The sequence below is a fragment of the Roseibium marinum genome (genome assembly GCF_002906165.1).
GTDB lineage: Bacteria > Pseudomonadota > Alphaproteobacteria > Rhizobiales > Stappiaceae > Roseibium > Roseibium marinum.
The window spans coordinates 1-113,573 of sequence record NZ_PPCN01000007.1 but is presented as its reverse complement, the minus strand read 5'-3'; the positions used below and the strand labels follow the sequence as shown (position 1 = coordinate 113,573).

Annotated in this window: 108 protein-coding genes, 1 tRNA gene and 1 riboswitch (1 of these 110 running past the window's edge); of the genes, 61 read left to right on the top strand and 48 right to left on the bottom strand. The window is 59.5% G+C overall.

The genetic code is table 11. From position 1 onward, the window contains the following. The 9 genes from pdhA to CLV41_RS16170 form a co-directional block, all read left to right on the top strand. Nucleotides 1–724: the 3' portion of a pyruvate dehydrogenase (acetyl-transferring) E1 component subunit alpha gene (pdhA, locus tag CLV41_RS16210; protein WP_103223472.1), read on the top strand. It extends 326 nt beyond the left edge of the window; only the last 724 of its 1,050 coding nucleotides appear in the window; its start codon lies off the left edge, out of view; it ends in the stop codon at nt 722–724. A 14-nt stretch (nt 725–738) separates the two neighbouring features. After that, the gene (locus CLV41_RS16205; protein WP_103223471.1) at nt 739–2,127 is read left to right on the top strand and encodes a pyruvate dehydrogenase complex E1 component subunit beta; all 1,389 of its coding nucleotides are present in this window, start codon (nt 739–741) and stop codon (nt 2,125–2,127) included. Nucleotides 2,128–2,143: 16 nt separating this feature from the next. Next, nucleotides 2,144–3,484, top strand: a complete 1,341-nt coding sequence (locus CLV41_RS16200) for a pyruvate dehydrogenase complex dihydrolipoamide acetyltransferase (protein WP_103223470.1) — start codon at nt 2,144–2,146, stop codon at nt 3,482–3,484. Between the two features lie 69 nt (nt 3,485–3,553). Next, nucleotides 3,554–4,996 carry a dihydrolipoyl dehydrogenase gene (lpdA, locus tag CLV41_RS16195; RefSeq protein ID WP_103223469.1) on the top strand — a complete coding sequence of 481 codons (1,443 nt, stop codon included), beginning with the start codon at nt 3,554–3,556 and terminating at the stop codon, nt 4,994–4,996. Between the two features lie 99 nt (nt 4,997–5,095). Further along, nucleotides 5,096–5,347, top strand: a complete 252-nt coding sequence (locus CLV41_RS16190) for a GlsB/YeaQ/YmgE family stress response membrane protein (RefSeq protein ID WP_103223468.1) — start codon at nt 5,096–5,098, stop codon at nt 5,345–5,347. Nucleotides 5,348–5,368: 21 nt separating this feature from the next. After that, nucleotides 5,369–5,608 carry a GlsB/YeaQ/YmgE family stress response membrane protein gene (locus CLV41_RS16185; protein ID WP_103223467.1) on the top strand — a complete coding sequence of 80 codons (240 nt, stop codon included), beginning with the start codon at nt 5,369–5,371 and terminating at the stop codon, nt 5,606–5,608. Then, the gene (locus CLV41_RS16180) at nt 5,605–6,045 is read left to right on the top strand and encodes an acyl-CoA thioesterase (protein WP_235867154.1); all 441 of its coding nucleotides are present in this window, start codon (nt 5,605–5,607) and stop codon (nt 6,043–6,045) included. The genes CLV41_RS16185 and CLV41_RS16180 overlap by 4 nt, the downstream gene beginning before the upstream one ends. A gap of 55 nt (nt 6,046–6,100) precedes the next feature. Continuing rightward, nucleotides 6,101–7,075 carry a lipoyl synthase gene (lipA, locus tag CLV41_RS16175; RefSeq protein WP_103223466.1) on the top strand — a complete coding sequence of 325 codons (975 nt, stop codon included), beginning with the start codon at nt 6,101–6,103 and terminating at the stop codon, nt 7,073–7,075. A gap of 87 nt (nt 7,076–7,162) precedes the next feature. After that, nucleotides 7,163–7,615 (top strand): type II toxin-antitoxin system RatA family toxin, encoded by a 453-nt coding sequence (locus tag CLV41_RS16170; protein ID WP_103223465.1) that lies wholly within the window; start codon nt 7,163–7,165, stop codon nt 7,613–7,615. Between the two features lie 50 nt (nt 7,616–7,665). Here CLV41_RS16170 and CLV41_RS16165 read toward each other — a convergent pair whose 3' ends face one another. The 5 genes from CLV41_RS16165 to CLV41_RS16145 form a co-directional block, all read right to left on the bottom strand. Next, a complete protein-coding gene (locus CLV41_RS16165) occupies nt 7,666–8,112 on the bottom strand; it encodes a hypothetical protein (protein WP_103223464.1) in 447 nt (148 codons plus the stop codon). Between the two features lie 74 nt (nt 8,113–8,186). Beyond that, entirely contained in the window at nt 8,187–8,672 is a 486-nt protein-coding gene (locus CLV41_RS16160; RefSeq protein ID WP_103223463.1) for a hypothetical protein, read from the bottom strand. Between the two features lie 177 nt (nt 8,673–8,849). Then, nucleotides 8,850–9,317, bottom strand: coding sequence for a hypothetical protein (locus tag CLV41_RS16155; protein WP_103223462.1), 468 nt, complete (start codon nt 9,315–9,317; stop codon nt 8,850–8,852). A 103-nt stretch (nt 9,318–9,420) separates the two neighbouring features. Then, nucleotides 9,421–9,930 (bottom strand): CinA family protein, encoded by a 510-nt coding sequence (locus tag CLV41_RS16150; RefSeq protein WP_103223461.1) that lies wholly within the window; start codon nt 9,928–9,930, stop codon nt 9,421–9,423. Then, complete coding sequence (locus CLV41_RS16145; RefSeq protein ID WP_103223460.1) at nt 9,927–11,192, bottom strand: bifunctional 2-C-methyl-D-erythritol 4-phosphate cytidylyltransferase/2-C-methyl-D-erythritol 2,4-cyclodiphosphate synthase; 1,266 nt, start codon at nt 11,190–11,192, stop codon at nt 9,927–9,929. Before CLV41_RS16145 ends, CLV41_RS16150 begins: the two co-directional genes overlap by 4 nt. Before the next feature lie 170 nt (nt 11,193–11,362). Here CLV41_RS16145 and dusB point away from each other — a divergent pair, with 170 nt between their 5' ends. The 9 genes from dusB (at nt 11,363) to hflX (ending at nt 23,105) form a co-directional block, all read left to right on the top strand. Further along, complete coding sequence (gene dusB, locus CLV41_RS16140) at nt 11,363–12,361, top strand: tRNA dihydrouridine synthase DusB (RefSeq protein ID WP_103223459.1); 999 nt, start codon at nt 11,363–11,365, stop codon at nt 12,359–12,361. After that, a complete protein-coding gene (locus tag CLV41_RS16135; RefSeq protein WP_103223458.1) occupies nt 12,358–13,509 on the top strand; it encodes a two-component system sensor histidine kinase NtrB in 1,152 nt (383 codons plus the stop codon). Before dusB ends, CLV41_RS16135 begins: the two co-directional genes overlap by 4 nt. A gap of 2 nt (nt 13,510–13,511) precedes the next feature. Further along, nucleotides 13,512–14,951 carry a nitrogen regulation protein NR(I) gene (ntrC, locus tag CLV41_RS16130; protein WP_103223631.1) on the top strand — a complete coding sequence of 480 codons (1,440 nt, stop codon included), beginning with the start codon at nt 13,512–13,514 and terminating at the stop codon, nt 14,949–14,951. Nucleotides 14,952–15,228: 277 nt separating this feature from the next. After that, nucleotides 15,229–17,493, top strand: coding sequence for a sensor histidine kinase NtrY-like (locus CLV41_RS16125; RefSeq protein WP_103223457.1), 2,265 nt, complete (start codon nt 15,229–15,231; stop codon nt 17,491–17,493). Then, nucleotides 17,483–18,850: a nitrogen assimilation response regulator NtrX gene (gene ntrX, locus CLV41_RS16120; protein WP_103223456.1), complete on the top strand. Its 1,368-nt coding sequence runs from the start codon at nt 17,483–17,485 to the stop codon at nt 18,848–18,850. The genes CLV41_RS16125 and ntrX overlap by 11 nt, the downstream gene beginning before the upstream one ends. A 50-nt stretch (nt 18,851–18,900) precedes the next feature. Beyond that, the gene (trkA, locus tag CLV41_RS16115) at nt 18,901–20,277 is read left to right on the top strand and encodes a Trk system potassium transporter TrkA (RefSeq protein ID WP_103223455.1); all 1,377 of its coding nucleotides are present in this window, start codon (nt 18,901–18,903) and stop codon (nt 20,275–20,277) included. Nucleotides 20,278–20,391: 114 nt separating this feature from the next. Next, a complete protein-coding gene (locus CLV41_RS16110) occupies nt 20,392–21,255 on the top strand; it encodes a D-amino-acid transaminase (RefSeq protein WP_103223630.1) in 864 nt (287 codons plus the stop codon). Nucleotides 21,256–21,440: 185 nt separating this feature from the next. Next, nucleotides 21,441–21,698, top strand: a complete 258-nt coding sequence (gene hfq, locus CLV41_RS16105) for an RNA chaperone Hfq (protein ID WP_208987563.1) — start codon at nt 21,441–21,443, stop codon at nt 21,696–21,698. A 120-nt stretch (nt 21,699–21,818) separates the two neighbouring features. Then, nucleotides 21,819–23,105: a GTPase HflX gene (gene hflX, locus CLV41_RS16100; RefSeq protein ID WP_103223629.1), complete on the top strand. Its 1,287-nt coding sequence runs from the start codon at nt 21,819–21,821 to the stop codon at nt 23,103–23,105. A gap of 32 nt (nt 23,106–23,137) precedes the next feature. On the opposite strand, the gene mazG is transcribed toward hflX, so the two are convergent. From mazG to CLV41_RS16060, 8 genes are all read right to left on the bottom strand, one after another. Continuing rightward, nucleotides 23,138–23,959, bottom strand: coding sequence for a nucleoside triphosphate pyrophosphohydrolase (mazG, locus tag CLV41_RS16095; protein WP_103223453.1), 822 nt, complete (start codon nt 23,957–23,959; stop codon nt 23,138–23,140). A gap of 208 nt (nt 23,960–24,167) precedes the next feature. Then, a complete protein-coding gene (locus CLV41_RS16090) occupies nt 24,168–25,316 on the bottom strand; it encodes an ABC transporter permease (RefSeq protein WP_103223452.1) in 1,149 nt (382 codons plus the stop codon). Continuing rightward, the gene (locus CLV41_RS16085; protein ID WP_170107229.1) at nt 25,313–26,182 is read right to left on the bottom strand and encodes an ABC transporter permease; all 870 of its coding nucleotides are present in this window, start codon (nt 26,180–26,182) and stop codon (nt 25,313–25,315) included. Before CLV41_RS16085 ends, CLV41_RS16090 begins: the two co-directional genes overlap by 4 nt. Before the next feature lie 195 nt (nt 26,183–26,377). After that, a complete protein-coding gene (locus tag CLV41_RS16080) occupies nt 26,378–27,184 on the bottom strand; it encodes an ABC transporter ATP-binding protein (protein ID WP_103223628.1) in 807 nt (268 codons plus the stop codon). Nucleotides 27,185–27,348: 164 nt separating this feature from the next. Beyond that, nucleotides 27,349–28,806, bottom strand: a complete 1,458-nt coding sequence (gene hydA, locus CLV41_RS16075; RefSeq protein ID WP_103223450.1) for a dihydropyrimidinase — start codon at nt 28,804–28,806, stop codon at nt 27,349–27,351. A 122-nt stretch (nt 28,807–28,928) separates the two neighbouring features. Further along, nucleotides 28,929–30,185 carry a Zn-dependent hydrolase gene (locus CLV41_RS16070; RefSeq protein WP_103223449.1) on the bottom strand — a complete coding sequence of 419 codons (1,257 nt, stop codon included), beginning with the start codon at nt 30,183–30,185 and terminating at the stop codon, nt 28,929–28,931. A 15-nt stretch (nt 30,186–30,200) separates the two neighbouring features. Next, nucleotides 30,201–30,488, bottom strand: coding sequence for a cupin domain-containing protein (locus CLV41_RS16065; RefSeq protein ID WP_103223448.1), 288 nt, complete (start codon nt 30,486–30,488; stop codon nt 30,201–30,203). A gap of 65 nt (nt 30,489–30,553) precedes the next feature. Then, nucleotides 30,554–31,900, bottom strand: coding sequence for an aspartate aminotransferase family protein (locus tag CLV41_RS16060; protein ID WP_103223447.1), 1,347 nt, complete (start codon nt 31,898–31,900; stop codon nt 30,554–30,556). 480 nt (nt 31,901–32,380) lie between these two features. Here CLV41_RS16060 and CLV41_RS16055 point away from each other — a divergent pair, with 480 nt between their 5' ends. Together CLV41_RS16055 and arfB are read left to right on the top strand one after the other, a co-directional pair. Further along, nucleotides 32,381–33,061, top strand: a complete 681-nt coding sequence (locus CLV41_RS16055) for a TetR family transcriptional regulator C-terminal domain-containing protein (protein WP_103223446.1) — start codon at nt 32,381–32,383, stop codon at nt 33,059–33,061. Further along, the gene (gene arfB / locus CLV41_RS16050; protein WP_103223445.1) at nt 33,058–33,519 is read left to right on the top strand and encodes an alternative ribosome rescue aminoacyl-tRNA hydrolase ArfB; all 462 of its coding nucleotides are present in this window, start codon (nt 33,058–33,060) and stop codon (nt 33,517–33,519) included. The genes CLV41_RS16055 and arfB overlap by 4 nt, the downstream gene beginning before the upstream one ends. 55 nt (nt 33,520–33,574) lie before the next feature. On the opposite strand, the gene CLV41_RS16045 is transcribed toward arfB, so the two are convergent. Further along, nucleotides 33,575–34,336, bottom strand: coding sequence for a Stf0 family sulfotransferase (locus tag CLV41_RS16045; RefSeq protein ID WP_103223444.1), 762 nt, complete (start codon nt 34,334–34,336; stop codon nt 33,575–33,577). A gap of 325 nt (nt 34,337–34,661) precedes the next feature. On the opposite strand from CLV41_RS16045, the gene CLV41_RS16040 reads away from it, so the two are divergent. Beyond that, nucleotides 34,662–35,543 carry a DMT family transporter gene (locus CLV41_RS16040; RefSeq protein WP_103223443.1) on the top strand — a complete coding sequence of 294 codons (882 nt, stop codon included), beginning with the start codon at nt 34,662–34,664 and terminating at the stop codon, nt 35,541–35,543. 39 nt (nt 35,544–35,582) lie between these two features. Here the strand turns inward: CLV41_RS16040 and CLV41_RS16035 are convergent, their stop codons facing one another. The 3 genes from CLV41_RS16035 to CLV41_RS16025 form a co-directional block, all read right to left on the bottom strand. After that, nucleotides 35,583–37,397 (bottom strand): PHA/PHB synthase family protein, encoded by a 1,815-nt coding sequence (locus tag CLV41_RS16035; RefSeq protein WP_235867152.1) that lies wholly within the window; start codon nt 37,395–37,397, stop codon nt 35,583–35,585. A 325-nt stretch (nt 37,398–37,722) separates the two neighbouring features. After that, the gene (locus CLV41_RS16030) at nt 37,723–38,769 is read right to left on the bottom strand and encodes an ROK family transcriptional regulator (RefSeq protein WP_170107222.1); all 1,047 of its coding nucleotides are present in this window, start codon (nt 38,767–38,769) and stop codon (nt 37,723–37,725) included. Between the two features lie 114 nt (nt 38,770–38,883). Next, nucleotides 38,884–39,528, bottom strand: coding sequence for an SGNH/GDSL hydrolase family protein (locus CLV41_RS16025; protein WP_103223441.1), 645 nt, complete (start codon nt 39,526–39,528; stop codon nt 38,884–38,886). A 238-nt stretch (nt 39,529–39,766) separates the two neighbouring features. On the opposite strand from CLV41_RS16025, the gene CLV41_RS16020 reads away from it, so the two are divergent. Genes CLV41_RS16020 through CLV41_RS16010 form a run of 3 tightly spaced genes read left to right on the top strand, consistent with a single transcriptional unit; the run spans nt 39,767 to nt 42,561 of the window. Beyond that, nucleotides 39,767–40,747 carry a sugar ABC transporter substrate-binding protein gene (locus CLV41_RS16020; RefSeq protein ID WP_103223440.1) on the top strand — a complete coding sequence of 327 codons (981 nt, stop codon included), beginning with the start codon at nt 39,767–39,769 and terminating at the stop codon, nt 40,745–40,747. A gap of 48 nt (nt 40,748–40,795) precedes the next feature. Further along, nucleotides 40,796–41,767 (top strand): ABC transporter permease, encoded by a 972-nt coding sequence (locus CLV41_RS16015; protein ID WP_103223439.1) that lies wholly within the window; start codon nt 40,796–40,798, stop codon nt 41,765–41,767. 11 nt (nt 41,768–41,778) lie between these two features. Beyond that, nucleotides 41,779–42,561 carry an ATP-binding cassette domain-containing protein gene (locus tag CLV41_RS16010; RefSeq protein WP_103223438.1) on the top strand — a complete coding sequence of 261 codons (783 nt, stop codon included), beginning with the start codon at nt 41,779–41,781 and terminating at the stop codon, nt 42,559–42,561. A 30-nt stretch (nt 42,562–42,591) separates the two neighbouring features. On the opposite strand, the gene CLV41_RS16005 is transcribed toward CLV41_RS16010, so the two are convergent. Continuing rightward, nucleotides 42,592–43,602 (bottom strand): LacI family DNA-binding transcriptional regulator, encoded by a 1,011-nt coding sequence (locus tag CLV41_RS16005; RefSeq protein WP_170107221.1) that lies wholly within the window; start codon nt 43,600–43,602, stop codon nt 42,592–42,594. Between the two features lie 261 nt (nt 43,603–43,863). Between CLV41_RS16005 and CLV41_RS16000 the strand changes: the two genes are divergently transcribed. From CLV41_RS16000 to CLV41_RS15975, 6 genes are all read left to right on the top strand, one after another. Then, entirely contained in the window at nt 43,864–45,402 is a 1,539-nt protein-coding gene (locus CLV41_RS16000) for an ABC transporter substrate-binding protein (protein WP_146048579.1), read from the top strand. Between the two features lie 194 nt (nt 45,403–45,596). Further along, entirely contained in the window at nt 45,597–46,538 is a 942-nt protein-coding gene (locus CLV41_RS15995; RefSeq protein WP_103223435.1) for an ABC transporter permease, read from the top strand. Nucleotides 46,539–46,545: 7 nt separating this feature from the next. Then, nucleotides 46,546–47,439, top strand: a complete 894-nt coding sequence (locus tag CLV41_RS15990; protein WP_170107220.1) for an ABC transporter permease — start codon at nt 46,546–46,548, stop codon at nt 47,437–47,439. A 1-nt stretch (nt 47,440) separates the two neighbouring features. Beyond that, entirely contained in the window at nt 47,441–48,466 is a 1,026-nt protein-coding gene (locus CLV41_RS15985; RefSeq protein ID WP_235867151.1) for an ABC transporter ATP-binding protein, read from the top strand. Next, entirely contained in the window at nt 48,463–49,461 is a 999-nt protein-coding gene (locus CLV41_RS15980; protein ID WP_103223432.1) for an ABC transporter ATP-binding protein, read from the top strand. The genes CLV41_RS15985 and CLV41_RS15980 overlap by 4 nt, the downstream gene beginning before the upstream one ends. Next, nucleotides 49,454–50,173 (top strand): alpha/beta fold hydrolase, encoded by a 720-nt coding sequence (locus CLV41_RS15975; protein ID WP_170107219.1) that lies wholly within the window; start codon nt 49,454–49,456, stop codon nt 50,171–50,173. Before CLV41_RS15980 ends, CLV41_RS15975 begins: the two co-directional genes overlap by 8 nt. A 63-nt stretch (nt 50,174–50,236) precedes the next feature. On the opposite strand, the gene CLV41_RS15970 is transcribed toward CLV41_RS15975, so the two are convergent. Beyond that, nucleotides 50,237–51,274 (bottom strand): LacI family DNA-binding transcriptional regulator, encoded by a 1,038-nt coding sequence (locus CLV41_RS15970; RefSeq protein ID WP_103223430.1) that lies wholly within the window; start codon nt 51,272–51,274, stop codon nt 50,237–50,239. A 97-nt stretch (nt 51,275–51,371) separates the two neighbouring features. Beyond that, on the bottom strand, nt 51,372–52,187 hold the full coding sequence (locus CLV41_RS15965; RefSeq protein ID WP_103223429.1) for an aldo/keto reductase: 816 nt from the start codon (nt 52,185–52,187) through the stop codon (nt 51,372–51,374). A gap of 171 nt (nt 52,188–52,358) precedes the next feature. Between CLV41_RS15965 and CLV41_RS15960 the strand changes: the two genes are divergently transcribed. The 10 genes from CLV41_RS15960 to CLV41_RS15915 all read left to right on the top strand — a co-directional run bounded on the left by CLV41_RS15960 (nt 52,359) and on the right by CLV41_RS15915 (nt 61,956). After that, entirely contained in the window at nt 52,359–53,255 is an 897-nt protein-coding gene (locus CLV41_RS15960) for a carbohydrate ABC transporter permease (protein WP_103223428.1), read from the top strand. Beyond that, on the top strand, nt 53,255–54,190 hold the full coding sequence (locus CLV41_RS15955) for a carbohydrate ABC transporter permease (RefSeq protein WP_103223427.1): 936 nt from the start codon (nt 53,255–53,257) through the stop codon (nt 54,188–54,190). Before CLV41_RS15960 ends, CLV41_RS15955 begins: the two co-directional genes overlap by 1 nt. Before the next feature lie 7 nt (nt 54,191–54,197). Beyond that, a complete protein-coding gene (locus CLV41_RS15950) occupies nt 54,198–55,298 on the top strand; it encodes an ABC transporter ATP-binding protein (protein ID WP_103223426.1) in 1,101 nt (366 codons plus the stop codon). 23 nt (nt 55,299–55,321) lie between these two features. Beyond that, the gene (locus tag CLV41_RS15945) at nt 55,322–56,569 is read left to right on the top strand and encodes an ABC transporter substrate-binding protein (RefSeq protein WP_103223425.1); all 1,248 of its coding nucleotides are present in this window, start codon (nt 55,322–55,324) and stop codon (nt 56,567–56,569) included. Nucleotides 56,570–56,640: 71 nt separating this feature from the next. Continuing rightward, nucleotides 56,641–57,120, top strand: a complete 480-nt coding sequence (locus CLV41_RS15940) for a VOC family protein (RefSeq protein ID WP_103223424.1) — start codon at nt 56,641–56,643, stop codon at nt 57,118–57,120. A 36-nt stretch (nt 57,121–57,156) separates the two neighbouring features. Continuing rightward, the gene (locus CLV41_RS15935; protein WP_103223423.1) at nt 57,157–57,912 is read left to right on the top strand and encodes a sugar phosphate isomerase/epimerase family protein; all 756 of its coding nucleotides are present in this window, start codon (nt 57,157–57,159) and stop codon (nt 57,910–57,912) included. Nucleotides 57,913–57,927: 15 nt separating this feature from the next. Further along, nucleotides 57,928–59,124, top strand: coding sequence for a mandelate racemase/muconate lactonizing enzyme family protein (locus CLV41_RS15930; protein WP_103223422.1), 1,197 nt, complete (start codon nt 57,928–57,930; stop codon nt 59,122–59,124). A 39-nt stretch (nt 59,125–59,163) separates the two neighbouring features. Beyond that, nucleotides 59,164–59,985: a TolB family protein gene (locus tag CLV41_RS15925; protein WP_103223421.1), complete on the top strand. Its 822-nt coding sequence runs from the start codon at nt 59,164–59,166 to the stop codon at nt 59,983–59,985. A gap of 388 nt (nt 59,986–60,373) precedes the next feature. Continuing rightward, complete coding sequence (locus CLV41_RS15920; protein WP_103223626.1) at nt 60,374–60,796, top strand: VOC family protein; 423 nt, start codon at nt 60,374–60,376, stop codon at nt 60,794–60,796. A 293-nt stretch (nt 60,797–61,089) separates the two neighbouring features. Next, the gene (locus CLV41_RS15915; RefSeq protein WP_208987541.1) at nt 61,090–61,956 is read left to right on the top strand and encodes an aminoglycoside phosphotransferase family protein; all 867 of its coding nucleotides are present in this window, start codon (nt 61,090–61,092) and stop codon (nt 61,954–61,956) included. Between the two features lie 159 nt (nt 61,957–62,115). On the opposite strand, the gene CLV41_RS15910 is transcribed toward CLV41_RS15915, so the two are convergent. The 8 genes from CLV41_RS15910 to CLV41_RS15870 form a co-directional block, all read right to left on the bottom strand. Then, entirely contained in the window at nt 62,116–62,580 is a 465-nt protein-coding gene (locus CLV41_RS15910) for a GNAT family N-acetyltransferase (protein WP_328590043.1), read from the bottom strand. A gap of 525 nt (nt 62,581–63,105) precedes the next feature. Then, nucleotides 63,106–63,645, bottom strand: a complete 540-nt coding sequence (locus tag CLV41_RS15900; protein ID WP_103223417.1) for a regulatory protein RecX — start codon at nt 63,643–63,645, stop codon at nt 63,106–63,108. Between the two features lie 20 nt (nt 63,646–63,665). Beyond that, on the bottom strand, nt 63,666–64,469 hold the full coding sequence (locus CLV41_RS15895; RefSeq protein ID WP_103223416.1) for an MBL fold metallo-hydrolase: 804 nt from the start codon (nt 64,467–64,469) through the stop codon (nt 63,666–63,668). Then, on the bottom strand, nt 64,466–65,272 hold the full coding sequence (locus tag CLV41_RS15890) for a TatD family hydrolase (RefSeq protein ID WP_103223415.1): 807 nt from the start codon (nt 65,270–65,272) through the stop codon (nt 64,466–64,468). The genes CLV41_RS15895 and CLV41_RS15890 overlap by 4 nt, the downstream gene beginning before the upstream one ends. Nucleotides 65,273–65,421: 149 nt before the next feature. Next, nucleotides 65,422–66,483, bottom strand: a complete 1,062-nt coding sequence (locus tag CLV41_RS15885; RefSeq protein WP_103223414.1) for a DNA polymerase III subunit delta' — start codon at nt 66,481–66,483, stop codon at nt 65,422–65,424. Continuing rightward, nucleotides 66,483–67,172, bottom strand: coding sequence for a dTMP kinase (gene tmk, locus CLV41_RS15880; protein ID WP_103223413.1), 690 nt, complete (start codon nt 67,170–67,172; stop codon nt 66,483–66,485). Before tmk ends, CLV41_RS15885 begins: the two co-directional genes overlap by 1 nt. A gap of 79 nt (nt 67,173–67,251) precedes the next feature. Continuing rightward, on the bottom strand, nt 67,252–68,469 hold the full coding sequence (locus tag CLV41_RS15875) for a D-alanyl-D-alanine carboxypeptidase family protein (RefSeq protein ID WP_103223412.1): 1,218 nt from the start codon (nt 68,467–68,469) through the stop codon (nt 67,252–67,254). A gap of 224 nt (nt 68,470–68,693) precedes the next feature. Next, complete coding sequence (locus tag CLV41_RS15870; protein WP_103223411.1) at nt 68,694–69,797, bottom strand: septal ring lytic transglycosylase RlpA family protein; 1,104 nt, start codon at nt 69,795–69,797, stop codon at nt 68,694–68,696. A gap of 814 nt (nt 69,798–70,611) precedes the next feature. Between CLV41_RS15870 and CLV41_RS15865 the strand changes: the two genes are divergently transcribed. The 17 genes from CLV41_RS15865 (at nt 70,612) to CLV41_RS15790 (ending at nt 87,309) form a co-directional block, all read left to right on the top strand. Further along, nucleotides 70,612–70,701: transfer RNA gene (locus CLV41_RS15865), tRNA-Ser, on the top strand. A gap of 230 nt (nt 70,702–70,931) precedes the next feature. Beyond that, a complete protein-coding gene (locus CLV41_RS15860; protein ID WP_103223410.1) occupies nt 70,932–72,572 on the top strand; it encodes an FAD/NAD(P)-binding protein in 1,641 nt (546 codons plus the stop codon). 143 nt (nt 72,573–72,715) lie between these two features. Beyond that, nucleotides 72,716–73,978: an MHYT domain-containing protein gene (locus tag CLV41_RS15855; protein WP_103223409.1), complete on the top strand. Its 1,263-nt coding sequence runs from the start codon at nt 72,716–72,718 to the stop codon at nt 73,976–73,978. A gap of 420 nt (nt 73,979–74,398) precedes the next feature. Beyond that, nucleotides 74,399–75,265 (top strand): FAD binding domain-containing protein, encoded by an 867-nt coding sequence (locus tag CLV41_RS15850; RefSeq protein WP_103223408.1) that lies wholly within the window; start codon nt 74,399–74,401, stop codon nt 75,263–75,265. A gap of 23 nt (nt 75,266–75,288) precedes the next feature. Then, on the top strand, nt 75,289–75,798 hold the full coding sequence (locus tag CLV41_RS15845; protein ID WP_103223407.1) for a (2Fe-2S)-binding protein: 510 nt from the start codon (nt 75,289–75,291) through the stop codon (nt 75,796–75,798). Next, nucleotides 75,795–78,215: an aerobic carbon-monoxide dehydrogenase large subunit gene (locus CLV41_RS15840; RefSeq protein ID WP_103223406.1), complete on the top strand. Its 2,421-nt coding sequence runs from the start codon at nt 75,795–75,797 to the stop codon at nt 78,213–78,215. The genes CLV41_RS15845 and CLV41_RS15840 overlap by 4 nt, the downstream gene beginning before the upstream one ends. A gap of 44 nt (nt 78,216–78,259) precedes the next feature. After that, a complete protein-coding gene (locus CLV41_RS27815; protein WP_170107218.1) occupies nt 78,260–78,409 on the top strand; it encodes a hypothetical protein in 150 nt (49 codons plus the stop codon). A 14-nt stretch (nt 78,410–78,423) separates the two neighbouring features. Next, nucleotides 78,424–79,305 (top strand): AAA family ATPase, encoded by an 882-nt coding sequence (locus CLV41_RS15835; RefSeq protein WP_103223405.1) that lies wholly within the window; start codon nt 78,424–78,426, stop codon nt 79,303–79,305. A 4-nt stretch (nt 79,306–79,309) separates the two neighbouring features. After that, a complete protein-coding gene (locus CLV41_RS15830) occupies nt 79,310–80,509 on the top strand; it encodes a vWA domain-containing protein (protein WP_103223404.1) in 1,200 nt (399 codons plus the stop codon). An 18-nt stretch (nt 80,510–80,527) separates the two neighbouring features. Next, complete coding sequence (locus tag CLV41_RS15825; RefSeq protein ID WP_408013956.1) at nt 80,528–81,400, top strand: XdhC family protein; 873 nt, start codon at nt 80,528–80,530, stop codon at nt 81,398–81,400. Nucleotides 81,401–81,422: 22 nt separating this feature from the next. Next, the gene (locus CLV41_RS15820; protein WP_103223402.1) at nt 81,423–82,028 is read left to right on the top strand and encodes a CoxG family protein; all 606 of its coding nucleotides are present in this window, start codon (nt 81,423–81,425) and stop codon (nt 82,026–82,028) included. A 52-nt stretch (nt 82,029–82,080) separates the two neighbouring features. Continuing rightward, on the top strand, nt 82,081–82,266 hold the full coding sequence (locus CLV41_RS15815) for a hypothetical protein (protein WP_103223401.1): 186 nt from the start codon (nt 82,081–82,083) through the stop codon (nt 82,264–82,266). Between the two features lie 249 nt (nt 82,267–82,515). Beyond that, a riboswitch (guanidine-I (ykkC/yxkD leader) is annotated at nt 82,516–82,629 on the top strand. A 129-nt stretch (nt 82,630–82,758) separates the two neighbouring features. Further along, nucleotides 82,759–83,829 (top strand): putative urea ABC transporter substrate-binding protein, encoded by a 1,071-nt coding sequence (locus CLV41_RS15810; protein ID WP_103223400.1) that lies wholly within the window; start codon nt 82,759–82,761, stop codon nt 83,827–83,829. 107 nt (nt 83,830–83,936) lie between these two features. Beyond that, nucleotides 83,937–84,758 (top strand): ABC transporter permease, encoded by an 822-nt coding sequence (locus CLV41_RS15805; protein WP_103223399.1) that lies wholly within the window; start codon nt 83,937–83,939, stop codon nt 84,756–84,758. A gap of 50 nt (nt 84,759–84,808) precedes the next feature. After that, complete coding sequence (locus tag CLV41_RS15800; RefSeq protein WP_103223625.1) at nt 84,809–85,579, top strand: ATP-binding cassette domain-containing protein; 771 nt, start codon at nt 84,809–84,811, stop codon at nt 85,577–85,579. A gap of 10 nt (nt 85,580–85,589) precedes the next feature. Beyond that, complete coding sequence (locus CLV41_RS15795) at nt 85,590–86,828, top strand: agmatinase family protein (RefSeq protein ID WP_235867150.1); 1,239 nt, start codon at nt 85,590–85,592, stop codon at nt 86,826–86,828. 4 nt (nt 86,829–86,832) lie between these two features. Further along, nucleotides 86,833–87,309: a hypothetical protein gene (locus CLV41_RS15790; protein WP_103223398.1), complete on the top strand. Its 477-nt coding sequence runs from the start codon at nt 86,833–86,835 to the stop codon at nt 87,307–87,309. Between the two features lie 101 nt (nt 87,310–87,410). Here CLV41_RS15790 and CLV41_RS15785 read toward each other — a convergent pair whose 3' ends face one another. From CLV41_RS15785 to CLV41_RS15705, 17 genes are all read right to left on the bottom strand, one after another. Further along, nucleotides 87,411–89,363, bottom strand: coding sequence for a putative bifunctional diguanylate cyclase/phosphodiesterase (locus tag CLV41_RS15785; RefSeq protein WP_103223397.1), 1,953 nt, complete (start codon nt 89,361–89,363; stop codon nt 87,411–87,413). Between the two features lie 11 nt (nt 89,364–89,374). Beyond that, complete coding sequence (locus CLV41_RS15780; RefSeq protein ID WP_235867149.1) at nt 89,375–89,863, bottom strand: molybdopterin-dependent oxidoreductase; 489 nt, start codon at nt 89,861–89,863, stop codon at nt 89,375–89,377. A gap of 145 nt (nt 89,864–90,008) precedes the next feature. Further along, complete coding sequence (gene uraD, locus CLV41_RS15775; RefSeq protein ID WP_208987540.1) at nt 90,009–90,491, bottom strand: 2-oxo-4-hydroxy-4-carboxy-5-ureidoimidazoline decarboxylase; 483 nt, start codon at nt 90,489–90,491, stop codon at nt 90,009–90,011. A gap of 36 nt (nt 90,492–90,527) precedes the next feature. After that, a complete protein-coding gene (locus tag CLV41_RS15770; protein ID WP_103223395.1) occupies nt 90,528–91,709 on the bottom strand; it encodes a urate hydroxylase PuuD in 1,182 nt (393 codons plus the stop codon). Nucleotides 91,710–91,783: 74 nt separating this feature from the next. Beyond that, nucleotides 91,784–92,848, bottom strand: coding sequence for a BMP family ABC transporter substrate-binding protein (locus CLV41_RS15765; protein WP_103223394.1), 1,065 nt, complete (start codon nt 92,846–92,848; stop codon nt 91,784–91,786). Nucleotides 92,849–92,948: 100 nt separating this feature from the next. Next, a complete protein-coding gene (locus tag CLV41_RS15760; protein WP_103223393.1) occupies nt 92,949–93,866 on the bottom strand; it encodes an ABC transporter permease in 918 nt (305 codons plus the stop codon). Continuing rightward, nucleotides 93,859–94,947, bottom strand: coding sequence for an ABC transporter permease (locus CLV41_RS15755; protein ID WP_103223392.1), 1,089 nt, complete (start codon nt 94,945–94,947; stop codon nt 93,859–93,861). Before CLV41_RS15755 ends, CLV41_RS15760 begins: the two co-directional genes overlap by 8 nt. Beyond that, the gene (locus CLV41_RS15750; RefSeq protein WP_103223391.1) at nt 94,947–96,494 is read right to left on the bottom strand and encodes an ABC transporter ATP-binding protein; all 1,548 of its coding nucleotides are present in this window, start codon (nt 96,492–96,494) and stop codon (nt 94,947–94,949) included. Before CLV41_RS15750 ends, CLV41_RS15755 begins: the two co-directional genes overlap by 1 nt. 60 nt (nt 96,495–96,554) lie before the next feature. After that, nucleotides 96,555–97,565, bottom strand: a complete 1,011-nt coding sequence (gene xdhC, locus CLV41_RS15745; protein WP_103223390.1) for a xanthine dehydrogenase accessory protein XdhC — start codon at nt 97,563–97,565, stop codon at nt 96,555–96,557. Then, complete coding sequence (xdhB, locus tag CLV41_RS15740; protein ID WP_103223389.1) at nt 97,562–99,901, bottom strand: xanthine dehydrogenase molybdopterin binding subunit; 2,340 nt, start codon at nt 99,899–99,901, stop codon at nt 97,562–97,564. Before xdhB ends, xdhC begins: the two co-directional genes overlap by 4 nt. Continuing rightward, entirely contained in the window at nt 99,885–101,366 is a 1,482-nt protein-coding gene (gene xdhA / locus CLV41_RS15735) for a xanthine dehydrogenase small subunit (protein ID WP_103223388.1), read from the bottom strand. The genes xdhB and xdhA overlap by 17 nt, the downstream gene beginning before the upstream one ends. A gap of 3 nt (nt 101,367–101,369) precedes the next feature. After that, a complete protein-coding gene (gene uraH, locus CLV41_RS15730) occupies nt 101,370–101,720 on the bottom strand; it encodes a hydroxyisourate hydrolase (protein WP_103223387.1) in 351 nt (116 codons plus the stop codon). Between the two features lie 208 nt (nt 101,721–101,928). Next, nucleotides 101,929–102,879, bottom strand: coding sequence for a LysR family transcriptional regulator (locus CLV41_RS15725; RefSeq protein WP_103223386.1), 951 nt, complete (start codon nt 102,877–102,879; stop codon nt 101,929–101,931). A 15-nt stretch (nt 102,880–102,894) separates the two neighbouring features. Then, nucleotides 102,895–103,872, bottom strand: coding sequence for a quinone oxidoreductase family protein (locus CLV41_RS15720; protein WP_103223385.1), 978 nt, complete (start codon nt 103,870–103,872; stop codon nt 102,895–102,897). Between the two features lie 26 nt (nt 103,873–103,898). Further along, entirely contained in the window at nt 103,899–104,627 is a 729-nt protein-coding gene (locus CLV41_RS15715; protein ID WP_103223384.1) for a TerC family protein, read from the bottom strand. A 35-nt stretch (nt 104,628–104,662) separates the two neighbouring features. Further along, nucleotides 104,663–105,379, bottom strand: coding sequence for a CDP-alcohol phosphatidyltransferase family protein (locus tag CLV41_RS15710; protein WP_103223383.1), 717 nt, complete (start codon nt 105,377–105,379; stop codon nt 104,663–104,665). A 195-nt stretch (nt 105,380–105,574) separates the two neighbouring features. Continuing rightward, nucleotides 105,575–106,507 carry a DUF2182 domain-containing protein gene (locus tag CLV41_RS15705; protein ID WP_103223382.1) on the bottom strand — a complete coding sequence of 311 codons (933 nt, stop codon included), beginning with the start codon at nt 106,505–106,507 and terminating at the stop codon, nt 105,575–105,577. Between the two features lie 207 nt (nt 106,508–106,714). Between CLV41_RS15705 and CLV41_RS15700 the strand changes: the two genes are divergently transcribed. Further along, on the top strand, nt 106,715–107,917 hold the full coding sequence (locus CLV41_RS15700) for a UbiH/UbiF family hydroxylase (protein ID WP_103223381.1): 1,203 nt from the start codon (nt 106,715–106,717) through the stop codon (nt 107,915–107,917). A gap of 22 nt (nt 107,918–107,939) precedes the next feature. On the opposite strand, the gene CLV41_RS15695 is transcribed toward CLV41_RS15700, so the two are convergent. Both CLV41_RS15695 and CLV41_RS15690 read right to left on the bottom strand, forming a co-directional pair. Continuing rightward, on the bottom strand, nt 107,940–108,356 hold the full coding sequence (locus CLV41_RS15695; protein ID WP_103223380.1) for a DUF1801 domain-containing protein: 417 nt from the start codon (nt 108,354–108,356) through the stop codon (nt 107,940–107,942). A gap of 50 nt (nt 108,357–108,406) precedes the next feature. Beyond that, nucleotides 108,407–109,360, bottom strand: a complete 954-nt coding sequence (locus tag CLV41_RS15690; RefSeq protein ID WP_103223379.1) for an AEC family transporter — start codon at nt 109,358–109,360, stop codon at nt 108,407–108,409. A 230-nt stretch (nt 109,361–109,590) separates the two neighbouring features. Between CLV41_RS15690 and CLV41_RS15685 the strand changes: the two genes are divergently transcribed. The 3 genes from CLV41_RS15685 to hspQ all read left to right on the top strand — a co-directional run bounded on the left by CLV41_RS15685 (nt 109,591) and on the right by hspQ (nt 112,132). Continuing rightward, on the top strand, nt 109,591–110,586 hold the full coding sequence (locus CLV41_RS15685; RefSeq protein ID WP_103223378.1) for a lysophospholipid acyltransferase family protein: 996 nt from the start codon (nt 109,591–109,593) through the stop codon (nt 110,584–110,586). Between the two features lie 79 nt (nt 110,587–110,665). Further along, on the top strand, nt 110,666–111,706 hold the full coding sequence (locus tag CLV41_RS15680; protein ID WP_103223377.1) for an HpcH/HpaI aldolase/citrate lyase family protein: 1,041 nt from the start codon (nt 110,666–110,668) through the stop codon (nt 111,704–111,706). Between the two features lie 102 nt (nt 111,707–111,808). Continuing rightward, complete coding sequence (hspQ, locus tag CLV41_RS15675; RefSeq protein ID WP_103223376.1) at nt 111,809–112,132, top strand: heat shock protein HspQ; 324 nt, start codon at nt 111,809–111,811, stop codon at nt 112,130–112,132. Between the two features lie 80 nt (nt 112,133–112,212). Here the strand turns inward: hspQ and CLV41_RS15670 are convergent, their stop codons facing one another. Then, nucleotides 112,213–113,121, bottom strand: coding sequence for an MliC family protein (locus CLV41_RS15670; protein WP_103223375.1), 909 nt, complete (start codon nt 113,119–113,121; stop codon nt 112,213–112,215). Nucleotides 113,122–113,573 lie beyond the last annotated feature (452 nt).

The window sequence follows — 113,573 nt, the reverse complement described above, 5'->3', positions numbered from 1 at the left end:
CGTCATGGCCGAGTTGACCGGACGCCGTGGCGGCTTGTCGAAAGGCAAGGGCGGCTCGATGCACATGTTCTCCAAGGAAAAACATTTTTACGGCGGTCACGGCATCGTCGGCGCGCAAGTGCCGCTCGGAACTGGTTTGGGATTCGCCAACAAATACCGTGAGAACGGCAATGTCGCGATGGCGTTCTTCGGCGACGGCGCGTCCAACCAGGGCCAGGTGTACGAAAGCTTCAACATGGCCGAACTGTGGAAACTGCCGGTCGTTTACGTGATCGAGAACAACAAATACGGCATGGGGACAAGCGTTGCCCGCGCTTCCGCGACGACGGATCTCTCCAAGCGCGGCGAATCCTTCGGCATTCCGGGTGAGCAGGTCGATGGAATGGACGTGCGCGCCGTCAATGCAGCGGCGACAAAGGCTCTTGAATGGTGCCGCTCCGGCAAGGGCCCCTATATTCTGGAAATGATCACCTACCGTTATCGCGGTCATTCCATGTCCGACCCGGCGAAATACCGCTCCAAGGACGAAGTTCAGAAGATGCGCGCCGAGCACGACCCGATCGAGCAGGTGCGCAAGCGCCTCATCGAGGAAGGGTGGGCCTCCGAAGACGATCTGAAGGGCATCGACAAGGATGTCCGCGCGCGGGTCGCGGAAGCGGCGGAATACGCGCAGACCGATCCGGAGCCGGATGCGTCTGAGCTTTACACCGATATCTTGATTTAACGCCGGGGAATATCATGCCGATCGACATTTTGATGCCGGCTCTCTCGCCGACAATGGAAGAAGGTAAACTCGCCAAATGGCTCAAGTCAGAAGGCGATACCGTCACAGCAGGCGATGTGATCGCCGAAATCGAGACTGACAAGGCCACCATGGAAGTCGAAGCTGTCGATGAAGGCACGCTCGGCAAGATCCTGGTCGCGGAAGGAACCGACGCCGTCAAGGTCAACGAAAAGATCGCGATCCTTCTGACCGAGGGGGAAGATGCAAGCGCGATTGACGCCGCGGCTTCCGCGCCCGCTGCCGATGCCGCCCCGGCCAAGCCGGAAGCGCCGAGTGCTCCGCCAGTTGCCTCCGCACCGACGCCTCAGGCCCCCGCGCCTGAAACGGCGGAGGATCCGGAGATTCCCGCCGGCACAGCAATGAAGAGTTCCACGGTGCGTGAAGCCTTGCGGGATGCGATGGCGGAAGAGATGCGCCGCGACCCGGATGTCTTCGTCATGGGCGAGGAGGTTGCCGAGTATCAGGGCGCCTACAAGATCACCCAGGGCCTGCTGGACGAGTTCAGCGCCAAACGTGTGATCGATACACCGATAACCGAACATGGCTTTGCCGGTCTCGGTGTAGGCGCCGCCATGGCGGGGCTGCGGCCGATCGTCGAATTCATGACCTTCAACTTCGCCATGCAGGCGATGGACCAGATCATCAACTCCGCCGCCAAGACGCTGTATATGTCCGGCGGCCAGATGGGCGCGCCGATCGTCTTCCGCGGCCCGAACGGCGCGGCCGCCCGCGTCGGTGCCCAGCATTCGCAGGATTATGCGGCCTGGTTCGCCCATGTGCCGGGCCTCAAGGTCGTCGTGCCCTATTCGGCGGCGGACGCCAAAGGGCTTCTGAAAGCCGCGATCCGCGATCCGAATCCGGTCATCTTCCTGGAAAATGAGATCCTCTACGGGCACTCCTTCGAGATCCCGGACATGGATGATTTCGTCCTGCCGATCGGCAAGGCGAAGGTCGAGCGCGGCGGAACAGACGTCACGCTGGTGTCCTGGGGCATCGGCATGACCTACGCCATGAAGGCTGCCGAGGAACTGGCCGGAATGGGCATCTCGGCGGAAGTCGTCAATCTGCGCACGATCCGTCCGCTGGATATCGACACGGTTCTGGCCTCTGTCCGCAAGACGGGCCGGCTCGTCACCGTGGAAGAAGCTTTCCCCATGTGCTCGGTCTCGTCGGAAATCGCCTTCCAGGTGCAGGAAAAGGCGTTCGACTATCTCGATGCGCCGATTGCTCGCGTGACCGGCAAGGACGTTCCGATGCCCTATGCGGCAAACCTGGAAAAGCTGGCGCTGCCGAATGTCGGTGAAGTCATCGATGCGGTCAAAGCCGTAACCTATACAGCCTGAGGCGCGGGAGACGGACATGCCAATCAATATTACCATGCCGGCCCTTTCTCCGACCATGGAGGAGGGCAACCTGGCCAAGTGGCTGGTCAAGGAAGGCGACAAGGTTTCCGCCGGCGATGTCATCGCCGAGATCGAAACCGACAAGGCCACGATGGAAGTCGAAGCGGTGGACGAAGGCACGGTCGGCAAGATCGTCGTGCCCGGTGGCACTGCCGGGGTAAAGGTCAACGAACTGATCGCAGTCCTTCTTGAAGAGGGGGAGGATGCCGGCGAGATCGATACATCCGGTGGCGGTAGCGCGGCTGCCGCCGCGCCAAGCGCCGAAAAGGTGCCGGCGGTTCCCGAAAGCGCACCGGCAATCGAAGTCGGGGCCAAGGCGGTGAGCGATTCCGTTCCGGCGCCGAAAACCTCGGCAGGAGACCGGATCTTTTCCTCGCCCCTGGCACGCCGTCTGGCGCAATTGAACGGCCTCGACCTGAAGGCGTTGTCCGGTTCCGGGCCACATGGGCGGATCGTCAAGCGCGACATCGAGGCGGCCCTTGCCGCCGGAACAGGCAAGGCCGCTCCGGCCAAAGCCGAGGCTCCGAAAGCGGCTGCTCCGCCCCTTGCGGCAGGTCAGTCCGCCGAGCAGGTGCTGAAACTTTTCGAGGAAGGGTCCTACGATCTTGTGCCACATGACGGCATGCGCAAGACCATCGCCAAGCGCCTGACCGAATCCAAGCAGACCATCCCGCATTTCTACGTCACGCTGGATTGCGAGCTGGACGCGCTTCTTGCGCTGCGGGCACAGCTCAATGACGCGGCTTCGAAGGACAAGGACGGCAAACCGGCCTACAAGCTTTCGGTCAACGACATGATCATCAAGGCCCTGGCGCTGTCGCTGCGCGATGTGCCCGATGCGAATGTGTCCTGGACCGACACGGACATGGTGATGCACAAGCATGCCGATGTCGGTGTCGCCGTTTCGATCCCGGGCGGTCTCATCACTCCGATCATCCGGCGCGCGGAAGAAAAGCCGATCTCCGTCATCTCCAACGAGATGAAGGATCTCGGCAAGCGGGCGAAGGAACGCAAGCTGAAGCCGGACGAGTACCAGGGCGGCACGACGGCCGTTTCCAACATGGGTATGATGGGTGTGAAGAACTTCGCAGCCGTGGTGAACCCGCCGCACGCCACCATTCTGGCTATCGGCGCGGGAGAACAGCGTGCCGTGGTGAAAGACGGCGAACTGGCTGTCGCCACCGTCATGAGCGTGACGCTTTCCACCGACCACCGTTGCGTGGACGGTGCGCTCGGCGCGGCCGTGCTTGGCGCGTTCAGGGGCTACATCGAAAATCCGATGAGAATGCTCGTCTGAAGCAGCTCTCCGGCGCGGCACCCTGCCGCGCCGTTGTCAACGATGACTTCATTCGCCGGGGAACACACCATGGCTGATACCAATTACGATGTGATCATCATCGGATCCGGTCCAGGCGGTTACGTGGCCGCGATACGCTCCGCCCAGCTGGGCTTCAAGACCGCCATTGTCGAACGCGAGCACATGGGCGGCATCTGCCTCAACTGGGGTTGCATTCCCACCAAGGCGCTGCTGCGTTCCGCCGAGATCTATCACTTCATGCAGCACGCCAAGGATTACGGACTGTCCGCCGAGAAGATCTCCTTCGATCCGGCCGCCGTGGTCAAACGCTCGCGCGGTGTCTCCGGCCAGCTCAACGGCGGCATCGGCTACCTGATGAAGAAGAACAAGGTCGATGTCCTGTGGGGTGAAGGCCGGATTTCCAAGGCGGGCGAAGTCACCGTTTCCAAGACCTCCAAAAAGGCCATGGAACCCCAGCACCCGGCGCCGAAGGGCACCAAGGGCGAGGGCATCTACAAAGCCAAGCACATCATCGTGGCGACAGGCGCGCGCCCGCGCGTCATCCCAGGCATCGAACCGGACGGCAAGGACATCTGGACCTATTTCGAGGCCATGGTGCCGCCGGCGATGCCGAAGTCGCTGATCGTCATGGGCTCCGGCGCCATCGGCATTGAATTCGCATCCTTCTACCGCACCATGGGAGCGGAGGTCACGGTCATCGAAATGATGGCGAACATCATGCCGGTCGAGGACCCGGAAATTTCCGGCATGGCAAAAAAGATGATGGAAAAGCAGGGAATCAAGTTCCTGCTCGAAGCCAAGGTTTCCGCCGTCAAGAAGGGCTCCGGCGGCGTGACCGCAACGGTCGAGACCAAGGACGGCAAGAAACAGGATCTGACGGCGGAAAAGATGATCTCCGCTGTCGGGGTCGTCGGAAACATCGAAAAGCTCGGCCTTGAAGAGCTTGGCGTCAAGACCGACCGGGGCTGCGTCGTGATCGACGGCTTCGGCCGCACCAACGTTCCGGGTGTCTATGCGATCGGCGATGTGGCCGGACCGCCGATGCTGGCCCACAAGGCCGAGCACGAGGGTGTCGTCTGTATCGAGAAGATCGCGGGCAAGGATGTCCATGCGACCGACAAGTCGATGATCCCGGGATGCACCTACTGCAACCCGCAGGTCGCCTCCGTCGGTCTCACCGAACCGAAGGCCAAAGAAGCCGGATATGACATCAAGGTCGGGCGATTCCCGTTCATCGGCAACGGTAAGGCGATTGCCCTGGGCGAGCCGGAAGGCCTGATCAAGACGATCTTCGACGCGAAGACCGGGCAGTTGCTCGGCGCGCATATGGTCGGCGCGGAAGTGACCGAACTCATACAGGGCTACGTGGTCGCCATGAACCTGGAGACGACGGAAGAGGATCTGATGCACACGGTGTTCCCGCATCCGACCCTCTCAGAAATGATGAAGGAATCCGTGCTCGACGCCTATGGCCGTGTGCTCAACATGTAGGCGTTTTGCAGGGTATTCTTTGGGTACGGAACGACAGATCCGGACAGCATTTACGGGAACGTGAAGTTGTCCGCTTTTTTCAAACGGGAGGTTTCAGTCATGGACGGAACGGCAATTCTAATCTGGATCGCCATCGGCATCATCGCGGGTTGGCTTGCAAGTGTCATCGTTGGCGGCGGCGGGTTGGTGCGTTACCTGATCACGGGCCTGATTGGCGCATTCGTCGGCGGTTTCCTGTTCAAGATCGCCGGGATCAACTTGAATCTCGGAAATCCTTATGTGACTGAAATCGTCGTGGCCGCCATCGGCGCGATTGTCGTCGTGCTGATCGCGCGGCTGCTGGCCCGCTGATTTCGCGAAAGGGAAACTGCGATGGGATTGATCATAACGGTTATCATCGGCCTCATCGCAGGCGCCGTTGCTCACAGGGTGCTGAACAGCCGAGGGGGCTTTCTCGGTAGCCTGGTCGTTGGCCTCGTCGGAGCGCTGATCGGCGGCGAACTTGCTTCCCTCCTTGACCTGAATGTTACCGGCGGCATCCTCGACCGGCTGATCATTGCCGTACTGGGAGCGATCCTGTTCCTGTTTATCTGGAAGAAGATGTTCAAGTGACGGTGGCGCGCGCGGCGGAGGCTGGAATCGAGGCGTTTCCACTCAGGACGAGCGACAAGCTCCGCTATGGCGATACCGACCGGCAGGGGCATGTGAACAACGCGGTTTTCGCCACTTTTCTGGAAACCGGCCGCGTTGAACTGCTTTATCGTGAAGCTCTTGCGGAAGACGGCGCCGCCTTTGTGATCGCCCGTCTGGAACTCGATTTCCTGGCCGAGATCAACTGGCCCGGCGACGTTGAAATAGGCACGGCGGTGAGTGAAGTCGGGCGAAGCTCGTTCCGGCTCTTCCAGTGCGTGTTCCAGGACGGTGTGCCGGTCGCCAGGGCCGTGACTGTGGTCGTTCAGATGAATGAGGCGACCCGCAAGTCCCAGCCACTGTCCGACAACGCCCGGCAGCGGCTTGAAACACTGGTCAGTTCCGCGGCTGGAACATAGCTGACAACAGGGTTTGAGACTTGACCTTTCAAGGGAATAACGACAGGTAAGCTGTATGGTTACGATCGTCGACACGCTCAATCGCCCGCAGGAAAAATCCGAAGCGCGGCCTCGCCATCCGGAAAAGGCGCATCGCCCGGACAATCCGGTGCAGCGCAAACCGAAATGGATTCGTGTCAAGGCGCCGACGTCGCCGGTCTACCGCGAAACACAGGCCGTTGTGCGCGAAAACAATCTGGTGACCGTTTGCGAAGAAGCCGGCTGTCCGAATATCGGCGAATGCTGGTCCAAGAAGCACGCCAGTTTCATGATCCTCGGCGATACCTGCACCCGGGCCTGCGCCTTCTGCAATGTGCGTACGGGCATGCCCGGTCCCGTCGACACCAAAGAGGCCCAGGGCGTTGCGGACGCGGTGGCCGCCATGGGACTTGAACATGTTGTCGTCACATCCGTGGACCGGGATGATCTCGACGATGGCGGCGCACGGCATTTTGCCGATGTGATCGGCGCCATACGCAAGACGTCGCCTTCAACCACTGTCGAAGTGCTGACCCCGGATTTCCTGCGCAAGGACGGCGCGCTTGAGATCGTGGTCGAGGCGAAGCCGGACGTCTTCAATCACAATCTGGAAACGGTGCCCTCGAAATACCTGACTGTCCGTCCGGGCGCGCGCTATTTCCATTCGATCCGCATTCTTCAGAAGACGAAGGAGCTGGATCCGGAAATGTTCACCAAGTCAGGCATCATGGTCGGCCTCGGCGAAGAGCGCAACGAAGTGCTTCAGCTGATGGACGATCTGCGCGCCGCGGATGTGGATTTCCTGACCATCGGCCAATATCTTCAGCCCTCGAAAAAACACCATCCGGTTCTGTCATTCGTGACGCCGGAGGACTTCAAGGGTTATGAGCGCATAGCTTACGCCAAGGGTTTCCTGAAGGTCTCGGCGAGCCCGCTGACCCGTTCCTCGCATCATGCCGGAGAGGATTTCTCGGATTTGCGTGCTGCCCGCCTGGCCAGGCTCGGGCGCTGAAATCAGGTCATCGGGCTGTCTCACGCCGCTTGCGAAGGCAACGGGGTGAGCCGCCAGAACGTATTGCAACACGGTCAGACAAACTGAATGCCCAGTTATTCATCCAGTCACAAAGTCAATCACAACGCCGGCGACATGTTCCGTCTGGTCGCCGACGTGGAACAGTATCCGCAGTTCGTGCCGCTTTGTCAGGATCTGCATGTCCGCGGGCGCAAGGAGCTCGAGAACGGGGCGACCGTGCTGGTTGCCGACATGACCGTGGCCTACAAGCTGTTCAAGGAAACTTTCACCAGCCGCGTTGAACTGCGGCCCGATGAGCACACGATCCTGGTGGAATACCTCGACGGGCCGTTCAAGCATCTCGAGAACACATGGACCTTCGAAGATCTGGGGGAGGGGACCAGCAACGTCGGGTTCTATATTTCCTATGAATTCCGCAGCCGGACACTCGGCTCCCTGATGGGGGTCATGTTCGACAGGGCCTTCCGGAAATTCTCGAGCGCCTTCGAAGCGCGGGCGGATGAAGTCTACGGGACTTGATTCTTCAATCGGTTCCGTTCGCAGGTCTTTCGATCCGGCTTTGCAGCAATCTATTTGTATTGCTTGAATGCGTCGCGGATAGTCCGGATACGGCTTGATTTCATATCGAGGGTATCGCCGGTTCCGCGAATTTTATCGATTTCCGCGGGCTTGAGGCCGAGATCGTCCAGTGTGGCGAAAGCCTTATAGTTGTCGCAGACTATTTTTCGGCTGGTTCTGGATATGGCGCCGTTGTCTTCTTCCACCACCAGGCTTTGCCCGGCGGCGGCCTGCTCCTCGGTCCAGGCAACGGTGCTCGAAGATACCCAGAAGGTCAGATCGCAATAGCGAGCTTCGTAGTAGCCTTCTTTCGGTTCGCTCAGGATCTCGTGGGATCCTGTGAACCCGCCGTTGGAGTAGTGGGACCGGATGTAGAAATCACTTTGACCAAGCGCTGCCCCGGTCAGAGAGCCACTAGTGGCAATCGCGAAAACCAGGAACGCTATCAAGCGTTTCATTTTGAAATTCCTTATCCAGTGTTCACTTCACCCCAGCGATTTCCGGATTATATGACGTCAGGCTTACTTGAGCCTTACTTGTTTATTTGTGCGCCATGGTACGACCTGGCCGCGGTGTCGACAGCTGTCTTGAAGGAATTTCGAATGGCCGAGAAACGGCTCACGCGATGGACAGGTACGCCATCATTTTGAACCACGATCCTCGGATCTTCCTGAACTCCCAGATCCAGCAAGGTTACCTGCCTTTCAGGATGCGCGCAGATAGGCCGCCAGCCCTTGCCCTGGTTGAACTCGACGCGCACGGCGTTCTCCCGTTCGACTTCAATCTGGGTCCAGGCAACCGTTGCGAACCGGACCCAATAGGGGCGGCCGCAATATTCAACTTCCACCAGTCCCTCCGCCATCCTGTTGTAGATGCGATGGGAACCACGGAAACCGTGATATTCGTCGCGGGAAATAATGTAGGTATCTCCGACCTTGGGCAGGTCGCTTCCTGCAAGGGCATTTGCCGCCCCCAGAAGAAAAACTCCTGCGGCAAGCATTGCATGTTGGATTGACATAACCTTGTCCTGTACCGCGATTTCGCGTTGTAAGTTGGTTCTTCAAGGATCGTCTTTACAGGAAGTCCTTGTAAAAGCCATTTCGCGCGCGAGATGGCTTTTATTAAAATTTTATACTTCCGAATTTCCAGGAACCTGACAACTTGACCAGGGATTGATTTCGGCAGGAAGCACGGGTCACCGGGTGTGATAGCTGCTGTCGGTATTTGCTGGTTCGCCGGTCTGGAACATGGATCCGATAGAGGACAGGCGGCTCTGGCCGGTAGAGCTTGCTTCCTCGGTCTGCAGAACGTCGTCAGCGCTCATGCTGATCCCGAGATCCGTCAAGGTGACCTGATCTTCCGGACCTTCGCAGATAGGCCTCCAGCCGCGGCCGAAATTATACTCGATGCGAACGACATTGCCGCGACGGGTCTCCACTTCCGTCCAGGCGACGGAGTGGCTGCGAACGAAATAGTCCCGGTTGCAGTAAGAAACCTGTTTCAAGCCCTTGTACGGGTCCACAAACAGCTTGTGGCTGCCGACGAAAAATCCGAAGCGGTCCCGCGAAATCAGATAGAAGTCTCCCGGTTGCGCAATTGCTCCCGCGAACGCGGTGCTGCCGAAGCAGGCAACTGCAAAAAGGGTTGCTGAGATTTTCTTCATGTACTGCAGCTTCCGGGGTTACTGAAGGTCAAGATGACGCAAATATACGGATGACGTGCAGGGAATCCAGAAGCAAATACGGGTACCATTAATGAGCTTTTACTCAGGAAACCGCATTTAGAATAGATGTTAAGGCAGTCTGTACGGTCTCAAGGCGGATGGACTTCCTGCCTCGATCGGCAAACCAGCAATGAAAATGACCGGTCGGTCTTCCCTTGCACGCAACCGCGATATGAACCGTGCCGACCGGTTTTTCCTCACTGCCGCCGCCTGGACCGGCGATGCCCGTGACCGATACCGCGACATCCGCGTTGGACCGGGCCAGGGCGCCTTCCGCCATGGCGATGGCGACTTCCCTGGAGACGGCGCCAACCTGACGGATCAGCTCGGCGGGCACACCGAGCATGTCTGTTTTGGCCTCGTTGGAATAGGTGACAAAGCCGCGGTCGACAGCGGCCGAAGACCCGGCGATTTCCGTGAGCGCTCCGCAAATCAGGCCTCCGGTGCAGGATTCCGCGGTGGCCACCATCTTGCCTGCGGCTATCAGGGCATCGAGAACGGTCTGCGCAAGCGGGGCGAGATCGTCCAGACCGCGCGGTGTCCTGTCGGTCATAGCGGCCCCCCTTCACCTTCTTCGAAAGGCAGTCTTACCGTCACGCTGGCGAGGGCCGCGATCCCCTCCTTGCGGCCTGTGAAACCCAGTCTTTCCGAGGTCGTTGCCTTTACTGAAACCCGGGACACCGGCAGGTGGCAGATGCCGGCAATCGATACGCGGATTTTATCCCTGTGCGGACCGATCTTCGGCTCCTCGCAGACGATTGTGACATCGATATGCGCTATCCGGCCGCCCCGCTCCGCCAGCCGGCGGATAGCGTCCTGCTGAAACCTGTCGGAAGATGCTCCCTTCCACATGGGGTCGCTCGGCGGGAAATGCTGGCCGATGTCGCCGTCGCCGATGGCGCCCAGGGTCGCGTCCGTGATGGCGTGCAGAACGACGTCGGCATCCGAATGTCCCTTGAGCTTTTGCGTATGCGGGACAGCCACGCCGCCCAGAATCACCGCATCGCCGTCCTCGAAGGCATGGACATCGTATCCGATGCCGGTGCGGATGTCGGTCAGTTCTGAAAGCGGGAGGTCCGTGGAAACGGCCTGTGGCATGGTCAGCAAACTCGCCTGTTGGGCCGCACGCCTGAGATCGGCTGCAGTCGTGATCTTGAAATTGGCCGGGTCTCCGGCGCTGAGAACGACCGTCATGCCGTCCCATTCCGCCAGACTGGTGTCGTCGGTAAAATTCGTGTGGCCGGATTGCGCCGCGTTCTCGTGAGCCCGGGAAATACGCGAAAGCGGAAATGCCTGCGGCGTCTGTGCGGCCCAGAGACACTGCCGGTCGACTGTTTCCAGGGGGTGGCCGGGCGCTTTCTGTTTCTTGAGCGTATCGACGACCTGCGTAGCGGCAAGCGCGCCTTCCGCCCCCGTGTCGAGTTCACCGAGCAGCCCGTCGATGACGTCATGGGTCAGAAAGGGGCGGGCGGCGTCGTGGATCAGGACATAATCGCAAGGCACCGCTGACAGCGCCTTCAGACCTTCGCGGACGGAACCCTGCCGGGTTTCGCTGCCGAATACGGCCCGCATCAATTTATTCGACCAGTTTTCGTTTGCGGCCGATATGGCATCGTCATATAGGCCGATATCGTCCGGATGGATGACGGTTAGCATATGGGAAATGCGGGGATGATTCCCCAAGGCGTTCAGTGTATGGGTCAGCACCGGCCGACCGGCAAGAAGCCGGTATTGTTTGGGCAGTGAAGTTCGGGGATCCGCCAGGCGTGACCCACGCCCAGCAGCAACAACGAGGGCTGCCGCCGTTTTGGCCATTTTAGGTCTCCTTGCAGGGGGCCATTCCGAAACCATCGGACCGTCTTTAACGAAGAACTTGCACCGACTGCAAATTTTGACTTGTTGCGCTGCGCAAATTGTCTACAATATAGGCAATTCGTAAAATGCACAGGCAATGAGCAAAAGAAAAGAGCCTTGAGTCGCCGCTGATGAAAACGATTTCGATTGGTCATCATGTAATACCCGGCAGGGCCGTGCTTGCGCCAATGTCCGGTGTCACCGATCTGCCCTTCCGCAGGCTGGCCGCAAGATATGGCGCCGGCATGGTGGTGAGCGAAATGGTCGCGAGCGAATCCTTCCTGCGAGGGGACGCGGAAACCCAGATGCGCACGGAAGCTCAGGACAAGGGTCTGCACGTGGTTCAGCTCGCGGGCCGTGAGGCGCGCTGGATGGGTGAGGCGGCGAAGGTCATTGCCGGTCTTGGTGCCGACGTCATCGACATCAACATGGGCTGTCCGGCAAAGAAAGTGACGTCCGGCTATTCAGGCTCCGCGCTGATGCGAGATCTCGATCATGCTCTTTCGCTGATTGAGGCGACAGTGAATGCGGTCGATATTCCCGTGACCCTGAAAATGCGGCTTGGCTGGGACGAGCGGTCCATCAACGCGCCGGACCTGGCGCGGCGCGCCGAGGCCGCCGGTGTACAGCTGATCACGGTTCATGGCCGCACGCGCTGCCAGTTCTATAAAGGAAGCGCGGATTGGCATGCAATCGCGGCGGTGCGGGACGCGGTTTCGGTGCCATTGATCGCCAATGGCGACTGCAGGAGCTTCGAGGACGCGCAGCGGATGCTTTCGGCCGCACGGGCAGATGGCGTGATGATCGGCCGCGGCGCGTATGGCCGGCCCTGGCTGCCCGGCCATGTCAGCCAATACCTGGCAACAGGAGAGCGCCTGCCTCAACCGGCGGGCAATGAACTGGCCGACCTCGTCAACGAACACTACGAAGCTATTTTGAGCCACTACGGCCAGGCACAGGGGCTGCGCATCGCGCGCAAGCATCTCGGCTGGTACATGGACGCGGCGGACGGCGAGGGCGCCTGTCCGGGGGCGGTCCGCAAAACTCTCATGACATCCAGTCAGCCGTCGCAGGTGATGCGCCTCGCCGCCGACTGGTTTTCTTCCTCGAACAAACGGACAGCCGCGTGACGGATACTGTGTCTGCGACAGGCCGGACGGCCGCTCTTGCCAGTGACGGGCCGACCATCCTGGATGCCTTGCCGCATCCGGTGCTTCTCGTTGCGCCCGACGGTGTCATTGAATCGGCCAATATGGCGGCGGAAATCTTCATGCGCTCAAGCGTGTCGGTCCTGCGCCGCCATCCCATAAGCGATTTCGTCCCCTTCGGCAGCCCGCTGCTGACCCTGATCGAACAGGTACGCGAACGCGGCGCGGCGGTTAACGAGTATAAGGTCGACATCGGCACTCCGCGCATCGGCGCACCGAGGGTGGTCGACATAAACGCTGCTCCCGTCGCCGATCGTCCGGGCGCTGTCGTGCTGATGTTTCAGGAACGCACCATGGCGGAAAAGATCGACCGTCAGCTGACCTCAAGGGGAGCCGCGCGCACCGTAACGGGCCTGGCGGCGATGCTTGCCCACGAGATCAAGAACCCGCTGTCGGGGATCCGCGGCGCGGCGCAGCTGATCGAGCAGTCGGTTCCGAACGAAGACCGGGCCCTCACGCGGCTCATCATGGACGAAACCGACCGGATCGTGAAACTTGTCGACCGAATGGAGGTTTTCTCCGACGAACGGCCGATCGAGCGGGAGCCGGTGAATATTCACGTGGTGCTGGATCATGTGAAACGTCTGGCCGACAGCGGCTTTGCCCGCGGCAAGCGGATCCACGAGATCTACGATCCCTCCCTGCCGCCTGTTTTCGCCAACAAGGACCAGCTCATTCAGGTGTTCCTGAACCTGATCAAGAATGCCAGCGAAGCGATCGGCGACGATCCGGACGGCGAGATCCGGATCTCTACCGCCTTCAGGCCGGGTGTGCGGCTGTCCGTTCCGGGCACGGCCGAAAAAGTCGGCCTGCCGCTTGAATTCTGCGTTCAGGACAATGGCCCCGGGGTGCCGGAAGATCTGTTGCCGCACCTGTTCGAGCCTTTCATTACCACAAAAACCAATGGATCCGGCCTCGGGCTGGCGCTCGTCGCCAAGATCATTGGCGACCACGGCGGCGTGATCGAGTGCGACAGCCAGCGGCACAAAACCGTTTTCCGGATCCTGATGCCTGCATATGCAGGCGATGGAAAACTTGTATCCGACAAGTCGAACAAAGGAACTGATTGACCATGCCGACAGGCACGATCCTAGTTGCAGATGACGACGCGGCGATCCGCACCGTTCTCAATCAGGCGCTTTCCCGGGCCGGCTATACCGTCCGACTGACGTCGAACGCCTCGACCTTGTGGCGGTGGGTGTCTTCGGGAGACGGCGATCTTGTCATCACCGATGTCGTCATGCCGGACGAGAATATCTTCGACGTCCTGCCGCGCATGAAAAAGATGCGGCCGGACCTTCCGGTTCTCGTCATGAGCGCGCAGAACACCTTCATGACCGCCATCAAGGCTTCCGAAAAGGGTGCCTACGAATATCTTCCAAAACCCTTTGATCTCAAAGAGCTGACGAGCATTGTTCAAAGGGCGCTTGAAGAGCCGAAGAGACGGCCGGCCGTCGATCTGGATGATTCTGGCGAAGGCATGCCGCTGGTCGGCCGGTCGCCTGCCATGCAGGAAATATACCGGGTCCTGGCCCGGTTGATGCAGACCGACCTTACAGTAATGATCAATGGCGAGTCGGGAACGGGCAAGGAACTGGTCGCGCGCGCCCTGCATGACTACGGCAAGCGGCGCAACGGGCCGTTCGTTGCCATCAACATGGCGGCGATCCCGAGGGATCTTATCGAGGCTGAATTGTTCGGCCACGAGAAAGGCGCCTTTACCGGTGCCCAGAACCGCAGTTCCGGCCGCTTCGAGCAGGCCGATGGCGGAACGCTGTTTCTGGACGAGATCGGCGACATGCCGATGGAGGCCCAGACCCGGCTTCTGCGCGTTCTGCAGCAGGGCGAATACACAACGGTCGGCGGCCGTACGCCGATCAAGACCGATGTCAGGATCGTCGCAGCGACCAACAAGGATCTGCGCCACCTGATCAATCAGGGACTGTTCCGCGAAGATCTGTATTTCCGCCTGAATGTCGTGCCGATACGCCTGCCGCCGTTGCGCGAGCGCGTTGAGGACATTCCCGATCTTGTCCGGCACTTCTTCACGCTTGTCGAAAAGGAAGGCCTGCCTGCCAAGCAGATCGATCAGAGCGCCCTCAATCTGCTGCGCCGCTACCGTTGGCCGGGCAATGTGCGTGAACTTGAAAATCTTGTCCGGCGGCTTGCCGCGCTCTATCCGCAGGATGTGATCAGCGAAAACCTGCTGGAACACGAACTGAGCCAGCCCTCGGTCTCCTCCATGGAGGAGGAGACGTCCGAAACCGTCAATCTCGGCGGTTCCGTGGAACGTTATCTCGCCGGATATTTCGACACCTTTGGCGATGCGCTTCCGCCCCCGGGCCTCTATCACCGAATTCTGCGCGAAGTGGAATACCCACTGATCAGCGCTGCGCTTGCCGCAACGCGCGGCAACCAGATCAAGGCTGCGGAACTGCTCGGGGTGAACCGAAACACCTTGCGCAAGAAGATCAGAGACCTGGACATTCAGGTAATGCGCTCGACGCGTTAGGGTCTTCGAGACTAATTGGCCGGTTGTCCGGAGATGGCAGCCGGCAACAGGGACGTTGCCGGCATCGACAGGCCGCTCGCAGGATCATGGCTTGCGCGGAGTGTTGCGGATAAAAATGGCGGCGTGTCCGGCGACGCCTGGGTGTAGCGAGTCGTCCACCGCATTTTTTCGTCCTTCCGCCAACCCTGTCGCAATTTCGCAACATTGTGTGATAAGTTTGCCGCAAACAGTCTATGAAGCCTGTGCCGCTTTCCTGACGGCATGCGTTTGAGGTCCAATGATATTAGAAGCGGCACAGCAGTCCGTTGCGCAGTCGAGTGCTGCCGGAAGGATCTGGCGACGCGCCGGTCTTGCGATCATGGTTGTTGCACTGATCTCCATCGGTGTGACCTTCGCCATTTTGATGGGGCTGACTTCCATCGATCCCACCCGCGACGTCATCAAGACCGCGATGACGATCAACGGAGCGCTTGCCGCCGTTCTGCTTGGCGTCATCGCCTTCGAGATTCTGAAGCTCTGGCAGGCCCGGCGCCGGGGGCGCGCGGCTGCCAGGCTTCATGTGCGGGTCGTCGCCCTGTTCAGCCTTGTGGCGGCTGTTCCAGCCGTCCTTATGGCGATACTCGCCGCTATAACGCTCGACCGCGGGCTCGACCGGTGGTTCGAGGACCGGACGCGCCAGATCATCGACAACGCACTGACCGTGGCGCAGGCCTATCTTCAGGAACATGCCAGAGTGCTGCGCGGCGATCTGATCGCCATGACCAACGACATCGACCGGGCCAAAGCGGTCTATGAATTCGAACCGTCGCGTTTCGACCAGTTTTTTTCCACCCAGGTGTCGCTGCGCGGCATTCTCGGCGCTTTCATGTTGAACGAAAACGGCGATGTGGTGACGCGGATCATTCTCGATCCCAATGCCGATATTCCGCTGCCGCCCGCCGACAGCTTCTTCAAGGCCAAATCCGGCGACCCGATACTGATCGCCCCGGGAAGTTCCAACATCGTTGGCGGGGTCATGAAACTGTCGGCCTACGACAACTTTTACCTATATGCGGTGCGCGCGATCGATCCGCGCGTGGTTGAATATCTTCGTCTGGCCGAAGACGGTGCGTCCGAATACCAGCAGATGGAGAACAGCCGCTTCGGCGTGCAGGTCGCCTTTGCGCTTGTCTATCTCGGAGTGGCGCTTGTGCTGCTGCTGTCGGCCATCTGGATCGGTTTCGGCTTTGCGAACCGTCTGGTGTCTCCGATCCGTGCTCTGATTTCCGCGGCTGATGAGGTTTCCAGGGGCAATCTCAGCGTCAAGGTCGGGACTGAAAAGTCGGGCGGAGACCTTGCAAATCTTGGCACAACCTTCAACAAGATGACCGGCCAGCTTCTCGGTCAGCGGGACGCGCTGCTGGCCGCCAACGAGCAGATCGACCGCCGCCGCCGCTTCAATGAGGCCGTGTTGTCCGGGGTCTCCACCGGGGTGATCGGCGTCGATGACGAGGCCTCCATCATGCTGATCAACAGATCGGCCCTGGAACTCCTGATGCTGGACGAAGTGCAAATTCTGAACAAGTCGCTCATCGAGGTCGTGCCGGAGCTGAAAGACTGTATTTCGGAAGCCCTGCAGAGCCCGGGGGACAGGCTTCCCGAAACGCAGATCGAGATCGGCAGGGGCGGGCGGCTTCGCACGATCAATGTGCGTATCACCAGTGAACAGTCGACACGCCGCGAACACGGCTTCGTGGTGACGCTGGACGATATCACCGACCTTGTATCCGCGCAGCGCAACTCGGCCTGGGCGGATGTCGCACGCAGGATCGCGCATGAAATCAAGAACCCGCTGACGCCGATCCAGCTGTCCGCCGAGCGTATCCGCAGACGCTACGGAAAACGTATTGAAGAAGACCGGGAGGTGTTCGACCAGTGCATTGACACGATTGTCAGACAAGTCGGCGACATTGGCCAGATGGTCGATGAATTCTCCTCCTTCGCCCGCATGCGCAAGCCCACCAAGTCAAAGGGCGACCTGCGCGAGGCGGTGCGCGATGCCGCCTTCATGCAATCGGTTGCAAATCCGGAAATCAGCGTGAAAGCACTGGTGCCGGAAAAACCGGTGGAGGCGGTCTTCGACGCCCGGCTTGTCGGACAGGCACTCACCAACGTGGTCAAGAATGCGACGGAAGCGGTCAGCGCAAGGACGGGCGAGAATCTGCCGAAAGGCCGGGTCACGGTGGACCTTCGCGGGGCGGCGGGTGACGGCAGCGGACGGATCGTGATCGACGTCATGGACAACGGCATAGGCTTGCCGGAAGAAAACAGAAATCGCCTGCTGGAGCCATACATGACCACGCGGGAAAAGGGTACGGGCCTCGGCCTTGCTATCGTACGGAAAATCCTTGAAGACCACGGGGGCGGTATCGAATTGCTCGACGCTCCCAAATCCAACCCTGAAGATACGGGAACTCTTGTCCGCCTGACACTGGCAGCACATGCCGACAGCGAACCTGAGACCGAGGACAGAGATCAAGCAGTGACGGCCCATGGCGCATGATATTCTTGTCGTAGACGACGAAACCGATATCCGGGAAATGATTGCCGGTATCCTTGACGATGACGGCTACGGAACCCGGACGGCACCGGATTCCGACCGCGCGCTGGCCGCGGTGAAGGAACGCAGACCCTCCCTCGTCATTCTGGATATCTGGCTGCAGGGCAGCCGGCTCGACGGGCTGGCGCTTCTGGATGTTCTGAAGGAATCCGATCCGGACCTGCCGGTGGTGATCATTTCCGGCCACGGCAATATCGAAACGGCCGTTTCGGCAATCAAGCGGGGCGCCTACGACTATATTGAAAAGCCCTTCAAGGCCGACCGTCTCATTCATATTGTCGAACGCGCTCTGGAAGCTTCGAGCCTGAAACGCGAAATCCGCGATCTTAAACAGCGCAGCGGTGAAACCAGCGATATCGTCGGCAATTCATCCTCCGCGCATAACCTGCGCCAGACGATCCAGAAGATCGCCGCCACCAACAGCCGTATCCTGATCATCGGCCCGTCCGGGGCGGGCAAGGAGCGGGCGGCCCGGATGATCCACGATCTCTCGGCGCGCGCCAAAAGCCCGTTCGTCGTCCTGAACGCGGCGACCATCACGCCGGCGCGCATGGAGGAGGAGCTGTTCGGCATCGAGGACGATACCGGCAGCTTGCGGAAAATCGGTGCCCTTGAAGAAGCCCATGGCGGGACGCTTTACCTCGATGAGGTCGCCGACATGCCGGCCGAAACCCAGGGAAAGATCCTCAGGGTGCTGGTCGAGCAGAGTTTTTCCCGGGTCGGCGGCACGCAGAAGGTACAGGTCGACATCCGGATCCTGTCCTCCACGTCAAAGAATCTGGAGGAACACATCGGCTCCGGGCTTTTCCGGCAGGATCTCTATCATCGGCTCAGCGTGGTTCCCCTGCGCGTGCCCGGCCTGTCGGAACGGCGTGAGGATATTCCGGTACTGGTCCATCACTTCATGGAACAGATTTCGGCTGCGTCCGGCATCCCGCTCCGTCCGATCGGCGACGACGCCATGGCGGTTCTGCAGACCCATGACTGGCCGGGAAATGTCCGCCAGCTCCGCAATAACGTGGAGCGCCTGTTGATTCTCAGCCGCGGTGACCCGGACAGCACGATTACGGCCGATCTGCTGCCCGCCGAAATCGGCGAAACCTTGCCGAATCTGCCGACGTCCGGCACCGGCGAGCACCTGATGTCCGTGCCCTTGCGGGAAGCGCGCGAGATATTCGAACGCGAGTATCTGCAGGCCCAAATCAAAAGATTTGACGGGAACATCTCGCGGACCGCCGAATTTGTCGGTATGGAACGCTCTGCGCTTCATCGCAAACTGAAAACCCTGGGCATGACCTAAGAGTAGTGAAGCCTCGGGATTAATCGGCAGAGCGGGAAAGGTTTCCTCCCATGAAAATCGTTATTTGCGGCGCCGGGCAGGTGGGCTACGGAATTGCCGAACGCCTCGCCGCGGAGCAGAACGATGTGTCCGTGATCGATTCCTCGCCGCAACTGATCAATGCCATCGGCGATCAGCTCGATGTGAGGGGGTTCGTGGGGCACGGAGCGCATCCGGATATCCTGGCCCAGGCCGGCGCCGAAGAAGCGGACATGATCGTTGCCGTCACGCTGTATGACGAAGTCAACATGGTGGCCTGCCAGGTGGCGCATTCGCTCTTCAACGTGCCGACCAAAGTCGCCCGTATCCGGGCGCAATCCTATCTGCAGGGCCGGTGGCGCAATCTCTTTTCCCGCGATCACATGCCGATCGACGTGATCATTTCGCCTGAGATCGAGGTCGGCGAAATGGTGCTGCGCCGTCTGGCATTGCCGGGTGCGGTGGAGACGGTCCGGTTCGCGGACGATCATGTGGTGGTTGTCGGTATCATCTGCGAGGAGGACTGCCCGGTCGTCGATACACCGTTGCGCCAGCTGACGGAACTGTTTCCGGATCTGGGCGCCGTTGTCGTCGGCATCTACCGGAACAACCGGCTTTTCGTTCCCAAGAGCAGCGACTCCATCTTGATCGGCGACCTGGCCTATGTTGTCGCGCGGCGCGATCAGGTGCGCCGTACGCTGAGCATTTTCGGCCATGAGGAGCCTGAGGCGGCCAAGGTGGTGATCGCAGGCGGCGGCAATATCGGCCTTTATGTCGCAAAGGCTCTGGAGCAGCGGCAGTCAGGCACGAAAATCAAGCTGATCGAGGCATCGCGCGAGCGGGCCATGGAAGTGGCGGATGAACTCAAACGCTCTGTTATCCTGCATGGCAGCGCACTGGATCAGACCATCCTGAACGAGGCTGACGCCGGCGATGCCGACACGATGGTGGCTCTGACCAACGATGACGAAGTGAACATCCTTTCCTCGGTGATGGCGAAAAAGCTCGGCTGCAAGCGCTCGCTGTCGCTGTTGAACAACCCGAGCTATCCGGCTTTTGCCAATGCCCTGGGCATCGATGCATTCATCAATCCCCGGGCAGTGACCATTTCGCGCATCCTTCAGCATGTGCGCCGCGGCCGTATCAGGGGCGTTCATTCGCTGCAGAACGGAGCGGCGGAAATCGTCGAGGCCGAGGCACTCGACACATCGCCGCTTGTCGGAAAACCCTTGCGGGAGATCGATCTGCCCTCGGGTATTCGAGTGGGAGCGGTTTTCCGGGCCGGCGAAGTTCTGACACCGAACGGCGATCTTCAGATCCAGGCCCAGGACCGAATTGTCATTTTTGCGGTTGCGAGCCGGGTGCGGCAGGTCGAGCAGATGTTCCGGGTCAGCCTGGACTTCTTTTAAGGCGTTTTTTTTAGCGTTTGAGACGCCTTCAGGCCTTGCGTTTGCCAGGTCTTGTGGTCAAATTTCAAAAGAAACCAATCGGTTCGGATCGAACCGCTGTTCTTTGGAGAAAGCATGAGCCGGATTGCCTATGTCAACGGTCAATATGTCCGCCATGCGGATGCTGCGGTGCACGTGGAAGATCGGGGCTATCAGTTCGCCGACGGGGTTTACGAGGTCTGCGAGATCTGGCAGGGCAGGATCGTCGATATGACCCGGCATCTGGACCGTCTCGACAGGTCCCTGGGCGAACTGCGCATTGGTTGGCCGATGACAAGGGCCGCTGTTGAATTCGTGGTGCGTCAGGTCGTGCGCCGAAACAAGGTGCGCAACGGTCTGGTCTATATCCAGGTTACCCGGGGCGTCTCCAGGCGCGATCACTTCTTCCCGCCGGAGGATGTTGCGCCGTCGATAGTCGTCACAGCCCGTTCCACCAGTCCCGAAGCGGCGAGCGCGCAGGCGGCGCAGGGGATTGCGGTGGTCAGCTATCCGGAAAACCGCTGGCCCAGGGTCGACATCAAGACCGTGGCGCTGCTGCCCAATGTGCTGGCGAAACAGAATGCCAAGGAGCACGGCGGCAAGGAAGCCTGGTATGTCGATACAACCGGCTTTGTCACCGAAGGCGGGTCGACGAATGCGTGGATCGTCACGAAGGAGGGCACTCTCGTCACGCGACCGGCCGAGAGCGGGATCCTGAGAGGCATAACCCGGGCAGTTGTTCTTGAGCTTATTGAGAAAGAGGGGCTGACTTTTGAAGAAAGGCCATTTAGCCTCCAAGAAGCCTTCGAAGCGAAGGAAGCATTCGTGACAGCGGCGACGAGTATCGTCATGCCGGTCGTGCGAGTGGACGACAGGATGATCGGAAATGGCCACCCGGGCAGCGTTGCAACCCGATTGCGCGATCTGTTCCATACTGCTACTGATTTTCAGATGGTATGATTCGACTGGGCTTGTTGGGCGGAATTTAGATACAATATAGAACTGAGGCAGCAGTTCTATCTGGTGGGCAATGCAAAAAGCGAGCGGCACGTCAAACCTTAGTGTTTGAATTTGAAAGGTTTTCGACGGTAAGCTGCGTAAACGCCGGATGCTCGGCCGCATCCGGGACAAACAGGATAAAAAGACTGATGGCTGAGCGCGCACAAAATCTTCAAGACACTTTCCTTAATCACGTTCGCAAACAAAAAACTCCCCTGACGATTTTTCTCATCAACGGCGTGAAATTGCAGGGCGTCGTGACCTGGTTTGACAACTTTTGTGTCCTGCTCCGGCGCGATGGACATTCTCAGCTTGTTTATAAGCACGCGATTTCCACAATTATGCCCAACGGACCTGTTCAACTGTTCGATCAGGCTGAGGAAACTGCGGAAAAGGCAAGCTGATTGAAACCCAAGTCTCGCGCAGACGATTTTTCAAAATCCAATGGTTCTGACGAGCCAGGCCAGACATCGCTCAGGCTGAAGGACGCCGGGGTGGACCGGCTGCCCCAGCCTTTTCGTGCGATGATCCTGGAGCCGGTGCTGCAATTGCGCGGCGAAGGAAGCCAGCATGATCTGCGCTCCAACCGGAGCCCGGAAGCACGCCTGGAGGAAGCCGTCGGCCTCAGTGCGGCCATCAATCTAAATATCGTCCATTCGGGTATCGTGCGGATCAGCAACCCGAAGCCCGCCACCTTGTTCGGCGAGGGCAAGGTTGCGGAATTTGCCGGCATTGTTGCCAGCGAGGATCTGGATCTGGTCGTTATCGATCATCCTCTGTCGCCGGTTCAGCAGCGCAACCTGGAACGACGCCTGAAGACCAAGGTGATCGACCGGACCGGTCTCATTCTGGAAATTTTCGGCGACCGCGCGCGCACCAAGGAAGGCCGCCTGCAGGTCGATCTTGCCCATTTGAGCTGGCAGAAAAGCCGTCTTGTTCGGTCCTGGACACACCTGGAACGTCAGCGCGGCGGCGCCGGGTTCATGGGCGGGCCCGGCGAAACCCAGATCGAGGCCGACCGACGGCAGATCCAGGACCGTATCATCGCCTTGCAGAAACAGCTGCAAGGTGTGCGCCGCACCCGAGATCTTCACCGCAAGAAACGCAAGAAGATTCCGCAGCCGGTCGTGGCGCTGGTCGGTTATACCAACGCCGGAAAATCTACACTTTTCAACCGTTTGACGGAAGCAGACGTCTTTGCGAAGGATCTGCTTTTCGCGACGCTCGATCCGACATTGCGCAAGGTTTCCCTGCCTCACGGCAGGGAAGTGATCGTGTCGGACACCGTAGGGTTCATCTCCGATCTGCCGACCCATCTGGTTGCGGCGTTCCGGGCGACGCTGGAAGAGGTGCTGGAAGCCGATCTGATCCTGCATGTGCGCGACATCTCACATGCCGATACGGATGCCCAGGCGGAAGACGTGAAGAAGACTTTGCGCGATCTCGGGGTCGACGCAATTACAGGGGCACCGGTCGTCGAAGTCTGGAACAAGATCGACTGTCTCGATCCCGCTTACCGGCAAAAACTGCTGGAAGATGCGGGCGAGGAAGGGCCGATCGCCCTGTCCGCCCTGACGGGGGAAGGCGTTGACAGTCTCCTGACCCGGATCGATGCCTTCATGGCGCAGCATGACGACATTCTGTCCCTGAAAATTCCGGTCGCGGAAGGGGCGTTGCTGGCGAAGGTTTACCAGATGGCCGAAGTGCTGGAGCGCACGGATGCGGAAGACTACGTGATTGCAGAAGTGCGTGTCTCCGACAAGCAGCGCGGTCCGTTCCGGGAGACTTTCGGCGCCTATATCGTTGATTAGGCTCCTGCCACTCTAGAAACTGATCCGGAGACCTATTTGCCCTTGGCTGCCTGCCAGGCGGCCTCCATTTCGTCCAGCGTCATCGCCTCCAGTGTCGTGTCCGATTTCGCGGCATGGTCTTCAATGGCGGCAAAGCGCTTGCGGAACTTGCGGTTCGTCCGGCGCAGGGCCTCTTCCGGATCGATGTCCAGGTGCCGGGCGAGATTGGCGAGAGCGAAGAGAGTGTCGCCGAGTTCGTCGGCGATCCTGTCCTTGTCGGGCGCTTCCCTGGCGAGTTCCTCATCGAGTTCATGGGTTTCTTCCCGGATCTTGTCGAGAACCAGGCGGGCGTCGTTCCAGTCGAACCCGACCTTTGCGGCGCGCCTCTGCAGTTTGTCTGCCTCTTGAAGGGCCGGGAAGGCGCTAGGCACGTCGTCCAGAAATCCCTTTTCCGGTTCGGCAAGACCGAGTGCTTCGCGTTCGGCCCGCTTCTCAGCGCGTTCCTCCGCCTTGATCCGCTCCCAGATGCCCTTGACCAGTTCCGGCCTGTCGCCGTTTTCATCGCCGAAGACATGCGGATGCCGCCGGATCAGCTTTGCGGTAATGCCTTCAACCACATCGCCGAAATCGAATTGCTCCTCTTCCTGCGCCATGCGGGCGTGATAGACAACCTGGAGCAGCAGGTCGCCGAGTTCCTCGCGAAGGTTCAAGATGTCGTTCTTGGCGATGGCATCGGCCACCTCGTAGGCTTCTTCGAGCGTGTAGGGCGCAATTGTCGCAAAGGTTTGTTCCAGATCCCAGGGGCAGCCGGTCACCGGTGTTCTGAGCGCGGCCATGATTTCAATGAGGCGGGAAATGTCGCGGCTGGGGGTCATGGAGTGGCCTTGATCTTATTTGGGTGCGTCACTGATATCTGAGTGGAACACCGGTATTCGATTGTTCCCGCATAACGCAAGTGGTCGGCTGGAGAATGCTGAAACACCGCAGCCATTCAACGCTCTTTGGTATTACCTGTCGCTGCGGATCGGCACCAGGCAGCCGGGGTTGGACTTGTCCGCAATGACAAACAGCAAGGGATAGAAGCTATCTACCCCTGACCGACGGATGCCAGAAGGTCACGGCGCGTTCCAGCAGTGCGATAAGGCCGTAAAACAGGGACCCGGCCACCGCCGCGACGGCGATCTCGGCCCAGACCATGTCGACATTCATGCGGCCGACTTCGGTGGAAATGCGAAAGCCCATGCCGACAGTCGGCGTGCCGAAGAATTCGGCCACGATCGCGCCGATCAGGGCAAGTGTTGAGTTGATCTTCAGGGCATTGAAAATGAAGGGCATGGCCATCGGCAGGCGCAGTTTCACAAGCGTGTGCCAGTAACCGGAGGCATAGGTGCGCATCAGGTCGCGTTGCATGGTGTCCGAGGCGGACAGACCGGCGACCGTATTCACCAGCATCGGGAAGAACGTCATGATGATGACGACAGCGGCCTTGGAGGGCCAGTCGAAGCCGAACCACATGACCATGATCGGGGCAACGCCGATGATCGGCAGGGCGGAGACCAGATTGCCGATGGGCAGCAGGCCGCGGCGCAGGAACGGCACCCGGTCGACCAGGACGGCGGTCAGGAACGCCGAACCGCAGCCGATAGCGTAACCCGCAAGAACCGCCTTCAGGAATGTCTGGCGGAAATCGGCCCACAGTGTCGGTACGGAACCTATCAGGCGCAGCCAGATTTCGGATGGTGCGGGCAGCAGAACCTTGGGAACGCCGGCTCCGGTGACGACGATCTGCCAGAGCGCAAGGAGGGTGATACCGAAGAGGGCGGGAATGGCCAGGTTAATGAGCCTTGCCGCGCTTTTGGATGAGTTCTTCCAGGAGGCAAGACGTTCCACGAACAGCCATGCCGAGGCCCAGGCGGCGGCCGTCAGAGCCCAAAACCCGAGTGCGGCGTCTCCTGGATGGTTCGACACCGTGCCGATGAGCAGCCATGCCGCGAAGGCCGTGACAAAGCCGAGCATCAGATCGCCAAACCGGTTGCGCATGAAACCGAGTTCATAGCGGACGGCGGCGATTGCCAGAATGACGAGACAAAGCGAAAGACGCGGAACGTCCATCACGCCGAAATCCGGCCTGAAAATCGGGCTGAACAGACCGACGATCACCAGCGCGACGATGAGCCAGGCGAGCAGGGCGGGTATATCCAACCGGCTTTTTGAAAGGGATCGGGTGCTCATCGCGTCATCCCCATGCGTTGCAACGCAAGTTTTTCAACCAGTCCGATCAGCGCCACCAGAGAGCCTGCCACAAACGCGGCCATGATCAGGGCGGACCAGATCTGTAGGGTCTGGCCGTAATACGATCCGGACAAAAGGCGCGCGCCGAGCCCGGCAACGGCTCCCGTGGGCAATTCGCCGACAATTGCCCCGACCAGCGCTGCCGCCATGCCGATCTTCATGGACGTGAATAGAAACGGCACGGCGTAGGGCAGGCGCAGCTTCCAGAAAGTCTGCAAGCGGTTCGCCGAATAGGTGTGCATCAGGTCCATGTCGATGACTTCCGGCGAGCGCAGGCCCTTCACCATTCCGACGGCAACCGGGAAGAAGGACAGGTAGGTCGAGATCATCGCCTTGGGCAGCAGGCCCGACACGCCGACGGCATTGAGGACCACGATGATCATCGGGGCAATGGCGAGGATCGGTATCGTCTGCGACGCGATGATCCACGGCATCAGCGACTTTTCCAGCACGCGCGAATGGATGATGCCGATGGCAAGGAGGATGCCGAGCGTCGTGCCGATGAGAAAACCCAGCAGGGCGGAGGAAAGCGTGATGCCGGAATGATAGATCAGCGAGCGTTTGGAGGTGATTTTCTTCTCGGCGGTCGTCTCCCAGATTTCAACGGCAATCTGGTGCGGTGCGGGCAGCACGGGCCGTTCCTGCGAGAGCGTATCGGACAGGAGCTCGCTGAAAGGGACATCCGTCCGGTCCGCGCGCTCATATGTATCGAGCTGGAACGGCGTGTTGAGCGAAACTGAACCGATGTACCAGGCGCCGATGATGGCGAGGACAACCACGATTACCGGACCGGCTGTGCCGGACATGAGACCGGCAAAAGGGTTCAGACTGCGAGTTGGGGCGAAGGTATTCGAGGTCATGCGGCGTTCGTTCCCCGATCATCCAGTCGCTTGTCCTTGGGATCCATTCCGTTGGATTTCCGCACATCAATTGCCTGTAGTTCAACATTGGAAGCAGCATGGAATGCCGGGCCAGTAGCGGGAAGGTCGGGCCGGAGCCGTTCAATCCTCATAGGAGTGCCCCGCTTTCAGTCCTTCCCGCACGCGGTGGGCGATCTTGAGGAATTCCGGGCTTTCGCGGATGTCTAGAGTGCGGTCGCGCGGCAGGTCGCTTTCGATGACATCATAGATCCGGCCCGGGCGCGGGCACAGAACGACGATCTTGGTGGAAAGGAACACCGCTTCGGGAATGGAGTGGGTGACGAAGGCAACGGTCTTGCTGGTCTTCGCCCAGAGCTGAAGCAGTTGCTCGTTGAGATGATCGCGGACGATTTCGTCGAGCGCACCGAAGGGTTCGTCCATCAGCAGCAGATCCGGCTCGACAGCAAGGGCACGGGCGATCGAGGCGCGCTGCTGCATGCCGCCGGAAAGCTGCCAGGGATATTTCTTTTCAAAGCCCGAAAGGTTCACCAGCTCCAGGTTCCTGGCGACGCGTTGCTGCCGCTCGGATCTGGAAAGTCCCATGATCTCCAGCGGCAGGGCGACGTTTCCGGCGATGGTTCGCCAGGAATAGAGCGCGGCGGCCTGGAAGACATAGCCATAGGCGCGATTGAGCCGCGCTTCCTCCGGAGAGACGCCGTTGACGGTGATCGAGCCCGCTGTTGGTTTTTCCAGGTCGGCAATGACCCTGAGGAGCGTGGTCTTGCCGCAGCCCGAAGGGCCGATGAAGGAGACGAAATCTCCCTGCTCGATCTTCAGGTCGATATCGGAAAGGGCATGAACCGGGCCGTCATTGGTCTCAAAGGTGAGGGACAGTTTCTCAATATCGATCACCCGGTCCGGGCTTGCGCTTTTGTGTTTTTCCACCATTTCGGTGTCCTTTGCGCCGGCAAGTGCGGTCATGTGTTTCCTGGGCAGGTCGAATGCTGTTCTTCAGAGCCGAGTATACTCAAATTTGCATACCTCGGCGCGGGGCAAACCGATAGATAAAGGTCACAGAAAAAACCTCCCCGAAAGGGGGAGGTGCCTGTTCCTCATACGCCGCTGGCGGGGATGCCGCTGCGCTCGATCTTTCGCGGAGCGGTCAGTTCCTTCCAGGTGCTGAGCGCCTTGTTGACCGCCTGGAAGGGCTTGCGGGAAACGAACTCGCCATGACCCTGGCTGGGGTTGACCGTGCCGTCTTCCACGGCGACCCGGCCGCGGCTGAGCGTGTAGCGCGGCAGGCCTTTGACTTTCTTGCCCTCGAAGACGTTGTAGTCGATGGCCGATTGCTGGTTCGAAGCCGAGATGGTCTTTTCCTTTTCCGGGTCCCAGACCACCAGATCCGCATCCGCTCCGACCAGAATGGCGCCTTTTTTCGGATAGACGTTGAGGATCTTGGCAATATTGGTCGACGTGACGGCGACGAATTCGTTCGGCGTCAGGCGGCCCGTGCCGACACCGTAGGTCCACAGCATCGGCATGCGGTCTTCCAGGCCGCCGGTACCGTTCGGGATCTTGGTGAAATCGCCGACGCCGGTGCGCTTCTGGTCGGTTGAGAAGGCGCAGTGATCGGTCGCCACCACCTGCAGGGAACCGGCGGCAAGTCCCGCCCAGAGGCTGTCCTGGTGCTTCTTGTCGCGGAACGGCGGCGACATCACCCGACGGGCGGCATGATCCCAGTCGGAATGCCTGTATTCGCTGTCGTCCAGCGTCAGGTGCTGGATCAGCGGTTCGCCATAGACACGGATGCCGTTCTGGCGGGCCCGGCGGATGGCCTCGTGCGCCTGCTCCGACGAGGTGTGCACGATATAGACCGGAACACCGGCCATGTCGGCGATCATGATGGCCCGGTTGGTGGCTTCGCCTTCCACTTCCGGCGGACGGGAATAGGCATGCGCCTCCGGACCGTTGTTGCCTTCCGCCAGCAGTTTCTGCTGCAGGGTTGCGACCACGTCGCCGTTTTCCGCATGCACCAGTGGCAAGGCGCCCAGTTCCGCGCAGCGCGAGAAGGAGGCGAACATCTCGTCGTCATTGACCATCAAGGCGCCCTTGTAGGCCATGAAGTGCTTGAAGGTGTTGATGCCGCGTTCCTGAACCACGGTCTGCATGTCGTTGAAGACCTGTTCGCCCCACCAGGTTATCGCCATGTGGAAGGAATAGTCGCAATGCGCCATGGAGGACTTGTTGTCCCACATCTGCAGGGCTTCCAGCAGGGACTGACCGGGGGAGGGTAGGGCGAAGTCGACCACCATCGTGGTGCCGCCGGCAAGCGCCGCCCTTGTGCCTGAATCGAAATTGTCGGAAGAGAATGTGCCCATGAAGGGCATTTCCAGATGGGTATGCGGATCGATACCACCCGGCATGATGTAACAGCCGGTGGCGTCCAGCGTCTCGTCACCGGAAAGATTGGGACCGATTTCGACGATCCTGCCGTCCTCGATCTTCACATCGGCTTCGTAGGTGAGATCGGCGGTCACAACCGTGCCGCCCTTGATCACTTTGCTCGCCATTGCTGTTTCCCTCGTTGTTCGTTTGTCTGCTCCGGCTCAGGTCCCGGATCAGGTCAGGGACGGCAACCGTTTACTTCTGCGCTGTTCCGGACCCGACCCGGGACCAGTTCACACGAGTTTCCTCATTCCACGATCACCGCCGTCTCGACTACCGCATGGAACAATACGTCTGCGCCGGCCTTGGCCCAGTCCCTGGAAATTTCCTCGGCTTCGTTATGTGACAGACCATCGACGCAGGGGCACATGATCATCGCCGTCGGGGCGACCTTGTTGACCCAGCAGGCATCGTGGCCGGCACCGGAAATGAGATCCCGGTGGGAATAACCGAGGCGCTCGGCGGCACTTCGAACCGCCGCAACGCAAGTCTTGTCGAATTCCACCGGGTCGAAGCCGCCGACCTTTTCGAATTCGACCTCAAGCCCCATGTCGTCGCAGATCTTTTGGGCGCCGATCTTCAGCCGGTCTTCCATATCCTTGATGACAGTGATGTCAGGTGAGCGGAAATCGATGGTGAAGACGGACTTGCCGGGGATGACGTTGCGCGAATTCGGATAGACATCGATATGACCGGCCGCGCCCACGGCATGAGGGGCATGCGACCAGGCAATCTCGTCGACCAGTTCCAGAATGCGCGCCATGGCAAGGCCGGCATTCTTGCGCATCGGCATCGGCGTGGAACCGGTGTGGCTGTCCTTGCCGGTAACCGTCACCTGCGTCCAGGACAGGCCCTGACCGTGGGTAACGACGCCGATTTCCTTGCCTTCGGCTTCCAGGATCGGTCCCTGTTCGATATGAAGCTCGAACATGGCATGCATCTTGTCCTTGCGGGCGCCGACTTCCTCGTCGCCGACCCAGCCGATGCGCTTCAGTTCGTCGCCGAATGTCTTGCCTTCGGCGTCTTCCTTTTCATAAGCCCAGTCCTGCGTATGCACTCCGGCGAAGACGCCGGAGGCCAGCATGGCCGGTGCAAAACGCGTGCCTTCCTCGTTGGTCCAGTTGGTGACCACCACCGAGTGCCGGGTCCTGATGCCGAGATCGTTCATCGTGCGGATGATTTCCAGTCCGCCGAGAACGCCCAGGACGCCGTCATATTTGCCGCCGGTCGGTTGGGTATCGAGATGGGAGCCTACATAAACGGGCAGGGCGTCCGGGTCGGTGCCCGGGCGGGTCATGAACATGTTGCCCATCGTATCGACCGCCATTGTGAGGCCTGCTTCCTCACACCATTTCTGGAACAGCTTGCGGCCTTCGGAATCTTCGTCCGTCAGCGTCTGGCGGTTGTTGCCGCCGGCAACGCCCGGGCCGATTTTCGCCATTTCCATCAGGCTGTCCCATAGCCTGTCGGCATTGATCCTCAGATTTTCGCCCGGAGCTGCCATTCGCTAACCCTCCTGTTACTTCAATTCGATTTCGACAAAGGACATGGGAGCGCCCCCGCCGTTGATCACATTATGTTCGACGCCTTCGTCCCGGCGGTAAACGGTTCCGGCGGGGACGAGAACATCACGCGTTTCGCCATTCGTTTCCTCGAGCGTCATCTGACACTCGGTCAGGGCGGTGATGACGTAATCCATCGAGTGGCGGTGCCATCCGGTTTCCGCGCCTGGCTCGAAGTCGAACCGGGTGACCCTGACCCGTTCGTCATCGATAAGCTGGCTGGCTGTGGCCTGTTGTCTGCTCATGGCATCATGCTCCATGGAAGAATAGAACCGCGGCGGGCGCCAAGCATGCGTCGGTGTTTTTACCGTCAGTCGATGGCGTGAAGCACGGCGCGGAGTTTTTCGAACAACTCGTCGATCTGGTCCTTCGAGATGATCAGCGGCGGCGAGAGGGCAATGATATCGCCGGTCGTGCGGATCAGCAGGCCGTCGTCATAGGCCTTGAGGAAGGCGGAAAAGGCGCGTTTGGTCGGCTCGCCCGCAATCGGTTCAAGTTCGACCGCGCCGATCAGGCCGAGATTGCGGATATCGATCACATGCGGGCAGTCCTTCAGACCGTGCAGGCCGTCTTCCCAGTATTGCGCCAGATCGGAGGCGCGGGTGAGCAGACCTTCCTCGTCATAGGTATCGAGTGTCGCGAGCGCGGCGGCACAGGCGAGCGGGTGGGCCGAGTAGGTGTAGCCATGGAACAGTTCGATCATGTGTTCCGGGCCAGTCATGAAGGCGTTGTAGATATCGGCCGAACAGAAGACCGCGCCCATCGGGATGACGCCGGACGTCAGGCCCTTGGCGGTGGTGATGAGATCCGGGGTCACGCCGAAGAAGTCGGTCGCGAAGGGAGAGCCGAGACGGCCGAAGCCGGTGATGACTTCATCGAAGATCAGCAGAATGCCGTTCTGGGTGCAGATATCGCGCAGGCGCTCCAGATAGCCTTTCGGCGGTATGAGAACACCTGTCGAGCCTGCGACCGGCTCGACGATGACCGCCGCGATCGTGGACGGATCATGCAGCTGAATGATGCGGATCAGGTCTTCGGCATATTCCGCGCCGCTTTCCGGTACACCGCGCGTGAAGGCGTTGCGCTCCGGATCGTGGGTGTGGCGCATGTGATCGACGCCGGTGAGCATTGTACCGAAGGTCTTGCGGTTGGAGACGATGCCACCGACCGAAATGCCGCCGAAACCGACGCCGTGATAGCCCCGCTCACGGCCGATCAGCCGCGTGCGGGTGCCCTGGCCGATGGCGCGCTGATAGGCGAGTGCTATTTTCAGTGCGGTATCGACACTTTCCGAACCGGAATTGGTGAAGAAGACATGGTCAAGCGGCGACGGCGTCATGGCCGCGAGACGGGCGGCCAGTTCGAAGGCCTTCGGGTGCCCCATCTGGAAGGCCGGCGCATAGTCGAGTTCGGCAATCTGCCGCTGGACCGCTTCGACCACCTTCGGACGCGAGTGGCCGGCATTGCAGCACCACAATCCCGCCGTTCCATCGAGGACCTGACGGCCGTCCGAGGTCGTATAATGCATGTCCTTGGCCGCGACGAACATCCGAGGGGCCTGTTTGAACTGGCGATTGGCCGTGAACGGCATCCAGAATGCTTCGAGATTGTTGGTTACAGCCTGGCTCATTGCTGCCGGAGATGCCGGTGCTGACATATGTCCTCCTTGCGGCCTGCGGGTGCGGCCGGCGTTGGGTATCGGCAGGAAAAGGAGGGCATGGAACAGCTTCCGCCCTGACCAGGGCAGCGCAGCAGTTCAAATCCTCTCCCCACTCTGTTCCCGGCGATTTCACGCAGGCTTTTGCCGTTTTGTCATCGCCGAATATCTCTGGATGGCCCTCGGGCCGGTCCCGGTTTTTCCGGATTTCCTTATGATGACCATAACCGGACGATCCTTCAAGACATCCCCATTGCAGGGCCTTTTCGGATCGTCTAGCCTTCCGGCCACCTGGTCAATTTACCCTAGGTGTGATTTGACCAAATGGTCAAGATGCAAATCCGTTCGACATGGCTAATTTGTGGTCATTGTCCCGCGGAGTGGGCTGAGACCGGCCAGAAACCGCCGATCGCGGGGCATTCAGCCTCTCGAAACGGGCAAGGTAAGGGCGGCCATGAGGCCGGGGAAGTGGACTTATTGATGACAGGTCTCAGCGGGCAAACGCCTGCATCATACAAACCAGTCGGACTGAGCAGAATACAGGAAAAGAACCGGTCGCTGATTCTCGAAGCCGCGCTGGGTGAATTTTCGAAAAAAGGGTTTTCCGGTGCAACGGTCGAGCGCATAGCTGCCGACGCGGGCATGTCCAAGTCGAATTTGCTGTATTATTTTTCCTCCAAGGAAGCGATCTATAACGCGACGCTGGCCCATATTCTGGAAATCTGGCTGACACCCCTCAAGACGCTCAATCCCCTTGGCGATCCGGCGGACGAACTTGCCGCCTATATCCGTCAGAAGATCGAATTGTCGGCGAAATTTCCCGAAGCCTCGCGGCTATTCGCCAATGAAGTCATGCAGGGCGCGCCGCAAATCCTGCCGGTTCTGGAAACGGACCTGAAACGCCTTGTTGAGGAAAAATGTCAGGTCATCGAGGACTGGATCGACACCGGCAGGATGCGCCCGGTCGATCCGGTCCATCTGATTTTCACGATCTGGGCGACGACGCAGCACTACGCGGATTTCTCTGTTCAGATCAAGGCTCTGACCGGGAAGGATCTGAGCGATCCGGATTTTCAAAGGTCAACCGAAACAGCCGTAACATCGCTGATCCTGAATGGCGCCGGTCTGAAATGGCCGCGGGAAAGCGATCCGGGCGCATGACGGACGAGCCGTCCGACTTCAAGGTCTCATCCCGGATTCCGGTCACGGGACAGCTTTATATTTCAAGAGACGATCTGTCGGAGGAATTTGTAAGGGCTTCCGGACCGGGCGGTCAGAATGTCAACAAGGTTTCGACCGCGGTTCAGCTGCGGTTCGATCTTGAGGGCAACGATACACTCCCGGCGGATATAAAGTCGCGGGCGGCGAAACTCGCCGGAAGCCGTCTGACGCTGAGCGGTGAGATTCTTCTGCAGGCCGACAGGCACCGGACACGCGAGCGTAACCGGGAGGACGCCCTGGAACGGCTTCTGGAACTGCTGCGAAAAGCTTCCGAAAGACCAAAGCCGCGCAAGGCCACCAGGCCCACTCTGGGGTCAAAGAAACGGCGATTGGACTCCAAGAAGCAACGGGGACAGATCAAGAAGATGCGCGGCCGCTCCGGACAGATGACCGATTGACGAATGTCAAGCGGCACGGCGCTGCACAGATCACGGCTCTTTCTACAACGGGACGTCAGGCAGGAGACTTTTCCCGGCGGAACCGTGCGCCCCACTCCTGATTTGTCTCGTCGGCCAGTTTGGCCACGCCGGGCGCTATACCGTCTGCGTGGCCGCGATCCAGGCCCAGCGCCTCCAGAACCTCGCCCAAAGCGGCAGAGGGATCGTAAGACAGCGCTTCGTAAGTGATGCGTAACGGTTCGATGCCTTGCGTTTTGAACCAGTTCTTCCAGTCCAGATCGAAGGCCGCGAACCTCTCGAAGCAACGCGCGATCTCGTCGGCGTCATAGACCGGCGCGCGGGGCGGGGCGAGGCGTTCCAGCTCCGTTCCGTCCGGTGCCTTGTGCCATAGCCCGGTTTGCTCCGCCTTCACGTAAGAGACGGCCTGCTCGATCTTGTCTGTTCTTGTCAGGTGAATGAACAGCGTTCTGCCGAAAGCGGCCTGAAACCTGTCCCGGTCCGTTGCCAGGTCCGGATGTCGCACCGCCAGTTTCCGGACAAAAAAATCAAAGCTGTGTCTTTGCAGGCGCAAACCGAAAATGCCTGTTGCAAGGCTGCCTTTTGCAATTGCTGCACGAAAGACCATGTCCAGTGTTTCAGTCTCCCCAACCGTTTCCTCCGGCACGAGTTCGAATGACCGAAGCCAGTCTGAAATCGAGGCCTTGTGAAAGTAGGAACCCGGATTTCCGGCGACGCCGGTTGCGAGCAGAAGCTTGCACAAGAGCGTGCTGCCGCTGCGCGGCGACGTACAGATGACATATGAATCGTATCGGGACATGGCGGAAGAATAACCGGAAATTGAGAAATAATACCAAGTTCAACAACTTGCCGACTGGATATTGCATAGGCGTGACACCGGTTCAGCGGTCTGGCGCCGTCACTGTTTCCGCAAGGCCGATGACCCGGACGTCGTTTCTTCGCGTAAAAAGCGGACTGAAATGCGGTTAAACCGGCTTGTGGCAAGCCGGTTCCGGTGATTAGGTGCAAGCGATTTTTAAATCAAATGACCACCAACCGGGTTGGATTGGCGTTCGGTTGATCGAATTCAAGGTGGTAGAACATTCTGCGTTCCACTGCTGGCAGGGTGTTTCAGGAAGAGATCCATGATTTCAGCCTCCGCGGGCGTGCGGTCCCAGGCGACCACAGGTATTTTATTGATGTGTGCAGGCGTTGCCTGTCTATGTGTCAACGATGCGATCGCCAAGACATTGACGGCGAGTTATCACCCGATACAGATCCTTTTTCTGCGCAATTTGATTGCCTTGCCTATCGCGATACTGATCGCTTTGAAGATGGGAGGGGCGGCGGCGCTGCATTCCTATCGGCCGGCTGCTCATCTGCTGCGCGGTTTTATCTGGCTTGGCGCCGCGACACTTTTCTTCACCGGTCTGAGCCTTCTGGAACTTGCCGAGGCGACCGCGCTTATTTTCGCGGCCCCGATTTTCGTGACTGCTCTGTCCGCCCTTCTTCTGCGAGAACAGGTGGGATGGCGACGCTGGGTCGCCGTTCTGGTCGGTTTTCTCGGCGTCCTGATCATTGTCCGTCCAGGGACGGGAACGTTTCAGGCGGGGTCACTGTTTCCGGTTGCGACCGCGGTGTTTTATGCTTTTTTGATGATCAGTGCCCGTTGGGTCGATCCGCGCGAAAGCGTCTGGACGCTTATGGTTTATCTCGTCGGGGCCGGGGGACTTCTCAGCGCGCTGCTGGTCCCGTTTGTGTGGATCGATCTGCGGCTCGAGGATATGTGGCTGTTTATCAGCATCGCGCTGTTCGGGACCGCGGGCATAACCATGATGACCCAGGCCTTCAGGTTTGCTCCGGCAGCGGTTGTCGCACCGTTCGACTACAGCGCCCTGATCTGGGCGTCGGTGCTCGGCTGGCTTGTCTGGAACGAAATTCCCGATCTCGCAACCTATATCGGTGCCGGGGTGATTATCCTGAGCGGTCTTTTCATCGTACTGCGCGAGCGGCAGCTGGAAAACTGAGCCAGGTTACATTCGCTGCCGGGTGTGCGGAAAGAACCATTATTTCATTTTCACATAGGTGCCGGGAGCGTTGCACATAGGCGGATAACCGCGTTTCGGATTGCCTACAGCCCTTGCCGGTACGGTTCCCGAAGACTGCCGCTTCAGCCAGTTGCTCCATTGCGGCCACCAGGAGCCTTCCTCGACCTTTGCCTGCTTCTCCCAGTCGTCCGCATCCGGATGCGGGCCGCCGTGCTTGTAGAAAAGCTTGCGGTAGCTGCGATGGGGGTGCCCCGGTTCGGAGACGATGCCGGCATTGTGCCCGCCGGAGGTCAGGACGAAATCGACGTCCGTGTCGAACAGATGCACCAGCTTGAAGACCGATTTCCAAGGCGCGACATGATCGGTGGTGGTGCCGACGGCAAAAACGGGAACGCGGATGTCCTCGAGATGGACATCGTGTCCGCCGACTTTGTAACGGCCCTGCGAGAGGTCGTTGTTGAGATAGAGCTGGCGCAGGTAATCCGCATGCATCCGGTAGGGCATACGGGTGGCATCCGCGTTCCAGGCCATGAGATCGCTGGTTCCGGGGCGCTGGCCCAGCATGTATTCCAGTATCATGCGGGACCAGATCAGATCCTGTGAGCGCAGCATCTGGAAGGCACCGGCCATCTGCCACTGATCGAGATAACCCTTCAGCCACATCACGTCCTCGATGAAGGACAGCTGGCTCTCGTCCATGAACAGGCCAAGTTCGCCTGGCTCGTCGAAATCGACCTGAGCGGCGAGCATGGTCTGGCTCTGGAGCCGGTCCTCGCCGTCACGTGCCATGGCGGCGGCGGCCATGGCCAGCAAGGTGCCGCCCAGGCAGTATCCGGCGGCATGGACTTTTTCAGATCCGGTAATCGCCTCGACCGCTTCGAGCGCTGTCATGACGCCGCGATCTATGTAGTCCTCCAGGCTGACATCCCGGTAGCGCTCGTCCGGATTTATCCAGGATATGCAAAAAACCGTGAAGCCTTGATCGACCAGATAGCGGATGAGGGAATTGTCCGGCGACAGGTCGAGAATGTAATATTTCATGATCCAGGCCGGAACGATCAGGATTGGTTCCGCCTGAACGGTCTCTGTCGCGGGCGCATATTGAATGAGCTCGATGAGATCGTTGCGATAGACCACTTCGCCGGGGGTGACCGCGACGTTCGCGCCGGGATTGAACGCGGAATCTTCTTTCTGGATTTGAGTGGCTTTCATGGCATCGCTCAGCATGTAGCCCCAGCCGCGCAGGAAATTGGCGCCGTTTTCCCGGAGCATTGTCTGCATCACATCCGGATTGGTGAGCGCGAAATTGCCGGGTGAAAACATGTCCATCATTTGCCGGGCGTAGAATTCGACCAACCTTTCGTGCTGGGCGGTGACGCCGCTCACCCCCGTAGCCGCCTCGTGCCACCATTGCTCCGTCAGCAGAAACGACTGCGCGTAGATATTGAAAGGGAATTTTTCCCAGGCAGGCGACTTGAAACGGTGGTCCTGCGGTGGCGGCTCAATGCAGCATTCCGCCTTTTCGCCCATCAGTGCGCAGTCGAGAATAAATTTGGAGAGCCGGACCTGCTTGCGGCCGAGTTGTCTCAGGATCTGCTGTTGCTTGCCCGGAGAAATGGAAAGATGCAGCATCCAGTCCTGCCAGGCCTGCAGCAGACTGATCGGTGAAATGCCGAGCGTCATGGCGGCGAGCGCGGCATGATGGAAACGGTCCGCAATCAGGAACATCCTGTCATCGGGATCTCCCGTCTCCGCGAGAGCTGCTGAAAGATGCCGGCCGATCAGGGAATGGACATTCGTGGATGGCAGGGCAGGGAAGACAGCTTGTTTCACAATGATCTCCGGTAACAAAAGCGACGATTGCCCTCGGCATTGAACTGCCCGATCAGGCTGTGTGGTTCATAAGCGGTGGCCATTGCGGTACGCTTTCCGCGAAGCGGCCAATCGGGCGGGCCGGTTTCGCGAGACGATATTAGATGTGTATGGCGGCGGAATATTGATCGGCATCAAACCGGACGGATTTTCTGCATTGCAAATGCCGCCGCTCGCGATCTGCATCAGCTTTCCTGATGTGAAATCACATGTTTCAAAATGAAAGTTGCCTGATTCAGACCGGTACTCGAAACCCGGACTCTCGGAAAATCCGCCCAGGCGGCTCTCAATAGAGCATGTCCGCCATGAAACGCGTGTGGAACGGCAGGGCGGCGGCGCCGATCGTGAGCGCCCAAGGCCCGAGCGTGCTTGCCGCGATTGACGTTTCTGGTTTGGTCGCTGTGATTTCATCCCGGGTGAGGCGGACGATTTCGTCCGCAATGTCGTCCCGGACAGGTCCGGAAATGACGACATCGGGAACTGACGCGAATTTGCCGAAGTCCAGGATGAGCCGGGTGAGGCCTTCGCTGCATGTCCGGATCCAGGTCGCCATTTGCGGGCCGACTTGATCCGGCGCTTGTTTCAGCGCGTTAAAATCCGGAAACTCCGCCGTTTGCATTTTCAGATGCGGCACCGCAATCGATCCGGAATAGATCCTGCCGCCCAGGATCAGCCTGGGTTGAATAGTCCTGCCGAGATAAAAGAAAAGGTGATCACCGAGATTTCTGGCGGCGCCAAACATGCTTTCCGCGCCGGCGGTCGCCGTGACGTCGTTCTGAATGAAGACCTCCAGACCCGTCCTGTTCCGCATCTCGTCTTCCAGATCGATATCGTGAACAGCGTCCGACAGCGTGGGGTCATCAAAGTTTCTCGGCATGGTTATGCCAATGCCGGTAAGACCGGATTTGCGCACGGGACCGCATTCCTCGGTCATGTCAACAACCAGGCTGCTCAGACCTGCCAGAATGTTCTCAGCGTCGAAGTTTCCTATCGGCGAGGATTTCAGCATCAGCGGCGTGCCGACGAAATCGATCAATGCGGCTTCGAGCACGGAAATTCCGATGTGCAGGCCTATCGAAAAGGCCCCGTCGGGGTTCAGTCTGATCGGGGTCGTCGGCGGCCCGATCCGACCCCGCACGGCTTCGCCCTTGCTGATCAGCCTGTCCCGTTCCAGAGCCCGCACGATCACCGAGATGGTCTGGGCCGAAAGGCCGCTTGCCTGACCGAGCTGCAACCGCGTCATGCCGTCGTTCTGCAGCAGCAAGGACATGATCAGCCGCTCGTTAAAGCTGCGGGCGAGCACCTGGTTCAGGCCGCTGCTGCGATCCGCCATCCGGATTGAAGGCGGGGGAGCAAATCTCATGTCAGGCATAGGGTACTTTCAGGGTTTGAGGTGCTGGTCATTCTTGTGCGGTCAGTTGATGCTGCTTGGCTGGGATCAAGCCGTTCAATCCGGCCAACCTATCGATTCAATTTCAACGGCAATTGCCTGGCCAAGGACGCTGTGTGCTTTTGCACCGAGATGAAACCCGTCTTCTTTGCTGGACCGCACCACCAAGCCGGCGTCGAAAAAATGCACTTCATTGGCTTCAGCGATCCGTTCGTATTCGCCCGCCAGTTCTCGTGATTTGTCCTGCGCTCCAAGAAACACTCCCGACCATTCCTTCAGATCCCGGGCGGTGGGCGGCGGAGCGATGATCATTATCTCCGGAACCTTGCCGTCCACTCCCGCCGGCAGGGATTTGATATCGGAAACCAGGGCGCCAACACCCATGGCGATTTCGCCCGCGGTTTTGTTGAACCTGATCTTGAGATCGTTCGTGCCCAGCATGATGAGGACGAGATCCAGCGGTTTGTGGCTCATGATACATGGCCGCAAATAGGTTCTGCCATTCTTTTCAGCGCCTTCGATCGGGTCGTCGGAAACGGTTGTCCGCCCACTCAATCCTTCTTCAATGACGAGCCACTTGTGGCCCAGTATTTCGCGCAAGACACCCGGCCAGCGCACGTCATGCCCGTACCGGTCATCCGGTTTGTTTGCCGTCGTTTGTCCGTAAGTGTTTGAGTCCCCGTAGCACAAAACCGAACGCATATCGTCTCCCGATAAACAAAACCATGTTTATTGCCAGTAGTTTATTCCAGTCTTACCACCTGCTCCCGCAGTGTTGAAGCCGCACCGGAATGCTGCCTCATAAATAATAAATCATCGTGAATAACTATTGACAACCTGTTTTTTTCGAGGATGATCAAAACCGATCTGCGGTGAAGCGGCGGACAGGCCGAACCTTTCCTGACCGATCTTCGCCGTGATCTCGGGAGGAGTGAAAACCATGTTGAAATCAATGAGAATCGCCGCCGCAGCCCTGTGTCTCGCGGCAGGCTTGAGCACATCTGCCAGGGCCGATGACGCGGACGGGCCGATACTCGTCGTGAGCGGTCCCTTGTCCTGGCCGTTCTTCGCAGCGGTGAAGAAGGGCTTCGATGACGCATCGGAAATCTACGGCGTCGATTATCAGTATATCGCGGTGACCGACACCGCCAACATGACCAGCGACTATCCGCGCCTGCTGCAGCAGGCGATCAGCCGGAACCCCAAAATGCTGCTGGTGGGAGAGTTCTTTCCGGACGGCATGGATCCCCTGATCAAGGAAGCCACCGCGAATGGTATTCCGGTCCTGATCCACAATTCCGGGCAGACATTGTGGGAGCAGAACGGATCGATCGGCTTCATTGGCGAAGACCCTTATCAGATGGGTTACAAGGCGGGGGAAATTCAGGCCGGAGCGGGCGTAAAGAAGGGTCTTTGCTTCAATCAGGTTCCGGGCAATCCGACGGTCGAGGAACGGTGCAACGGCTATGTGGCGGCGATGAAGGATGCCGGCGCTGAGACGATCTATCAGACCATCGGCACGGGCGATGCCACCAATCCCCAGGCCATGACCCAGGCGATCAAGGGAACGCTACAGGCAAATTCCGATATTGACGGTATCTATACGTTGAACGCGGTTCCCGCCATGAGTGCCCTGCGGGCCGTGGAAGAGGTCGGGCGTTCCGGTGAAATCATGATCGGAACCGCGGATCTGTCGAACGAAGCGCTCGAGGCGATCAAGGCCGGAGATCTTGCCTTCGCCATGGACCAGCAGCCTTATCTGCAGGGTTTCATGTCCATTCAGATCGCCGATCAGTACCTGAAATACGGCTTGCAGCCGATCGGACACGTCAAGACCGGCCCGCTTGTCATCGACAAGTCCAATGTCGACAAGGTGCTCAAGGTCAACAGGGAGCATTCCGGAGTACGTGGCGCTTCCTGAGCGCTACTTTCCCGGCCCAAGGTCCCAGCCCCACACAGGGAGTTTCACTTGATAAAGAGCATTGTCCGGCGGCCGGAAACCGGCGCTTTCGCCGCGTTTCTTCTAACTTATCTTTTCTTTGCGGCCGCAACATCGGGCAACGGTTTCGTATCGGTAAACGGGACCGCCGGCTGGATGAATCTTGCCGCCGAGCTCGGGATTGTCGCCATCCCGATCGGCTTGCTGATGATTTGCGGTGAATTCGATCTGTCGATCGGATCCACCGTGGGGGCCGCATCGATGATACTGGCCCTTGGAACCAACCACTTCGGGCTGCCCATCTGGCCGATGGTGTTTCTTGCCCTTGCGGGTGGGGCGCTGATCGGACTTTGCAACGGGCTGGCCGTCGTCAAGACGAAACTGCCGTCCTTCATCGTCACGCTGGCGACGAATTTCATCGTCATCGGCGCGACGATGGGTTTTTCGCGGCTTATCGCCAATGTGACCTCTTCATCCGTCATCGCCTCCGACAGCGCGAAATTCGTCTTTGCCGCCCGCTGGGGGCAGGCGAATATTTCCATTGTCTGGTGGGTGCTCGTCGCACTTGCCGGCTTCTGGGTGCTGAGCAGGAGTGTTTTCGGCAACTGGATCTATGCCACCGGCGGCAATCTGGATGCGGCGCGCGGGGCGGGGGTGCCGGTGCAGCGCGTCAAGATCTCGCTTTTCGTCGCCACCGGCACAGCCGCCGCGCTGGTCGGGATCCTTCAGGCGGTTCAATGGAACTCAGGCAATTCGACTTATGGCATGGGCTATGTCTTCCAGGCACCCATCGTGGTCGTTATCGGCGGCGTCCTGCTGACGGGGGGCTATGGCAGCGTCGTGGGGGTCGTCTTCGGCACGGCACTTTTCGGCGCCATTTCATCAGGGATCTTTTATACCGGATGGAATACGGACTGGATCCAGCTGTTTCTGGGCGTTCTTCTCGGTATTGCCGTCCTGGCGAACAACTACGTGCGGCGCCTTGCGCTGTCGTCAAGCTAGGAAGACCTCACATGACGACGCATTTGATGCAGCTTGCCGGTGTCGATAAATCCTTTGGCTCCACCAGGGCATTGAAAAACATTTCAATGCTGGTTGAGCCAGGCAAGATTCTCTGCCTGCTGGGAGACAACGGCGCGGGTAAATCCACGCTGATCAAGATCCTGTCCGGTTATCATCAACCCACATCCGGCAAGGTGTATTTCGAAAACGAGGAAGTCCGGTTCGCCAGCCCGCGCGAAGCCCGGCAGCGCGGCATTGCGACCGTTCATCAGGATGTCGGATCGATCCCGCTGATGAGCGTTGGGCGCAATTTTTTCCTCGGCGCGGAACCGAAAACAGGCGTCTGGCCGTTCCAAAGGATCGATACGAATTTCGCCAACCGGGAAGCGGTTCGGCAGATGCAGAAATTCGGTCTGACCAGGGTGACAAACGGCGAGCAGCTGGTTGGCACCATGTCGGGCGGTGAAAGGCAGGTGCTTGCCATCGGCAGGGCTATGTATTTCGGCGCTAAGCTGCTGATCCTGGACGAGCCGACATCGGCGCTCGGCGTCAAGGAAGCCGCGATGGTGCTGAAGATGATGCGGATCGCCCGAAAAAACGGTGCCGGCATCGTCTTCATCACCCACAACGCGCGCCATGCGATGAGTGTGGGGGACGATTTCTGCGTACTCATTCAGGGAGAAGTCGCGGCTTCATTCAGCCGGGGGGAAAAGTCACGCGAAGACGTGCTGAACCTCATGGCCGGTGGCGAACTCCTGTCGGAGCTTGAAGAAGAAATCGAACAGATAGACTGACGTATTACGAGCCAAGGCTCGACGGGTTCGTCAAGCTGTCGGAGGCGCGCAGGATGTTCCGATTCTCATGCGCGGCCGGATGCGGAAAACCTCGCTTTCAAGACCTTCCTTGTCATCCATGCGCGCAAGCAGGCGGTCGACCGCAATGTTGCTGAGCGTTGCCGTATCCTGCACAAGGCAGGTGATCGACGGGTCCCAGCCTTCCGTCGGATTGAAGCCGTCGAAACTGATGACGGAAACGTCGTCCGGCACCCGCAGACCCATGTTTTTCAAACCGGCCATCGTTCCCTGCACCTGGGGATTGGAAATGCAGATAATCACGGTTGGCCGTTCGGGCTGCGACATCAGCCGCTGAACCTGGGAATAGGCGATATCCGCCGTATGCACCGCATGGCAGACGAACCGGTCGTCCATGGGATGGCCGGCTTTCGCATAGGCGGCCTTCACGGCGTCGAAGCGTTCATAGGAAGCCGAGATGCCCGGACGTCCGACGAGCATGGCCGCGCGCTGGTGGCCGAGGCGCAGAAGATATTCGGCCACCAGCGTGCCGCCCAGTTCGTTGTCGTCGGCGACCGCATCGAACTTCTCCGGCGCCACGACACGGTCGACGAGCACGGCGGGACAGGAAACGGCGGTGGCGAAACGCTCCGCATAACCCTCGCCAAGGCTTGTCGGGGCAATGATCAGTCCGGCGACACGATGGCTGATCATAAGCGCAATATCCGCCATTTCGCGTTCGGGGTCGTCTTCATTGCTGGCCAGCAGCATGTTGTATCCCCGGTCCGCGACCGACCGTTGAACGGCCTTGGCGAGGTGGGAGACCCATGGCGCGGCGATGTCCGGCGCGACGAATCCGATGGTCGTCGAGACACCCATGCGCAGATTGCGCGCGAAGGGGTCCGGACGGTAGTTGGCCTTCTTGACAGCCTCCCAGACCCGCTTCTTGAGTTCCTCGCTGACCGGAGCGGAGCCGGTGAGGGTCGCGGACACTGTGGTCGGGGAAACGTTTGCAAGGCGCGCGACGTCGCGGATGGTGGCCATTTTCTCTCTTTTATAGTGTTTACGCGTAACGGTTCGCGTTCTTATTTTTCCCAAACTAACGGATTTATCAAGGATTGTCGCCGGAAAAGCAGTTGCATTTGTTTCAGAGCGCGGTATCATGCGTAACGTTTCGTGTTTCCGACAAACCGGCATGATTTAGTCAATTGAACCGGGGGAGGAGCTTGCACGAAACGATTTGTGGACACTTTCAGGGAGGATAGTGAAGTGCCGCGACATCTATTCCGTGCTTTCGGACTTGCAGTGCTTTTGGTTACTGCCCAGGCCGCATCGGCCGAAGAAACGTTACGCCTTCGCATGAATGGCGACGTCAATGTTCTCGACCCGATCTCAACGACCAATTTCACCATTCGCAATGCCTCGTATCTGATGTTCGATACGCTGTTTGCGATGGATGAGAACTACAAGGTCCAACCGCAGATGGCCGAGGGTGCGGTCGTCTCGGACGACGGGCTCGTCTACACGATCACGCTTCGCGACGGCCTCAAGTTTCACGATGGTTCGCCGGTAACCGCCGAGGATGCTGTCGCTTCGCTCAAGCGCTGGGGGAGCGTGGACGGTCTCGGCAAAATCCTGTTCTCCAAGACGGCGAGCCTGGAAGCGGCGGACGACAAGACGGTCGTTCTTACGCTCAACGAGCCCTGGGGGCTGGTTCTCGACGCGCTCGGCAAGATCTCGTCCAACGTTCCGGTCATCATGCCGGCAGAGCAGGCCGCCAAACCGGCGAGTGAAGCGGTCACCGAACCGATCGGTTCCGGCCCCTACAAGCTGCTGCCGGACGAGTGGGTCCCGGGAAGCATCGTCGTCTTTAAAAAATTCGACGACTATGTACCTCGCAGTGAACCGGCCAGCCTCGCAGCCGGCGGCAAGGTCGCTCATTTCGACAAGGTGGAGATCCAGTATATCCCGGATACCGCGACCGCCATCAATGCGCTGATCGCCGGTGAAATCGACTGGATCGAGGAAGTTCCGGCGGACATGCTGATGTTCTTCGACGGTGTGGAAACCGCGAAAACCGTCGCTGCGCGCCAATCCGGCAATTCCGCTCAGCTCGTCGTGAACCATCTCAACCCGCCATTCGACAATCCCAAGATCCGGCATGCCCTGCAGCTCGCTGTCGAGCAGACGCCGTTTCTTCAGGCCGCTTTCGGTGATGTCACCGACAGTTATCTGGAATGCGCGGCGGTGTTTTTCTGCGACACGCCTTACGCGAGCGATATCAACACCGACCGGGTGCTGAAGCGTGATCCGGAGGCGGCCAAAAAACTTCTCGAAGAAGCCGGTTATGACGGCACGCCGGTGCTGATCATGCATGTCACCGACATTGCCTCACAGGACAATTTCTATTCGGTCCTGGCGCCGATGCTGAAAGAGGCTGGTTTCAACGTCGATGTGCAGCCGACCGACTGGGCGACCGTCGCGACCCGGCGGGCAAGCAAGGAACCGGTCGAAAATGGCGGCTGGAATGTTTTCTTCACCGGTTGGGGGTTCGTCGACCAGTCCAATCCGATGACGAATGTCTATGTGTCCGGGGATTGCGACAACTCCTGGTTTGGCTGGGCCTGTTCGGAACGCCTGCAGGATCTGCGCAAACAGTTCGCTGTCGCGACGAGCGAGGATGACCGCAAGAAGCTGGCGACCGAGATGCAGGAGATCACCCATGATCTCGTCAGCTATGTTCCGCTCGGCCAGGCCTTTCCGTCCGTCGGTCTTGCAACGGATCTGAAGGGCTATATCGACGGCCCGGTTCCGTTCTTCTGGAATCTCGAACGGACGAACTAGGCTGCCGGACCGCGGCGCCAGCCGCCGCGGTCCGTGCAACTTCTTCCCGCGTTCAATCGACCGCCGAAAAGACGCCAATACACGATATGGCAAGTCCACTTTTCTGCTTTCAAACGCTTTCCTGTAAAATCAGGCCTGTAAAATCTGGCCTGCAAATTCAGGTTGGTCTTGGGTTCCATTCAGGAATTGAATTGATGATCCGCTACGCTGCCGCCCGTATTCTGGCAGGCATACCCACGCTTCTGCTGGTTTCAGTGTTCATATTTTCCCTGGCTCACATCACGCCGGGAGACCCGGCTATTTTGCTGGCCGGGGACAATGCCACGCCGTCCCAGGTCGCCGAAATCAGGACACGGCTTCATCTGGACCTTCCGCTTGTGCAGCAGTTCGGGCTCTGGCTCGGCGATGCCTTGAGGCTTGATCTCGGCAAGTCCATCTATTCCGGCAAACCGGTGACGCAACTGATCGCGCAAAGGGTCGAGCCGACACTGGTCCTCAGTTTCGTCACGCTCGTTCTGACCGTGCTGGTCGCGGTCCCGCTCGGTGCCGTCTCCGCCTGGAAGGCGAACAGCATTATCGACCGCATATCGATGGGGATCGCCGTCGCCGGGTTTTCCATACCGGTCTTCGTGATCGCCTATCTTCTGGTGTATTTCTTTGCCGTGAAGCTGCGGCTTTTCCCGGTGCAGGGCTACAAATGGCTCGCCGACGGCTGGATGGCGACCCTCAACAGCGTCACGCTTCCCGCAATCGCCCTGGCTTTCGTCTTCTCGGCCTTGATCGCCCGGGTTACCCGCGCCTCAGTTCTGGAAGCGCTAGGTGAAAACTACATCCGCACGGCGCATGCCAAGGGGCTTGGCGCGCCGCGGATTCTGTTCGTTCATGCACTCAGGAGCGTGGGCGTTCCTGTCATCACCGTCATCGGCATCGGTTTTGCGACCTTGATCGGCGGCGTGGTGGTGACGGAATCCGTCTTCAACATACCCGGCATCGGGCGGCTGACCGTCGATGCGGTAACACGGCGCGACTATCCGGTGATCCAGGGGGTCATCCTGTTCTTCTCTGTAGCTCTCATCTTCATCAACCTGCTTGTCGATCTGAGTTATGCCTATATCGATCCGCGGATAAGGGGCTGAGATGGCCGTGAGCGATTCACAAATCCGATTGAACGCCAGCGCACCGGTTCCCGAACGCCGCAATCCGACGCTGGAAGCCCTGATGGAGGCGGCCCGCGAGCCGTGGACCATTATCTGTTCCCTGATCCTGCTCGGCTTTCTCGCAATGGCGGCCCTTGCTCCTTTGCTGGCCGGCGATCCGCTTGCCATCAATCCCGCGCTACGCCTCCGGCCCCCGTCCTTCGAGGCGTTCTGGGGGACGGATCACCTTGGCCGGGATGTCTTCGCCCGGGCGATGAACGGTGCGCGCATGTCGCTGACCGTCGGTGTGTCCGTCGCCATTCTGTCTGCCATTCCCGGTGTCGCCATCGGGATATTCGCCGGGATGAACCGGCTGGGCGGGGCACTTGTCATGCGGGTCATCGACGCGATGATGGCCATTCCCGCGGTTTTGCTCGCCATCGCGCTCGCGGCATTGCTGCAGCCGGGACTGACGACATTGATCATCGCGATTTCCATTCCGGAAATTCCGCGCATGGTGCGGCTGGTGCGCTCCGTGGTTCTGTCTGTGCGCGAACAGCCCTATGTCGACGCGGCCGTTTCGGTCGGGACGGGCGGGTTGAAGCTGGTTACGAAACATATCCTTCCCAACACAATCGCGCCGGTGATCGTGCAGGCAACCTATGCGGCGGCCTCGGCGATTATCGCCTCCGCGGTGCTGAGTTTTCTGGGTGTTGGAACTCCTCCCGACATTCCGAGTTGGGGCGGGATGATGGCCGATGCGCGCAAGTTCTTTCAATTCTATCCAATGCTGATGGTCTATCCGGGTGCGCTTCTGTCGCTTCTTGTGCTGGTGACAAATGTTCTGGGAGACAGGCTGTCGGATGCGCTCGATCCCCGCAAAATGGCACGGAGCATCTGACATGAGGACTTCCGATACCGTTCTGACGGTCAGCAATCTCAGTCTTACATTCGGACGCGGCAAAACCGCGCTTCAAGCCCTCGACAATGTCAGCTTGAGCGTGAAACAGGGTGAAATTCTCTCGCTTGTCGGCGAATCCGGATGCGGGAAGAGCGCCGCGATGATGGCTATCCTGGGACTGCTGCCAAAACGCGTCGCCCATATTAGCGCAAGCGACATCCGGTTGGGGGACATGGATCTCGCAGGAGCCTCGCAGCGCGCGCTGCGCAAAATCCGCGGCAACAGGATCGGTATGATCTTCCAGGACCCGATGACGTCGCTCAATCCTGTTCACACCGTTGGATTCCAGATCGGGGAAGTCGTCCGCCGGCACAGGGGTGTCAGCTGGAAACAGGCACGGCAACAGGCCTTGCGGATGCTGGATCTCGTCCGCATTCCCGATCCGGCCCGACGGTTGGCCTCCTATCCGCATGAACTTTCCGGTGGAATGCGGCAAAGGGTAATGATCGCCATGGCGCTGGTCTGCGAACCCGAACTCCTGATTGCGGACGAACCGACCACCGCGCTCGATGTCACCGTACAGGCGCAGATCATGGCGCTTATCGATGAGCTGCGCACCGATCTCGGCATGAGCGTCGTCCTGATTACGCACGATCTGGGGGTCGTGGCGGCAGCCGCGGACCGGGTGGCCGTGATGTATGCAGGTCGCATTGTGGAAGACGGTCCTGTCGAGGCGGTTTTCCGCCGCCCCTCGCACGGCTATACGGCCGGCCTCATGCGCTCCCTGCCGTCAGACGGTCAGGTCCATCAGGGGCGTCTTCAGGAAATTCCCGGCAGTGTTCCCCGGCTGGCGCGCGCAGCGGACCATTGCGCGTTCGCGCCACGCTGCGCTTTCGCCGGTTCCAGATGCCGTCGGGAGGTGCCGCAGCCCTCGGATCTGGGAAGCGGGCATTCCACCCGTTGTTTCGAGCACGCCTCGGTTTTTGCCGAACTTGCGGAGAATTCCATCGTGAGGGCCTGGAGATGAGCGACGCGGTTCTCGATATCGACGGCGTTTCGCGGGATTTTCCCGTTGGCCAATTGGCCAGCGGCCGTCCGCGCCATCACTTGCGCGCGGTCGACCGGGTCAACCTTTCCCTGAGAGCCGGGGAGACCCTGGGCCTGGTGGGGGAATCCGGCTGTGGCAAGTCGACCCTGGCCCGTATCATGATGGCTCTGGACCACCCGACCGGCGGTTCGGTGCGGCTTAACGGCGCCGCATGGTCGGGACTGGCCCCGAGTGAGCTGAAGTCCCGGCGCAGGCACATTCAGATGATCTTTCAGGATCCTGTGGCATCGCTCAATCCGCGCATGACGGCGCGAGCCAGCATCTGCGAACCCCTGACCAATTTCACCCGCCTGGATGCGGTTTCGATAGGGCGTCGCACCGAGGACCTTGCCGCTCAGGTGGGCCTGTCGGGCCACCATCTGGACCGGTTCCCTCATGAGCTTTCGGGTGGGCAATGCCAGAGGGTCGGCATTGCAAGAGCGATCGCGGCGGAACCCGATGTCCTGATCGCGGACGAACCGGTTTCCGCGCTCGATGTGTCCATCCAGGCGCAGATCCTCAATCTTCTGCTCGATATCAAGGAGCGTATGGGCCTGGCCATGGTGTTCGTTTCTCACGACCTGTCCGTGGTCAATCACATCGCTGACCGCACCGCGGTGATGTATCTCGGCAGGATCGTGGAAATCGGCCCGACGCAAAAGCTGTTCTCCGATCCAAAACATCCCTACACGCGGATGCTCCTCGGCTCGGTGCCGCATCCGCTTCCATCGGCCCGGCACGCAAAGCCGGAAGTTCGGGGAGAGCTGCCGAGCCCCCTGTCGCCACCGTCAGGCTGTCATTTTCGAACGCGCTGCCCGATTGCCATCGAGGAATGCGCAAACACAGTCCCGACCAGTCAACCTCCGGGAGCCGAACACCGCGCGGCCTGTCTTCGGCTCGATGCGGAAATTGAAAAGGGTCCGCCGCATGAATAATTCCGTTGTTCTCATTCCCGGGCTGCAGGCTGACGGAATTTCATGGCTCAATCTTCTCGGCAGGCTGGCGCGCCAGTATCCCGTCACCGTGCCCAGGGGCCATCAGTTTGAAGACACCATCTTCGGCATGGGCGAACGCATCATCGGCCAGCTTCCGCCCCGGTTCCATCTGGTCGGCTGGTCCATGGGTGGCTATGTCGCCTTCGAAATCCTGCGTCGCTGGCCGGAGCGATTGCTCAGCCTTACGCTGATCGCGACGACCGCCGCGCCGGAGTCGGCGTTTTCACGGCCGCGGCGGACGGAAGCCCTGAGCGTGGCCCGCTCGGAAGGCATGCGAAGCTATCAGACCCAGAACATGAAGCGGTGCCTGTTCGATCCTGACGGCGCCGATCCCGCATTGGTCGAGGCGATTGTGCAATCGTCAGAGACCCTTGGCTTTTCAGCTCTGGAGCGCCAGACCGAAGCCATTCTTTCCAGACCGGATTCGCGGCCGGATCTTGCCCGCTGCCCTTGTCCCGTCCTGATCGCCGTTGGCAAAAACGATGAGATCATTCCACCGGAAAATTCCAGGGAAATGCATCGGCTGGTTCCGTCTGCGACCTATCTCGAATTCGAAAATTGCGGACACTGCCCGCCTCTGGAATGCCCCGATGAAGTGTTCCGGAGCCTGAACGACTGGTTTCTGTCCGTGGAAGCGCCTCTGGTCGCCTGAGTTACTCCTCAAGCTGCGGAACACTGGCCGGCATATGCCGGTTTTGAGGGGAGGGGCGGTTTTCTAAGGCAATTCCTTCGCGGATGCAGCCCGCGCGGAACTTTCGCGGACCAGAAGGTCCGGCTCCAGCTGTATGATGCGCGGATCGGGAAGACCGGTCTTGTGTGCAATCAGGTCGAGAACGCGGTCGACAGCCAGGGACGTGATGCGCTCGACATCGTAGCTTACGGTCGTCAGCGCGGTTTCGGCGAACGCTCCGAATTCCGTGTTGTCGAACCCGACCACCGACAGGTCTTCGGGCACCCTGATCGCGTGTTTCTTGCAATATCGGATGATCCCGAGCGCCAGGGAATCATTGGTTGCGAATACGGCCGTGAAGTCGTGCCCTGACTTGACCAACAGGTCCATGGCCCAGTAACCGGTCTCCACCGAGTGTCCCGTGGGGTTGATCAGCAGCTCATCGCAGACGGCAACGCCCGCGGCCCGGTGCGCCGCCCGGTATCCATCCATCTTTTCCGGATTTCCGAGCGACGAGCCGCCGTCAATCAACGCGATACGCCGGTGGCCGGTCGCCAGAAGGTGGCCTGTCGCCTTGCTGGCGCCCGCTCTTTCATCCATCGACACGGCATCGATGCCGGCTCCCTGCTCGCCCACGAGCAGCACGACGGGATAATTGTGATTGCGCAGGCGGCGGATGTGGTCGAGGTCGCCGTGCCGGAAGGGGAAGATGAGCATGCCATCCGCGCGCCGCGCGCGGAACGTGTCTATCATCCGGACTTCTTCTTCCTGATTGTTGTTAGATGTGGCGAAAAGTGTTGTGTAGCCACGGGCCGCCAGTTTGCGTTCCACGGACTGGGCGACATTCGTCAGGATCGGGTTCTGCATATCGGTGAGGATGAGGCCGATCGCTCTTGTCTCCCTGCTCACCAGGGATTTGGCGACCTGATTGGGCAGGTAGTTGAGCTGCTCGGCCGCCGACTTGATCCTGTCGCGCGTCTCGTCCGGTATGCGGGGGCTGTCCCGCAGGGCAAGGGAGACCGTATTGACGGAGAAACCGGTCAGTTCCGCCACGTCTTTCAGTCTTGCTCCCGACTTTGGCATAAACCTGTTCTCTCCGCGTGTCTCAGGGCGAACGTTAATACAACCCGGCAAAGGGAAGGGCAACCGCCTAGTTTTGCCCTCTCTGCTGAAGAATGATCTAGTCCCAGTCCGGTCCCCAGGCCGGGTCGATGGCCCTGTCGATCTGCTTCACGCCTTCGATCGCGGTCATGTCCTGAGCGCTCAGGGTCACGTCCCCTGCAGCGAAATTATTCGCAATGCGCTCCCGCGAGGAGGAGGTGGGGATGGCCGCATAGCCTTTCGCCAGTTCCCACGCCAGCGCGACCTGCGAAGCGGTCGCGTCCTGGTTTTCGGCGATGGCCTGCAGAACCGGGTTATCGAGCAGTTCTCCCTGGGCGAGAGGACGGTAACAGGTAACGGATATACCGAGTTCTTCGCAGTATTCCGCCAGCTTCCTGTTCTGGAAGAGTGGGTTCAGCTCTACCTGATTGGTCAGCAGCTGCGATTTTCCGACGATTGTTTCAGCCTCTTTAAGAAGCGCGATGGTGAAATTGGAGACGCCGATCGACTTGGTCAGGCCCTTTTCCTTCGCCTCCGCCAGTTGCTCCAGATAAACCGCCAAAGGGATTTCGCCGTTGGGTGAGGGCCAGTGGATGAGGGTCAGGTCAACCACGTCCATCTCCAGTCTGCGCAGACTGTCCTCCAGGGAGGCTATCAACCGGCCGGGACCCAAATGCGAGGAACCGACCTTGGTGGTCACGAAAACCTCGTCGCGATCCAGCCCGGACCGTCGGACCGCGCTTCCGACCTCGCTCTCGGTTCCATAGGACTGGGCGGTGTCCAGATGCCGGTAACCGCATTCCAGGGCGAAGCGGATCGCTTCAATTCCGTCCTCTCCGACGCGGCCATAAGTGCCGAAGCCCAACCCCGGCATCAAACCCTTGATTTTGTGCATTTAAATTGCTCCCAGTTTTTTTAATCCCACTGCTTGATCACCGGTAATCTCAGGTTTTTCAAATTTTACGCTTGACCCGTCGTCCGGAATTTGCAGTCATATTAACGATAATACGGCTCGGGGCAACCCACCAAGAAAGCCGATTATCGAAGAACGCGCAGGGAGGCGCATATGAGATACCGGTTGAACCGGTTGGCACCCCAGTTGGCTCTGGCGCCGGCCGCCATCATCGCGCTGGTGGCCTTCATTGGAGCTATTGCATGGACGGTCTATGTCTCGTTCACACGCAGCCGCAGACTGCCGGAATCCGCGATCGATTTTTCCCGGCCTTTTCGTCAGTATGACAGGCTGTTCCAGGACAATGCCTGGAGCATTTCGCTTACCAATCTGATCGTGCTCGCGCTCGGCAGCGCGCTGGCCATCGTCTTCGGCTTCATCCTTGCCGCCATGATCGAGCGGGAACGCCGGGGGGAGGATTTCTTCCGCACGGTGTTTCTCTATCCCCTGGCGGTTTCCCTTATCGTGACCGGCGTTGCCTGGCGCTGGATATTCAATCCCGACCTCGGACTGCAGAATTTCATGCACGGCCTTGGCTTTACCGGCGTGCATTTCAACTGGCTCGCGGAAGGCGAAACGGCGATGTACGCCGTCATTATCGCCTCGGTCTGGCAAAGCTCCGGCTTTTATCTGGCGCTGATGCTGGCCGGGCTGAAGGGCATCAACGAGGAAATCTGGAATGCGGCGCGTCTGGACGGCGTCAGTCTGGTGCGCGTCTATATCGAGATCATCATTCCGATGATGAAGTTCACCTTCCTGACCTGCGCCATCCTGCTGTCGCTGGGTGTGATCAAGGCCTACGACATCATCGTCGCCATGACCAATGGCGGACCGGGTCAGTCCACCTGGGTTCCGGCCTATTTCACCATCAACGCCATGACACAGCGCGGCAATCTCGGTTATGCCTCCGCCGCCGCGACGATGATGCTGCTGATAACGCTGGCAGTTTTCCTTCCCCTCGTGCTTCTGACCGCCTGGCAGCAGCGGCTGGCCCGGAAGGCGGCCGCCTGATGACCGATCCTCTGGCCGTTCGCCCGGCAATCCGCGTCAGCGCGGGAGCGCAGGAAAAGCCGGTGATCTTTCCGCGCAGGAAACCGCGCATCAATGGCCGTTCCATCGCGATCCTGGTTTTTCTCGCCATGGCCGCCGCCTTTTACTGCATTCCGCTCTACGTCCTGGTGGTCACGTCCTTCAAGACAATGGAACAGATCCGCCAGGGCGCCATCTTCGCGTTGCCGACCGAATGGACCTGGGAACCGTGGAATTTCGCCTGGAACGAAGCCTGTTCCGGTATCACCTGCGAAGGCCTCAAGATCGGGTTCTGGAACTCGGTCAAGATCCTCATTCCCTCGCTTGTCGCCTCGATCTCGCTTTCGGCCGTCACCGGATACGCCCTGGCGCTGTGGAATGTCAAATGGGCGGGAACCTTCCTGTTCGTTCTCTTCATGGCGGCTTTCGTCCCCTTCCAGATCATCATGTTCCCGCTCATTCAACTGACCGTGCATCTGGGCATATACGGCTCTCTGTGGGCGGTCGCATTCATTCACACGGTCATGACCATGCCGATCGTTACGCTGATTTTCCGGAATTACTACAAGGACATCCCGGACGAACTGATCAAGGCGGCGATGATCGACAGCGGTTCGTTCTGGCGCATCTTCGGAGAAATCATACTGCCCATGTCCGCCAATATCCTGATCGTCGTCCTGATCATGCAGATCACCCACATCTGGAACGACTATCTGATCGGCGTGACTTTCGGTGGGCCGGGCGGTCAACCCATGACGGTCAATCTGGCGAACCTGGTGACGGTGTCGACCGGCACGGTTTCCTACAACGCCAACATGGCGGCGGCTCTGCTGACGGCCATCCCGCCGCTTGTCATCTATTTCGTGCTCGGCAAGTTCTTTGTCCAGGGCATTTCCGCCGGCGCGATCAAGGGCTGAGAGAAATATGCCAACCGTTTCCTTTGAACACATCAACAAGTCCTACGGCCATATGGCCGTTCTCGACGGGCTGAATCTCCAAGTCGAGGACAGCGATTTCCTGGTGCTTCTCGGCCCGTCCGGCTGTGGCAAGACCACGCTGTTGAACCTCCTGGCCGGACTGGTGGATGTCACCAGCGGCAGGATCATGATCGGCGACCGCGATGTCACCGAACTGGACCCGAAGGACAGGGGCCTTGCCATGGTCTTTCAGTCCTACGCGCTCTATCCGACCAAGACGGTGCGTGGAAACCTGCGCTTCGGCCTTGCCGCGCGCAAGCTCGATTCCGCTGAAATCGAAAGGCGCATCGCCTGGGCCAGCAACCTGCTTCAGCTCGATCCACTGCTCAACCGCAAACCGGCGCATCTTTCCGGCGGCCAGCGCCAGCGTGTCGCCATCGGGCGCGCCCTGGTCAAGCACGCCGATGTGCTTCTCTTCGACGAGCCGCTTTCCAATCTCGACGCCAAGCTGCGCACGGAAATGCGGCTTGAGATCAAGAAGCTGCATGACGAACTGAAGCCCACCATCGTCTATGTGACGCACGACCAGATCGAAGCGATGACGATGGCAACCAAGATCGCGGTCATGAACGGCGGGGAGATCCAGCAGTTCGGGTCTCCGGACGAGGTCTACGAACGTCCGCGAAACCTCTTCGTTGCCGGGTTCATCGGATCGCCGCAGATGAATCTCAATGCCGGGGTGTTCTCGCGGAGCACGGGACGGCCGATCGCCGCCCTCAGTTCGGGCATACAGGTGGATCTGTCGGGCTATGCGTTCGACCGCACGCCGCAGGACGGCGAGGAGATTATCGTCGGTTTCCGGCCGGAGCATTTCAGCCCGCCGAACGGCACGGTGAGCGAACCCGCCGCGACGTTTGACCTGAAGGTCAAGATCATAGAGCGCACCGGATCCGACACCATCCTGTCGCTTGCCTATGAAGACCGCCTGCTGGCGGTGCGCACCGAACCCGACCGGGCGAGTGCCCTTCATCCGGGGGATGCGGTCTCGGTCGCCTATCCGAAAAACAAGCTCAATGTGTTTGCCGCCGGTTCCGGCCTGCGGCTTTAGGTCTTCGACTAAGGGAGGAAGTCATGTTGAAGAAGTTTGCAATGATCGTGTCGGCGTCGGCCATCTTGTCAGCCGGATCGGCCTGGGCCGAACCGCAGGAACTGATAATCTATCAGAAATGGTCCTCGCCGGCGGAAGTGGCCGCGCTCAACGTCCTGAAAGACGGCGCGGAGGAACGCGGCATCGAATGGATCGATATCACCATTCCCCATGACACCGGTTCGAACGTCAATCTGCTGAACCTGGTGACCGGCGGCCAGCCGCCCAACATCTTTTCGGAGAACAACCCCGCCGTCTACCGCGACCTGACGCAGATGGGTCTCGGCCGGCCGCTGACGAAGGAATTCGAGGAAGCGGGCGTTACGGCAAACCTGCCGCCTTCCGTGGTGAAATCGATCACCGTGGATGGCGAGATCATGAAATTCCCATTGGGAATTCATATCGACGGCATGGTCTTCTACAACAAGGCGGTTGCCGAGAAAGCGGGCGTGGATCCCGCATCCTGGACCTCGCTTGACGACATGTTCTCCGAATTCGACAAGATCCGCGAGGCCGGATACGTGCCTCTGGCAGTCGGTGCACAGGCCTGGCAGATCGGCTACCTGACCCATGCGCTTGTCGCCACTGTCGGCGGGGCGGATTACTTCACGCGCATCTACGGGCCGAAGCCCGATCCCGCCGCGCTGGATGAGGCGCCGCTGCGCGAAACCTTCGACTGGCTGCGCAAGTTTCAGCAGGCGGCCGATGACGGATCGGTCAATCGCGACTGGAACATGACGACCAATTTCGTCATCTCCGAAAAGGCCCTGATGCAGATCCACGGGGACTGGATGAAGGGTGAATGGCGCGTGGCCGGCAAGGAAGCGGGCAAGGATTTCGGATGTATCCAGATCCCGGGCGCCAAGGCCCTGTCGGTCACGGTGGATGCCTGGGGCCTTCTCGGCAACCAGCCGGCGGACGTGGATGCCAAGGAGGTGGAATTCGCGCTGATGACCGTCAGCCCGGACATCAATTCCGCCTTTGCCGCCAAGAAAGGGTCAACGCCGGTGAGGACCGACGTCGACCAGTCTTCGCTCGATCCCTGTTCCAGGGAAGTTCAGACCATTTTGAAGGATCCCGCACGGCAGGTCCAGAACCCGCATTCCATGGTGGACGCGGACTGGCAGGCCTCGATCTGGGAAGTCGCCTTCAATTTCTGGAGCGATGACACCATGACCACCGACGAGGCCATCGAGGAACTGAAGGAAAACTACGACATCATCCTCAACTGATCCTCCCGGCGGGGCGGTCCCTCCGGGGACCGTCCCGCGCTCCCGTTTCCATTTTCATCAGGACAACACAGATGGACAAGCGCCTGCTGGACGAAGACGCAGTAATGCAGATCTGCTTCGTTACCCATGACGTTCAAAAATCCACGAAATGGTTCTCCGAACTGACTGGCAAGCCTCTGCCCGAGGAAGGTAGGGCCGCGGATGCCGACGAAGCGCAGGCAGTCTACGACGGCAAGCCGGCGAAGGTGGGGTGCCGCATCATGATGTTCGCGTTCGGCAACATCGATGTGGAATTCCTGGAGCCGGGACCGGAAAAAAGCGCGTGGCGCGATCTTCTGGAAAGCCGCGGGCCCGGCTGCCACCACATTGCCTTCCGGACCCGCAATCTGACCCGGCGCAACGCCTACCTGGAAGGGCAGGGCCACAGGCTGCTGCAACGCGGAGAGTTCGACGGCGGTCACGGGCGCTATGCCTATTACGATACGGTCGCCGATCTTGGAGCGATGATTGAACTTCTTGAATTCGACAACGACAAGGAACAGCAATCCTGACGGTTCCTGCCTGTCCTGTCCGAAAGCCCATCGATCATGACCTACAAGATTTCCTACCAGCTCTATTCCTCCCGCAATTTTCCACCCCTGGCGGATCATCTGCCGGTCCTCAAGGACATGGGATATGACGGCGTGGAGCCCTGGTTGCCGGCCTATCAGGAGGATCCCGCTCTGCTGCGGCGTCAGATCGACGATGCGGGACTGGCCTGTTACAGCTTTCACATGCCGCTTTCCGGGCTTGTCAACGAGCCGGGGCGGTTCATCGACATCGCGCAGACGCTCGGTGCGCGCTACATGATCCCGCCTTTCGTTCCTGAACCGGAGCGCGAGAACAGCAGCGATTTCTGGAAGCGGATCGGCGACAGGCTCGCCGAAGGAGCGCGGCTTGCCGCACCGCATGGTCTCAAGGTTCTCTGGCACAATCACGATTTCGAATATGTGCCGCTGCCGGACGGCAGCCGTCCGATCGACCATATTCTGGGGGCCGGGGAGGAGGTGCTTTTCGAGATCGATTGCGGCTGGATCACCCGTGCCGGTGCGGATCCGGCACGAGAACTGATCAAATACGCCGACCGCATATTCGCCATTCAGCCAAAGGATACCGCGCCGCCGGGCACGCAGACGGACGACGGATGGACAGCCACAGGCGACGGCATCATCGACTGGCCCGCTCTGGCGCCATTGTTCAAGCAGACCAACGCCGACCTGATCGTCACCGAGCACGACAATCCGGCGGACTGGAAGCGGTTCGCGCAGCGCTCGATCGACTATCTGCGCGCGCTTGGTTTTTAGGATCGGAGCCGACACTTGAAAATCACCGATCTGAAATGCGCGATGCTGGGGTCCAGCCCGGTCGTGCGCATCGTCACCGATGCCGGAATTGACGGCTATGCCCAGGCGGAAAGCTGGAAACCGTTCCTCAAGCCGCAGGTGCTGCAACTCAGGGACAAGATCGTCGGGCTCGATCCGACGGATGTGGAACGGGTCATGCTCCATATCCGTCATCTCGGTGGTTTCAAGCCCTGGGGTGCGGCTGTCAGCGTTGTCGAGATCGCCCTGTGGGACATCGCGGGCAAGGCGGCGGGGATTCCCGTCTACAAGCTTCTGGGCGGCAAGCAGCGCGATCGCGTCAGGGTCTACAACGGTGGCAGGCGGGAACCGATGACCGGCTTTTCGCCTGAGGACTACGCCCGCAACACGGCCGCCATGCTGGCGCTGGTGGAGGGGTTCACGATTGTCAAGCAGCCCATCGGCTTTCACGGCCGGATGGAGGCCGGCGTCGCGGATTTCTTTTACGGAGACAGGGTTTTTTCCGGCCAGCACGGAACCCATGAACGCGGCGTGCTGACCGAGCGGGGCCTGGCGCATATGGCCGACTGCGTGCAGGCGATGAAAGAGGTGACCGGCGACCGGGCCGGGCTGGCGCTCGATTGCGGACCGGGCTGGACGGTGGGCGATGCGACGCGGTTCGCGAGAGCCGTCGAGCAACACAATCTCCTCTGGCTGGAGGATCTTCTGAGCGGTGATTATGTGCCCTATGTCGATGCGGATCTTTACGCCGGCCTGACGCGCTCGACGACAACGCCGATCCATACCGGCGAACAGATCTACCTGCGCCAGAATTTCAAGCCACTGATCGAGAGCAGGGCCGTGGACGTCATCGGTCCCGACCCGTGCGATGTCGGCGGCCTGGCGGAGCTGAAATGGATTGCCGAATACGCCGATCTGCACGGCATCCAGATCGCGCCGCACGGTATCGCGAACGGTCTGCTGGGACTTGCGGCGCTCGTCCAGGTCTGCGCGACGCTACCGCGCAATTTCATTGCTTTCGAGTATCCGGTCGGCGAGCCGGACTGGTGGTACGACATCGTCGACGGCCTCCCGAACCCTGTCGTGCGCGACGGTCATGTCGGTGTTCCGGACACGCCGGGTCTCGGCGTCACCATCAATCCCGCAAAAGCACGCAAATACCTGTCTCCCGAGGACAGCTCCTTTTTTGACTGACAAACGTGGAACCAGCCCGCGCACACGAGGAATTCACCCATGAAGAGTTTTATTTGCACATTCGATATCGAAACAGGCGCGGAAACCGTCGTCCTTGTGACTGAGCGCCATCTGGAGGCGCCGAACTGGACCCCTGACGGGTCTGAGCTGATCGTCAATGGCGACGGCAGGCTCTACAGGCTTGCGCTGGCCGAACCGGGTCTTGCTGAAATCGACACCGGCTTTGCGAACAAGATCAACAATGACCACGGCCTGTCTCCGGACGGGTCTAAGCTGGTGATCAGCGACTCTTCGCAGACAAGGGAAAGCTGCATCTACATTTTGCCTTCCACCGGCGGTACACCGAAAAAGGTGACCGGCAAGGTGCCGTCCTACTGGCACGGCTATGCGCCGGATGGCCGGACGATCGCCTATACGGCCCGGCGCGCCGAGACCTATCAGATCTTCACCTGTCCCGCTGAAGGGGGAGAAGAATTTCAGGTCACTTCGGACTTCGACCATTGCGACGGACCGGACTATTCGCCGGACGGGAAGTGGATCTGGTTCAACGGGGAGCGGGACGGCTCGGTTCAGCTCTGGCGCGTTCATCCAGACGGCAGCGGGCTGGAGGCCATGACCGGCGACGCACGGGTCAACTGGTTCCCGCACCCGTCGCCGGACGGTCAAAAGGTGGTCTATCTTGCCTATGAAGGCGGCACCAAGGGCCATCCGGGCGGCAAGACCGTGGAATTGCGGCTCATGCCGGGCAATGGCGGACCGGCGCAGATCCTTTGCTCGCTGCATGGAGGGCAGGGGACGATCAATGTTCCCTCGTGGGCACCGGACAGCCAGCGTTTCGCCTTTGTGAGATATGAAAGCTGAAGAATGCCGGAGAAGGGTGGATTGATCGCGGGATTTGTAGGGTTTAAAAGCCCGGTTTCCATCCGTGTCACGGGCGCAACACCTTCAGCCAGATAGAAATGCAACGGTCTGGTTTCACCGCTTGCTCAGGCGGCCAGCCCCGATCCGACCGGCTGGCCTGGTTGCAAGGGATGATGGGGCAGTTAAGGGAACGCCGGTTTTCAGCCATGCTGACGTAGTTGCCATTGACGCTCGCCGCGCGCACTCATAAAATCATCCCGTCTGAAACAGGTTAGGTTCGGGAAGGTTGGCCCGGCCCCCGTCAAGTGGGTCCTTCCGTCGCATAGGTGACGGCCCAAGACTATCGGGGTGTCTACATGGTGTGGATGCCGATAGAAAGGGTATGGACATGAAGCCACGGATTTCCGTTCTGACACTTGGCGTTGCCGATCTCGAGCACTCACTTTCCTTTTATCGCGACGGGCTCGGTCTGCCGACCGAAGGTATCATCGGGCGCGAGTTCGAGCATGGCGCGGTGGCGTTCTTCGAGCTCTCCGGCGGGCTGAAACTCGCCATCTGGGCGCAGGACGACATTTCCCATGACACCGGCTTGCCAAAGCAACCGGTCAGTTCCACCGCCGTTACCATCGGGCATAATGTGCTGCGCCGCGAGGAGGTCGATGAGATCATGAGCAAGGCACGACGAGCGGGAGCAGAGATAGTCAAGATTGCGCAGGATACATTTTATGGTGGTTACGCAGGTTACTTTAAGGATCCTGACGGACATCTTTGGGAAATCGTCTGGAATCCGCAGTTACTGCCCACGGACTGACAGTCACTGATATAAACTCACTGACATTCGATGTGGAAGCCAGGAACCGCTTCGGGCTCCATGCGGTCACTTGGCGCCTTTAATTTGCCCGTGCCACAGGGCAGGGAGGTCGCCCTGGTCAGGCGTGCTGGTCGGGGTTGCTAAGCCTGTCCGGGGGCGGGTGGTGACGCTCTATGGGGGGCTGCTCCGGGGGGCGACACCACCATTAGTCCGGATCGTACAGATGACAAGCGGTACGGTGCCGACTAGGTTTCTTACCGAATTATGCTCTGAAAACTGGCGATAGAAACGTGATGGAAATTGACGAACACACAGTGGCGCAGCTCATCCATCAGCAATTTCCTCATTTAAGCCGTCTCCCGATCGCGCAGGTTAAGAAGCAGGGTTGGGACAACAGAACTTTCAAGCTCGGCGATGCTCTCTCTGTTCGCTTGCCGAGCAATGCATCCTATGCTGACGCGGTGAGGAAAGAAGCGGATGTGCTGATGACGCTTGCCAAGCATCTGCGTGTTGAGGTTCCTGAAGTGGTCGCCGTCGGAGCGCCGAGCGAGGAGTTTCCGCTACCATGGTCGATACGGCGTTGGGTTGAAGGAGACACACTTGAAAACACCCAAGGAGTAGAGCAGGACGCCTTCGCGATTTCGCTCGGCAATACTCTCGCCGACCTGAGAGCCATCAAGACCAGCCGCGGCCCCTATGCCGGAAGACACTCTTTTTTTCGGGGATGTCATCCCAGCGTTTACGGCGATGAAGTTCAAAAGAGCCTGGAAATTCTTGAGAGCAAGGTAGATGCGGCGCGGTGTCTCGATATCTGGCAACGTTGCATTACGTCGGCCTGGAAAGATAAACCGGTTTGGTTCCACGGTGATGTGGCGGTCGGAAACATCATCGTCGAAAATAGTACCGTGAAAGCGCTCATCGATTTCGGAACATGCGGAATAGGCGACCCGGCATGTGACTTCGCCATGGCATGGACATATTTTGACGTCGAAAGCCGCGGTATCTTTCGATCAGCCTGTGCGATTGATGGAGACACCTGGCAAAGGGCACGAGGATGGGCCCTCTGGAAAGCCCTCGTTTGCCTGTCGGGTCTTTCGAACCCCGACACCGATGGAACGCAAGCCCGGGCTCTGCAGGAAATCTGCGATGAAGAAGAATAGCAAACACCATTGGCTCGAAATGCGACACTCGGACAGCGCCACTTTTTGAAGCGATCAGCCCCCGATCCGACCGGCTAAGCCGGGTTGCAAGGGAGGTGAGGGGGCGGACGATGGACACACCAAACGCCAGCCAGTCATGACAAACAAACGTAAAACAATTCAAGCCTGCGGACTGGCCTTCATGGGCAGTATCTGGCCCCACGGAGTTTCCTGAGGTGGGCCAAACTCCTTAAATCCTGACTTTTTGTATGCCGCGATGGCGTGTGCATTTTCCGGGTGGGGATCAGTCGCAACCACCGGGGCGCCACCCTCAAACAGGGCCTGCAAGCGTTCCGAGATAAATGCGGGGCCGTGACCATTCCCTATCATGCAGGGCTCGCCGATGAACTGGTCGATGCCCCGGGAAACCCTTGGGAGCCCGGAAAAATGATGATTTTCCCACCCATGGACCGTGTAGTCTTGCATGTAGGCAAAGGGGCATTCGGCTGTTGAGACAATCCATCGTCTTACCCGAGGGTCTTCCAGTTTTTGCTCACTAAAGGGTTCAACCGTACTCCACCACATGCGTACATGCGGTCGCGACTGCCACTCCAACAGCAGACCAAAATCAGCTGGAGTCACCATTCGAAAACTGTATCGGTCGGTCACTGACATAACAGCAGGATAACATGTCGACCATCGGTATCCATGGTCTCTCAGGCGGCATTCTTCAGGCTCCATACGGGTGTGTGCTTTTTTCGTGACTTGGCATTGTCCATCGGATCCAGAACGAAAATCACTTTCTCATAGCGAAAAGTGAGGGAATGCGACACGGTGCGAACCTCATTCCGGAGAGCCGTTGAAATCCGCCTGGACGAGCTCTTCAAAACAATCACGCCGGCCGCCAGCGCTCAGGCGTGTCGAGGCCAGTCTTCCTTCCAACGTTGACATTGACCAGCGTCAGACGGACGGGAAGTGTCGCATCTCTAACTGGCCCATGTGTCGCATTACTAAATGGCTGCTATATATCAATTTCGCATAATCAATATTATGGAACTTTTTTATGTTGCCTGATTTGGCCACGCAATCAGCAGGTTGTCCGGTTCCTGTACGGTTCAACGGGCTTTTGGCGTTGGTCGGCATGTCTTGCAGTCGTTTTGACGTTTACGTTCAGCCCCTGGCTTCATGCTCGGCAAGGTCTTCGTCCGTGGCGTCGATGACGCGCTTTGCGATGTCGTAGGAAAAGCCGGCGCGGCAGAGCGCGGCCATGTCTTTTTCACGCCGGTCTTTGTCATCCGTTCGGAACGGACCGAGCCGACGGCGTCTTGCGAATATGAACGCGGCGCCCAGATCGTCCCGGGCATCGTTGTTCAGGACAGCCTGGATGGTTTCCCGGTCGACGCCCTTGGCGCTCAGTTTCGCCTCGATCTTGCGCTGCGAGCCTCCGCGGCGTCTCAGACCGGCGGTTTTCGTTTCGGCGTATGCCAGGTCGTTGACGAGGCCGCTCTGGCCGCATTTTTCGACAACCGCATCGATCAGTGTGGAAAATTCTCCGGGATCGCGTTCGTGGGCAATACAGGCCTTAAGCACCTTGCGCTCAAGCACCTTGCGCAAATTGGCCGCCGACGATGCATAGCGTTCCAGGTAATGGACCGCCGATCTGGTCAGCCGGTCTTCGGTAGGGATCTTGTAGCGGGGTTTTTCCGGCAACAGCTTTATCGCCTTAAAGTCTATGTTCGCGGACAGACAATGCGCATGCCGTCATAGGCAGGTTCGATGTTTTCCGGCAACTCCCGGCACAGGGTCTTGTAGTCCAGATCATTGTGCAGATTGGTGAAAACAGTTCGTTTGGGCGCTATTTTCAGCGTCCAGGCAAGGGAGTCTTCAAGGCAGAAATGACTGGGATGCGGCCGGCGGCGCAGACAATCGAGGATCAGACAATCCAGGTTTTTCAACGCTTTGAGGCTTGCGACCGGAATATCGGAGACATCGGGAATATAGGCTGCATCACCGATGCGGAAGCCAAGCGCATCGATGTCGCCATGGGTTACCGCGATGGGCTGAAACGTCAGCGCGCCACCTGCTCCGCCGATTTCAACTGGAGTTTCCGGTTCGATGAGATGGTGTTCCAGGATCGGTGGATAATTGGACCCTTCAGGCGTCTGAAAACAATAGGTGAAAGCCTGGTGGGCGCGCTCAAAAGTCGAAGCGTCCATAAAGACCGGCATCTTTCTGCCTGTACGAACCATGAAGGCACGCAGATCGTCGATGCCATGCAGGTGATCGGCGTGCTCGTGGGTATAAAGCACCGCGTCCAGATGGCGGATTTCCGCGCCTAGCAGCTGGGCGCGGATGTCGGGACCGGTGTCTATCAACACCGTTGTACACCCGTTTTCCCCATGCTTTTCCACAAGCAGTGCACAACGGGAGCGCCGATTTTTGGGCTCATCTGGATCGCAATCTCCCCAGTCGTTGCCAATGCGCGGGACACCGCCGGAAGATCCGCAGCCGAGGATCGTCAGGACAACGCTCATTGGCCGGCAGCCCGCGGCTGGCGCGCCGATTGCGGCACCTTGCGGAACAGCCGGAAGAAGTTTTCCGTCGTCTGCCGGGCGATTTCCTCTTGCGAAACACCGCGTGTTTCCGCCAGGACCGCGGCCGTCATGGCCGTATAGGCGGGTTCATTGCGTTTGCCGCGCCTGGGCTGCGGCGCCAGATAGGGCGCGTCGGTTTCCACCAGCAGCCGGTCCGCCGGGAGTTCGCGGGCGATGTCGCGCAGGTCCTCGGAGCGTTTGAAGGTCAGGATTCCGGAGAAGGATACGTAAAGACCCAGTTCGATGCCGGTCAGGGCAAGCTCCCTGCCGGAGGAGAAACAGTGCAGCAGGGCGGGAAAGGCCCCCTTCCCCATTTCCTCACGCAAGATTGAAGCCATGTCGTCGTCGGCATCGCGGGAATGGATGACCAGCGGCAGTCCGGTCTCACGCGCCGCCTCGATGTGAATGCGCAACCCTTCGGCCTGCGCGTCTCTTGGCGCCTTGTCATAGAAATAGTCGAGACCGGCTTCCCCGATCGCAACCACCTTGGGATGCGCCGCCAGAGCGATAATCTCCTCGGCGAGTATGCCGCGTTCGGTTCCAGCGTTGTGGGGATGCGTACCGACCGAACAATAGACTTGCGGGAATTCCTCCGCGATGGCGCGGACCTGGTCGAACTTGCGGATATGCGTGCAGATCGTCACCATCAGATCGACGCCTGCCTGTGCAGCGCGGGCGATCAATTCGGGGCGCTCACCGTCGAAATCGGGAAAATCGAGATGGCAGTGGCTGTCAACGAGCATGAATGGTCCAGAAATTGGTCTTGTTTATGGGGCGTTCGGTTTTCGTGCGTCAGCGCGACTTGATAGCCGGAAATCGGAAAAATCCCAAGAAGGTGCCTGCAAAATTTCGATTGCCGTCTTTTACCATCCGTTCCTAGCGGCGGTGAAGGTCAGGCGGCGCGGAGCGCGAAAAAGAAATCCAGAACCACCTGTTTTCTGTCGAGATTGAGCGCGTCCGCATCCCTGATGGCCTGGTTGGTCCTGTCCCACAGTTCCACTAGCGGGTAAGCGTTGCGGACGCCGCTTGCAAGGTCGCGCCGCATGCGCTGGTGCAGCCAGATCCGGGTGATGTGCTGAAAGCTTTCCCAGTTATCCGACTGGCCACGCACGGCGACGATATCGGCAAGTGCATGAACCGCCGCAAGGTCGAGTTGCGCGGCGTTGCCGGCAAGTTTTTTCAGGCCCTTCGCAATGGCAAGTCCGTCTCCAGACAATAGGGTGATCGCCGCGCGCAGACTTCCATCCGCGGCTTCGGCGATTTCACGCAGATCGTCGTCGGCCGGAATGCTGTCGGGCGCCAGGTCGCGCAGGGCGTTTGAAATGTCGTTGCTGCTCAAGGGGGCGAGATCCAGCCGCCGGCAGCGGGAGCGGATTGTCGGCAGCAGCCGCCCGGGCGCGTGACTGAGAACGAGGAACAGGCAGCGTTCCGGCGGTTCCTCCAGGATTTTCAAGAGCGCGTTGGCCGAACTGATGTTCAGATCGTCGGCCGCGTCGACAATGCAGATGCGCCAGGCGCTCGCGGAGGCCGTGGTGCCGAAAAAAGACACCGTGCGCCGGATTTCATCGACGGGAAGGTCCGACTTGAACCGCTTGGATTTGTCGTCCCATGGCCGGCGCAGATGCAGGACATTGGGGTGACCGCCGGCTTTCAACTGGCGGGCGACCGGATGATCGGCGGGCACGGACAGGTCCCGCGCGTCGGCCACCTCCGCTCCGAATCTGTCCGGATGGGAAATCACGAACCGTGCGAAGCGAAAGGCCAGCGTTGCCTTGCCGATGCCCTTCGGGCCGCCGAGTATCCAGGCATGGTGAAGCCGCTCGGAGCGATAAGCATCGAGAAGGGCGCGTTCGGTGGCTTCGTGCCCGATCAGCCGGTCCTTTTCATGGGGCGGAGGGAAGCCGGGCAGCACATCGACCTCGGGACGGGCCGCCAAATCCTGAGATCGCGCCATCAGCGGGTCCCCTTGCGCGTCGCTGCATGGATATCGTCAGCGATGTTCAACTCACTGGCGAACCTGTCGCTCACAGCCTTGCGAATGGCGGTTGCGACGTATTCGGGATCTTTCGTGCCATCGACGACCGCGAAGCGGAAAGCTTCCTCTCTTGCCAGATCGATGAACAGTCTCCTGCGGCGTTCGTGCACGTTCAAAGCTTCGCCTTCGAAGCGGTCCGGTCCGCCGCTGTCGTCGGTCTGTGAGCGCCGCGCCACCCTCTTGAGGCCGATGTCCGCGGGAATGTCGATCAGGACGGTCAGTTCTGGCCGCACTCCGGCGACAGCAGCCGTTTCCAGAAGTTTCAGATAGTCGGTATCGACACCCGCCTCGCCCTGATAGACGCGGGTGGAATCGGCGTAGCGGTCGCACAGGACCCACGCGCCACGCTCAAGGGCGGGTTTGATCGTGGTGTCGATATGGTCGGCCCGTGCGGCGGCGAAGAGCATGGCTTCTCCCCTCGGTCCTAGGTCCTTGACCTCACCTGAAAGCAGGAGCGCCCTGATCTTTTCCGCGCCTGGCGAGCCCCCGGGTTCCCTGGTGACCAGAACCGGTTTTCCGAGGCTTTCCAGATAAACTTTCAGGCGGGCGATCTGGGTCGATTTGCCGGCCCCCTCGCCGCCCTCGAAAGTTATGAAATGTCCAGGCACCTGTTCTCGGCTCCGTTGGCGAGGCTGTTCAGCAACAATCCGGCTGACTCATATCAGGTCTTTGCCCGGATGTTGATATCTATCCGATCCATCCGAAGAGCAGTTCCTGGAGCCCGTCCACCGCCCGGCCGAACAAGGTTCCCTGAGCGATGGTCGCGCCCGTCACCAGCGGCGTCCTGTAGACGATGCCGTCCTTGCCGATGACCTGCAGTTCTCCCGCCGGCATGTCTTTTGACAGCGGCGCGACGAGAGGTCCCTCATAGACCACGCGGATGCGGTAATCCAGCGTTCCGCCGCGGGCGAGAAGGACATCGACGTCTTTCCTTGCCACGAGCGGAACGGTGCTTTTCGTGCCGCCGAAGACCCTGCCCTCGGCAACGACGTCACCGGTGGAAAAAAGTGTCTGAACGGCGAAAAATTCCCAGGCGCCCTCGATGACTTCCTGCAGGGTCTGCAGCCGGTGTTTGTCGGACGTCAGTCCGGCGACCGCCGCGATCACCCGCCGTCCGTTGCGCTCAACCGATCCCAGGCCGGCATAACCGTCTGTGGGGTCGGATCCGCCGCCGAGACCGTCCAGGTTTCGTATTTCACCCAGAAGCGGGTTCTTGTTGCGCTGGAAAATCTTGTTCCAGGTGAATTCGGGCAGGGAAAAAAGCGGGTAATGCTCCGGATGGCTTTCCAGGATGTATTCCGCGAGCCGCGTCTGGTCGCGCACGGTGGTGCGCGCGGGCTTGTCCTCATTGCCGGTCGGGTTGGAGAATTGACTGTTCGTCATGCCGATGGACCGCGCCAGCCTGGTCATTCTTTCGGCAAAGGCATCCTCGGACCCGTCGAGGCATTCGGCCAGGACAATTGCGGCGTCATTGGCATTGTGAACCAGCAGGCCCTTGAGCAGATCGTTCACGGCGATTTCGGACTTGATGGCGGCGAACATGGTCGACCGGCGGGACGGCGCACCGCCCGTCCGCCAAGCGTGTTCGCTTACCTTGCAGAGCTGGTCCGGCCGCATCTCGCCGTCTTTCAGCGCCTGAAATACGGTCGCGGCCGTCATAACCTTGGCGAGCGATCCGGGCGCGAATGGTTCGTCCGGGGCCTTGGCGTAGAGGATCGTTCCTGAGGAAGGTTCGTAGAGGAAGGCTTTCGGTGCCTTTGTGGCTATGGCCTCGGCCGCGTTCAGCGCGGGGATCTGCTCCGGACCGAAAGCCGCAAGCCCTGCGACGGCAATTATTTGAAGAAAAGTCCCGAAGGACACGCGCCGTGATTTTTTCAGGAGATTTCCGGATCTTGCTGAACGCATCTGAGTTCTTCTACCCGCCGACAGTTCATCCAGACTCAAACCCTATAGCGTGTTGCGTTTAAGCGGATTCAGGTATTCAGGAAGACGCGCGAGGCAGCGTTTGCATTGCAAATGCGTTCGGACGATTTCCTGAATTCAATTTAACGCGACACGCTTTAACGCATTTACCCCTGCGAACCGGCCCGCATTCATTATGGACGCGGGTGGGCGCAGGCAATCTGCCGTTACTCCGTAAGGGTTCTGGCAACAAGCTCGCGCATCGACAATCCGGACGCGGACACGGAGACCAGAAGTTCGTGGGCATCGGAAATGCGCTTGTTGGCGGCAAAGGACGAAATAGCGCTGCCACCGACAAGACCGGCCGGTGAGCCGGGGGCCGGAACGTGTAGAACACCGAGAGATCCTTCGGCTGGCGCGGGGGTCGCCGCATAAGCAGATTCCGCAGGTTCGAACCTGTTGTTCGATGCGACCTTGATGGTCGGGCTGCCTGCCTCGAAGGCGATGGCGGGATCGAAGGCCACGGTCATGCTTGCCGGGCTTTGCACCTGAAATGCGGTAATGGAGGGGGGGGATGCAAGATACGGACGCGTGGCGGGCGCCGGAACGCTGCCGAAGACGACCGGAGGCGCGGCCTGTATCGCTTGCGGTTCGGCCTGGGCGATCATGGTGCCCGGACGCGTCGTGCCCGGTTCGACCGCACCCGGCCCGCGATAAGAGGCCATCAGGAAACTTTCGTCCTGTCCGTGCAGCGGAGCCTTGCCGACATATTCGACTTTGACCTTGCCGACGCCGGCGCTCTTGGTGCCGAGCATCGTGGCCGCGCGTTCCGAAAGGTCAATCACGCGGTTGCCATGGAACGGTCCGCGGTCGTTGACGCGAACAACCATCGAGCGTCCGTTGGCAACGTTGGTCACGCGCGCATAGGACGGCAGGGGCATTGTCGTATGTGCCGCGGTGATGGCGTTGCGGTCGAAAACCTCGCCGTTGGCGGTCTTGCGGCCATGGAATGTCGGTCCGTACCAGGACGCCAAGCCTACTTTTTCGTAATTTGGATCGGTCTTGGGATAGTACCACTTTCCGGCAATCTTGTATTTCTTGCCGACGATATAACGTCCGCCGCCCTTCGGCACGGGCTTGCCCGCGGCAACCATGCGCGGACTGCCTTTGACGCCATATTTTTTAGGACTGAATTTGGCGGTTTCCTGCTGGGTGGTGTTGCAGGCGGCGACCACGGACACGGCAGCGACGATCATCAGCCCCGTCCGCATCTGGTTCCAGATGCCGCCGTTGAACCTGCTGATCCGCTCTATCGTGTCGGAGGATTTCATTGAAGACGTTTCTGCCACGTGGTCTGTCCCCTGGACTGCCGCCTGGCAAGATTGCCCGCCTATCCCTTGCATACTGCCGTCCTACTCAATTACGCGCCGGCGGCCCCGCGGCTCACGCGATACATCCCGGCGCGTGGTTTTATCCGCGTCGGTTCAAAGGCATTTTCAGATCTTTACGATCATTCCCCGCAAGACACACCAGCCCCCGCCGTGAGTCTCGCAACTTTGCCTACTAAAGCGTATTTTTATTACTTCAAAGTAAACCGACCGTCGAGGCTGGAGGCCGCTTTCATTTCAACAACTCCCAGCTTTGTGTCGCGAGCCGCTTGTCGGACCTGCCGGTTATTTCGCTAAGCCTCAGTAAATGCGACTGTTTTCCGATGCTCGACTGAACGTTTCAGCGTGTTGCATGCAGGGCACAGTTGGTCAATATTCGGCAATAGATTTGTATGTGACCTACATCACATTCACGCCTGCTCGATCCGCGTAGGTTCACCATGTTGCCGATGACTGCCCAGTCATCGGCATTGCTGGATCCCACCTCCAGCATTGGCCGCCGGTTCAAAACCCTGCCCACGACACCGGACCGGCGGCCCCTGCCCTTTGGTTTTGTTCCGGTCCCGCAGCGCAAGTCCTGCCCCTGCAAGCGCCCGGTACCGGAACAAACCGGAGGTGCGGTCCGTCACCGGACAAGACCTTCCACACGAATTCGGCGACCTGAGCACGGACGATGAATGCGCGCTCTTGACTTTCGTTCAAAGACGAAGGAAACGGAGGATCTGCAGCAGGCATTCTTCCGAATGCGGTTGCCTGCGGTGAGGTGGCCGAGTGGTTTAAGGCAGCGGTCTTGAAAACCGCCGTGCGTGAGAGCGTACCGTGGGTTCGAATCCCACCCTCACCGCCATTTTTTCTTTTTCTGATCAGACGCCACAACATCATCTGAAATCCGCTCTTGTTATGGAACCAAACGGCGCGTCGTGCGTTCGTTTACCGAACCGGTGCGTCCGGAGCGTTTCATTCGGCTCCATGCAGGCATCTGTTCTCCGGTGCTCGACCACCGTTTTGAACCGGCCGTAACTCGATAGCCGGAGTTGCGGCCCAGGCAGACGGCAAACTGGTGGTGAGATACTTGGCATGACATTTTCAAAGAGCAGACCGCGCATTGCAGTTGTCGGCATGGGGCCGCGCGGACTGGGGGCTCTTGAAGCCTTGGCTGAACGGGTCGAAGGGACCGGGCTTCCCATAGACGTCGATATATTCGACCCGGTCGCCCAGGCGGGAGCCGGTCCGAACTTCAGTCCCGATCAAAGCGACCTTTGTCTTTTGAACCTTCCGCTCCGCGAGGTGTCTCTGGGGTCGCCAGGCTTTGCCGGTTCAAGCCTTGGTGAACTGTCTGATTTCGAACCTCTCGATGCTGATCCGGAGGTCTTTCCGGCGCGAGCCGGTCTCGGTCTTTATCTTGCCGCCCGGTTCAAGGATCTTGCCGACAATACAAGCTGTTTTCATATCACGCAGCATTTCGCGACGGTGCAGAAGATTGTCCGTGGCAGAGACGGCTGGTGGATTGACGCGAAAGGAGAGCGTTTTGGTCCTTATGCGGAAGTTCTTCTCACCCAGGGCCAACCGGACACCGTGCCGGACGAGCAACTGGCGCGTTGGCAGAACCATGCAAATGACAGCAAGGGCGAGTTGATCGCCGCCTATCCGGCAAACGCGCTGCTTTCTGCGGCCCGCGAATGGGCCGGGCGTACCGTTGCCATTCGCGGCCTGGGGCTTTCCACGCTGGATGTGCTGCGGCTGTTAACCTGCGGCATGGGTGGGCATTTCGAGGATGGCAAGTATCACAGATCCGGTCGTGAACCTTTGAGAATTCTGCCCTTTTCTCTGGACGGCTATGCCCCCTTTCCAAAACCTGCCAATGTCGACCTGGATGACGCGTTCGACCCAACACCGGAAGAAACCCGCGCATTTGAAACTGCTCTTTCGAAGGCGCTTGCTGCGAGCCCCGAGGATGCTTTGTTCGGTATTTGCGAGGCGTTCCATGTGCCGGCGATGCGTATTCTGGAGGCGAGCGGCTGTTCAGCCGATCAGGAAGCCGTCGAAAAATGGTTGGAGATCGAACGGGACAATCCCGGGGCACAGGAAACCCGGTCCCCGATTGTGGTTCTGCGGGAGGGCATCGACATGGCCGAGGGCCTTCTGCCGCCCTCGCCCGGTTTCGTGATCGGCCAGCTTTGGCGCAAGTGGCAGAACGCGTTGCGGCGCGGGTTCAACCCGGCCCGGGTCGAGGCGGAGACCGCCAGCGCATTGATCGGTTTTGACGAGGGGCTGAAACGCTATTCCTATGGCCCCCCGCTTCGCTCCGCGAGAGAACTTCTCATGTTGATCGAGGCCGGGGTGGTCGATCTGCGCGCGGCCGACGATCCTGACATCGAACTGACCACAGATGGTTGGCGGCTGATCGAGGACGAAACTTCTGTGACGGCATCGGTAATGATCGATGCGGTCATGCCGCCGCCGGCACTGGAAAAATCGAACGATCCGCTGATCACGAATCTCGTCGATGGCGGGCGTATCTGTGCCGTTGCGGAGGGGCTTGGAGCGCAAACCGAGGCAGACGGCGGGCTGATCGATCGAAACGGACGCGTTCAGCACGGACTGAGCCTGTTGGGGCGCCTGGCTCTGGGCAGTGTCATCGCGGCCGATTCCATCCACGACTGTGTCGGCGCCGCGACCGACCGCTGGGCGGATGGGGTCATCAAGCGGCTCGGTTGACTAGGAACCAGCCGGTTCGGACTTTCTCATGGAAGACCTGTCGCAATGCCCATTTGCCGCCCCTGACGGTTTCCCCTATCATTTGTCGCAGAGGATTCCCGCCACTTCGCGGTGGCTGTGACATTTGGGAGAGGAGTGTCGATATGTCGGTGATGCACGAGCCGTGGCTCGTTGCGCTATCGCTCTTGATGGCCTTTCAGGGAAGCTTTGTCGGGCTGAACCTTGCGGTTCAGGTCGGGCAGGCCACTGCTGCCCGCCGCCGGGTGCTTCTGGCCGGTGCGGCGCTGACGCTGGCGCTGGCGATCTGGTCGATGCATTTTGTCGGCATGCTCGCCGCCCGGCTTCCTGTGGCGGTCGATTTTCTGGTTCTGCCGACACTTCTGTCATTTCTGGTCTGCGTGCTGGTTGTCGGCATAGCGGTATTCGCGGCGAGCAACGCCCGTCTTACCCCTCTGCGTCTCGGCCTGGCCGCCTTTGTCATGGGAAGCGGCATTTGCACCATGCATTATCTCGGCATGTATGCCCTGCATGAATCGCTTCACATGCGGCATGACCCCTCTTACGTCCTTGCCAGTTTCCTGATCGCGTTCAACGCCGCCGGACTTGCCATGTGGCTGCTTTTCGGACCGGGCCGGCGCCCGCCGATCGTGTTTTCGGCGGCGGTGCTCGCACTCGCCATCGCGGCTATGCACTATACCGCGATGGCCGGCCTGACCTATGACCTGACGCAGCCGTCTTCGGCATTCCGGGCACCGGCCCTTAGCCCCGGCATGCTGGCAATACTTGTCTCCTGCGTTGCGTTTCTCGTTTCGGGGCTCTTTCTCCTGGCTCTGGTTCCCGCACAGGAAAACGGGGATGCTGCCGGTCCGCGAAAAACGGCGGGCGAGACCGGCCAGCCGGGGACCGTGACCATCGGTGAGGCCGCCATGGAGGATATTGAGGCTCTGGAGGTGGAACCTTCCATGCCTTACAGATCCGCCGCCGGCTTGCAGTCTGCCGCAGTGCCCGTGCGCGCGACTTCTCCGTCAGCGAGGCGCATGCTGCCTATCGAGCGGGATGGCCAGAAAACACAGATCGGGGTTTGCGATATCCACGTCATTCACGCCGATGCGCATTACACCAGGATTTACGACGGCAACCGGGAGTTCTTCTGCCCACTGTCGATCAGCGAAGTCGAACAGCAACTGGATCCCAAGACTTTCAACCGGGTGCATCGCAGCCACATTGTCAATCTGGAACAGGTGGCCGGTTTCAAGCGCGCCGGCGATGGCGGTTTGCTCATTCTGGCTGGAGAGAACGGACAGACGGTGCCTGTCAGCCGGTCAAGATGGGCGCGGGTCAGGACCCGCCTCATGACACTCGCGGACAATTCTTCCTCCCGGGGGCATGCTGCTGCAGCGCAGTAAGCTGCTTTCGTGTGTTTGAAACCGGAAGACCCAGTTGGCGGAGTGCCTGTTTCGACGCCGTTCGTGCGAATCCTCAGGAAGTTACCACACCCTTAAGTAGCATGGCAGTTTTCTCGTTCCTTCTTCTATCGTATTGAATTGTTGTCCTTTATCAGAATTTTATTCGAAGAAGCCTACTAAATACGGCAGTATTCTTACCGTATTTCGTGCGAAAGATCTCGTCATCCGTGTAATCGCGCAAGCTGTTTGTGCATGCTGTCTTGAGTGTGCACCGCACATCTCCGCACCCTTGTACTCATGTGACAAACTGCCGCCGGTCCGGGGGCAGCACATGGTCAGCCCGGGAACGCGACCCGGTAACGCGGGCCGATATTCCGGTTTCGGTCCTTCAGCAAGGACCGTTTGAGGGAGGAGAGAGACGTGATCCCTGGTGTATTCACCTATCACCGGCCATCGTCGGTGGCCGAAGCTGTCGCCATTCTGGCCAATCACGGAGATGAAGCGCGCCCGCTGTCCGGCGGACACAGCCTGATCCCGATGATGAAGCTCCGCATGGCGGCGCCCGAACATCTCGTCGATCTTGGGGGCATCGCAGCCCTGAAGGGCATTTCGGAAGATGGCGACACAATCACCATCGGCGCCATGACGACGCAGCACGAGTTGATCGGCTCGGACCTTCTGAGCGCGAAGCTGCCGATCATTCGTGAAACGGCCTTGATGATCGCGGACCCGCAGATCCGCTACGTGGGCACGCTCGGCGGCAATGTCGCCAATGGCGATCCGGGCAACGACATGCCTGCCCTGATGCAGTGCCTGGACGCTTCCTACGTGCTGACGGGTCCGGACGGTGACCGTCAGGTCGCGGCGCGCGCGTTTTACGAAGCCGCCTATTTCACCGCGCTGGCGCCGGAGGAAATCCTGACTTCCATCCGAATTCCGGTTCCTGCCGCAGGTCACGGCTACGCCTATGAAAAGCTGAAGCGCAAGGTTGGCGACTACGCCACCGCCGCCGCGGCCATCGTTCTGACGATGAACGGCGGAACGGTCGGCATGTGCTCCGTCGCCCTTACCAATGTTGCCGACACACCGCTGTTTGCAAGTGAGGCCGGCGACATCCTGACCGGTTCGACGCTTGACGCGGCGACCGTCAAGCGCGCGGTCGCCGCGGCCGAAGCCATCACCCAGCCCGCCTCCGATGGCCGCGGACCCGCGGAATACCGAACGAAAATGGCCGGTGTGATGGTGGAGCGCGCTCTTGCCCGCGCCGCCGAACGGGCCAGAAGCTGAGACCGGGACTGAGGGAGAAACACATGAGCGATATTGAACAGATCCCGGTCACGATGACCGTCAACGGCAAGAAGGTGCAGCGTTTCGTTGAGGCGCGCACGCTTCTGATCCATTTTCTGCGCGAAGAACTGAACCTGACCGGACCGCATATCGGCTGCGAAACCTCGCATTGCGGCGCCTGCACGGTCGAGATGAACGGCATGTCGGTAAAAAGCTGCACGTTGTTCGCCGTCCAGGCGAACGCCGCGGAACTGACCACCATCGAAGGCATGGCCAACGCGGACGGCACGCTGTCGGCTCTTCAGGAAGGGTTCCGCCAGATGCACGGGCTGCAATGCGGCTTCTGCACACCGGGCATGATCACGCGCGCCCACAGGCTTTTGCAGGAGAACCCGAATCCGACGGAAGACGAAATCCGTATGGGGATCTCGGGAAACCTGTGCCGCTGCACCGGCTACCAGAACATCGTCAAGGCCATCCAGTATGCCGCGGCCAAGCTGAACGGCACTGAATTTCAGGAGGCTGCAGAATGAACGACATGACCCCGACACGGGAACAGCGCGAGGCCGCCCTTGAAGGCATGGGCTGCAAGCGCAAGCGCGTTGAAGACATTCGCTTCACCCAGGGCAAGGGCAATTACGTCGACGACGTGAAACTGCCGGGTATGCTCTTCGGCGACTTCGTCCGCTCACCCTATGCCCACGCCAAAGTCACCAAGATCGATGCGACTGAAGCCCTGAAGCTGCCGGGTGTGATCGCGGTGCTGACGGCCGAGGACCTCAAGGGCGTAAACCTTGCCTGGATGCCGACACTGGCCGGCGATGTCCAGATGGTTCTGGCCGACGGCAAGGTGCTCTATCAGAATCAGGAAGTGGCGTTCGTGGTCGCGGAAGACCGCTACATCGCCGACGACGCCATCCAGCTTGTCGAAGTCGAATATGAAGAGCTTCCCGTCCTGGTCGACCCCTTCAAGTCAATGGATGCGGATGCGCCTGTCCTTCGGCCCGATCTCGAGGGCAAGACCGAGGGCGCGCACGGACCGCGCAAGCACCATAATCACATCTTCACCTGGGAGGTTGGTGACAAGGACGAGACCGCCAGGGCTTTCAAAGATGCGGATGTCACGATCAAGGAGATGATCTCCTATCACCGCACGCATCCCTCCCCCCTGGAGACCTGCCAGTGCATCGCCTCAATGGACAAGATTACCGGTGAACTCACCGTCTGGGGCACCTTCCAGGCTCCGCATGTGATCCGCACCGTGGCCTCTCTTCTGTCCACCATCCCGGAACACAAGATCCACGTGATCGCGCCGGATATCGGCGGCGGGTTCGGCAACAAGGTCGGTGCCTATCCGGGCTATATCTGCGCCATCGTCGCGTCCATCGTCACCGGGGTGCCGATCAAATGGGTCGAGGACCGGATGGAGAACCTCTCCACCACGTCCTTTGCCCGCGACTATCACATGACCGCGGAAATCGCGGCAAAGAACGACGGCACGGTGACCGGCCTGAAGGTCCACGTACTTGCCGACCACGGCGGCTTCGATGCCTGCGCCGATCCGTCCAAATGGCCGGCCGGTTTCTTCAACATCGTCACGGGATCCTACGACTTTCCGACCGCCCACCTGGAAGTCGATGGCGTCTATACCAACAAGGCGCCTGGAGGCGTTGCCTATCGTTGTTCGTTCCGCGTGACGGAGGCCGCCTACTGCATCGAGCGGGGGATGGATATTCTCGCGCAAAAGCTCGGCATGGATCCGGCGGACCTGCGCATCAAGAATTTCGTCAAGCCTGAACAGTTCCCCTATCAGTCGGCGCTTGGCTGGGAATATGACAGCGGCGACTACCACACCGCCATGCACAAGGCGATGGACACGATCGGTTACCGTGAACTGCGGGCTGAACAGAAGGCCAAGCAGGAAGCCTTCAGGCGCGGAGAAACACGCGAAATCATGGGAATCGGCGTCTCCTTCTTCACCGAGATCGTCGGTGCCGGACCCTCGAAGAACTGCGACATCCTCGGCGTGGCCATGTTCGACAGCGCGGAAATCCGCGTGCATCCGACCGGTTCGGTGATTTCGCGTATGGGCACCAAGTCCCAGGGCCAGGGTCACGAGACCACCTGGGCGCAGATCATCGCCACGGAGATCGGCATTCCGGCCGCGGACATCATGGTCGAGGAAGGCAACACGGACACGGCGCCCTACGGCCTGGGCACCTACGGGTCCCGCTCCACGCCGGTTGCCGGCGCGGCAATCGCCCTTGCTTCGCGCAAGATCCGGAACAAGGCGCAGATGATTGCCGCGCACATGCTGGAAGTCTCCGAATACGACCTGGAATGGGACGTGGACGGTTTCCAGGTCAAGGGCAATCCGCAGGCACGCAAATCCATGAAGGAGATTGCCTGGGCCGCCTATCATGCCCCGCCTCCCGGCATGGAACCGGGTCTGGAAGCGGTAAGTTACTATGATCCGCCAAACATGACCTTTCCCTTCGGCGCCTATTTCTGCGTCATGGATATCGATGTCGATACCGGAGTTGCAAAAACCCGGCGCTTCTATGCGCTGGACGATTGCGGCACCCGGATCAATCCGATGATCATCGAGGGGCAGGTCCATGGCGGTTTGACCGAGGCCTTCGCCATCGCGATGGGCCAGGAAATCCGCTACGACGAGATTGGCAACGTGCTCGGCGCATCCTTCATGGATTTCTTCATACCGACGGCGGTCGAAACGCCGCATTGGGAAACCGATCACACCGTCACGCCCAGTCCGCATCACCCGATCGGGGCCAAGGGTGTGGGCGAAAGCCCGAATGTCGGCGGAGTGCCGGCCTTTTCCAACGCCGTGAACGATGCGTTCCAGTTCCTGGGCAGCACACATATCCAGATGCCGCATGACGCCTGGCGGCTGTGGCAAGCCGCCAAAGACCTTGGCGCGCACGGCTGAATTGGGAGTGGCGGTCCACGCCACCCCTTAATTCAGGAGAGGTCTTGAAACAGGACCTCTCCTGCCCCGTCTTCCCATGGCTCGACCCAGGGATCCATGCCGCGACCCTGCCAAGTATTCAGTCGGTACAGATCTGGCAGGGATATGGCATGGATTGCCGGATCAGGTCCTGCAATGACGAGGCGGAGGTTTGAAGAGAACGGACCTTATGACGAAGACCAAGGAACAAGTGGCAAAGGCTTTGGCGGAAACGGGTTATGTCGCCGATGAGGGACTGGCGACCGCCCTGCTTCTGACGGAAATGCTGGACCGCCCGCTGCTGCTGGAAGGCGAAGCAGGCGTCGGCAAGACCGAGGTTGCCAAGGCGCTCTCACGGCTTGAAAACACGGCTCTGATCAGGCTGCAGTGTTACGAAGGGCTTGATCGGTCCGATGCCATCTATGAATGGAATTATCAGCGCCAGCTCCTCGCGATCAAGGCGCGGGAAGGCTCCGGTGAGGATGCTGAAGCCGTTGAAGAAGCGATCTTTTCAGAAAAATACCTCCTTGAGCGTCCGCTTCTGGCGGCCATCCGGCAAGACAGGGCTCCGGTTCTTCTGATTGACGAGATCGACCGCGCGGACGAGGAATTCGAAGCTTTTCTGCTGGAAATCCTGTCGGACTACCAGGTGTCGATCCCGGAACTGGGAACGGTGGCGGCGACCACCATTCCGCGCGTCGTACTGACCTCCAACGGGACGCGCGAGCTGTCGGATGCCCTGCGCCGGCGCTGCCTCTACCATTATGTCGATTACCCGACGCCTGACCGGGAGGCGCGTATCCTGCTGTCACGTGTCGAGGGGCTCGACGCCGCGCTTGCCCTGCAGATCGCCGAACTCATGGGGAAACTGCGCAAGGAGGATCTTGCGAAAGTGCCCGGCGTTGCCGAAACCATCGACTGGGCGGCAGCCCTTTTGGGTCTTGGCGCGAAAAACCTCCATGACAGCCGTGAGCTCGTCTTCGATACGCTGGCCTGTGTCGTCAAGACCCGTGAAGATCGCGCACGCGTGTCACCCGAGGTCACCGACCGGCTTCTGGGAAAGGTGGCGTGACGCGATGACTGCCCTGCCCCTGGAAAGCCCTGAAGATATCGGTGCCGTACTTCGGCTCCGGCTGGCCTGGTTTGTCCACTCGCTGCGCGACAGCGGCTTCAAGGTGGGGCTGGCGGAGACAAACGACGCGCTTCGTTTGCTCCATACGCCGGTCATGAGCCGGCCAGGCAGCTTGAAGTCCGCCTATCGTTCGCTGTTTTGCGGGCGTCTGTCGGACTGGCAGCGTTTCGACGAGATCTTCGATGCCTTCTGGACAGGACGTGGCGTCAAGTCGGCGGTCAAGGTCACCGGTTCCAGCATGCGCAAGGGCACGAAGACAATTCGCGAACTGGTCGACGCCCAGGGCAACCGGCAGGAGACGATTGCCGGGGATGTCGAGCGCCAGCCCGGCGAACAGGATGAAGACACCGGTGAGACACCGTCCGGCCGGCGGGAAGGCGCGAGCATTGCCGAAAACCTGGGTCAGATCGACATCCGCAACATTCACGATCCGGAGGCCTTGGAAAAAGCGCATGAGCTTGCCGAAAGACTGGCGCGATCCATGCGCGTGCGGCTGACCCGCAGGGACCGGCAGAAACGAAAAGGTCCGCGGCTCGATCTGCGGCGGACGATCCGCCATTCCATCGCGCATGGCGGTATGCCGATCGAGCTGATCCACAAGGGGCCGCGAGCCCGGCAGCTCAGGCTGGTAATCCTGCTCGACGCGTCCGGATCGATGAACAACTACACTGGTGTCTTCACGCGTTTCGTGCACGGCATTCTGGACAATTTCCGCGAGGCGGAAGCGTTTCTCTTCCATACGCGCCTGGTGCATGTCTCCTCCGCCCTGGCGGAGCGCGATGCCGCTCGCGCGCTCGACCGCATGGGACTGATGGCGCAAGGCGTTGGAGGCGGCACGAAGATCGGCGAGGCCCTGGCGGACTTCAACCGCTTTCACGCGGCTCGGGTTATTCATTCGCGCACCTGCGTAATGATCCTGTCCGATGGTTACGATACGGGTGCGCCGGAAGTCCTGGGTGAGGAAATGGCCCGGCTGCGGCGCCGGTGCCGGCGCATCGTCTGGCTCAATCCCCTGATCGGCTGGGAAGGTTACACACCGGCCACGGGAGGCATGCAGGCGGCGCTGCCGCATATCGATCTTTTCGCGCCGGCACACAATCTGGACAGTCTGGCTGCTCTTGAACCTTACCTGGCAAAGCTTTGACCCATGGGTGACGCCTCGATGAAACAGTCCCTTCCCGTGACACTTGCACACGCAGGTCTCGACCTTGCGAGCGATGTCGCTCCTTTGATGAAGCGGCTTCAGGGTGACAACGAACCCTTCGTGCTGGCCACGGTCGTGCGCACCATTTCGGTGACCGCCGCCAAGGCGGGCGCGAAGGCCGTGGTCGACCGAGACGGATCCATCGTGGCGGGCTGGATCGGCGGAGGGTGCGCCCGGGCGGCTGTCGTCAGGGCCGCGAAGGCTGCCTTCGACGACGGCGAAACCAGGCTGATTTCCATCCAGCCGGGTGAGCTGCTTGCCGAACTTGGTGTCGAGCCGGGCGATGAGCGTGAGGGCGTTCAATTCGCCAGGAACATGTGCCCCAGTCAGGGCACGATGGACATCTTCATCGAGCCTGTGCTTCCGCGCCCGAATCTCGTGGTTTACGGGGCGAGCCCGGTCGCTGTCGCTCTCGCGCTGCAGGCGCGGACCATCGGTTTCGACATCGCGGTTTGCGCTCCCCCGGAAGACCTTGAAGCCTTCCCGGCCGCTGTAAACAGGATCGGTGGCTTCGACGGCGGCATTCAATCCAATGGCGAGACCTATATCGTCGTATCGACCCAGGGGCGCGGCGATCTCGCGGCACTTGAGGAGACATTCAAGGTGCCGGCGCGCCACATTGGATTTGTCGGCAGCCGGCGGAAGCTGGAAGCGCTTAAGGCGAAGCTGAGGGACAAGGGGGGCGCGCCTGCCGATCTCGATCGCGTCAAGGGACCGGCCGGTCTCGATCTGGGGGCGATCACGCCGGAAGAGATTGCTCTTTCTATCCTGGCCGAACTCCTGATGCTGCGCAGGAAAAACCAGCGCCGGCACGCCGAACCTGAAGTTTGAAGAGACAATCGGAGACGACCATATGCAGATGACCGACAGCCAGCGGATAGCAGCACCCAGGGAGAAAGTCTGGGAAGCGCTCAACGATCCGGAAGTGCTTAAAGCCTCCATTCCGGGGTGCGAGGAACTGGTCAAACACTCGGAAACGGAACTGGAAGCCAAGGTCAAGCTGAAGGTCGGCCCGGTCAAGGCAACCTTCGGCGGCAAGGTGACGCTTAACGATCTCGATCCGCCGAAGGGCTACACCATCGTGGGCGAAGGCACCGGCGGTGTAGCCGGCTTTGCTCGCGGTGAAGCCAAAATCCACCTCGAAGAGGATGGTCCCGACGCTACCATCCTTTCCTATGAGGTCAATGCGAAGGTCGGCGGCAAGCTGGCTCAACTGGGCGCCCGGCTGATCGATTCCACGGCCAAACGTCTGGCGGGTGAATTCTTTACCGCATTCGGCGAACAGGTCGCACCGGCACCTGTTCCCGAATTCACCGAAACCGCAAACGGCGCTCCGGAGATCGCAGCAGCGGAAAGCGCGCCCGGAGACGAGCAGAAGAAAGGCTGGTTCGGGGGTCTTTTAGGCGGCAAAAAGAAGCAGGTTGTTGACGATCCAAAAATCGGCGATCCGGCCGAATGATTTAAAGGCCGTGGCGGCGATATTGCCACGCGGCCATATGGGAGGACATGACATGGAACAGTCGGACGTTTTTCGCGAAACCGGTTTGCGGGCAATCGCCCACGATCCGTCTCTGCTTCTTGCTCTTGGAACAGGTTCCGCACTGACGGTATTCCTGCTGCTGGCGCATTCATGTTGCCTGGGGCTGGCCGGCCGGCATCTGGCACCGCTTCTGCAGATCTGCTCTTTCGCGGCTTAGCTGGTCCGAAGGCCGCCATCGATTGTTTCAGCGGGTATCACCCGCGGCCTTTCGGGCACTTCACCTTGAACCAGCTCTTGTATCGGCGTGACTGATCCTTGAACATATTCGGTCAGCACGTGCTTATTTTTTAACCATGACGCTTCCGGCTTCGGGAGCGTGATATTGCGACGTCGATCTATCTAATTGATCGGATTAACTTAAACGCTTCCTCCTTCGAATTGGCATTACATTTGCTTTACAATTGCCGTGCAGCGCGCCTAGGGATCCGGTCGGCAACGACGCAGGACCGAGAGGTGCAAGCCGGACAAAAGGCGTCAGCCACATAGTCCGGTAACACGGCGGGATAAAAACCCGGGAGACAACTGCACGAGGTTTCGCGCGCGCGAACCTGCTCCCGGCCGTGCGCAAGAACCTTCATGACGTAAGCCCGTTCACAGCGGATCCCGACCGGGACCGCTTTTCAGGGCCCAAGACAGGAGACGCGCACTGATGCTTAAATCGATTGCCAAAGCTTCCCTCCTCGCCGCAGCGCTTGCATTGCCGCTGTCCGTTCCCTCCGCACAAGCTGAAGAAATGAAAGATTTCAAGGTCTGCTGGTCGATCTATGTCGGCTGGATGCCATGGGGCTATCTGCAGGACAGCGGCATCATGAAAAAATGGGCCGACAAATACGGGATCGACGTCGAGATCGTGCAGATCAACGACTATGTGGAATCGATCAATCAGTACACCGCGGGCGAATATGACGGCTGTTCGATGACCAACATGGATGCCCTGTCCATTCCGGCCGGCGGCGGTGTCGATACCACCGCGCTGATTGTCGGCGACTATTCCAACGGCAATGACGGCATCATTTTGAAAGACAAGACAGACCTGGCGGACATCAAGGGCCAGTCCGTCAATCTGGTCGAACTCTCCGTCTCCCACTATCTGCTTGCCCGCGCGCTCGATACCGTCGGCCTGAGCGAGAAGGACCTGACGGTCGTCAATACCTCCGATGCCGACATGATCGCGGCTTATGCAACGCCGGACGTCACCTCCGTCGTGACCTGGAACCCGCTGCTTTCCGAAATCGAAGCACAGCCGAACGCGACGAAGGTTTTCGACAGCGCGGGCATACCCGGCGAGATCATCGACGTCATGATGGTCAATACCGGGACCCTTGCCGACAATCCGGATTTCGGCAAGGCGCTTGTCGGCGCCTGGTACGAACTGATGGCGGTCATATCGTCCGACAGCGACGCGGGCATCGAGGCCAGAACCGCGATGGCCGAAGCGTCCGGGACCGATCTGGCCGGATATGATGCCCAGCTCGCGACCACCAAGATGTTCTACACGCCCGCTGATGCGGCGGAGTTCACCAAGTCCGCGGAGTTGCCGGAGACCATGAAGTTCGTGGCGGAATTTCTCTTCGACAAGGGCATCCTGGGCGAAGGCGCGCCGAGCCCGGAATTCGTCGGCGTCTCTTTCGCGGACGGTTCCGTCTACGGGGATCAGAACAACGTCAAGCTGCGCTTCGATCCCGCCTTCATGCAAATGGCGGCCGACGGCGGTCTGTAAGGCCAGACTTGCCCAACGGATCCGGCGCGGACCGCGCCGGATCCCCGGGTCGGCCCGTCTACATTTGACGGCCGGTCGATCCGACAAGAGAACCGGCGGGATCCTTCATGCGCATCATAAACCGCAAACCTTCCAGGGTCGTATCCGTGGCCCTTGGCCTGGTTCCCTTTGTGGCGACAATCACCGCCTATACGATCGCCAGTCATTACCGCCGGCTCGAAAATCCCGCCGACAAGCTGCTGCCGTCGCTGGAGAGCATGGGGGAGGCATTCTGGCGTATGGCGGCGGTGCCCGATCGCCGGTCCGGGGACCTGCTCTTGTGGCTCGATACGTTCGCCAGTCTCTGGCGCCTTGGCACCGGTATGGCGGTCTCCACTTTGCTTGCACTTTTGTTCGGAATCGCCATCGGCTTCATACCCCATGTGCGCGGCGCCCTCGCGCCATATCTGGCGACCTTTTCCCTGATCCCGCCGATAACCGTCCTGCCGATCCTTTTTCTCACCTTCGGCCTTGGCGAACTTGCCAAGATCGCGCTGATCGTCATCGGCACGGCGCCGGTGATGATCCGCTACACCGCGCAGGCGGTTCTCGACATTCCCCGGGAAATGATCATCAAGGCGGAAACGCTCGGGGCGTCCGTCTGGCAGATGGTCACCCGTCTGGTGCTGCCGCAGGTACTGCCCAAACTTATTTCCTGCCTGCGGCTCAGCCTGGTTCCGGCCTGGATCTTCCTGATTTCCGCCGAGGCGATCGCCTCCACCTCTGGTCTCGGATACCGGATCTTTCTCGTGCGCCGTTATCTCGCCATGGACGTGATCCTGCCTTACGTGGTGTGGATCACCCTGCTCGCGTTTCTTCTGGACCGGGCCTTGCTGCTCCTGTCGCGCCGGGCCTTCCGCTGGCATCACCTTGGAGGTGACGCGCTGTGAATGCTTCCGCGAAACTCTCCGTTCAGGGCCTGAGCAAATTTTATGACGGCATGCCGGTTCTGGAACGCGTCAATCTCGATGTGGCGCCGGGAACGTTCTGCACCATTGTCGGCGCGTCCGGCTGCGGAAAATCCACGTTCCTGAGAATGCTGCTTTCCCAGGAGCATCCGACCCGCGGCCAGATCCTTCTGGACGGAAAACCGTTGCCCGCGGAGCCGACGCCGGACCGGGGCATTGTCTTTCAGAAATATTCCGTCTTCACCCATCTGAGCGTTGCGGAGAACCTTGTTCTTGCCAGTGAATTCGAAGCGGCGCCGCTCACCGGAAAACTGTTCGGCTCCGGCAAGCGGAAGGCCCTCGATGACATAGGCGAATTGCTTGAACGCATCGGGCTGAGCGCAGCGTCAGACCGCTATCCGGCGCAACTTTCCGGCGGCATGCAGCAGCGGCTTGCTATCGCGCAGGCGCTGGTGAAAAAGCCGCGCATTCTGCTGCTGGACGAGCCCTTCGGGGCACTGGACCCGGGTATCCGGCTCGACATGCATGAGCTTCTGCTCAGCCTCTGGAACGATCTCGGCATGACCGTTTTCATGGTCACCCACGACATTCACGAGGCCTTCAAGCTCGGCACGCGGCTGCTGGTGTTCGACAAGATCCGTCACGACCCGCAGGCCCCTGAAGCCTATGGCGCGACAATCACCTACGACCTGCCCCTCAACAAGCCGTCCTTCGGCGACAGGGATCCGCAGGACATAGCAGGCGCGATCAGGGCAGCGGGCACGCCCGGTCAGTCTTCCCCCTCACCTATCAACCATCCATGAGGAACGCCCCATGAGTATCTTCGACCAGACAGGCCCAACGACGCGCCACAAGGCCGCCGGCCGCATTTCCCGCAATCCGGCGGAACGCCTTCATCATCCGGATTTCGACAAGCTTCAGTTGCGTGGCTGGAAGGCGGCGGAAAAGGAAGGCACCCTGCCCTCGGCCGCCTGGGAAAAGGAGAAAGCCTGGGCGTTGCGCATGGGCCTGACGGGCTCCGACTGCCTGACGGACAAATCCATTCCGACATTCGCGCGCGGCGAGCTTCCCCACTACGCGGGCATCAACACCTTCCTGAAGGCGCCGTATATCGAGGATGTCACCCAGGTTGGCGCCTATGACGCCGCGGTCATCGGTGTTCCCTTCGACGGTGGAACGACCTACCGTCCGGGCACGCGTTTCGGACCGCAGGGACTCAGGAAGATCTCCGCGCTCTATACGCCCTACAATTACGAAATGGGCGTCGATCTGCGCGAACAGATGACCCTGTGCGATGTCGGCGACATCTTCACCATTCCCGCCAATATCGAAAAGACCTTCGACCAGATCACCCGTGCCGTCTCGCATGTGGCGTCCTCCGGCGCGCTGCCGATCATGATCGGCGGCGATCATTCCATCGGCTTTCCCTGCGTGCGCGGCATCGCGCAATGTACCTCGAAGCGCATCGGCATCGTGCATTTCGACCGGCATATCGACATCCAGGAAAAGGATCTCGACGAACGCATGCATACGACGCCCTGGTTCCACGCAACGGATCTGGTCAATGTTCCGGCGGTGAACCTCGTCCAGATCGGCATCGGCGGCTGGCAGGTGCCGCGCGAGGGTGTCGAGGTGGCCCGCGAACGCAACACCAACATCTTCACGATGCGCGACGTGGAGGAACTGGGACTTGCCGAAACCGCCGCCCGGGCGCTGGAGCTGGCCTGGAAGGATGCCGATGCGGTCTATATCTCGTTCGATATCGACAGCGTCGATTGCGGGTTCGTTCCGGGAACCGGCTGGCCGGAACCGGGCGGGTTCCTGCCGCGCGAGGCGCTGGAACTGGTGTCGCTGGTCGCCAAGGAAGGTATCTGCGGCCTGGAAGTGGTGGAAGTCTCTCCGCCATACGATTGCTCCGATATTACCGCCTTGCTGGCGACCCGAGTCATCGTGGATGTGCTCGGAACGCTGGTTTCCCACGGCAAGATGGGCGCGCACAAGCACATCATCGACAAGCCGGTCTCCATTCCGGCCGGACCGGAGGTGATGTGAAATCATGGCACACGAACATCACGCCCGTCACCATCACCCGCATGATCACACGCATCCCCATCAGCATCAGCAAGGGCACAATCATGCCGGACCGGATCATCTGCATTCGCATGTCCACGGGACTTCAAACGCGGATGCGGCGGAGGAGCTTCAGGCCCTTGCGGCAAGCTTTATAGACGGCTTTCGTTCCGCCGATGACAAGACCAGCTATTTGCGCCTTGCGGGTATTCCGTTTCATCGTCCGGGATCGGACGGTCTGGTCCAGCATCTGGTCGATGCCAGCATTGCCAGCAACTGGCAGGTCGGAACGGCGTCTCCCGCCTTTGCCTCCCGGGAGCTGGTCTACATGCCCTACCCCGGCTCCATGGTTCAGGCGCGCGAAAGCATGACCTTCAGCTTTGTGTCGCTCACCGAACGGGCCGATATCGATCTCGTCGACATTCTGACGGACCGCCTCGCCCATGGCGATATTCCCGAATGAGGCGGTTGCCCGGATCGACAGCCTGCCAATCTGTTCCGGTTGCAGGTCTGTCGATCCAGGCACATCCTAATCGGACAGGTTTCTCACAGAGGCGGTCGGTTTCAGTTTAGGGCAACGACATTAAGGGGCGTTTCCGCGCCGCTGAGGAACCGCTGGATCTCGAAAATCGGCTTTGGTTTGCTGTAAAAATAGCCCTGTGCGTAGAGACAGCCGAGGTTTTTGAATGTTTCAACCTGTTTGCGTGTTTCCATGCCTTCAATCAGAAGCGTCGCGTTCATTTTGCTCGCCAATGATTTGATGACCTTGACGACGTTGAGCGCCTTCGGGGAAGCGTCACACGCGGTGACAAAGGACCGGTCGATTTTCAGTTCGTTCCATTTGAATTTGTTCAGGTAACTCAGAGCGGAATAGCCTGTCCCGAAATCATCGAGGGAAATGGATACGCCAAGGTTCTGAAGCCTCGTGAGAACGCCGGATACGAAATCGGTGTTTTGCATGAAGACGCTTTCGGTGATCTCCAGTTTGAGCCGGTTTGCCGGAAGGCCTGTCTCCCTCAATGTCGAGCAGACGAGCTCGACGATATCGTCGTTCATCAGCTGGATCATCGACAGGTTTACAGAGACGTGAATGTGGCCGGGCATGAGCTGGATATCGCGGCAGGCGGATCTCAACATGAACCGGCCCAGTTCGATCACGTCGCCGCTGGCTTCCGCGATCGGAATGAATTCGGCCGGGGATATGGGGCCGATGTCGCTGTGGGTCCAGCGGGCAAGTGCCTCCATTCCAACCGGTTCACCCGTGGCGATATTGACTTGCAGTTGGTAGTGCGGCTGGATCATTGCGTTGCGCAAGGCGTTCGGGAGCTGCCTTTCGATCTGCAACCTGCGTTCGAGACGGGTCCGCATGGGTTCGCAAAAATGCATCGCCGTTCCGCGCCCTGCCCCTTTTGCTTCCATCAGGGCGATATCCGCATTGAGGATGACATAGCCGGTTGCCTGCCTGCTGCCGGCCAAGGCATAACCGATCGATGCGCCAACCAGGACGCTGCCGATCGTGGTTTCAAGGGGCGTTTTGAACTCACTTGCGAGCGCGCGGATCGTCGTTTCGACGTCTATCGCGTGTTTGCTGTATCGGAAAACCAGGATGAATTCGTCACCGCCGACGCGGGCGGCGAGATTTCTGCCCGGAAGACCGGTCACAAAGTCCTTCAACCTTCGAGAAAGAGCGACCAGAAGTGCATCGCCGCCGATATGTCCGAGCGTGTCGTTGATGGCCTTGAAGCCATCCAGATCCAGTGCGACGGCGAGCAGGTGTTCACCGGGGGCAAGGTGTGTCCTGGCCTTGATCATGTATTCGCTCAGCAGCGTCCGGTTCGGGAGCTCTGTCAAGGCATCGTGCTTGGCCATGAAGGTCAGTCGCTTCGCATCCCCTGCTATGGTGTCATTGGCGGAGGTCAGGACGCGATTCTGACGCATGACGACCGCAAGCAGACCCGCTGCAAGGATCAAGAGACCCAGAACAATCCGTTTTTCGGTCATCAGCCGGTCCTGGAATGCCTGCCTTTCCTCGCTGAAACGCCGTATGCTGGATTGATAGGATGTTCCGGCAATTGTCTCAATTCTTGGCGCCATGCTGTCCAGTATCGTGTGCAAGGCGCCGGCCTGCGCCGTCGCAATGGACCGCATGTAAGGTGTCAGGTTTTCCAGATCGAGCGAGAGAGCCTCCAAGGCTTCACGGGATTTAGGGGACTTCGCAAGGACTGCCTTGAAACTTCCGGACTTCCACATGTCCATCCGGCCCAGAAATATTTCGTATTTCAACAGAGCGTCTTCGAGGTCTGTCGGTTTGCCGGACTGGAGGTATCTGGAGATGCTGGTGGTATATTTATAAAATTCGTTGCGGCCGTTGGTTGCCGACCACACGGTATCGTATTCCAGCGATCTCACCTGTTCCTGCTCCAGGGGGTCGGAAGCATAAAAAAAGGTCCAGAACACGAAGAGTGCGATCAGGAACGAGCACAATACGGTCCAGTGCCAGATATGATTGCGCTGCATTGTGCCTCCCCCTATTCGATCAATATGGATCTGACTTGCCAGACGGAGCGGGAATAGTAGATCTCGGTTTTCATTTCCGGATGATCGTCGTAGGGGTAAATGATGAATAGAGGTCCTTTGTCGCGGATGGTCAGGTATTGCCCATTCGCCTTGTAGGCCAGAATCGGTTTGCTCGATTGGAAATCGGACATCGGAATGACAGCCCGGTAGTCATTCAGGGCAGTGACTTGCGCGCGCGTGCCTTCAGCACCAATCTGGCTCATCAGGTCGCTCAGCAAAACGCCTTCAAACGTGACCCGGCCGTCATGCCAGGGTGTCGCTGTCTCAATCGTGCTGCGTGGCAATGCTTCCAGTTTCCCGATCGAAAACTGCGCCGGATCGCCGGCCGAGATCTTTCCGGAGACCGTAAGGATGGTCTTGTCCTGATCCAGCGAAATTGCGGTGGAGGTCAGGCAGAACGGCATCAAGAAAAACAGAAACGCTGCAAGATTCCGGAACACAATCGGCCTCCCAACCAATTAATTTTCCTTATCTTACGTCAGGTCATAATTCTCGTAAATTGGAAGTCTCTCCAATCTTAATTTTATCAATAAACTTACACGATTAAAAAATGTTTATACTATCTTCGGTAAGGGTATTATTATGCTATTTACTTATTCTATCTTCGAGGCGGAATCGGAAAATGCGGGCGATTTGCGTCAAGGCTGTCGCCAGTTCGTCTTCGGCGGAATTTGCGATCCGGTCTTCGAAGGCCGCGAGGATCATGTGTTTGGTCGCTCCCTTGACCGCGAATATGAACGGAAACCCGAATTTGGTCTTGTAGCGTGTATTGAGCTGTGTGAAGCGGGCGAATTCTTCGGGCGATAGTGTATTCAACCCGGCTCCCGCCTGCTCGCGTTTTGAATCCTCGGCGACCTCGCCGGCGAGCGCCGCCTTTCCGGCCAGGTCCGGATGCGCGCGGACAAGAGCCAGTTGCCTGTCTCCGGATGCCGCATTCATGGCTGTTTCGAAGGCGTTTATGACAGCTTCCCGGTCGGCGAACGGGGCTTTGCCGAATGCGTTTTCGGCGACCCACGGAGAATGTTCGGCAACATCGCCAAAGGCGGTCACGAAGGCCTCTAGGTCCATCCTGTTTATTCGGGCAAGGGTGATCATGGCTGGAAGCTATTTCTGCTGACTGATCCAGGCGCCCAATGTGGCCCGGTCTTCAGCCGTCATTCCGGTTTCATTGCCAAGGGGCATGGCGTCCGACTGCACGGCCTGGGCCATGATGAGATCCGCGTAGCGATGCAGGTTCGCGACGGTATCGAGTTCGATTTCCTTGGGAGCTTCGTCAAACCCCTCGTAGGTCGGATTCGCAGAGTGACAGATTGCGCAATGGGTCCGGGCCATCTGCAGCACGGTCGCATCGCTGACCGTTTGCGATCCGGAAAAGTCGCGCGGTGCTGTCATGACGATGGCGGCCATCGTTGCGACAGCGGCGAGCGGAAGCGACCACCAGAATTTACCGAACTCGTCACCCGCGTCATGCCGGTTGAAGAAGTGGCGCACCATCCCGCCGATGATCAGAACCAGCGCAACGAGAAGCCAGGCGTGCGGATGTCCCGTCAGCATGGGGTAATGGTTGGACACCATCATCAGGAGAACTGGAAGGGTCAGATAGTTGTTGTGCACGGAGCGCTGCTTGCCGATGGCTCCAAGCGCAGGGTCCGGCGCTTCACCCGCCATCAGGCTGGCGGCGATCTTCTTCTGGTTGGGGATGATCACGCCGAAGACATTCACGGCCATGATCGTGCCGATGAAGGCACCGATATGGATCAGCGCTCCACGGCCGGAAAAGACGTGGGTGAACATATATGCGGCGGCCAGGATCAGGACGAAGACGCAAACCGCCAGAAGCGGCGTGTTCCTGCCGATGGGGGATTTGCACAGCTTGTCATAGATGAACCAGCCGGCGACCAGGGAGGCAATGGAAATGAGCACCGCTTCACTCGGCATGAGCTTTAAAACGCTCGGGTCGATCAGATAGGCCGTCGCATTGAAATAATACTGGACGACAAGGAGCGCGAACCCGGTCACCCAGGTCAGATAGGCCTCCCATTTGTACCAGATCAGGTCATCCGGCAGTTCTTTTGGCGCGGTCATGTATTTTTCGACGTGATAGAATCCGCCGCCATGCACCTCCCAGGCTGTTCCCAGAACGCCTTCCTTCATACTTTCCCGCTTGCGCAGGGAAAGATCCAACGCAATGAAATAAAAGGACGTGCCTATCCAGCCGATACCGACGATCAAATGGGCCCATCTGAAAAGCAGGTTTAGCCAGTCCATTGCAAAGGCAAGGGTCATGAGTCGCGCGTCCGTTTTTCTGAGGTTCCGAAGTGGCGGTCCGGGAAATGGTTCCCGGACCGGCCTGTTTACGCTTACTGCGGCAGCTTGTCGTCCACACCCTGGACGTACCAGTTCATGCCCAGGATCGCACCGTCATCGAGGGCGACGCCATCTTCCGCCGCGACCGAACCGTCCTGTTTGGTGATCGGGCCGGTGAAAGGCTCCCAACCGCCCTTGATTTTGGCTTCGGTGGCTTCCGCCATCTCGGCCACGTCTTCCGGCAGGTTGGTGTAGGGCGCCATCACGACGTGGCCTTCGGCAAGACCGTCCCAGGTGCTTTCGGATTTCCAGGTTCCGTCGAGAACTTCCTGAACGCGCTCGATGTAGTAGGGAGCCCAGTCATCGATGATCGCGGTGTATTGAGCGTCCTTGGCGAAGTTGATCATGTCGGACGCCTGACCGAACCCGTGAGCGCCCCGCTCCTGGGCAACCTGCAGCGGGGCCGTGGAATCGGTGTGCTGGGTGATGATGTCGGCGCCCTGGTCAACGAGCGCCTTGGCGGCATCCGCTTCCTTGCCCGGATCGAACCAGGTATTGACCCAGACGACTTTCAGCTTGAAGTCCGGATTGACCGACTGCGCGCCGAGCAGGAAGGCGTTGATTCCGGCGACAACTTCGGGAATCGGGAAGGAGGCGATGTAGCCGGCGACACCGGTCTTGGACTGTTTTGCGGCAATCTGACCGATGATGTAGCGGCCCTGGTGGAACTTGGAATTGTAGGTTGCGACATTGTCGGCAGTCTTGTAGCCCGTCGCGTGCTCGAATTTCACGTCCGGAAACTTCTTGGCGACCTTGAGCGTCTGGTTCATGTAGCCGAAGGAGGTCGTGAAGATGATGTTGCAGCCTTCGCGGGCGAACCGTTCGATGGCGCGTTCGGCATCCGGACCTTCCGGAACGCTTTCCAGATAGGCGGTCTCGACCTTGTCGCCAAATTGTTCCTCAACGGCAAGACGGCCCTGATCGTGCTGGTAGGACCAGCCGAAGTCGCCAATCGGTCCGACATAGATAAAGCACGCCTTGACATCGGCAGCACTCGCCGCGGACCCGGCGGCCACGATGGCGAAAGCGGCGACGGTTGCTTTCAAAAGAGATTTCATTTGGTTCATTCCCCTCTTGTTTAAACTTTGTATTGCGATCAGATGATGAGTCCGTTCCCGGATCGCTGCGGGATGTGGACTTGACCGGCCACCGGGTGGTTTACCGGTCTGGAACAAACGGCTTGCCAAGACAGGCCGGTGTGTTGACCAGCGTCAGTCTGCGGTTTGCCGAGATGAGCACAAGGACCAGGATCGTCGCAAGATACGGCAGGCTGGAGAGCAGTTGCGACGGGATATTCACCATCTCGTGGGCCTGGGCATGAAGATTGAGGACACTTACGGCGCCGAACAGGTAGGCACCGGCAACCACGCGCAGCGGCAGCCACGATGAAAACACCACCAGTGCAAGCGCGATCCAGCCCCTGCCCGCGGTCATGTTTTCCACCCATTGCGGCGTATAGGCGAGCGACATGTATGCTCCGGCAAGGCCTGCGCAGGCTCCGCCGAAGAGCACCGCCAGAAACCGCACCTTGAGCACGGAATAGCCGAGCGCGTGCGCGGAGGTGTGATTGTCGCCGACAGCGCGCAGGACCAGGCCGAGACGGGTCCTGAACAGCGTATAAGCGACAGCGGCCACCAGGGCGAAACCGAGATAGACGATCGCGTCCTGCTGAAAGAAGACCGGACCGATGAACGGAATGTCCGACAGGCCGGGAATATACAGGCTGGGGATTCTCAATCCGGGCACGCCGATGAAGGCCTCTCCGATCAGGCCGGAAAAGCCGATGCCGAGTATGGTCAGGGCCAGACCGGTTGCCACCTGATTGGCCACCAGGAACAGGACGAGGAAACCGAACAGCGCCGACATCGCCATTCCCGCGGCAACCGCCGCGACCACGCCGAGCGTGCCGGAGCCGGTCTGGTTGGCAACCGCGAAGCCGACGACCGCGCCCATGATCATCATGCCTTCAACGCCAAGGTTCAGGACGCCGGAGCGTTCGACGACCAGTTCGCCGACAGCTGCGATCAACAGCGGTGTCGCCGCCGTTATCACGGTGAGAAGAACGGCTTCAAACATGGGAGGCCTCCCCTGCCGGCGCATGATGCGAGACGAACCGTATGCGGTAGAGGATCAGCGTGTCGCAGGCGAGAACGAAGAACAGCAGCAAGCCCTGGATCACGCTTGCGATCTTGTTGGACACTCCCATGGCCGATTGCACGGCCTCACCGCCGATATAGGAAAGCGCCAGCACAAATCCGGCAATAATGATGCCGATCGGGTTCAACCGTCCCAGAAAGGCGACAATGATCGCGGTGAAGCCGTAACCTGGCGAAATGGTCGGAAGAAGCTGGTTGAGCCCTCCGGACACCTCCATTGTGCCGGCAAGGCCCGCGAGACCGCCCGCCAGGGCGAAGGCGAACAGCGTCAGGCGTTTCGCGGAGAAACCGGCAAAGCTACCTGCGCGCGGGCTTTCGCCCATGACCCTGATCTCGAAGCCCTTGAGTGTTTTCGCCAGGACGACCGCCAGAATAAGCGCAATGACGATGGTGATCGGCGTCGACAGGCTCATGGTGCCGCCAAAGACGTTCGGCACGATCGCGGCGTCGGAAAAAAGCCTCGATTCCGGGAAGTTGTAGCCATCGGGATCGCGCCAGGGGCCGCGCACCAGATAATCCAGGATCAGGCTTGCCACATAGACAAGCATCAGGCTGGTCAGGATTTCGTTGGTATTGAACCAGTTCTTGAGCACGGCCGGGATCAGCGCCCACAGGGCACCGCCAACGGCACCGAATATCAGCATGAGCGGCAGGGTGGCGCCGGATTCGAACTCGGGAAACAGTACGGGCAGCGCCGAGCCGAACAGGGCCCCGACGACGAATTGGCCTTCCGCGCCGATGTTCCAGTTGTTGGAGAGATAGCAGACGGCCAGTCCGCAGCCGATCAGCACCAGAGGCGTTGCCTTGGCAATCGTTGCCTGCAGGGACCATTGCTGTGTGAGGGGTTCGACAAAGAACTTGTAGAGACCGACAAGCGGGTTGTGACCGGAAACCGCGAAGATGATTGCCGCCGCCAGGGCGGTCAGGCCGATGGCGATCACGGGCGACAGCAACGCCATTGTCTTGCTGCGTTCTTTTCTCTTGACCAGTTCCAGGCGCATCAGGCCACCTCTCCTTGCGCTTCGGCGCCACCAGCCATGAGAAGGCCGACACGCTCCCGGTTCATTTCTTCCGCGGGATCGGCGGCGGACAGGTAACCTCTTGATATCACGGCGATCCGGTCGGCTATCTCGAAAATCTCGTCAAGATCCTGGCTGATCACCAGAACCGCGGAGCCCGATCTGGCCAGGTCGATCAGTGCCTGACGGATCAGGGCAGCCGCGCCCGCATCGACACCCCAGGTGGGCTGATTGACCACCAGCACTGCGGGCCGGCGGTCCAGTTCCCGGCCGACGACGAATTTTTGAAGATTTCCGCCCGACAGCGATCGCGCCTCCGGATCGTCATGGGACATGCGCACATCGAATTCCTGCTTGATGTGTTTTTCCAACGCATTCGCCCGGGCGGTCGACACGAAGCCGCCACCGGTGAGCCTGTCTCCCGTGGCGTGACGTGTCAGCACGATGTTCTGTGACAGTTTCAGGCCTGGCACGGCTCCATGGCCGAGACGTTCCTCGGGCACGAAGGCCGCCTTCTGCCTGCGCCGCCAGGTGATGCTTCTGGAGCCGCAAGGCCTTCCGTCTATCCGGATCATCTCCTGGGCAACGGGCATTTCGCCCGAAATGGCGTCGAACAGTTCTCCCTGACCGTTTCCGGCAACGCCGGCAATCGCCACCACTTCGCCCGCATGAAGCTCAAGCGATATGCTGTTAAGCGCTGTTGCGAACGGGGTCGCCGCTTTTGCGGAGAGGTTGCTCAAGCCGAGCCGGATCTCGCCAATCCGCGGTTTCTGGGCACCGGCGCTGACGGACGCCACGTCGGCCCCGACCATCATGCTGGCAAGAGTCGCCGGGGTTTCTTTCGCCGGATTGCATTCGCTCACCACCTTGCCGTGGCGAAGAATGGTCGCGTGATGACAGATCCGTTTCACTTCTTCCAGCCTGTGGCTGATGTAAAGCACTGCGCAGCCTTCGCTCGCCAGGCGCTGCAGGGTCAAAAACAGCAGATCCGCTTCCTGCGGCGTCAGAACGGACGTGGGTTCATCCATGATGATGAGCTGCGGCTCCTGGAGAAGGCAGCGAACGATCTCGATGCGCTGGCGGATGCCGACTGGCAGATCCGCGACGATATCGGCAGGATTGAGCGGCAGACCGTAGTCAACCGAAACGGACTCAATCCGCTTTGCCAGCTCCGCCATCTTGCCCGGGTCCGGCAGGGCAAGCGCGATGTTCTCGACAACAGTCAGGGCTTCGAACAGCGAAAAATGCTGAAAGACCATACCGATGCCAAGTTCACGCGCCGCAGCCGGATTTCCGATAGCAACCTGTTTCCCCCGCCACAGGATTTCGCCGCCATCCGGTTCCAGGGAGCCGTAAAACATCTTGACCAGCGTGGACTTTCCCGCGCCGTTTTCACCCAGAAGGGCATGGATCTCGCCTTTGTTGATGACAAGATCCACCTTGTCATTGGCAAGAATGTCGCCGAAGCGTTTGGTCAGACCTCTAGCGTCCAGCAGCGTGTCCATTCCGGATCTCGTTTGCTGAACCATATGGCTGTCTGCCTCTGAAAGGATTGTTTCTGCCACGCCGCCCCCCGAGCGCCTGCCGCTTTATTGACCAATTGGTATATTTTGTGCAAGCCCCTTGCCTGCCGCGGCTTGTTGATTACCGGCCTCGTCCCGTTCAAGAAGTTCGACGGCAATGCCGGCGGCAATTGCAGCCGGATGTTTTGATTTTATTGCCGAAATTCCAACGGGACAGACCATTCTTGAGATAAGTGAGCCGTCTAACCCTCTCGATTTAAGACGCTTCTGGAACCTGGCGCGCTTGGTTCTGGAGCCGATGACGCCGCAATAGGCGAACCTTTGCTGAAGCAAGGCGCGTGCCATGATTTCTTCATCAAGCGCGTGGGAATGGGTCAGCGCCAGCACGAACGCTCCGTCGGGTGCCTGATCCAGAAGCGATGGCGGTTCGGGAAGGCTGACTTTTTTGACATTGGCCGGAACCGGGCCGGGAAACTGTTCCGCCCGGCTGTCGATCCAGGTAACGGAAAAAGGCAAGGGAGCGAGCGCCAGAACAAGTGCCTTGCCGACATGGCCGGCTCCGAAAAGATACAGCGGACGGAGGTTCGCGCCGAAGCGTTCGGTAAGCAGACGCGCACCGGTTTGCGGGTCTGTCTCGATTTTGAAGACATCGTCCGGAACTGTCTCGACAATCCGCCGGTTCAGTGAACCGCTGGATTCAAGTCTTGCAACGGTTGCAAATGCCGTTCCTTCCGCTTCCCTGCCCGCCAGAAATTCGGCCGTTTTCAGGGATTGCGGTGTGAGCACTTCAATGGCGAGTTCGGCGCGCCCTCCACAGCACTGGCCAAGATCGGGTCCAAGGGAAACCGACTGCAGACTATACGCGGCCTCTCCTGTCCTGGCGGCTTGAGCAGCGCGCCGGATGGCCTCGAATTCCAGGGTTCCGCCGCCGATCGTGCCGTGAAAGGTTGACAGCGGTCCGACGACCATGCGCGCGCCAGCTTCCCGAGGGGTTGAGCCTTCGGCCCGGGCAACAGTAACGAGAGCACAGGCCTTGCCGTGCTTCAGGCTATCCGCGATGTACCCCCAGATCTTCACTGCGTCCCTTTCCTCCTACGCATATCCTGGACCGCTTTCATGATCGCTTCGGGCGTTGCGGGCGCGTCAAGGGCCGGCACCTCGCCCGGATTGAGACTGGCGACCGCGTCATTGACGGCGCAGAACACCGAATTTGCAAGCATGACAGGCGGTTCGCCGACCGCCTTCGACCGGTAAACGGTCGCCTGCGGATTGCCGTCGCTCTCGTAGAGATCGACCCTGAAATCCTCCGGCACATCGGACGCGGTCGGGATCTTGTAGGTTGACGGAGCATGGGTGCGCAGGTGGCCCTTTTCGTCCCAGACCAGCTCTTCCGTCGTCAACCAGCCCATGCCCTGAACGAAACCGCCCTCAATCTGGCCAAGATCGATGGCCGGATTGAGCGAGTGGCCGACATCGTGAAGGATATCCACCCGGTCGACACTCATCTCGCCGGTCATGGTGTCGATGGTGACTTCGGAGCAGGCGCCGCCATAGGCGAAATAAAAGAACGGCCGGCCGGTGACGCTGTCCCTGTCCCAGGTAATCCCCGGGGTGGCGTAGAAACCGGCATGCGACAACTGAATCCGTGCGGCGAAGGCCTGTTTTGCAATTGCCGCCAGAGGAAATGCCTCTCCGCCGACGAGCACCTTGTTGTCGCCAAAATGGATCGCTTCCGGTCCGCATTGGTACTGTTCACGGATGTAGGTGATCAGCCGTTCCTTGATTTCCCGTGCGGCCTTGCGGGCGGCCATGGCGTTGAGATCCGTGCCCGAGGAGGCGGCCGTCGGGGCGGTGTTGGGGACTTTCGACGTGTTGGTTGCCGTGATGCGGACCTTGTCGAGCGTCACTCCGAATTCCTCGGCGACGACCTGGGCGACTTTCTGGTTGAGTCCCTGTCCCATTTCCGTACCGCCGTGGTTCAGGTGGATCGAGCCATCCGTATAAAGATGCACGAGCGCCCCGGCCTGATTGAGCTGTTTCAAGGTGAAGGAAATGCCGAATTTCACAGGCGTAAGGGCCAGGCCTTTCTTGAGGACGGCGTTTTGCGAGTTGAACCTCGCCACCTCTTCGCGCCGGGTCCAGTAATCGGAGCTTTTCTCCAGTTTCTCAACGAGGTCGAGCATGAGCTCGTGCTCTTCCACCGGCATGCCGTATGGCGTGAGGTTGTGCTCCGCGTCGTAGAAGTTCAGCTTGCGGATTTCGAGCGGGTCCCTGCCCGTTTGGATGGCGATGGCGTCGATCATCCGCTCCGCCGCCAACATGCCCTGCGGCCCGCCGAACCCCCGGAAGGCGGTGTTGGAACAGGTGTCGGTGCGCAATCGACGCGACCGGATCAACGCATCCGGGTAGAAATAGCTGGAATCGGCATGGAACATCGTGCGGTCGTTGACGCCGAGCGAAAGATCGGCTGAATAACCGCAGCGCGCCAGAAACTGGATGTCCACGGCGCGGATCTTGCCCGTCCCGTCATGTCCGACCTTCCACTCGACTTTGAAATCGTGCCGCTTGCCGGTCATGATCATGTCGTCGTCCCGGTCGAGACGCATCTTGCAGGCTCTGCCGGTCTTTTGCGCGGCAAGCGCCGCAAGGGCGGCCCATTGATTGGCCTGGGACTCCTTGCCGCCGAAGCCGCCCCCCATACGGCGCACTTCCGCCGTCACCGCCGCGTCCGGCACGCCGAGTACCTTGGCGACGGTATGCTGGATCTCCGTCGGATGCTGGGTGGAAGAATAGACGAGCATGCCGCCGTCTTCCTGCGGCAGGGCCATGGCGATCTGGCCTTCGAGATAAAAATGCTCCTGCCCGCCGATATACATGGTCCCGGAGAGCACTTCCTCCGACGCGGGCATGCCTGTTTCCGGAGATCCGCGGCGGAACTGATAGTCCGGCATGACCGTGGTATCGGCATCCATTGCGTCGTCAGGGGTCAGGATCGGGGTGCTCGGTGTGACCTCTATTTTCGCCTTCAGTGCGGCTTTACGTGCGGCTTCGCGGGTCTCGCCGACAACCGCGAACACCACCTGGCCGTGGAAGAGGATTTCCTCCTCCGCCAGAACCGGATCGTCGCCGAAGGCCGAGGAACAGTCGTTGATCCCGCGTATGTCGGCGACGGTCAGAACCTCAACCACGCCCGGCGCCGATTTGACATCCTCCAGACCGACGGATTGAAGACTGCCGCGCACAGCATCTTTCGCCCAGCCCGGCACCACATGCAGTGTTCCGACCGGTTCCACCATGTCGTCGATATATTCGGCGGTACCGCGCACGTGCTTTTCCGCGCTGTCATGCGGCAGCGCCTTGCGGACCTGTTTCAGAGGACCTGCCAGATCGAGGTGCTCAAGCGGCGCGGTCATGGCCTGCCTCCCGCTTTGCCAGAACGCGGATGTCTTCCGGCGCCGTTCCGCTGATTTCCATCAGCGCTTTGGCCAGAAGCGCTCTCGCTGTTTCCATGCGGTATTCCGCACTGGCCCGCATGTCGCTCAAGGGCGTGAAATCGCTCAGCAGAGCCTGCATTCCTTCGCCCCAGGTGGACGGGTCGTCCATCAGGGCGCCGGTCAGCGCGATCTCCGCGCCCGCGGCCCGCTTGGGTATGCCTGCCATTCCGCCGTAGGCAATGCGCGCTTCGCGGATCACTCCGTTCTCCAGGGTGAAACGGAACGCGCCCATGACCGAGGAGATATCCTGATCGAAACGCTTGGTGATCTTGTAGCAGCGGAAAGTCTGATTGCCGGAAAGGCGCGGCACGAACAGGCCGGTGACGAATTCACCCTGTTTGCGGTCCTGCTTGCCGTAGTCGATGAAAAACTCTTCCAGCGGCAGCGCGCGGGATCCGTCGATTGTCTGCAGTTCCAGAGTGCTCCCAAGGGCGATCAGGGCCGGCGGCGTATCGCCGATCGGTGAGCCGTTGGCGATGTTGCCACCAACCGTTCCGGAAGCCCTAACCTGTTTGGAGCCGATGCGTTTCCAGAGCTCACCAAGATCGGCAGACAGGTCGCTCATGGCCTCTTCGCTTGCCTGATAGCTGGCCGTGGCGCCGATCAGGACGCCGGAAGGGCTGCTTTCCACCCTGTCGAGACCCTCGATGCGGCCAAGCCAGATCATTTTCGGCAGGTCGCGCAGCTGCTTGGTGATCCACAAGCCGACATCGGTCGCACCGGCCACAAGCGTTGCGTCGGGATGCTGGCCGTAGAGAGCCGCAAGGCCGTCCAGCGTCGACGGCGAGGCAAAGAAACGCTCGCTGTCGCCGATGAAAACGTCCCTGCTGTCCGCAAGCGACTGAAGCTTTTCGCGGGTTTCGTTGGCGCGCCAGGAGAAGGCGTCGTCGGCGGCATCGAAACAGGCCTCGAGAGCCGCTTCCACGATGGGGCGGTAACCGGTGCACCGGCACAGATTGCCGGCCAGCCACTCGGTGACGGTCTTTCTGGATTTCTCCGCCCCTTCCGAATGATAGAGCGTGAAGAGGGTCATGATGAAACCCGGTGTACAGAAACCGCATTGCGAGCCGTGGCAGGCAACCATGGCGGATTGAACCGGATGCAGCTTGTTGTCGCTCGACAGATCCTCGACGGTCACCAGTTGGGCGCCGTCGATCATACCCAGCAGCTGTATGCAACTGTTCACGGGCTGATAGACCGGTTTTCCATCGACAAGCCGGCCGAGCGCCACGGTGCAGGCGCCGCAATCGCCTTCGCCGCATCCTTCCTTCGTTCCCGTCTCGCGGCGGCGAAGTCTCAGGTAGTCGAGAACAGTATCGGTCGGGCCGACATCTTCCAGTTCGACGATGTCACCACCCTTGAGGAAGCGTATGGTTTCGCGCATGGCTCAGCTTCCCCGGTAGGTTGAATAGCTGAAGGGAGACAGCAGCAAAGGTACATGATAGTGGCCGTCGGCTTCCGCCATGCCGAACCGGATCGGTATCACGTCCAGGAACAAAGGGTCGGGCAAGGTCTGGCAGGTCCGTCGCAGATAATCGCCTGCGAAAAAGCGCAATTCGTAAGTGCCGGTCGCGAACGCGGAGCCGTCGAGGATCGCGCGGTCGACCCTGCCGTCATCGTTGGTCTCGTGAGCGGAGATCAATTCGGGCGCAGTTCCCTGAGACCAGAGTTCGATTTTCAAACCCCTGGCCGGCCTGCCGAGTGCGGTGTCCAGAACGTGCGTCGTCAAACGACCCATATGGTTTTCTCCCTCGTGCGGCCAGGGCATCTTGGTTGCGTTCTATTGAACGCCGACACGATGCACTATCGCCTTAAATCCGATCAGCTTTCAGGCCTCAAATCGAATCCGATTGGAGGTCCGTTGATATAGCGCCGCAAAACTGACGCAAAAAATGTGCCTTAAAAAACCGTAGAACCAAAGCGCTCATTTGAGAGCTTTATGATGCCTATTTGGCATCAAGTAAGGGAAGATGGTCTTTCAAGGCGTACACGGCATGGTCAAAAAACATGCCCGGGGCCAAAGCCAACGCGCGTAAAGAAGAGGTTACCACACACAGACGGTCGGCCTGAAGGGGCGCATCCGACAAGGGTTTGAAAACCAGCGCGCCGGCGGCCAGATCGTCCTCGCAGCCAATACGGGTCTGAAAGCCGATCACATCCTCCTCCCGGGCCAGAGCGCGCATCAGGCGCAGGGAGTTGGCCTCCACATAGGTTCGCGATGCCCCCGGTATCCGGGCGCGGACCACATCAATGCGGGTGCGCAGGGAAAGTCCCTCCGCCGGAAGGGCGACCGGGAATTTCAGGCAATCCTGCAGGCTGAGCGCTTTTTCTCCGGCCAGCGGATGATCGGGCGACATCAGGGCGCCGATCACGAGATCATGCTGGAAGGCGATTGTCAGGGCCGAAGTTTCGGGCGGGTCGAATGTGAAACCGACATCCGCCTCGGCTGCCCCGACCTTGCGGGCGGCTTCCCTGGAGGAGGATACGGAGACGTTGACATGAATACCCGGATAGCTTTTTCGGAAGCTGCTTATGATCGCCGGCAGAAGCTTCTCCGCGACACTCTCGACCGAGGCAATTGAAACCGTGCCCCTGCGCAGACCTTTCAGGGCATCGAGTTCGGCCACAGTTCCCTCGAAATCGGAATAGGTCCGCCGAATATGGGCAAGCAGCAGTTCTCCCGCCTGCGAGAGCTGCAGCCGGCGTCCGACCCTGTCGAAGAGCTGCAGGCCGAGGGCCTCCTCAAGCCACAGGACCTGCCGGTTGACGGCCGAGGAGGCAACATTCAGCTCTCGCGAGGCGGCGCGGATCGAACCGGCCTCGGCGACGGCCAGGAAGTAGCGCATGGCCGGCGTATAGAGATTGCGGGAGAGATCCTGGGCCCGGCCGGAGCGCATGTCTCCTGGTCCGCCTTAAGGTATCAAGACCGTGGTGCCGGTGGTCTTGCGGCCTTCCAGATCCTGATGGGCCTGAACGGCATCCGCGAGCCGGTATTCCTGATTGACCTCGATCCTGACGATCCCCTTTTCGACCACGTCGAAGAGTTCTCCGGCGGTGTGTTCCAGGGCTTCACGGGTGGCGATGTAGGTGAAGAGCGTCGGCCGGGTCGCGTATAGAGACCCCTTTTGAGCCAGCAAAGCGAGATTGAAGTCGGTGATCGGACCGGAGGACTGGCCAAAGCAGACCCAGAGGCCACGCGGCTTCAGGCAGTCGAGCGACCCGGGAAAGGTGTCCTTGCCGACGGAATCGTAAACGACGTCGCAGCCTTTGCCGCCGGTGATCTCTTTCACCCGTTCGGCGAAATTTTCCGTCCGGTAGTTGATCATGTGCCGGTAGCCGTGTGCCTTGGCGAGTTCGATCTTTTCGTCCGATCCCGCCGTGCCGATGACAGTTGCACCCAGATGCGCCGCCCACTGACCGGCGATCAGGCCGACCCCGCCGGCTGCCGCGTGAAACAGAAGCGTCGTCTGCGGTCCGACCTGAAACGTCTGTCTCAGGAGAAATTGGGCGGTCATGCCTTTCAGCATCATGCCGGCCGCTGTCTTGTCGTCGATTGCGTCCGGAAGGATCACAAGCTTGTCGGCGGGAACGATGCGCTCCTGCGCGTAAGCTCCGAACGGGCCTGCATAGGCCACCCTGTCGCCCGGTTTCAGATGCGTGACGCCTTCTCCGATTGTCTGTACGACCCCTGCCCCTTCATTGCCGGGACTGAACGGCGTTCCGTTTGGCGCGGGATAGAGGCCCGTGCGGAAATAGACATCGATGAAATTCAGTCCGACGGCGGTCTGACGGATGCGGACCTCGCCGGGGCCGGGTTCGCCGACGTCAATCTGTTCCCAGCGCATCGCGTCCGGGCCACCGGTTTCGTGTACACGGATTGCATGAACCATTTAATCCTCCGCGGCAGGAACTGCCGTTAGCTGTTGTCCGTCTTGCCGTGGTTTCGTTTGGCAAGAACATTAATGATTTCAACGCCCGCCGAAAAGGCCATGGCGAAGTAGATGTAACCGCGCGGAATGTGGAAGCCCAGCCCGTCCGCGATCAGCGCCACACCGATGAGAAGCAGGAAGGACAGGGCCAGCATCTTGGTGGTCGGATGTTTCTGGATAAACGTGACGACCGGTCCGGAGGCGATATACATCACGATCATCGCCAGAACCACGGCGGCGACCATTACCTCGATATGCTCGGCCATGCCGATCGCGGTGATGATGGAATCGACGGAAAAAACAAGATCGATGACGATGATCTGCGCGATGACCGCCGCAAAACCCATTTTGACGTCGCGCGGAGACCCACCCTCATCTTCTCCCTCTATGCCGTTGTGGATTTCGTGGGTGGCCTTGAAGAGCAGGAACAGGCCGCCGGCGATCAGGATCGCGTCGCGCCAGGAAAACGCGTGATCGGCCAGAGTGAAAAGCGGAGCCGTCAAACCCACGAGCCAGGACAGGACGGACAACAGCGCGATGCGGAAGACAAGCGCCAGCGTGAGGCCGATCTGCCGCGCCCGGTGCGCCATCGCGGCCGGGAGGCGTGAGACGATAACCGAGATGAAGACGATATTGTCGATGCCGAGCACGATTTCCATGACCGTCAAGGTCACGAGACTTGCCCAGATCTGTGGATCCGTTACCCAGGCCAGCATGGCTACCTCTGATGATGTGACAGGTCAGCAGAAAATCAGTCAACCCGGTCGAGCAGCTGCTGTACAGCGGAAACCGAGAACAAATACAGGCTAGCGGCCGTGAATATCAGCGCGGAAAGACCGTTTAGTGACATTTCGTTCAGTATTGCGAAGGCGGCAAGGCCCATCCAGAGCAAGGTGACCGGAAGGGTTACCATCCGCCAGCGGCGAACGCGGACCGGATGAACGAAACGGACGGGCGCGAAGGTCAAGGCGCAGCACAGAAGCACGAAGGCGATCGTGAAGCCTTCGGAGGGCGACAGTACCATCAGACCGAATACGGCCATATTCCAGCCCGCCGGAAAGCCCTTGAAGGATCCGTCCGGCGTTTTCATGCCGTTGTCGGCAAAATAAAGAGCGCCTGTAAAGACGACGAGCCCGCCGCAAATCCAGTTCCAGGGCTGAGACAGCATCAGGCTCCAGGACAACGCGAAGGCCGGCAGGAACACATAGGTTGCGTAATCGATGACAAAATCGAGAGACGCTCCCGACCAGCGGGGCAGACGTTCGGCGATATTGTACCGCCTGGCGAGCGGACCATCTATCCCGTCGACGAAAAAAGCCAGACCAAGCCAGGCGAACATTTCCCACCACCGCCCCTGTGCTCCCGCGAGCAGAGCAACCAGGGCGATCGGCGCGCCGGAAGCAGTCAGGATATGGATCAGGAACAGGACAGGCTCCGGCGCCTCTTTGCCTGGCGTAATATCTGTCACGGGGTTTCCCTATTTATAAGCCAGGACGCGGTTCAGCTTTCAACAGCGCCCGGATCGATTGATTCATTTCCCCGCCCAGCGAATTCACAGGTGCCGGGACAATCATTTATTGCAATCGTATGACAGTGTGAACCGAAAAAACAGTCCTGCTCCCTATTCAGAGGGAAACGCGGGCAAAAACTTCTCGGACGGCGGTCAGGCAGGGGCTGAGGCCAGCAGCACGGTAGCCGCCAGAAATCCTGCCCAAAGAATCAGGACAACACCGATTGCCGCTGGAAAGATCCGGCTGGGAAAGGTTTTTTCCAGCGCCATGACGCCGCCAAGCAAGGCGATCCAGACGATATTCATCAGACCGACGGCGAACATCACCGTCATCACGGCCCAGCAGCAGCCAAGGCATGCCCGGCCCTGGATCACGCCTTCCCTGAAGCCGGAGAGCAGCGTTCCGAGATCCTGCCCGGTACCGCCAACCCAGTGGGGATACCAGCAACGGCGCAGGCAGGCCTGTTTGGCTGGAGTGAACTGGTAAAGGCCTGCAACAAAAAGAACCGACGTCGTCAACGCCAGGCTCACCGGGGCCATCATCGCGGACATGGCGCCAAATGAAAAAAGCAGCCACTGAGCGAGCGTTGCCACAAGCGCATAGGCAAGCCAGACAGACAGATAGCCCAACGTTGCCGACACAACAGGCAGGGCCGACGCGAGGCCGCTGCCGCCATGAGCGGACATGCGGGCCGAATAGGATCGCAACATGGGCACCGCCGTCGGCAGCATCATTGCCATGGCCATCATGGCCCACATCAGGAATATCTTGCCGAGACCCGCAAGGGTCATCTCCGTTCCCGGCATGCCGAATGTCGCGCCGGCGGGAAGACAGAGGACTGCGAGAGCCGCGCGGGCTTCCGCCGACAGGTCCCTGAAAAGATTGAACCGGTTGAGAACGCCCATGCCCGGACCGGCCTCGCTCATGTCCATGACCGGGACCATGTCGGCAATCATCGCGATCAGGTAAGCCCATCCACTGATGGACAAGACAGTGACAAACGCCAGAACCAGCGGCCATGCGCGGCCGCCGGCATCCCTGCGTGCACTACTGTCGTTGTTTTGCGGGCTGGAAACATGGGTCATATCGAAAAGAGTTTCGCTTCGCCGGATTGATCCTGTCAATCGAGTAGCCGTATTGGCCCGTAAAGGAATTGATATTGGTCATCATGTCCGGGTGCCCCACATACCAGGGCACGGGCCTGCAAATGCGGCTGCGTGCTTTGGTCCCGTTGCAAATGCGCCGCAAAAAGACAATCACTTGCAGATTGACGCGTTGATCCGGTTGGAACCATGCCAAAGACAAAACAGACGAAAGTGTACGATATTGCCGTGGTGGGGGGTGGCCCTTCGGGCCGCATCGCCGCCCTGAGCTTTGCCAAAAGCGGGTTTTCCACGGTTCTGGTGGCATCGGCCGGTTCCGGTCAGGATGGCCGGACAACGGCGTTGTGGCAGAAATCCATCTCGCTGCTTGAGGAAATCGGCGTCTGGCCGCAAATAAAGGAAAACGCCGCACAGCTCCGCAAAATGCGGATGATTGACGATACCGGCCGTCTGATCCGGGCTCCGGAAGTGGTTTTCGACAGTGCTGAACTTGACCTCGAAGAGTTTGGTTTCAATATCTTGAACAGTAATCTTAATGCTGTTCTTGAAGATTTTTGCGGATCGGCGAAGAACCTCACTCTTGTCGATGGCACCGTGGCAAAAGTGGACTTTCACCCGGAAAGCGCTGTCCTGCATGCCGCGGCTGGCGAAACCATTGAAGCGCGCCTCGTCGTTGCGGCTGACGGCCGCAATTCGCTTGTTCGCGAAGCGGCGTGCATAGAGGTCAGGCACTGGTCCTATCCCCAGGCAGCCCTTGTGGTCAATCTGGAGCATGGTCTGCCTCATCACAATATTTCCACCGAGTTCCACACGCCAAGCGGTCCCTTCACGCTCGTTCCCCTGCCCGGCCGGCAATCCTCCCTGGTTTGCGTTGAAAGCGTTGAAGGCGCTACGCGCCTGATGGAAATGAAGGACCCCCTTCTCGAAAGGGAACTGGAGCGGCGCGCCCATTCCATTCTGGGCAGTTTCAAACTTGCCTCGAAAGTGCAGAGTTTTCCGCTGTCGGGCCTCTCGGCAACGCGGCTGATTGCCGGCCGGGTGGCGCTCATCGGCGAAACCGCCCACGTCTTTCCGCCGATCGGCGCTCAGGGACTGAACCTGTCGCTCCGCGATATAGCCGATCTGGACAATGTGCTTTCGAAGGCCGCCCTGCGACAGCAGGATATCGGCGGCCATGAAGTGCTGAAAACCTATGAGGCAAATCGGAAGAACGATGTCCGCTCCAGAACACAGGCGGTGGATCTGTTGAACCGGTCGCTCCTTACCGGCTTCCTGCCTGTGCAGCTTGCACGCGGCGCCGGCATGTATCTGGCCGGAAAGGTCGGCCCCTTCCGCAGACTGCTGATGCGCGAAGGCATGGCGCCGGGCAGCGGGTTCACCCTCAACAGGTAAATCCGCTGGTCGACCGGCAACATCATGCCTTCGCGGGTTTGCGTTTCCTGGAATGGTAGGTGAGCGCCATCGTGATCATCTGGCGCAATTCGTTTTCTGGAACCGGGTCAGAGAGCCTGAAATGAACGCTGCGGTCTCCACCGAAAACAAGATGCGGGAAGAGTGCGCGCCATTCCGAAACAAGCGAGGACTGGCAGTTCACATAAAGTGCATAGTCCCCCTTTTGCGACGTATCCCGGTCGATGCGGATCGTGGTTCCGGTTTTTGGTCTGGCGGTCAGAAAGCTCGGTTGTCCCCATTTCAGGGTTTCTTCAAGCTCACCAATCTCACCGTTATGCCGCGCGATGTCCCGGATCAGCCGCCGCAAATCCAGCAGAGCCTTTTTCAGGGCTTCGGGGTAGCTGTCCAGGACGGACTGAACATCGGGATCGGAAGTCATGCGCGGTGGTCCTGAAATTAGGTTGTCCGGACGGTTGCCGATCATAGCCGTCAACGCAGCGGCAGGAAACCGCTGGTCAGTGCCCAGATAAACGCCGTGACCGTGACGATGGATACCGCCGTGCCGAACAGAACGAAACTCGAGGCGCGCTGGACATAGGTTCCGTATTGCTGCGCGATGATAAAGACATTCGTGGCCGGCGGCAGGCATGCCATGAGCACGGCGGTCGCGATCCAGTTGGGATCGAAGCCGCCGAGCCAGGTCAACAGCAGGAATACCAGGATCGGGTGCAGGACAAGCTTGACGGACAGGACAAGCGGCAGTTCGAGCGGAATGCGGCCGACCGGTCGAAGGGCTATGCTCACACCCATGGCGAACAGCGCACAGGGCGCGGCGGCGCTGCTGAGATATCTGAGCATGGTATCGATCGCGGTTGGCGGCTGGAATTTCAGAGCGGCGGCAAGAACACCGGCAATGGTTGCCAGAATGAAGGGATGCGTAAAGATCCTGAACAAGATCTTCTTGAGCGTGCCCACAAAGGTTTCGTTCTCCGTTCCCGCGAGCGCCATGAGCAAGGGAGCCAGAATGAACATAAGGGCGTTGTCGAACGCCAGGATCAATGCGGTTGGCACTGTCGCCTGTTCTCCAAGGACAGCGAGCGTCAGGCCCGGGCCCATGTAACCGACGTTGGAATAGGCACCCGCGATCCCCAGGATTGTGGACTCGGCGATGCTTCCCCGTGTCGCCACGACACCGATGCAGAAGGAAATGGCAAAGACGATGTAGGTGGTGAACGTCGTCGCGCTGACGAAGGACAGGTTGGCCAGTTCCTCAAACGGCGTTTCGGACAGCAGCCGGAAGAACAGCGCAGGCAGGGCAAGGTAGACAACGAAGAAATTCATCCAGCTCAGGCCAGCTTCGGGCAGATTGCGGATTTTTCCCGCTCCGAATCCCAACAGGATCAATCCGAAAAACGGCAAGGCCAGTGTGATGACGTTCTGCATTCTACTTCCCAAGACAAGATAGGGTAATTCGTGTGAGAGGTTCGGTGTCCGTTATGGTGCTTGCTTCTTACGTCCTGCTTGGCTATGGGACGCTTTGCCGGCGGATTGGCGTAGCGATCCGCATTCCAATCAGGTCTGCGGGCGCATCGCAAGTGCGCTTTCCGGCGGACATGGTTGGAGTAAGCCTTTTCGCCGAAGAATGGCACAGAAGATGAAAGCGCCTGTTCCTGATGTCTCGGAAGAAAAGACAGCGTAACGCACCGAAACTGACCGCATTTCAGAATCGGGTGGAAGGTCTCGCCTTGAAGGTTGCGATCTGGCTCTTCCGCCTCATTCCGGTTGACGTTGCCTCATACCTGATGGGAACCCTGTGGCGCATGCTGGCGCCCTTTAACCCGCGCCACAAAAGGGCGCTGCGCCATCTCGAGGAAGCCCTGCCAGACCTGAGCGCGGAGGAACGCGAAGCCATCGTCCGGGGAATGTGGGAGAACCTTGGGCGGGTTACCGCCGAAACCTTTCACATCGACAGGTTGCTCCGTCAGCCGCAGCGGTTCGAGGCGGATGTCGACGAGATCACCACGCAAGTCCTCAACGGGGAACGCGCCTGTCTGTTTGTGTCCTTCCATAGCGGTAACTGGGAACTCCTCGTCCAGCCAGCGGTCGAAAAAGGAATCGCGATCACCGGCGTTTATCAGGCGCTGCGCAATCCCAAGGCCGACAAGGCGCTGCGCGCGCTCAGGCAGGATCTTTACAAAGGCGGATTGCTGTCCAAGGGACACCGGACAGCGCGAAAAATCCTCACCACGTTGAAAAACGGCGGTGTCGTCGCAATGATGGGGGATCTACGCGAAACGAGGGGAATTCAGGTACCGTTTTTTGGCCGGATGGCTTACGCCACGCCGGTACCCGCCTCCCTGGCAAGGTCCTGTAACGTTCCGATCGTTCTGGGCCGCGTCATTCGCAAAAAAGGCGTGAATTTCCGGATCGAAGGTCGCGCCATTTCTTTTCCCGTGACGGAAGACCGTCAGGCGGACATCGAAGCGGTTACGGCTCAAATTCATGCCATTTTTGAAAGCTGGATACGGGAATATCCCGAACAGTGGATGTGGATTCACAAGAAATGGGCCCCACCCGGCAAGACGTCCGCCCAGAAACAGGCCCGGCGGGCCGCCGCCGCTAATGTCGTCAATTCCCAAATTAGCGGACCGGATGCCGGAATTGAATGAGATTTCGCCTTTCGGCGCATAGTTGCGGCGCAACATAAGCGCTATAGATCTTTTTTCTTTAGCGGAGGATCTCGGATTCATGAAAACCCCAGGTGCGTTTTACAAACCGCTCGCCATTGGAGCACCGGCGCCTTTCCGGGAACCGCCCGTTTCCCTGGAACGCATGATCCATTTCGTACCGCCGCATATGGAGAAAATGCGTGCGAAAATACCCGACCTCATTCACAAGGTCGATGTGATCCTCGGCAATCTTGAAGACGCAATCCCCGCGGATGCCAAAACCGACGCACGCGCCGGCTTTATTCAGATGGCCAAAGACAATGATTTCGGCGAAACCGGTCTTTGGACCCGGGTGAACTGCCTTAACAGTCCCTGGTTTCTCGACGATCTCCTGGAAATCGTCCCGGCCGTCGGCGACAAGCTCGATGTCATCATGCTGCCCAAGGTCGAAGGTGTCTGGGACATTCATTATCTCGATCAGTTGCTGGCACAACTGGAAGCCCGCGCGGGACTTTCCCGGCCGATCATGATCCATGCGATCCTTGAGACGGCTGAGGGAGTGAAGAATGTCGAACAGATCGCCGCTGCAAGCCCACGCATGCACGGCATGAGCCTGGGTCCAGCGGACCTTGCCGCTTCGAGAGGCATGAAAACCACCCGTGTCGGCGGCGGGCATCCCGATTACGCGGTGCTGTCGGATGCCGATGGAACCGGCGCGCGTACAGCGTATCAGCAGGATCTCTGGCACTATACTGTCGGAAAGATGGTCGATGCCTGTCTGTCCTGCGGATTAAAACCCTTTTACGGACCCTTCGGGGATTTCTCCGACCCGGAAGCCTGCGAGAGCCAGTTCCGCAATGCCTTCCTGATGGGATGCCTCGGGGCCTGGTCGCTGCATCCGACGCAGATCGAAATCGCCAAGAAGGTCTTCTCTCCCGATCCGGCCGAGGTCGCCTTTGCCGCGAAGATACTGGAGGCCATGCCGGACGGCACGGGAGCGGTCATGATCGACGGGAAAATGCAGGACGATGCAACCTGGAAGCAAGCAAAGGTTATTGTTGATCTGGCTAAACTCGTGGCTTCCAAGGATTCGGAGCTTGCCGCCGTTTACGGTCTTTAGAAAATCTCAAGGCTCCGTGTTTAAAGTTTAATGTTGCAATGCTTGCAAGCGGGTCGTTGACACGCTATCCCGGCATTGCATGCAGTAGGCGGACGAGTAACCATGCGAACGGCAAAATTCAGAATTGGCCAGGTCGTCCGGCACCGGATTTACCCTTTCCGGGGTGTGATTTTCGATGTCGACCCGACTTTCAGCAACACGGAAGAATGGTGGGACGCTATCCCGGAAGACGTGCGCCCTCTTCGTGACCAGCCCTTCTACCACCTCCTCGCCGAAAACGAGGAGACGGAATATGTCGCCTATGTCAGCGAGCAGAACCTGGAACCGGACATAACCGGCGAACCGGTGCGTCATCCTCAGGTCGAAGAAATTTTTGAAGAACAGACCGATGGCTCGTATCTGCCGCGCAGCGTCGAGATCCATTAAAGAACCCGGCGCGAGATAGCCCGTCGCGCAGAGTGAACGCCGCGGAGTGCTCCCGCGGCGTCTTGAGGCCTGTCTGCGGCCTACAGCTTATGGCAGACGTCTGTTCCGCCGGGTGTCGTTATCGCGACGGAATCGCCTTTAGAATGGATGCTATAGCGACCATTGCTGTAAAGGGCCCCGGAACCTGATGGGACCTGATCAAGCCGGACTTTTTCCGGACTGTCGTAGCCGAACAGAAGATATCCATCGCCTTCGTTGTAATACGTCACATCAAGCGGAAGGCCCTCCGGACAGGTGTACTGAACATGGATGACGTTCGTGTCCGCCTGTGGAACGACGTCAGCGATTGCATTTGTAATGGCGTACAAGGGCGTTTTTTCCTGATTACCGATCCCGTACATGACCTGCTTTCGATGAAGGTCCAACTGCAATGAAACGTTGCGGGACGCATCGAAAAGATAAACCGACCACTCGTCTCTGTTTTGCTCCTGAAAACGGAAGGCGACCCGTCCCTGGTCATTCAGTTCTTCCCATTGGCCACCGCCAGCCTGCGAAAAGCTGCCGCCTGAATGGAAGACCTGGGAGGCATTGTAACCGTTGACCTGCATCTGCGCATTCGGCTGCGCAGGGGCGGCGTTCGTTGCCTGCCTGTTAGATGCGGGCTGCCGGGGCGCGCATACCTGGTAAATGGTCTGATAGGGCTTTTGCGAGCAGATAAGCCCGCCCCACTGATAGCCGGTCCGCCCGTTGCGATAACGGATCTGGAACCATTCGTAGCCATTCATCATAACGCCTGTCGCGTTGAGGATGAGGATACGATCGTTTTCGTACAGGCTGCCGACCTGCTGGTATTGCATGCCTGGACCGCTTCGGACCTTGCCGCCGTATGACTGGCCTTCCTGCGGAAAATCGACATCCGGCGAAGCAAGGGTTTGCGGAACTGGCAACAGGAATATCGCCAACGCGACAAAGACTGATAGACGTTTCATCAAATTTCCTACTTGTAACGCGCTATTGGAATTGGAAAAAAAGACAATAGAGTACCGGGCGCGAAGATTGAATTGCTGGATTACCAAATCAGTTTAAATTCGATTTCCTGTATTTCATATACAGGTGGTGATCAAAGGCCGGCCGACGAAATTGGATCCGCGCGCGCGGATTGTCCGTGAGCTGGCGTTCCGGCCAAGTCGTGTAACCGCGCGAGGCGGTCATCGAAAAGGCCGAGGCGCGGCATCACGATTGCACCTGACGTCCGACGTTTCGAATTTGCGCCAGTGCGCAACGACAAAGGCCGGAACGTTTGTTCCGGCCTTTCAGACTGCTGACAAACCCCTGGCGTTAGCCGGGGGTTTTTGATTCACTGGTTTCATGTTGAAGAAACCCGGCCCGGATCAGACAGCTCTCGAGATGGTGACGCTCGATCAGCTTGTCCCCACCGATC

What these genes read in the sequence shown, in the direction of transcription:
- CLV41_RS15720 (WP_103223385.1), bottom strand. Translation starts at nt 103,872, where the DNA reads ATGGTTCATGCAATCCGTGTACACGAAACCGGTGGCCCGGACGCGATG.
- CLV41_RS16170 (WP_103223465.1), top strand. Translation starts at nt 7,163, where the DNA reads ATGCCCAGTTATTCATCCAGTCACAAAGTCAATCACAACGCCGGCGAC.
- CLV41_RS16190 (WP_103223468.1), top strand. Translation starts at nt 5,096, where the DNA reads ATGGACGGAACGGCAATTCTAATCTGGATCGCCATCGGCATCATCGCG.
- trkA (WP_103223455.1), top strand. Translation starts at nt 18,901, where the DNA reads ATGAAAATCGTTATTTGCGGCGCCGGGCAGGTGGGCTACGGAATTGCC.
- dusB (WP_103223459.1), top strand. Translation starts at nt 11,363, where the DNA reads ATGAAAACGATTTCGATTGGTCATCATGTAATACCCGGCAGGGCCGTG.
- CLV41_RS16125 (WP_103223457.1), top strand. Translation starts at nt 15,229, where the DNA reads ATGATATTAGAAGCGGCACAGCAGTCCGTTGCGCAGTCGAGTGCTGCC.
- CLV41_RS15680 (WP_103223377.1), top strand. Translation starts at nt 110,666, where the DNA reads ATGAAAACCCCAGGTGCGTTTTACAAACCGCTCGCCATTGGAGCACCG.
- CLV41_RS16045 (WP_103223444.1), bottom strand. Translation starts at nt 34,336, where the DNA reads ATGTCCCGATACGATTCATATGTCATCTGTACGTCGCCGCGCAGCGGC.
- CLV41_RS16020 (WP_103223440.1), top strand. Translation starts at nt 39,767, where the DNA reads ATGTTGAAATCAATGAGAATCGCCGCCGCAGCCCTGTGTCTCGCGGCA.
- CLV41_RS15755 (WP_103223392.1), bottom strand. Translation starts at nt 94,947, where the DNA reads ATGCGCCTGGAACTGGTCAAGAGAAAAGAACGCAGCAAGACAATGGCG.
- mazG (WP_103223453.1), bottom strand. Translation starts at nt 23,959, where the DNA reads ATGACCCCCAGCCGCGACATTTCCCGCCTCATTGAAATCATGGCCGCG.
- CLV41_RS15845 (WP_103223407.1), top strand. Translation starts at nt 75,289, where the DNA reads ATGAGCGATATTGAACAGATCCCGGTCACGATGACCGTCAACGGCAAG.
- CLV41_RS15810 (WP_103223400.1), top strand. Translation starts at nt 82,759, where the DNA reads ATGCTTAAATCGATTGCCAAAGCTTCCCTCCTCGCCGCAGCGCTTGCA.
- CLV41_RS15760 (WP_103223393.1), bottom strand. Translation starts at nt 93,866, where the DNA reads ATGTTTGAAGCCGTTCTTCTCACCGTGATAACGGCGGCGACACCGCTG.
- uraH (WP_103223387.1), bottom strand. Translation starts at nt 101,720, where the DNA reads ATGGGTCGTTTGACGACGCACGTTCTGGACACCGCACTCGGCAGGCCG.
- CLV41_RS15795 (WP_235867150.1), top strand. Translation starts at nt 85,590, where the DNA reads ATGAGTATCTTCGACCAGACAGGCCCAACGACGCGCCACAAGGCCGCC.
- CLV41_RS15835 (WP_103223405.1), top strand. Translation starts at nt 78,424, where the DNA reads ATGACGAAGACCAAGGAACAAGTGGCAAAGGCTTTGGCGGAAACGGGT.
- CLV41_RS15705 (WP_103223382.1), bottom strand. Translation starts at nt 106,507, where the DNA reads ATGACCCATGTTTCCAGCCCGCAAAACAACGACAGTAGTGCACGCAGG.
- CLV41_RS16040 (WP_103223443.1), top strand. Translation starts at nt 34,662, where the DNA reads ATGATTTCAGCCTCCGCGGGCGTGCGGTCCCAGGCGACCACAGGTATT.
- CLV41_RS15820 (WP_103223402.1), top strand. Translation starts at nt 81,423, where the DNA reads ATGCAGATGACCGACAGCCAGCGGATAGCAGCACCCAGGGAGAAAGTC.
- CLV41_RS15955 (WP_103223427.1), top strand. Translation starts at nt 53,255, where the DNA reads ATGACCGATCCTCTGGCCGTTCGCCCGGCAATCCGCGTCAGCGCGGGA.
- CLV41_RS16090 (WP_103223452.1), bottom strand. Translation starts at nt 25,316, where the DNA reads ATGAGCACCCGATCCCTTTCAAAAAGCCGGTTGGATATACCCGCCCTG.
- CLV41_RS16025 (WP_103223441.1), bottom strand. Translation starts at nt 39,528, where the DNA reads ATGCGTTCGGTTTTGTGCTACGGGGACTCAAACACTTACGGACAAACG.
- CLV41_RS15985 (WP_235867151.1), top strand. Translation starts at nt 47,441, where the DNA reads ATGAGGACTTCCGATACCGTTCTGACGGTCAGCAATCTCAGTCTTACA.
- CLV41_RS15960 (WP_103223428.1), top strand. Translation starts at nt 52,359, where the DNA reads ATGAGATACCGGTTGAACCGGTTGGCACCCCAGTTGGCTCTGGCGCCG.
- ntrC (WP_103223631.1), top strand. Translation starts at nt 13,512, where the DNA reads ATGCCGACAGGCACGATCCTAGTTGCAGATGACGACGCGGCGATCCGC.
- CLV41_RS15785 (WP_103223397.1), bottom strand. Translation starts at nt 89,363, where the DNA reads ATGCAGCGCAATCATATCTGGCACTGGACCGTATTGTGCTCGTTCCTG.
- CLV41_RS15695 (WP_103223380.1), bottom strand. Translation starts at nt 108,356, where the DNA reads ATGACTTCCGATCCCGATGTTCAGTCCGTCCTGGACAGCTACCCCGAA.
- CLV41_RS16155 (WP_103223462.1), bottom strand. Translation starts at nt 9,317, where the DNA reads ATGAAGAAAATCTCAGCAACCCTTTTTGCAGTTGCCTGCTTCGGCAGC.
- CLV41_RS15925 (WP_103223421.1), top strand. Translation starts at nt 59,164, where the DNA reads ATGAAGAGTTTTATTTGCACATTCGATATCGAAACAGGCGCGGAAACC.
- CLV41_RS15790 (WP_103223398.1), top strand. Translation starts at nt 86,833, where the DNA reads ATGGCACACGAACATCACGCCCGTCACCATCACCCGCATGATCACACG.
- CLV41_RS16165 (WP_103223464.1), bottom strand. Translation starts at nt 8,112, where the DNA reads ATGAAACGCTTGATAGCGTTCCTGGTTTTCGCGATTGCCACTAGTGGC.
- CLV41_RS16150 (WP_103223461.1), bottom strand. Translation starts at nt 9,930, where the DNA reads ATGACCGACAGGACACCGCGCGGTCTGGACGATCTCGCCCCGCTTGCG.
- CLV41_RS15965 (WP_103223429.1), bottom strand. Translation starts at nt 52,187, where the DNA reads ATGCACAAAATCAAGGGTTTGATGCCGGGGTTGGGCTTCGGCACTTAT.
- CLV41_RS15830 (WP_103223404.1), top strand. Translation starts at nt 79,310, where the DNA reads ATGACTGCCCTGCCCCTGGAAAGCCCTGAAGATATCGGTGCCGTACTT.
- uraD (WP_208987540.1), bottom strand. Translation starts at nt 90,491, where the DNA reads ATGGACCTAGAGGCCTTCGTGACCGCCTTTGGCGATGTTGCCGAACAT.
- xdhB (WP_103223389.1), bottom strand. Translation starts at nt 99,901, where the DNA reads ATGACCGCGCCGCTTGAGCACCTCGATCTGGCAGGTCCTCTGAAACAG.
- lpdA (WP_103223469.1), top strand. Translation starts at nt 3,554, where the DNA reads ATGGCTGATACCAATTACGATGTGATCATCATCGGATCCGGTCCAGGC.
- CLV41_RS15940 (WP_103223424.1), top strand. Translation starts at nt 56,641, where the DNA reads ATGGACAAGCGCCTGCTGGACGAAGACGCAGTAATGCAGATCTGCTTC.
- CLV41_RS15935 (WP_103223423.1), top strand. Translation starts at nt 57,157, where the DNA reads ATGACCTACAAGATTTCCTACCAGCTCTATTCCTCCCGCAATTTTCCA.
- CLV41_RS15895 (WP_103223416.1), bottom strand. Translation starts at nt 64,469, where the DNA reads ATGAGCGTTGTCCTGACGATCCTCGGCTGCGGATCTTCCGGCGGTGTC.
- CLV41_RS15770 (WP_103223395.1), bottom strand. Translation starts at nt 91,709, where the DNA reads ATGACCCTTGCCTTTGCAATGGACTGGCTAAACCTGCTTTTCAGATGG.
- CLV41_RS15975 (WP_170107219.1), top strand. Translation starts at nt 49,454, where the DNA reads ATGAATAATTCCGTTGTTCTCATTCCCGGGCTGCAGGCTGACGGAATT.
- CLV41_RS15805 (WP_103223399.1), top strand. Translation starts at nt 83,937, where the DNA reads ATGCGCATCATAAACCGCAAACCTTCCAGGGTCGTATCCGTGGCCCTT.
- CLV41_RS15970 (WP_103223430.1), bottom strand. Translation starts at nt 51,274, where the DNA reads ATGCCAAAGTCGGGAGCAAGACTGAAAGACGTGGCGGAACTGACCGGT.
- CLV41_RS15950 (WP_103223426.1), top strand. Translation starts at nt 54,198, where the DNA reads ATGCCAACCGTTTCCTTTGAACACATCAACAAGTCCTACGGCCATATG.
- CLV41_RS16085 (WP_170107229.1), bottom strand. Translation starts at nt 26,182, where the DNA reads ATGTCCGGCACAGCCGGTCCGGTAATCGTGGTTGTCCTCGCCATCATC.
- CLV41_RS15700 (WP_103223381.1), top strand. Translation starts at nt 106,715, where the DNA reads ATGCCAAAGACAAAACAGACGAAAGTGTACGATATTGCCGTGGTGGGG.
- CLV41_RS16055 (WP_103223446.1), top strand. Translation starts at nt 32,381, where the DNA reads ATGACAGGTCTCAGCGGGCAAACGCCTGCATCATACAAACCAGTCGGA.
- CLV41_RS15685 (WP_103223378.1), top strand. Translation starts at nt 109,591, where the DNA reads ATGTCTCGGAAGAAAAGACAGCGTAACGCACCGAAACTGACCGCATTT.
- CLV41_RS16030 (WP_170107222.1), bottom strand. Translation starts at nt 38,769, where the DNA reads ATGGCGGATCGCAGCAGCGGCCTGAACCAGGTGCTCGCCCGCAGCTTT.
- CLV41_RS16065 (WP_103223448.1), bottom strand. Translation starts at nt 30,488, where the DNA reads ATGAGCAGACAACAGGCCACAGCCAGCCAGCTTATCGATGACGAACGG.
- CLV41_RS16060 (WP_103223447.1), bottom strand. Translation starts at nt 31,900, where the DNA reads ATGTCAGCACCGGCATCTCCGGCAGCAATGAGCCAGGCTGTAACCAAC.
- CLV41_RS15980 (WP_103223432.1), top strand. Translation starts at nt 48,463, where the DNA reads ATGAGCGACGCGGTTCTCGATATCGACGGCGTTTCGCGGGATTTTCCC.
- xdhA (WP_103223388.1), bottom strand. Translation starts at nt 101,366, where the DNA reads ATGCGCGAAACCATACGCTTCCTCAAGGGTGGTGACATCGTCGAACTG.
- CLV41_RS15725 (WP_103223386.1), bottom strand. Translation starts at nt 102,879, where the DNA reads ATGCGCTCCGGCCGGGCCCAGGATCTCTCCCGCAATCTCTATACGCCG.
- CLV41_RS15825 (WP_408013956.1), top strand. Translation starts at nt 80,528, where the DNA reads ATGAAACAGTCCCTTCCCGTGACACTTGCACACGCAGGTCTCGACCTT.
- hydA (WP_103223450.1), bottom strand. Translation starts at nt 28,806, where the DNA reads ATGGCGAGCAAAGTGATCAAGGGCGGCACGGTTGTGACCGCCGATCTC.
- CLV41_RS15945 (WP_103223425.1), top strand. Translation starts at nt 55,322, where the DNA reads ATGTTGAAGAAGTTTGCAATGATCGTGTCGGCGTCGGCCATCTTGTCA.
- CLV41_RS16070 (WP_103223449.1), bottom strand. Translation starts at nt 30,185, where the DNA reads ATGGCAGCTCCGGGCGAAAATCTGAGGATCAATGCCGACAGGCTATGG.
- CLV41_RS15920 (WP_103223626.1), top strand. Translation starts at nt 60,374, where the DNA reads ATGAAGCCACGGATTTCCGTTCTGACACTTGGCGTTGCCGATCTCGAG.
- lipA (WP_103223466.1), top strand. Translation starts at nt 6,101, where the DNA reads ATGGTTACGATCGTCGACACGCTCAATCGCCCGCAGGAAAAATCCGAA.
- CLV41_RS15670 (WP_103223375.1), bottom strand. Translation starts at nt 113,121, where the DNA reads ATGAAACGTCTATCAGTCTTTGTCGCGTTGGCGATATTCCTGTTGCCA.
- arfB (WP_103223445.1), top strand. Translation starts at nt 33,058, where the DNA reads ATGACGGACGAGCCGTCCGACTTCAAGGTCTCATCCCGGATTCCGGTC.
- CLV41_RS15690 (WP_103223379.1), bottom strand. Translation starts at nt 109,360, where the DNA reads ATGCAGAACGTCATCACACTGGCCTTGCCGTTTTTCGGATTGATCCTG.
- CLV41_RS16200 (WP_103223470.1), top strand. Translation starts at nt 2,144, where the DNA reads ATGCCAATCAATATTACCATGCCGGCCCTTTCTCCGACCATGGAGGAG.
- ntrX (WP_103223456.1), top strand. Translation starts at nt 17,483, where the DNA reads ATGGCGCATGATATTCTTGTCGTAGACGACGAAACCGATATCCGGGAA.
- CLV41_RS16205 (WP_103223471.1), top strand. Translation starts at nt 739, where the DNA reads ATGCCGATCGACATTTTGATGCCGGCTCTCTCGCCGACAATGGAAGAA.
- CLV41_RS15750 (WP_103223391.1), bottom strand. Translation starts at nt 96,494, where the DNA reads ATGGTTCAGCAAACGAGATCCGGAATGGACACGCTGCTGGACGCTAGA.
- CLV41_RS16145 (WP_103223460.1), bottom strand. Translation starts at nt 11,192, where the DNA reads ATGGCCAAAACGGCGGCAGCCCTCGTTGTTGCTGCTGGGCGTGGGTCA.
- CLV41_RS15885 (WP_103223414.1), bottom strand. Translation starts at nt 66,483, where the DNA reads ATGGCGCGATCTCAGGATTTGGCGGCCCGTCCCGAGGTCGATGTGCTG.
- CLV41_RS16010 (WP_103223438.1), top strand. Translation starts at nt 41,779, where the DNA reads ATGACGACGCATTTGATGCAGCTTGCCGGTGTCGATAAATCCTTTGGC.
- CLV41_RS16080 (WP_103223628.1), bottom strand. Translation starts at nt 27,184, where the DNA reads ATGGTGGAAAAACACAAAAGCGCAAGCCCGGACCGGGTGATCGATATT.
- CLV41_RS16160 (WP_103223463.1), bottom strand. Translation starts at nt 8,672, where the DNA reads ATGTCAATCCAACATGCAATGCTTGCCGCAGGAGTTTTTCTTCTGGGG.
- CLV41_RS15715 (WP_103223384.1), bottom strand. Translation starts at nt 104,627, where the DNA reads ATGCTGGCCTGGGTAACGGATCCACAGATCTGGGCAAGTCTCGTGACC.
- CLV41_RS15875 (WP_103223412.1), bottom strand. Translation starts at nt 68,469, where the DNA reads ATGCGTTCAGCAAGATCCGGAAATCTCCTGAAAAAATCACGGCGCGTG.
- CLV41_RS15870 (WP_103223411.1), bottom strand. Translation starts at nt 69,797, where the DNA reads ATGAAATCCTCCGACACGATAGAGCGGATCAGCAGGTTCAACGGCGGC.
- CLV41_RS15910 (WP_328590043.1), bottom strand. Translation starts at nt 62,580, where the DNA reads ATGGTGACTCCAGCTGATTTTGGTCTGCTGTTGGAGTGGCAGTCGCGA.
- CLV41_RS16005 (WP_170107221.1), bottom strand. Translation starts at nt 43,602, where the DNA reads ATGGCCACCATCCGCGACGTCGCGCGCCTTGCAAACGTTTCCCCGACC.
- CLV41_RS15765 (WP_103223394.1), bottom strand. Translation starts at nt 92,848, where the DNA reads ATGAAATCTCTTTTGAAAGCAACCGTCGCCGCTTTCGCCATCGTGGCC.
- CLV41_RS16110 (WP_103223630.1), top strand. Translation starts at nt 20,392, where the DNA reads ATGAGCCGGATTGCCTATGTCAACGGTCAATATGTCCGCCATGCGGAT.
- CLV41_RS15995 (WP_103223435.1), top strand. Translation starts at nt 45,597, where the DNA reads ATGATCCGCTACGCTGCCGCCCGTATTCTGGCAGGCATACCCACGCTT.
- CLV41_RS15860 (WP_103223410.1), top strand. Translation starts at nt 70,932, where the DNA reads ATGACATTTTCAAAGAGCAGACCGCGCATTGCAGTTGTCGGCATGGGG.
- CLV41_RS15890 (WP_103223415.1), bottom strand. Translation starts at nt 65,272, where the DNA reads ATGCTCGTTGACAGCCACTGCCATCTCGATTTTCCCGATTTCGACGGT.
- CLV41_RS15800 (WP_103223625.1), top strand. Translation starts at nt 84,809, where the DNA reads ATGCCGGTTCTGGAACGCGTCAATCTCGATGTGGCGCCGGGAACGTTC.
- CLV41_RS15840 (WP_103223406.1), top strand. Translation starts at nt 75,795, where the DNA reads ATGAACGACATGACCCCGACACGGGAACAGCGCGAGGCCGCCCTTGAA.
- hspQ (WP_103223376.1), top strand. Translation starts at nt 111,809, where the DNA reads ATGCGAACGGCAAAATTCAGAATTGGCCAGGTCGTCCGGCACCGGATT.
- CLV41_RS15815 (WP_103223401.1), top strand. Translation starts at nt 82,081, where the DNA reads ATGGAACAGTCGGACGTTTTTCGCGAAACCGGTTTGCGGGCAATCGCC.
- CLV41_RS16185 (WP_103223467.1), top strand. Translation starts at nt 5,369, where the DNA reads ATGGGATTGATCATAACGGTTATCATCGGCCTCATCGCAGGCGCCGTT.
- CLV41_RS15855 (WP_103223409.1), top strand. Translation starts at nt 72,716, where the DNA reads ATGTCGGTGATGCACGAGCCGTGGCTCGTTGCGCTATCGCTCTTGATG.
- CLV41_RS15915 (WP_208987541.1), top strand. Translation starts at nt 61,090, where the DNA reads ATGGAAATTGACGAACACACAGTGGCGCAGCTCATCCATCAGCAATTT.
- hflX (WP_103223629.1), top strand. Translation starts at nt 21,819, where the DNA reads ATGATCCTGGAGCCGGTGCTGCAATTGCGCGGCGAAGGAAGCCAGCAT.